The sequence below is a fragment of the Methylobacterium sp. P5_C11 genome, from assembly GCF_054049775.1.
Map to the genome: position 1 here is coordinate 8,511 of NZ_JBFULS010000021.1, position 86,763 is coordinate 95,273.

Here is an 86,763-nt window from a genome sequence, read left to right on the forward strand (position 1 = left end):
GATATGGGCCGTCATGCCGCCCCGCCGAAGAACTGATCCTCCCTCGTCCTCGCGGACACCTCTGATACCTTCATGCTGAGTGGGGAAGGTGTCGGATGGCGAAGACGAGACGGGAGTTCACGCCCGAGTTCAAACGGGAAGCCGTTGCCCTGCCGGGGAGCAGCGGCCGGCCGCAGATGCAAGTCGCGGCCGAGCTCGGGATCCAGCCCTCGATGGTGCAGCAGTGGCGTGCAACGCTGAACGGGGCTGAACCCTAACCGCGGCCGCCAGGATCGACCGGGGCCGCTCCGCCAAGCCCGGTCGCCCGCCGTCCGACCAGGCCGCCGAGATCGCCCGTCTGCGGCGTGACCTCGACCGCACGCGCATGGAGCGCGACGTGTGAAAAAAGCCATCGGCATCTTCGCGGAAATGCCCAAGTGACCTTCGCCCTCATCGAGCAGCATGCGTGGACCTGGCCGGTGCGTCTCATGTGCCGCGTGCTCGGAGTCTCTCCCAGCGGCCTCTACGGTTGGCGGTCGCGGCCCGAGAGCGCCCGCTCGGCCTCCAACCGCCAGCTCCTGGACGACGTCCGGCGCATCCATGCCGCCCACCACCGACGCTACGGTGCCCCACGCGCGCATGCTGCCCTGCTGGCCGAGGGCCGGTCTGTCAGCCGTGGGCGGGTAGAACGTCGCATGCGCCGGCATGGCATCCGTGCCCTGGCGGGGCGTCGGTTTCGGCCCTGCGCGACCGACAGCCGTCACGATCTCCCGATCGCGCCCAATCGCCTGAAGCAGGACGTCTCGGCCGCGCGGCCGAACACGGTCTGGCTGGCCGAACCGAAGGACCGCGGAGCGACATCACCGACCTGCCGACCGGCGAGGGCTGGCTCTACCTGGCCGCCGTCCTCGATCTGGCCGCGCGCAAGAGCGTCGGCCGGTCGATGCGCGATCACATGCGCACCGAGCTGAGCGTGGCGGTGCTGATGACGGCCGCCCAGCGGCAGCGACCGGCCGCCGGGCTCATCTGCCACTCGGATCGCGGCAGCCCGTACGCGGCAGAGGCCTACCGGAGGCAGCTTGCCAGCCTGGGGGCGAGGCCTTCCATGAGCCGGCCGGCCCGCTGCTACGACAATGCCCCAATGGAGAGCTTCTTCCACACTCTCAAGGTCGAGCTCGTCCATCAGCGACGATGGTCAACCCGGGACGAGGCCCGACGCAACCTGTTCGCTTACATCGAGGGCTACTGCAATCGGCAACGCATCCACTCGGCGCTCGGCTATCTCACGCCCGAGCAGGCCGAACGGACCGCAAGCTGATCTCCCCGTGTCCGCGAATTCAGGGGGGATCACAGGGCGAATTCCTCCGGCAAACCACACAGCCCGTGGCGCCGCATCACCTTGCCCAGGGCGGGCAGGCTCGTCGTGACTGCGAACGGAATGCAGAGCATGGGACCCGACAGCAGCGGAAGGCTCCACAGGAACGCGGTCGGACTGAACCAGAGCGTCCAGAGACCGAGCACCAGCCCGAAGGCGCAGCAAGGCCAAAGGCGCCTGCTGGCCGTGCCGAGCGCGACACGGCCTCCGTCTCGATCCTGGCAGCCCCATGCCGCGGGCTGCCCCGCCAAGCTCCGGACCATGGCCATTGTTAAACAGCAGCAGAGCACAGAGAAGAGGTTGAGCGAGACTACAAGCTCGACGATGGCGCCTGCGGCGAACCGCACCCGACCGCCGTATCTGCGCGACGCCGAAGCAGACGCGAGGATCTCGGCATAGCCGGCAAGCTTCGGTGCCATAGAGGCGGCGAGCCACCCCAGATAAAGCGCCGCCGCCAAGCCGGAGGGAAACGGATCCACCGCCTGCAGCGCCGCGAGGGGCATCAGCAGCAGCGCGAGGACCAGCGCGGGCGCGGTGAGGAACATCATCACGGCCGCCACGAGCTGGAAGCGGCTCGTCGCAGCCAGCCGGGGCAGAGCCAGTAGCCGGACGTATTGCAGATTGCCCAGGCACCAGCGCGCCTCGCGCTCGACATGGTCGAGCAGCGTCGGGGGGTTGTCCTCGAAGCTCCCGCCCTCGACCGGCAGCACCCTGACCTCGTAGCCGGCCCGGCGCATCAGCACCGCCTCGATCTGGTCGTGCGACAGGATCGGCCCGCCGAAGGGACCCGCCCCGAGAACCGGCAGGCGGCACGATTCGGCGAAGGGGGCAATGCGCACCAGCGCGTTGTGCCCCCAGAACGGGCCGCAATCGGCGGCCCACCACGCCGCCCCCATCGTGTAGGGGCGCATGCCCTGGCGCATACCGAACTGGAAGATCCGCGCGAACGGGCTGAGCGCGGGTGTTCCGACGACGAGGCTCTGGAGGATGCCGATCCGCGGATGGGCCTGCATGATCCGCACGAGGTCGAGGATCCGCTCCCCATCCATCACGCTGTCGGCGTCCAGGGGCAGCATCAGCTCGTAACGCCCGCCCTCCGCCTGGCAAAACGCCTGCAGGTTCCCGGCCTTGAACCCGGTATTGGTCGGGCGGCGCCGGTACGCGATCCGGTCCCGGGCCTCCGGATCCCGCGCGCGCCACGCCGCCACCGCACGCTCTTCGGCTGCGGCAGCCGGATCGTTGCTGTCGCTGAGAACGTGGTAGGCGAAGTGGGCTCCCCATCCGGTGGCGTCGAGGGCCGCCTTGACCTGCTCAAGCCGCGCCAGCGCACGGCCGGGATCCTCGTTGCGCAGCGGCATGACCACCGCGGTGGCGACGTTGATCGGCTCCGACGACGGGATCCGGAAGGGCGCCACGGCCGCGAGCCCTGCGGAACCCCGAGCGCGCAGACACAGACCGATCAGCGCGTTCCAGACGCCCAGAACCGTCCAAGGAAGCATGACCGCGCAGCAGGCGAACAGGGCGAGGTCGACGGCGCTCCAGCCCCCGGCTCCCAACACGACCCCCGCGAGGCACAGCACCGTGAGGCAACTCGTCACGTTCAGGACAAGAAAGGCCCTGCGACGACGATGGAGAATCGCGGCCGATTGTAGGCCCGCCGGTGTCGTGGAATGAAGGCCCTCCTCAAGCTCCACAGCTTGGGACGGGGGTGGGACGTGAAGCATTCTCGGGAATCCGACGCGGCAATTCAGAGCGGAGGGCAGACGCGGGCACTCTGGTATACCGCCGCGGGCCGCGCCGAACTGCGGCACGAGGCGCTGCCGCCCGCCGCGCCCGGCGACGTAGCCGTTGAGACCCTGTGGACCGCCCTCAGCCGCGGGACGGAGAGGCTGGTCTTCCACGGCCTCGTTCCGGACGCGGTCCAGGCGCGCATGCGCGCCCCGGCGCAGGAAGGCGAGTTCTCCTTCCCGGTCAAGTACGGCTATTGCGCGGTCGGCCGGATTTACGCCCCCGGGGAAGGATCTCCGGTTCATGTCTTCGCGCTGCGGCCCCATCAGGAGCGGTTCGTCGCGTCCCGCGACAGCCTCCATCCGATCCCGCCCGGCGTCCCGCCGCGCCGGGCCGTCCTGGCCGCCAACATGGAGACCGCGCTCAACGCGATCTGGGATTCCGGGGCCGGGCCGGGGGATCGCATCGCGGTTGTCGGAGCCGGGGTGGTCGGGCTGCTCGTGGCCTATCTCGCGGCGGGCATCGTCGGCTGCGAGGTCACGGTGATCGACCGCCTGCCCGAGCGGGCTCCCCTCGCCCGACGGTTCGGCGCCGCCTTCGCCGATCCCGGCGCCGCGCCTCCGGGCGCGGCGGATGTGGTGTTCCACACCAGCGCGAGCGCGACAGGCCTCGCCGAAGCCCTGACCCTGGCGGGCGACGAAGGCCGTTTGGTCGAGCTGAGCTGGTACGGCAACCGCGCCGTGAGCGTGCCGCTCGGGGCGGATTTCCATGTTCGGCGGCTCAGCATCGTCTCAAGCCAAGTGGGCCAGGTGTCCGCCTCGCGCCGCCCACGCTGGAGCCACGCCCGTCGGATGGGCAAGGTCCTCGAGCTGCTCGCCGACCCGCGCCTCGACGCGCTGATCTCCGCCGAGGTCGCCTTCGCGGACCTGCCGCAGGCCCTGCCGCAGCTACTCGCCCCCGAGGCGGGCGGGCTCTGCACCGCCGTCCGCTATCAGTCCTGAACCGCAGAAGCCGTCACGGGAGCCCCATCATGTATGCCATCGAGGTCCGCGATCACGTCATGATCGCCCACAGCTTTCGGGGGGCGCTGTTCGGACCGGCCCAGGCACTGCACGGCGCCACCTTCGTGGTCGACGTCGCCTTCTACCGGCCGACCCTGACCGAGGACGGCGTCGTGGTCGACATCGGCCGGGCCGGCGAGGCGCTCAAGCGCATCCTGGCGCCGCTTACCTACCAGAACCTCGACGCGCTGCCACAGTTCGCGGAGATCAATACCACCACCGAGTACCTGTGCGGGCACATCCACCGGGAGATGGCCGCCGTTGCCCAGGCCGGCGGCCTCGGTCCGGGCGGGGACGGCATCGTCCGGATCCGGGTTACGCTTCACGAATCGCACATCGCGCGGGCATGGTTCGAGGGGCCGGTCGCGGCGTGATCGCGGCGAGCCTCTGCGTCCCGGGCGACATCGCCACGCCGACGGGGGGCTACGCCTATGCCCGCCAGCTCCTTGCGCGTTTGCCGCGGGCAGGTGTGGCGGTCTCGCTGCTAGCCCTGCCGGCCTCCTTCCCGTTCCCGGACGCGGCCGACCTTGCGCAGACCACCACCCTGCTGGCCGCGGTTCCCGCTCGGACGGTGCTGCTCGTCGACGGCCTCGCCTACGGCGCGCTGCCGCCTTCCGTGATCGCCGCGGCTGGCCCGCACCGCATCGTGGCCCTCGTCCACCATCCGCTCGGCCTGGAGGCGGGCCTCGATCCCGCGGCATCGGAACGGCTTCTCGCCAGCGAGCGTGCAGCGCTGGCGCTCGCCGCCCGCACGGTGACGACGAGCCGCTTCACCCGCGACCTCCTCGTCGCCGCGTTCGGCGTTTCGCCGGAGCGGATCGCGGTGGCTGAGCCCGGCACCGAGCCGGCCCGGCGGGCGGCAGGGAGCGGGACGGGGCCGGTGCACCTCCTGGCGGTCGGCGCCGTTACCCCACGCAAGGGTTTCGATCTGCTCGTGGACGCCCTCGCCCGTCTGACCGATCTCGGTTTCGCGCTCACCATCGTGGGCGCCCTGGACCGCGCTCCCGACCATGTTGCAGCCCTGCGCGGACGGATCGCGGCCAGCGGCCTTGAGGCGCGGATCTTCCTGGCGGGTGCCGTCTCCGCGGACCGGCTCGCGGCTCTCTACGACCGGGCCGACATCGTGGTCTCGCCCTCCCACTTCGAGGGCTACGGAATGGCCCTGGCGGAGGCCCTGGCGCGGGGCCTGCCAGTGGTCGCCACCACGGGCGGCGCGGCCGCCGACACGGTGCCGCCCGCGGCCGGACGGAAGGTGGCGCCAGGGGATCCGGCCGCCCTCGCCGAGGCTCTGCGCGTCCTGATCGACGATCCAGACCGTCGGGCGGCGGCGGCACAGGCGGCCTGGGAGGCCGGGCAACGTCTCCCGACCTGGCACGACACGGCACGCATCGTTGCGGAAAGCCTTAAGCAGGTGCATCCATGAGCGGCTTCAGCAGTGAGTGGCTCGCCCTCCGGGAGCCGGCCGACCTTCGCGCCAGGGACCCCGCCTTGGTCGAGGCGCTCGCCGGCATCCTCGCCGCCAGGCTCGCGGAGGGCTCGCACAGGGCAGGGGCGCTCGCCGTCGTCGACCTCGGATGCGGCACCGGATCGAACCTGCGCGCCATGGCCCCGAAGCTCGGACCGAGGCAGGCCTGGACCCTCGTCGACAACGACCGCACCCTGCTCGCCGCGGCCCGGGAGGCGCTGTCGGCGTGGGCCGACCGATCGGAGACCCTGGCCGAGCAGTTGGTCCTGGAGAAAGGCGGCCGGGCGATCACGGTGAGCTTCGCGGCGTGCGATCTCTCCGCGGATCTAGGGCGGATCCTCGACCCCACGCCCGACCTCGTGACCGCCGCAGCCCTCTTCGACCTCGTCGCACAGGACTGGCTCGACCGCTTCGCCGCAACCGTCGCGGCTTCCGGCGCCATCTTCTACACGGCGCTGAGCTACGACGGGTTCGAGGAATGGCAGCCGCCCCACCCCGCCGACGCCGCGCTGCAGGCGGCTTTCCTGGCCCATCAGGCGCGCGACAAAGGCTTTGGCGCGGCGCTCGGTCCCGATGCCACAGCGGCGCTGGCGCGGGCGTTCGGCCGGGCCGGCTACGCGGTGCGAACCGCCGCGAGTCCTTGGCGCCTGGGACGGGAAGACGAAGGACTGATCAGACAGCTCAGGGACGGCAAGGCGCGGGCCGTCGCGGAGACGGGCCTCGTCCCCGCAGAGGCGATCGCCGCTTGGACCGGGGCGCGGAGCGCGCCGGGGACCGGCGCGGTCGTCGGCCACCTCGATCTGCTGGCCGCTCCGGGATCAGCCGCGGACGAGCATCCGCCGTAGGGTGCCGTCGCGGCGGACGACGTGGTGATGTAGCGCCGCCGCGACGTGGAGGCCGACGAGGGCGACCAGCGCGAAGGCCGAGACAGCATGGGCCTTCAGGATCGCCTCGCCCACCGGCATGCCGCCGGAGATCGGCAGGGTCAGCGGCAGCCACCAGAATAGGTTCACGGGGGCGCAGCAGGCGGAGGTGCCAACCCAGCCAAGCAACGGCACCAGCAGGATCAGCAGGTAGAGCCCGGCGTGGGACGCGCCCGCCGCGCGCCGCTGCCAGGCAGGGATGCCGGCCTCGGGGATCGGAGCCCCGCGCGAGAGCCGGATCAGCAGCCGGGCCAGGACCAGGGCCAAGACGACGAGGCCGAAGGACTTGTGCCACTCGTAGAGCTGGTTCTGCAGCGGCCCCTCGCCGACATTCGTCATCGCGAGGGCTACGGCTACCTGCTCGACGATCAGAAGGGCGACGGCCCAGTGGAGCAGTTTCTGGGTCGCGGAGTAGGCGGCCGGATGCGTCATTACGCGTCTCCTCCCTCTGCGCGGCGGCGCAGGTCGCAATCGAAGAGAACTTCGCCCCCGCCCAGATGGTAGCTCGTGGTGAGGGGCCGCATCGCCTCGCTCAAGGCGGAAATCGGCCGCAAATCGAGGCCGCAGCGGCCCGAGCCCATGAGCATCGGCGCCACCATCAGGTGGAGGCGGTCGATCGCCCCGGCGTCGATGAAGGACGACACGGTGCGAGCGCCGCCCTCGATGAGCACGCGCGCGAAGCCGAGGGATCCGAGCCGCGCCACGATCGCGCGCGGACAGAACGCGGCGTGGTCGGCCATCCGCACGGCCTCGGCGGATCGGGGCACCGCCGCGTTCGACCGGCAGACGACGAGGCGGCGCACGCCGTCCTCCGCGAGGCAGCGGGCCGTCGGTGGGATCCGGCCCGACGGATCGATGACCACCCGGGCGGGGCTCGCCCCGTCCACGCGGCGGACCGTCAGCAGCGGGTCGTCGGCGAGGACCGTGCCGATGCCCACGACGACGGCATCGACCTGCGCGCGGATGCGGTGCAGGTGATCCAGCGCCGGACAGAGGTTGATGTACTTCGAGTCGCCCGAGCGGGTGGCGATCCGGCCGTCCAACGACTGGCCGAGTTGCGCCACCACGAAGGGACGCTGCGCCGTGCCGGCCCGAAACGGCGCGAAGATCGCGCACGACGTCGCACCCATTTCATCGCTGCGCACGCGCGATACATCAAGCGTGGCCGGAGACGGCGGGTGGGCTGCGCCAATCCACTCTGAACCCGTCACGATGGTCATTCGCCGAGCCCCAATCACCGCGCGTGAAGCGGGCTTCCGTGTCAGAGGTATTCGATGGCCACGCTTTGGAAGTATTTAGAACGACGCGATGATCGCGAACAGGCGACGATTGCGCGCGCGATCGCGGAGCTGCGGGCCGGGCGGCCGATCCTTCTCGCCGGGGAGTCCCTCGCGCTGGTGGCCTGCGCGGAGTCGGCCGATGCCACCCTCATGGCGCTCCTTGCCGAGCGGGATGGCCCGGCGCGTCTGGTGCTTCCCGCGCCGCGGCTGCGGCGGCTCGGGCTCGAGGGCCGGTCCGAACCAGGAACCATCGACCTGCACACCCTGGCTCCTGACCGGATCACCGGTCTCGTCCTGTCGCCTGAGGCACGCCTCGACGCGCCCGTCGCGACGGCCTCGTGCCTCGACGAGACCGCGCTCGACCTCATGCGCCTCGCGCATGTATTGCCTGCCTGCATCGTCATGCTCCTGCCCGACGGGGAGCAGGGTCCCGTGGACCTTCTGACCGTCGAGACGGCCGCGATTCACGCCCGTCATCGCCTCGGCGTCCGGATCGTCAGCCGCGCGCCCGTGCCCCTGGAGGGTGCACGGGACAGCGAATTCGTCGTGTTTCGCGGAGGCGACGGTCTGCGCGACCACGTCGCGATACGGGTCGGGCAAACGGCTTCGGACGCCCCCGTAGCGGTGCGTCTGCACTCGGCTTGCCTGACCGGGGACCTCTTCGGATCGCTGAAATGCGATTGCGGCGATCAACTTCGCGGGGCCGTCAGGGACCTCGCGGCGAACGGCGGCGGGATCCTCCTTTATCTCGATCAAGAGGGGCGCGGGAACGGGCTCGCCAACAAGATCCGCGCCTACGACCTCCAGGCGTGTGGCTTCGACACGTTCGAGGCGGACGAGATCTTAGGCTACGGTCTCGACCAGCGCCGCTACGAGTTCGCGGCCGCGATGCTTCGGGATCTCGGTGTGCAGCGGGTCCGGCTGCTCAGCAACAACCCCGCCAAGATCGCCGGGCTTCGGTCCGCCGGCCTCGAAATCGTCGGTTCGCAACCGAGCCTCGGACGGGTCACCGCCGAGAACCTGTTCTACCTGACGCGGAAGCGCGACCGCACCGGACACACCCTGGGCGGCGACATCGCCGAGCGGATCGCCGCGGACATCACCTAGAGCATGTTGTTTTCAGACGGCAGCATATCCTGAGTTGACGAGGTCGTTTGCGCATTCGCTCGGAGCGACGAGATCGACGAGTTGGCCGATCGAGACTTGAACCGACTGGGACACCGAGCGGTGACGACATCTACGCGGCGAGGCCTGTTCTCGCTTGCGGCCGGTGCCGCGTCGCTCCTCGGATCCCGGCCCGCAGCGGCGCTCTGAGATGCTACGGTGCGCGACCGCGATCCCGCGTTCGAGATCCTCAATTCAAGCTTCGCTCGATACAACCCGCGCAGTGTCGGTCGGCTCGCCAAGTCGCACGAGAATTTCGGCCCGAAAATCTACACGCGGGCCGGGCCAACGCGACGAGGACGTCGAGGAGAGGCGAAGGATGACCTGTCGTCGTCGTGCGGGCCGTCCGAACGCCAAGGCTCAGAGCTTCACGCCTTCGAGATAGCCGCGGTTCCAGGTGGGGCTCATCAGGATCTCGTTGACGCAGACGGTCGCCGGCAGACGGGCGACGAACAGGATCGTCTCGGCGAGATCCTCTGCTTGCAGCATCCGGCCCTTGTCGTCGGCAGTCACGGGGACCGGCCGCTTGTCGAGGAGGGGCGTGGCGACCTCGCCGGGGCAGATACAGCAGGACCGGATGCCGTGCCCGCATTCCTCTTGGTTCAGGCTCTCCGACAGCGCCACCAGCCCGTGCTTGGCGGCGGAATACGCGGGTCCGGTGAGTTTCGAGACGTAGCGACCGGCCCAGGAGGAAACGTGAATGATCAGGCCGCTCCGCTGAGCCCGCATCGTCGGTAGCACGGCCCGCGAAGCGTAGAATGGACCGTTGAGATTGACGCCGACGACGGCGTCGATGCCGGCCGGCGTGATCTCGCTCCAACCGCGCTGCGGTACATTGAGGCCCGCCGAATTCACCAGCAGGTCGCATCGCCCGCAGGCGGCCTGGACTGCATCCCAGGCGCGCTGGACCTCGTCAGCCACGCCCATGTCGGCCGGCGCGACCAAAGCCTCGCCGCCCGCCCCGCGGATGAGGTCCGCAGTGTGTTCGAGGGCGTCCCGCCCACGGCCTGTGAGCGCGAGACGCACCCCGGCCTTCGCCAGCACGAGTGCGGCCGCCTGTCCGATTCCGGACCCGGCGCCCGTCACCCAGGCCACCTGTCCCGCGATGTCGCGCATCATGGTGAGCCTGTCCCTACGGCTTGCCGACAAGGGGGCAGCCGCCCTCGCTCATCGGTCGGAATGCCTGATCGGCGGGGATCGTCTCCAACACCTTGTAGAGATCCCACTCGCCCTTCGACTCCGACGGCGCTTTCACCTCGAACAAGTACATCGGATGTATCTTGCGCCCATCCGCCCGGACCGTCCCCTTGCCGAACAGCGGATCGTCCGTCGGGTTGGCCTTCATCCAGGCCATCGTCGCCTGCGGGTCCGTCGACTTCGTCGCAGCCACTGCCTTCAGGTAGTGCAGGAGGCCGGCATACACGCCCGCATGGTTCATCGTCGGCATGCTGTTGCCGTTGCGCGGGTAGAAGCGTTCGGCGAATGCCCGGGTCCCCGGGCTGAGGTCCCAGTAGAACGACTCGGTGAGCACCAGACCCTGCGCCGTTTGCAGGCCGATCGCGTGGACGTCGACGGCGTAGATCAGCAGGGCAGCGAGCTTCTGGCCGCCATCGGTCAGTCCGAACTCGTGCGCCTGCTTGACCGCGTTGACCGTATCGCCACCCGCATTGGCCAAGCCCACCACCTTCGCACCGGAGGCCTGCGCCTGCAGCAGGAACGAGGAGAAATCGGTGGCCGGGAACGGAACGCGGGCGGCGCCCAGGATCCGCCCGCCGCCTTTGTCGATGACCGCGGTGGCCTCGTTCTGCAGCGAGAGGCCGAATGCGTAGTCGGCGGTGAGGAAGTACCACGTGTCACCCCCGCGCTTCAGCATGGCGCCGGCGGTGCCATGCGCCAGGGCGTAGGTGTCATAGGTCCACTGGATGGTGTTCGGGGAGCATTGCTTGCCGGTCAGTTCCGTGGTCCCAGCCCCCGAATCGACGAAGACCTTGTTCTTCTCGCGCGTGACCTGGCTCACCGCCAGAGCCACCGAGGACGTCGGCACGTCGAGGATCGCGTCGACGCCGTCGCGATCGTACCACTGGCGGGCGACGGCGGCACCGACATCCGGCTTGTTCTGGTGGTCGGCCGAGACGATCTCGACCTGCAGATCCGTGTTCGTCTTGCCGAAATCCTCGACCGCCATCTGCGCGGCCACGACGGAGCCTTTACCGCCTGTATCCGCATAGACCCCGGACATGTCGTTGAGAATGCCGACCTTGACGTGGATCGGCTGGGCGGAAGCAGGACCCATCAGGGTGGCAAGGCTGATCGCGGCCGAGAGTAAGCTAGACCGGATCAACGCCATGGCAGACCATCCCCCGCTGCGAAATATTGATTGAGGCAAGGAGGGCACGCTGCGCGTCCCAGCGTCAAGCGCCGTTGCACAGTACGATTCGGCCCGCGCGAAACACAGGGGGCCTTCAGTGCCCTGTAGCTGACGCCGCCCGGGATCACCTCGGGCGGCCTACCGAAACCGCCGACCACGCGCGCCAAGGGGAAGACCCGATGCGGCCGACGGTGGTCCGACAGGTCGTGCAGACACCCGATCAACGGACGTCCTGCGACCGGAGGAATGCCATGACCTCCTCCGCGAACATCTCGGGTTTCTGAAGCTGAGGAACGTGAGCGCAGTCCGGTAGGATCACGAACTTGGCGTCGGACAGACCGTCGGCGAGCTCGCGCGCCATGGCCGGGGGCGTCGCCTCGTCGTGTTCGCCCACGAGCACGAGAGCCGGCACGCGGATCTCGGAGAGGCGCGGGCGCAGATCGAGACTCGCCAGGGCCGCGCAGGCCCCCTGGAAGACGGTCAAATCCGTCCGCAGAAAGGCCGCCCGTCGATCCGCCATCAGGGCCGGATGCGCGGCCTGGAATGCGGGGGAGAACAGGCGGCGCATCGCCGTGTCGGCAATCGCCTGCAGACCCTTCTCGCCGGCCACACCCGCCATGCCGCGAAAGGCATCGCGGCCTGGCTCGGAGAAGCAGGCGCCGCAATCGGCGAAGACGAGGCGGTCGAAGAGGTCTGCGTGGCGGAGGGCGCAGAGCAGCAGCACGAAGCCGCCATAGCCATTGCCGAGCCCAGCCGTCGGACGGCCCCCCGTCGCCTCGCGCACGGCCTCGGCGATCCGGTCGGCAATCGCCTCCAGGCCGCCCGGAACGGGCGCCGAACCGCCGAAACCGGGGAGTTCGGGAACGAAGATCCGGAAATCGCGGCCCAGGTCCGGGACAACCAGGTCGAAACTGGTGGCATCGGCGAGCAACGAGTGCAGCAGGACCAGGGGCGGTCCCTCGCCGGACGCGCCTACCGCAACCTGTCCTCCAGCGAACATCGCCTGCATTCCAGACCTCCCCAACTGCATCGACCGACGGTTGCATGCCGCTGTCGCATTCGGCGTGTCCGGCGGCAATCCGGTTGACGTGATATTTCACGAATGGCACCATGAGTCGATCGAACGAGGCCTTTCGTGCTGCTCCGTGACAACATCTACGCGGCGATCCGCGCCGACATCCTGGCTTGCGTCCTGCGGCCCGGTGCGGAGGTTCGCGAGCAGGAGCTGGCCCAGCGCTACGCCGTGAGCCGCCAGCCGGTGCGCGAGGCGCTGCTGCGCCTGGAGCGGGAGCGGCTGGTGACCGTTCACGCGCGGCAGGGATATCAGATCAACGCGATTTCAGTCGCGGATGCCCGCGATCTGCTGCGCATGCGCCTCGTGCTGGAGCCGGCCTGCGCCGCGGAAGCGGCAGCCGAGGCTTCGGAGTCCGTGCTCGGCGCGCTCGACGATTTCCGCGTCGTCGCCGAAGGCGCCGACTTCATCGCGGAGAATCGCGCCTTCCACATTGCCCTGGCCGAGGCGTCGGGCAATCGGCGCATGGCCGCCACCGTGCGCGATCTCGTCGAACAGGCCGACCGGCTGGTGCGGGTCAGCCTCGATGGCATCCGCGGACGCGATCCGGCGCAGCTGGTGGCCGAACACGTGGGCATCATCGACGCGCTCCAGCGCCGCGATGGGCGCGGCGCCCGGCGTCTCGTGCGCGAGCACGTTGCCCAGGCCGAGCGTCGCATCCTGACCGCGCTGGAGCGCAGCGCGATCGTCCTCTGAACGCCGCGACCCGCCTGAACCGGGGCGCGGCGAGCCACATATGGGAAGAGACGCCATGAACATGCGCGAGCCGGCTCCGTCGATCGAGACGCGGGGCAACTTCATCGATGGGCGGGAGGTCGAAGCCGGCGACGGCACGCTGATCGACGTGCGCAATCCCGCCACCGGCGCGGTCATCGCGCGGATCCCGAATTCCGGCCCGGCCGACGTTGACCGCGCGATGCGCTCGGCCCGCGCCGCGTTCGAAGGCAAGGCATGGGGCGGGATGGATGTGCGCGCCCGCGCGCGGCTGGTGAACCGGCTGGCCGACGCCTTCGAGGCCAATCTCGACGCGCTCTATCGCCTGGAGACCACCAACAACGGCCGGCCCGTCAACGAGACCCGGGCTCAGCTTTCGCGGCTGCCGGACTTCTTCCGCTACTTCGCGGGCGTGGCGCTGGCGCGGCGCGACGACGTGATCCCGGTGGAGGGCAACTACCTCAACTACACGCGGCGCACGCCGATCGGCGTCGTGGCCAACTGCACGCCGTTCAACCACCCGCTGATGATCCTGTGCAAGTCGCTCGCCGTCGTGCTGGCGACCGGCTGCACCACGGTGGTCAAGCCCTCCGAGTATACCCCGCTCACCACGCTGAAGCTCGCGCAGATCTTCACCGAGGCCGGCCTGCCGCCCGGCGTGTTCAACATCGTGCTGGGGCTGGGCGCCTCCACCGGCAAGGCGCTCGCCGAGCACCCCGACATCAACAAGCTGGTGCTCACCGGCGGTACCGAGGCCGGCCGGATCGCCGGCTCGGCCGCCGCCAGGGTCTTCGCCCACCAGACCATGGAACTCGGCGGCAAGACGCCCGTGATGGTGTTCGACGATTTCGACGTCGAGCGGGCGGTGAACTACGCGGCCTTCGGCGCCTTCATCGGCGCCGGACAGACCTGCGTGTGCGGCAGCCGCCACCTCGTCCAGGCCTCGATCTACGACGAGTTCGTGGAGCGGCTCGCCGCCAAGACGGCCTCCATCCGCCTCGGCGACCCCTTCGACACCGCGACCCAGCTCGGGCCGGTGATCTCCGAGCGCCAGCGCGAGCGGGTGCTGGCTTACGCCGGCTACGGGCGTGACGAGGGCGCCCGCGCAGTCGCCGGCGGCCGGGCCGCGCAGGTGCCGGGCTTCGAGGGCGGCTATTTCGTCGAACCCACCGTCTTCGCGGACGTGCGCTCCGACATGCGCATCTTCCAGGAGGAGGTGTTCGGCCCGTTCACGAGCGTCACCCGCTTCGAGGACGAGGCGGACGCCCTTCGCCTCGCCAACGACTCGCCGTTCGGCCTCGCCGCGGCCGTCCGCACGCGGGACGTCGCCCGCGCCCACCGGGTGGCCCACGCGGTGAAGGCCGGCATCGTCTGGATCAACGACCACCACCGTCTCGACCCGGCCTCCCCCTGGGGCGGCGTGGGCGACAGCGGGCTCGGACGCGAATGCGGCATCGAGAGCTTCAACGACCACTTCGACGTCAAGAGCATCATGCTGGCGACCGGCGACGGTCCCTTCGACTGGTACCGCGACACGGCCGGCCAGCGTCGCCTGAACTGACCGACGACGGCGCTGGGGGATGAGAGGTCCGCGCAAGACGGACCCCTTCCGCGCCGACCCTGATCCCGCGGAAGGAAACGCCCCATGCCAGAATCCGTGAGTCCGGCCGTCAACGCCGGAGGCCGCCTCGACCGTCTGCCGATCGGCCCGTTCCATCGCCGCATTATGTGGCTGATCGGGATCGGGATGTTCTTCGACGGCTTCGACATCTACATCGCCGCCACCGTGCTGGGGGCGACCCTGAAGAGCGGCTTCTCCACCCTCCCGCAGAACGCGTGGTTCGTCTCGGCCACCTTCCTGGGCATGATGGCCGGCTCGTTCCTCACGGGCTTCTTCGGCGACCGCTACGGACGGCGCTTCACCTACCAGGCCAACCTGCTGGTCTTCGGGCTTGCCGCCATCGGCGCGGCCTTCGCGCCGAACATGACGGTGCTGATCATCCTGCGCTTCATCATGGGCGTGGGACTCGGCGCTGAGAATGTCGTGGGCTACTCGACCATGACCGAGTTCGTCCCGGCACGCTCGCGCGGGCGCTTCCTGGGCCTCATGGCGGTGTTCGTCGTCACGGGCCTGCCGGCCGCCTCCCTGCTCGGCTATATCGTGATCCCGGCCTTCGGCTGGCGGGCGATGTTCGCCCTCGGCGGTGTCGGGGCGCTGGCGGTCTGGTACGCGCGCAAGAGTCTGCCGGAATCGCCGCGCTGGCTCGAAGCCGTCGGGCGCCACGCCGAGGCCGAGACGCTGATGCGGTCGATCGAGGCCGAGGCGAGCCGCGGCGCGCCCCTGCCTCCGCCCGTGGCCATGGCTCCCGTCGTGCAACTCGGTCTCGGGGCGCTGTTCCGGCCGCCGCTCCTGTCGCGCCTGCTGCTGGGCTGCCTGTGCCTCGTGGTGATCAACACCCTGCTCTACGGCTTCGTGACCTGGCTGCCGACCTTCTTCATCCGGCAGGGACTCTCCGTGGCGACCTCCTTCGGCTACGCGCTGCTGATGGGGCTCGGGGCACCGGTGGGCAGCGCCATCGGCGCSCTRACCGCCGACCGCTGGGGCCGCAAGCCGACSATCATCGGGGCTTCGGCGGCAGCGATCGTCTTCGGCATCCTCTACCCGATGACCCTGGATCCGATCCTTCTGCCGCTGGTGGGCTTTGGCCTGACGGTGCCGATCTACGTCCTCGTGGCGCTGCTGTTCGGGATCTACATTCCCGAGTTGTTCCCGACCGAGATCCGGCTGCGGGCCTCAGGCCTGTGCAACACGGTCGGGCGCGGGGCCACGATCGTGACGCCCTTCCTGGTGATCACCTTGTTCGAGACCTACGGCATCGCGGGCGTGACCGGCCTGATGATCGGGCTGCTCGCGTTGCAGATCGTCGCGGTCGCCCTGTTCGGTGTCGAGCCGCGCAGCCAGAGCCTCGAGAGCCTCGAGGCCGGGATCGTGCCGACGGGTGAGACGACGGCGCGGGATGCCGTCCCCCGGCCGGTCGCATGAGCCGATGAGCGCGTCGATCGGTGCCGGCGCCGAGTCTGGGAGCACGCAGGCCAGCCCGCGTTCGCGTCGTGGCGGTGCCTGCGGCGGGCATGTCCTCGCGGGCGCAGGCGGAATGCCGACGACGGCCGGGTCCGCGAACACCGGATCTCGTGGTCGGCGACAATGAGCGAAGGGAGCAGACAGATGAGGTCACGGGTTGCCGGAGCGACGGGCTTGGCCTTCACCGCCATGGTGTCGCTGGCCGGGCTGTCGACGGCAGGCGCGCATGGGCCGGATGCACCGCCCCATCAGCTTTACGCCATCGGCGACCTGCCCCTGGAGAATGGCGAGGCGATCCACGACTTCGCGATCTCGTACGTCACGCACGGGACGCTGAACGCCGACAGATCCAACGCGATCCTGATGGTGACGGCGATCAGCGGAAATCACCACCGGATCGACTTTCTGATCGGCCCGGGCAAGGCCCTCGACACCAACAAATACTTCATCGTCGCGACCGACGCGATCGGCAACGGATTGAGCACCAGCCCGAGCAACAGCGTGCGCCAGCACGGGCCGGCCTTCCCGCATTTCTTTATCCGCGACATGGTGGAGAGCCAGAAGCGGCTGCTCGATCACCTCGGCATCACGCACCTCGTGGCGGTCGCGGGCGCCTCGATGGGCGGCATGCAGGCGCTGCAATGGGGCGTGAGCCATCCCGGCCTGATGGATGCGCTGGTGGCGATCACGCCCATGGCCCGCACGGCGCCCTGGTCGATCGCCGTCAACGAAACGACCCGCAGGGCCTTGATGCTCGATCCGGCGTTCAAGGATGGCGCCTACGGGTCGCAACCGGAGCTGGGCTGGCGCCTGCGTGCCGACATCCTCCAAGTCCTCGCCACCCGCACACCGGACGCGCTGGCCGGCATCGCGCCGCAGGCGCTCGACATCCTGCCCTGGATGCGCGCGCAGGAGGAGGCGGTTCTCAAGACCGGCTTCGATGCCAATGACTGGATCGCGCAGACCTGGGCGTACGACCGTCACAACATCGGCGACACGCCCGGCTATGGCGGCGACCACCGCAAGGCGCTCTCCGCGATCAAGGCCCGGACCCTGATCATCACCGGCGGCGATCTCGACCTGTACAACCCCGTCGCCGAGGCGCGCGAGGCGGGCGCCTACATCCCGAACGCGAGCGTGCTGGCCATTCCCTCCGTCCAGGGCCACACCGCCGGCAGCGCCGCCAAGCCAGCCGACGTCGACTTCATGAACGCGGCGGTGCGCCCCTTCCTGGAGAGCGTCGCGGCCGGGCGCCCGCGATGAGATCCGGGAGCCTCGGAACCGACCCGCACCGTCCTGCCCCCCCGCCGGGACGTCGATGGCCTGAAGTCCCATCCTGCCTGCCTCCCTTCGCTCGGCGGCGAGACGGCGGCCGCTGGGCCGAGACGCGTTTTCCGATACGGCTTCGCCAGCACAGCCATCCCGGCGGCGACTGGGCGGGCTTCGGAGGCGCGGAGCGACCTGTCGCCGCGGCGCTGTGTGCGTGAAGGGGTTTGCTGACGCCGATTGCATCCGCGGGACAGGAGCGTTTCGCAGGCCCGTCGCGATCACGAGGGGGCGGCCTTTACATTCCGGCGCATGGCGGTTCTGATGGAACCCCGCGATCGATGGGCTACCAAAAGCTCGCGACGCACAGGCACCGGGAGGGGGACGATGCAGAACATTGCTTCGTCCGAAGGCCATTGGGGTGAGAATTCTCCCCCCGAGACCGAGCGGGCGGCGGAAGCGCGTCAACTCTACGCACGCAAACGCGCCGCCGAAGCCGCCAGAGAGCGTTGCCTGGTTCTGGGGCAGGTCGTTCAGGCCGAAATCCTCCCGCAACTGATGCTGCTGCATCGCGGTTTCGTGTCCGCCGAGACCAAACCCGTCTTCAAGCCGAACGTGGAACAGGTCGCCGCCTTCACCAATCTGGCACTCGCAGCGGAGGACGCGCCGATCATCGAGGCCTTCACGGCGCTGATGGCGAAAGGCCATCCGTTGGATCGCCTGTTTATCGATCTTCTGGCGCCGGCGGCGGCACTCCTCGGCCGCATGTGGGACGATGATCTGTGCGATTTCGTCGAAGTGACGACGGGGGTCGCGCGACTGCAGAACCTGATCGCCCGATTCCGGGTCGACGGCGATGCTGTTCAGCTTGACGGGAAACGGCGTCTTTTGCTGATGAGCGCCCCCGGCGAGGAGCACACGTTCGGCGTGCGCATCGTCGAGCAGTTCCTGCGCAGGGCGGAATGGTTCGTGTCGATCGGTCTCTCGTCCAGGCCGGACGAGATCGCCGATCTGGTCGCGTCCGAATGGTTCGCCGTGGTGGGCCTGACCCTCAGCAACGAGACACGGCTCGAGCCGCTCGCGCGGGCGATCCGTTCCGTGCGCCAAGCGTCGTGCAACCGAGCCATCGGTGTCATGGTCGGCGGGCCGGTATTCCTGAAGCGTCCCGCACTCGTCGAACAGGTGGGCGCGGACGCCTCGGCAGTCGACGCGGCGACGGCAGTCCTCCTCGCGCAACGCCTGCTCGAATTCGGCACCGACATCGCCAAGCGCGCTTAGCTTCGGCGTCCGGATCCCGAGACCAGGCCCCCGCTCCATCGCCGGCGCGGTTCAGGGCGTGACATTCCCAGCGTCGATTCGCCGTGCTTCCAACCCGGGCTACCGGCGCCGCATCCAAATCGGCCTTCGTGGCTCCTTAAGATCCAGTCGGGCTAGCGACCGACCAGGATCCGGTGGTCGACGTGCGCGTCGAGCGACTGACCGACACGACAAAATTCTGCACCCGCGGTCGAATAAGGACTTCGCGCGGCATTGCCTCGTTCGCGGCCCCCCCGTCGCACAGGGCCGAATCCAAGGCGCCAGGATATGCAGTCGGCGACACGAATGTAAAGCCGTCTTGACGTAAACTCAGATTTACACTCATATCGCGCTTGCAGTGATCCCGGCTGTCGGTCACAGGATTCCCTGTCACCTCGGCGGTACCGGCGACCCTCTGCGATCTGTTGACGTACCCGGCGCACGGATCGGTCGACGATGTCCAAGACCCGTACCTTCGGTGATCTCGCCGTGCCACGCGCCCATTGCGACGCGATAGCGAGCGTCCTCGGCGCCGACGCGTTCGTGAGGCTCAAGGGTCTCCGCGGGTTCGCCAGGAGAGGCCAGGAGGGCGGCGTGATGGCCCTCACATCAGCGACTGACGATCTGGAAGACCGGCTGGAGGGTGTCCAGACACAATTCGCAGCCTAGACTTTCTTACGGCCTGACATCATGGACGCGCCTTCAGGTTCCGAATCCGCAAGAATTCTAGCGCGAGCCTTCGTGGATGGAGTCGTGGAGTCATGCATTCAGAGAGGCGTGCCGATTGCGGCTCGGCTCAGGAAACTGCAGGCCGACCAGGAATTGATCGTCGACGTCTGTCAGATATCCGGCAATCGTCGAGACATTTATCAATTGATACTATCTGAAATAGCAGACCGTTTGAAAGCGCCATGACTTGTAAATCGACATTGAAATTATCCGCCTTTATTTGATCGATTGCGAATATTCTATCGAAATCAGCTTCATGCGAAGTGCGGCCGATGGCGGAGTGCCGCGACAGTGTCGAAAACTCAGTGGTCAGTGTCGCCCGCGATGCTGTGTACCGCGACGTCAGCCTGAATCGTGTTTCGGATCGCGACCCGTATCGTCGTGAAGCGGCGTCGCGTGGGTGATCGACGAGCGTCACTGTCGATGCACCCTCATCAAGATGTCATGGGACCATTTCGAGCGTCCTGCGTTATCGGTCGGTTCGTCATTCCATCAATGGCGTCCCTAAGCCAATCACCCGGCGGCCGGAGGCCGTCTCCCCATCGTGGTACCTATGCCTGCTGAGCGACCGACGCCTGCCTCCCCCTTCGTGCGGGAGATCCTGTCGACCGGCTTGGAAGGATTGGACGACGTCCTGTCGGGGGGGCTCACACGCGGGCGCCTCTACCTCCTGGAAGGCACCCCCGGCACCGGCAAGACGACGCTGGCTCTCCAGTTCTTGCTCGACGGCGTGGCATACGGGGAGAAGGGCCTCTACATCACGCTGTCCGAGAGTGCCGACGAACTCCGCGCCACGGCCGCTTCGCATGGCTGGTCCCTCGACGGGATCGAAATCTACGAACTCGTCAACGAACTCGGCCTCGACCCGGACAGCGAACAATCGGTCCTGCATCCCTCCGAGGTCGAACTCGGCGAGACGGTGCGGGAGGTCATCGACCGGGTCGACGACCTCAAGCCGGATCGTGTCGTGTTCGACAGCCTCTCGGAGCTGCGTCTGCTCGCGCAGAATCCGCTCCGGTATCGCCGTCAGATCCTCGCCCTGAAGCAGATGTTCGCCGCGCGAAACTGTACGGTCATCCTGCTCGACGACGGCACCGCCGACGTGCAGCTCCACAGCATCGCCCACGGCGTGATCCTGCTGGAGCAGTCGCAGCGGGAATTCGGTGCCGAACGCCGACGCCTCAACATCCTGAAGATGCGCGGCGTGAAGTTCCGCGGCGGCTATCATGACTTCGTCCTCGATACCGGGGGTATCGTAGTCTTCCCGAGCCTGGTCGCGGCCGAGCACCATGCCGCGTTCGATGCGCGATCCGCCTCCACCGGGTCACAGGAACTCGATCTTCTGCTCGGCGGCGGGCTGGTGGCCGGCACCAACACGCTGCTTCTCGGCCCGTCCGGCGTCGGCAAGTCCACCACGGCCGTCCGGTGCATGCTAGCCGACCTGGAGCGCGGCGGACACGCGACGTACTTCCTGTTCGACGAGGGGCAAGCGACGATGCTGACCCGCGCGCGACGACTCGGCATGGACCTGCAGCCTCACCTGGACAGCGGCAACCTTGCCATCGTCCAGATCGACCCGGCGGAGCTGTCGCCGGGCGAATTCGCGTGCCGGGTGCGCGAGGCGGTCGAGGAGCGCCGATCGCGCTTCATCGTCCTCGACAGCCTGAACGCCTACATCCATGCGATGCCGGGCGAGGAATACCTCGTGCTGCAGATGCATGAGCTTCTGAACTATCTGAACCAGCAGGGCGTCATGACGCTCCTGATCCTGGGCCAGCACGGCGTCATCGGCGATGTGAGGTCCGATATCGACCTGAGCTACCTCAGCGATGCCATCCTGCTGTTCCGGTATTTCGAGGCGAAGGGCGAGGTCCGGACCGCGCTGTCCATGGTCAAGAGCCGGATCAACGCCCACGAGCGGACCATCCGGGAGCTGAAGCTCTCGCCCGCCGGCATGCAGGTCGGCGAGGCTCTGACGGACTTCCAGGGCGTCCTGTCCGGCCTGCCGACTTACGGCGGTGCGGTGGACATGCTCGAAGGGAGCGCGGCCGGCGCGGGCACCCCGTGATGGCGCCATCGGAGGACGACGAGGATCGCGTCCTCATCCTGGCCCCACGCGGCCGCGACGCGGCCGTAATGGCCAAGCTGCTGGACAAGGCCGGCGCCGCATCCGTGATCTGCGCCGATGTCGCGGCGTGGCTGGACGGCCTGAAGGCGGCCGCGGGCATCTCGATCGTCACTGAGGAAGCCCTACTCGAGGTCGATCCGGCCGCGTTCGATGCCTGGGTCGAGGCCCAGCCCCCCTGGTCGGACTTTCCCTTCATCCTGCTCGCCACCCGCCAAGCCGGGCGGCGGACGGGCAAGGCCGCGGCCATGATCGAACGGCTCGGCAACGTCGTCCTGCTGGAACGGCCGATCAACGCGGAGACCCTGGTGAGCGCGGTGGGATCGGCCCTCCGCGTCCGGCGACGGCAATACCAAGCCCGCGAGCACATCCGGGAACGCGAGGAAGCCCAGGAGCGCTTGCGGGTCGCCAACGAGACGCTGGAACGCCGCGTCGCCGAGCGCACCCGCGAGGTCGAGGCGGCGCGCGAGACCCTGGCGTTCGCCCTCGACTCGGCCGGGATGGGATCCTGGGACCTCGACCTCGTCCACGACACCGCGCGGCGTTCAACCCGTCACGACGCCATCTTCGGCTACGACCAGCCGCTTCCATCCTGGGGCCGGTCCGATTTCCTGTCCCACGTGGTGCCTGAGGACCGATCAGCGGTCGAGGCGACCTTCGCCCAAGCGATGGAATCCGGCGCCTTGACTCTCGAATGCCGGATCATGCGCCCGGATGGCGCGGTGCGCTGGATCGCAGCCAAGGGCCAAGCCGAGTACCGCCCCGACGGCCAGCCCGTCCGCTTGGCCGGCGTCGTCCTCGACAGGACCGATCAGCGGAACACCGAGGAGGCGTTGCGCCAAGCCCAGAAGATGGAGGCGATCGGCCAGCTGACGGGCGGCGTGGCGCACGATTTCAACAACCTGCTGACGGTCATCGTCGGCGGCCTCGACATGGTCATCCGCAGGCCTGAGAAGACCGAGCGGGTTCTCCGCTTGGCGGAGGCGGCAATGACCGCGGCACGCCGCGGAGAGCAACTCACCCAGCAGCTCCTGGCCTTCTCGCGGCGACAGATGCTGCGGCCGCAGACGCTCAACCCGAACCGCCTCCTCTTGGACTTCAGGCCCCTGGCGGAACGGGCCGCCGGCGGTGCCATCGAGCTGGTCTTCGACCTCGATCCTGCGCTTGACCCCATCAGGATCGATCCCGCGCAGTTCGAGGCCGCGGTGCTGAACCTTGTGGTCAACGCCCGCGATGCGATGGACGGGGAAGGCCACGGCAATCGCATCGTCGTGCGCAGCCGAAACGTGCATCTCGACACCGCGGCGGTGGCCGACCGGGGCATCGCACCGGGCGCCTTCGTCGAGGTCTCGATCATGGACCTCGGGAGCGGGATCGCGCCCGAGAACCTGGCACGCGTGTTCGAGCCCTTCTTCACCACGAAGGAGGTCGGCAAGGGCACGGGCCTCGGCCTGTCCCAGGTCTATGGATTCACCCGGAGCGCCGGCGGGTTCGTCGGCATCGACTCCAAGGTCGGCGTCGGCACGACATTCCGCATCCTGATCCCGCGCTCGGCCGATCCGGCGGGGGAGGAGACAGGCTCGGGCCGGGAGGGACCGCTTCCGCTGCGCCGCGCCGCCGAGGGCGACACGGTACTTCTCGTCGAGGATGACGAGCAGGTTCTGACCATGGCCGTGGAAAGCCTCGAGGAACTTCACTACCGGGTCATCATCGCCCGCAACGCCGTCGAAGCCCTCGATCATCTGAAGGGGGTGGAGCGCATCGACATCCTGTTTTCGGACGTGATGATGCCGGGCGGCATGAATGGGTCGCAACTCGCTGTCGAGGCGCAACAGCTCCGCCCCGGCCTGAAGGTGCTCCTGACCTCCGGCTACGTCGCCGACCTCGACGAAGGCCAGGTCATCGGGCGCGGAGAGCTTCCGGTCCTCAGCAAGCCCTATCGGCGCGACGAACTTGCTCGTTCGCTCCGTCTCGTCCTTGGCGGCAGAACGTCGTGACATCCCGCACCGCCCACTCGCAAAATTGATTTTCCGCCAGACCAGGCTCGCTCGTCGATCTGAAGACAAAGATCGGCGTCCGTTATCTTGCCGTCACGTTATGATCGTTGATCTATCATATTTAGCCTGATGTCGAAATTAGACGGTCAATATGTATCAAATTACATCGATCTAGACTATAAGCAGATTGAATTATTCCCGATAACCGGCATCAGCACACATCGGGAGATCAGAGCTGTCATAGCGCCTCCGGACACACGCTCGAAGCGGGGCGCAAGACGGGTGTGAGCGCCGAGCCGCGCAGGTCTGGCCGAAGGCCGCAGAGGTGTTTCGGCATACAGATCGAAGCCGGCATACGCCCTCTGGCAGCCGCTTCAGCTCGCAATCAGTTCCCGGATGCGGACGGCCAGGGTGTCGACCGCGAAGGGCTTGGTCAGGATCCCCATGCCGGGATCCAGCCGGCTGTTGCCCAGCAACGCATTCTCGGCGAAGCCGGTGATGAACAGAACCTTGAGGTCCGGCCGGTTGACCCGCGCGGCATCGGCCAGCTGACGACCGTTCATGCCGCCAGGCAGCCCCACATCCGTCACCAGAAGGTCGACGCGCGCATCCGACTGCAGCACCTTCAGGCCGCCGCCGCCATCCGCGGCCTCGACCGCCGTGTAGCCGAGATCCTTGAGGACGTCGGCCACCAGCATGCGCACGCTCGGCTCATCATCCACGATCAACACGGTCTCGCCCGCCTCGGCCATCGCCAATGGGCGCCGCTCCAGACCTATGCCATCCGCATCCGCCTCGCCGCGATGCTGCGGGAGATGGATGCAAACCGTCGTTCCCCTGCCGACCTCGGAGATGATCCGCACCTGACCGCCCGATTGCTTGGCGAACCCGTAGATCATCGACAGGCCCAGGCCCGTGCCTTCACCCATCGGCTTGGTCGTGAAGAAGGGATCGAACGCCCTGGCGACGATCTCCGGCGACATGCCGGTCCCGGTGTCGGACACGCAGAGAGACAGATACTGCCCCTCCGGCAGGTCCTGTGCTTCAGACTGGAGGGTGTCGATCCAGCGGTTGCCGGTCTCGATCGTGATCCTGCCGCCGCCGGGCATCGCGTCCCGCGCGTTGATGCACAGGTTCAAGAGGGCATTCTCAAGCTGCGACGGATCGACCAGCGCGAGCCAGAGGCCGCTCGCACCCACGTACTGCACGTCCACGCTCGGGCCGACCGTGCGCTGGATCAGGTCGAGCATGCCACCCACCAGCCTGTTCACGTCGACGGCCTTGGGCGCCAGCGTCTGCCGGCGCGAAAAGGCGAGGAGGCGGTGCGTCAACGCCGCGGCACGTTTCGAGGCGCCCTGAGCGACCGCGATGTATTTCGCGACATCCTTGAGACGCCCCTGGCCGATCCGGGTCTCGATCAGTTCCAGCGAGCCGGAGATGCCCGCGAGCAGATTGTTGAAGTCGTGCGCCAGTCCACCGGTGAGCTGGCCCACCGCCTCCATCTTCTGCGATTGGCGCAGGGCCTCTTCCATGCGCGTGCGGTCCTCGCCGGCCTGCTGGAGGCGGTCGGCGGCGGCCCGCAGGTCGCGGGTCCGTTCTTCCACCCGCGCCTCCAGCGAGGCATTGAGCAGCCGGATCTCGTCCTGCGTGCGGCGTTGCCGGTACGCGGCGAAGGCGAGCAAGGTGGTGGCGAACAGTCCCCCGCCGCAGAGGAGCCAGATCTCCGGAAACGCCGCCGTGCGTTGTGGGGAGACGCGCTCCTCGAAGCGGACGGTCCACGTGCGACCGCCGAGGTCGAGCGTCGCCTCGCGGGTGAGGCGGCCGGCCTTCGCAACCGAGGCGCGTGCCGACCGATGCAGCAGCGTCGCCTCGCTCGGCGTGCCGTCATAGACCGCGAAGGCGGCGTCCTCTTCTGCCTCGGCCGCCACGATGCTGCCGAAGAGGTCATCGGCCCGGAAGGCGCCGAAGACGAAGCCCAGGAATTGCCGCCGCCGCTCGTCGACGTCGGGGGGCACGACTCCGTCGGTATAGACCGGTACGGCGACGAGGAAGCCGGCCTGCTTGTTCGCGTCGATCTCCTGAACGAGTTGGATCCGCGCAGAAGCGGCCGGCTGGCCCGTGTCGCGCGCGCGCTCGACCATGTTGCGACGGATCGGGTCGGACATCACGTCGTACCCGATCGCCGCCCGGTTGCGCGGGTTCGGCGGCTCGGCGAACAGGACCGGGCTGATCGTCGGGTTGTCCGTCGAGGGACGCACCCGAAAGTCGGCCACACCCAGGGCCTCGGCGCGCACGGCGAAGCGCTCCCGCTCGGAAGCGGACAGACTTGGCGTGAAACCGATTCCCAGAAAGCCGGGATACAGGCTCTCCAGATCGAGGCGCCGGACATACGCTCGGAAGTCGGCCAGCGTGACGGCGTCGCCCTTGGCCGCGAACAGGCCGGCGCCGCCGCGCAGAAGGGCGGTGTAGGTGCGGAACTGGTCCTCGATCGTGCGCAGCTCGATCTCGGTGGCGTGCAGAAAGGTCAGGCGGTCCCGCAACTCCGCCGAGCGCCAGAACAGGGCCGTGCTCAGCCCCGTCGCGAGCAGGCCAGCGGCCAGGATCGACGGCGGGATCCACCGCGCCGCCCGCGCCGGTCGAGAGGTTGTGCGAACTGGATCGCCGACGCGATTCTGCGATGGAAAAAATCGAGGCAAGGAATGGGTCCGGACGTACGGAGCGGCCGGTCGTGCCCGGGCGAACGCCCTGGCATGCCAGCCCATGATGGCGTCACCGGGGCAATTCCGACCGGGCCGTGCAACAGTCGCCGGCGAACCGGCCGCGTCGGGTCATCCGCGCGCCTGGCAGGCCGAGGGCGGCAGAGTCGATCGATGCGCCCGGCCACGGGTCCATCCCATGCGGCGTCCCGGGTCACGGCCGCTCTGACCATGGCCCCGCATTCGCGGACCGATCCGTGCAGGCCCCGACCGCGGCTTTCGACGCGCGGTGCCGCCCGGGAAACGGATCGTCAGAGTACCTGCGAGAGGAAGCGGCGCGTCCGCTCATCCTGCGCGGACGCGAAGAAGGTCGCGGGCGGCCCGTGCTCCACGATCACGCCGCGATCGGTGAAATAGATGTGGTCGGCCACGTCGCGGGCGAAGTTCATCTCGTGCGTGACGAGCATGCAGGTCATGCCCTCTTCGGCGAGTTCGCGGATCGTGACCAGAACCTCCTTGACCGTCTCGGGGTCCAGGGCGGCGGTGACCTCGTCGAACAGCATCACGTCGGGCCGCATCGCCAGCGAACGGGCGATGGCGACGCGCTGCTGCTGGCCGCCCGACAGCTCGCCGGGATAGGCGTCCTCCTTGCCCGCCAGCCGCACCTTCGCGAGCAGAGCCCGGGCTCGGACCTCGACCTCGCGCCGATCCTGCCCAAGGACGTGGACGGGGGCCATCATGACGTTTTGCAGCGCGGTCTTGTGCGGGAACAGGTTGTACTGCTGAAACACCATGCCGACCTTGCGGCGCAGCGCCAGCTTGTCGAGCCGCGGATCGGTGACTTCGATTCCCTCGACCTGAATCGAGCCCGCAGTGACGGGGACCAGCGCGTTGACGCAGCGGATCAGCGTCGACTTCCCGGAACCCGAAGGCCCGATGATGCAGACCACCTCGCCCTTGCGCACATCGAAGCTGATCCCCTTCAGGACTTCGAATGTCCCGAAGGATTTGTGCACGTCGACGACGCGGACGATCGGCTGATCGGGTGTCCAGCCGTCGGACGGGGTAACGGCCATCGTCGCAGGCGTCATGCTTTCAACGAGTCTCGAAGCGGCGTTCCAGGGCGGCGGTCAGCCGGTCGATCGGATAGCAGTACAGGAAGAAGCACAGCAGGGCGAAACCGTAGAGCGGCGCGAACAGCTCCGGGCGCCCCCCCTCCGCCGCGTGCACCTGCGCGGTCAGCGTCAGCATCTCGGTCACGCCGACGATCGACGCCTGCACGGTCGCCATCGCGATCAGCGCGTAGACGTTCATCCAGGGCGGCAGCATGCGCTTCAGGCACTGGGGTAGAATGATCCGCCACATGGTCTGGCGTCGGGTGAAGGCCAGGGACTCGGCGGCCTCCCACTGCGTATTCGGGACCGAGCGCACGGCGCCGCGGACGATCTCGGCGACGTTGGCCATGACCGGCAGGCTGAAGCCGAACGTCGCCTTCACCCAATCGGGCAGCGGCACGCGAAATCCGAACACCGTGACCTGAAACGGCACCAGGAACATCACGAAGAACAGCAGCACCAGCCAGGGCACGTTGCGGAAGAACTGGGTGGCCGACCACGCGATGCCGCGCACCACCCGGCCCTCTGAGAGCATGGCAAGCCCGAGGCCGATGCCCGCGAGGGTGCCGAGTGCCATCGCCATCAGCGAGATGGCGACGTTGAAGGCGAAGCCGGTGAGCAGGAGGGGCGCCCACTTGATGACGACCTCCAGCGGCGAGAGGACGGCGACCCCGCCCTGTGCCCAGGCCGGGAGCGCGACGACCGCGACGCCGCACAGCAGCCAGCCATGGACGGGCCGAAGGCGCGCGCCCTGCCCTGCCCCGGCGTGGGCGAACGGCAGCAGCACCGGCAGGTCACCCGGCCGTCCGGCTGGGGCCCTGTCGCCGGGACGATTCGGATCGGCTGCGCTCATCGGCCGTAACCGGGGATGCGCAACGTCCGCTCGACGCGGTGCATGATCCAGACAAGGACGCCGACGAAGACCGCGTAGGTCGCGAGCAGGACGAGCATCATCTCGAGGACGTTCTGCGACTCGGACCAGATCTGCTTGACCGCGTACAGGGTCTCGGGGACCGCGATGGCGTAGGCGAGTGTCGTGGTCTTCAGGAGATTGATCAGGTTGTTGTTCAGCGCCGGCAGGCAGACGCGCAGCGCCAGCGGCAGAACGATATGGCGGTACGCCTTCAGGCGGGTGTAACCCAGGGCCTCCGCGGCCTCGATCGTTGTCCGGGGCACGGCCTCGATGCCCGACCGGAAGATCTCGACGTTGAAGGCGCCCGCGAACAGAGACAGCGAGACGATGGCCCATTGCACGTTGCTGAGGAGCGGGGCGCGCAAGCCATCCGCGGTGCGCAGGTCCGGCAGGATCGTGCCGAGGCCGAAATAGAAGAAGAAGATCTGCACGAGCGGCGGCGTGTTGCGAAACACCACCACGAAGCCGTTCACCAGCCCGCGCAGCAGACGCGACGGCCCGCTCTGCAGGAGCGCGCCGACCGCCCCGATCACGAGGCTGACCAGGATCGTGCTGACCGCGAGCAACAGCGTCATCCGGAGACCGGAGACGTAGCGGTCCCAGTCGTACGGATCGTAGAAGACGGTGAAGTTGAAGCCCGTCGTCTCGTAGAGACGCTGGAACCAGGCCTGGACCGCCTCGATCATCGCAGCCGGTGGCTCGGCTTCGTCGTACGAACCGCCATCAGTTGGTCGCGTTCTTGTACTTCTCGTGCATCGCCTTCGAGTAAGCGGTCGGCTCGATGCCCCACTTTTTCTCTTCGTCGACGATGAAGCCGGTCTTCATCCAGTCCTTGGTGGCGTTCTCGACCATCGCCTGAAGGGTGGCGTTGCCCTGCGCGACCGCCATCATCCACGGCGCATCGAGGATGCCCTTCAGGGGCAGCGCGTAGCCGGCCTTCCAGTCGTCGTCGAGAAGTTTACCCTGGAGCATGCTCTGGTCGTAGACGTAGCCGAGGCAATTGCCTTGCTTGAGCGCGAAGAGCGGCTTCTCGGAACCGTCGAAGGCGATGATCTCCGCCCCATAGGTGCGTGCGACGTCCTTGTTGTACCACGCCCCCGAGGTTGCGCAGAGCGGCTTACCCTTCAGCTGCGCCCAGTCGGTGATGCCGGAGGTCTTGGGCAGCAGCACGTTGACGAAATCCGAATAGTATTGCGGGTCGATGGCCTGCACGACGCGGCGGCGCTCCGGCTTGTCGGAAAGCGTGGCGATCAGCAGGTCGACCTTGCCCTGCTGCAGGAACTCGATCCGGTTGGCCGAGACCACCGGCACGAGTTCGAGCTTCACGCCGAGCCGCTTGGCGAGGTCGGCGGCGAGGTCGGGCTCAAGCCCGATGATCGTCCCGCTCGGGTCGCGGAAGCCGAAGGGCTTGTAGTCAGCCTTGACGCCGACGATCAGGGTGCCCCGCTGCTTGATCGCGTCCACGCCGTCGGCGGCCGCACTCCGGCTGGGCACGGAGAGGGTCGCAATCGCCGTGAGGGCGGCCAGCGCGCCGGCGGCCAGGGTGGTGCGGACGGTGTATCGCATCGGATCGTTCCTGCGCGGATGAACTGATCTTGGCATGGATTCAAGCAATCCACGAGCCATTCGAGCACCCGTTGTCGACGGGAGTCCCGGTTTGAGCAGCTGGAGGCGTTTCCCCGGGGCTCATCTTGCGAAGCGCGCGAGGGCGAACGGTCTCAGGTCGATCCGACCGGCATCGCCGGCCAGTTCCGCCGCGACAGTTTCCCCGATCCCGGCCGAGTGCTTGAAGCCGTGTCCCGAGCAGGCCGACACCACGAGCACCCGATCCAGGTCGGGATGGCGGTCGATGATGAAGCCGCGATCGGGGGTCACCGTGTAGACGCAGGCCGCGGCCCGGACGACCTCGGGTGTTGCGCCGGCCAGCCGGTTCGCGACGCGCAGCCGATACATCGCGTCGGATTCCGACGCGTCGACGACGCGGTTCACCTCGTCGGCGGTGGTGGTCGTGCTGTACTGCTCCGTCGCGACCTTGACGGCGTGCTCTCCCGGCATCGGCGGGAAGCCGTAGAGGTATTCCGTATCGCTCGTCCCGTACATCCAGATGAAGACCGGTGCCGACGGCCCGTACGCGGTTTCATCCGCCAGGGCATACCAGTGCAGGAGCTGGCGCCGGACCGTGAGCAGACGGTCGAACGGGCGGCCGAGCAGCGGTGCCGTCCAGGCGCCGGCGGCAACCACGGCGCGGTCGGCCAGGATCACGCCGTCCGTGGTCTCGATCCGGAGACCGGACCCGTCCTCCCGAAGCCCGAGCACTTCGCAGCCCGTCCGGATCTCGGCCCCGGCCGCGGCCGCGGAGGTGAGCTGCGCCGCGATGCAGCGCTCCGGGAACACGTAGCCGCCGCCCGGCTCGTAATACGCCTTCTCGTCACCCGCGAGATTCAGGAATTGCGGGAACCGGCGGGCGACCTCGGCGCCGTCGAGCACCTCGTGGGCGATCCCGGCGTCCTGCGCGGCGCCGATCGAGCGGCCGACGAAATCCGGCTTGCCATGGTGGGAGGAGACGCCGTGGCCGGGCGCCATGACGAGGGCGCCGCAGGCGTTCAGGAGGGTCTCTCCCGTCGCGGCCTCCAACTCGCGCCAAATGCGATGCGAGGCGGTGACGAAGGGGACGTAGTCGCGCCCCTCACCCACGGCCTGCCGGGTGATCCGCGTCTCGCCGTGGCTCGACCCGAGCGCATGCGGCGGCGCGAAGCGGTCGAGCCCGATCACTGCGGCCCCGCGCTTCGCCAGCTGATAAAGGGCGGCGCTGCCCATCGCGCCGAGCCCCAGCACGGCAACGTCGACCCGGCGGCTCACGGGCGCACGTCCATCGCTGCGCCGTGGCGGGGATCATCCGCGTCGCGGGAGGGCGGCAGATCGGCGGGTCGAGGCATCCTGGATCGATCTCGGACGACGCAACGGGAGATTTCGAGCATGACGCGTCCGCGTTGTTGCGCTTGACCAAAACAGACGGTTTCTTGACCCGATGAGACGCCAGACACCCCAGATGCGTGATGCCGACCGCCCGGCGCCGGGCGACACGCTGCAGGAGATCGGCTTCATCCTCGTTCCGGGTTTCGCGCTGATGTCGTTCGCGTCGGCCTGCGAGCCGTTCCGGGCGGCCAACGATCTCGCGGGACTCCCCCTCTACCGGCTGCGCTATTTCGGTGAGGGCGGGGGTCGGGTGGCCTCGTCGTCCGGAACCGAGGTTCCCATCGAGGATCTGCCCCGCACCCGCGGGCATCTTCATACGGTCTTCGTCTGCGCCGGTGGCGAGCCGACCGGCTGGGACCGGCCCGTGATCCACGCCGCCCTGCGGCGGCTCGCCCGCTTCGGTGTCCGCATCGGCGGCATCTCGGGCGGCCCCTACCTGATGGCCGCCGCGGGATTGCTGTCTGACCGCGCATTCACGGTCCACTGGGAATATGCGGGTGCCACCGTGGAGGCGTTCCCGGATGCGCGCCTGAAACGGGCGCGGTTCGTCGCCGACGTCGATCGCCCGACCTGCGGCGGCGGCGTCGCGCCCCTCGACATGGCTCACACGCTGATCGCCGAACGCCTGGGGCCAGCCTTCGCGCGCCGCGTCTCCGACTGGTTCCTGCATACGGCGGTCGGGGCCGCGGACGATCCGCAGCGTGCATCCGCGGTCGAACGCTACGGCGTCCACCATCCGGCTCTGCTGGCGGTCATCGAGACGATGGAGAAGACGGTCGAGGCGCCGCTCGGCCGCCAAGCCATGGCACGTCTCGCCTCGGTCAGCCCGCGTCACCTCGACCGCCTGTTCCTCGAGAAGCGCGGACTGAGCTTCTCAGCCCAGTACAGGGCCATCCGCCTCGCCCATGGCCGGCGGCTGCTGCGCCAGAGTCCACTCAGGATCGGTGAGATCGCGACGGCCTGCGGCTTCGCGAGCACGGCCCATTTCTCACGGTGCTACCGATCGCATTTCCGCTGCAGCCCCTCTTCCGAACGCTCCCGAGGCGGTCAGGTCGCGCACGCGCAAGACGCCGTGTCGGCTCCGGAACACGCCTGAGAGCGACTGTCCCCCGCTGAGCCTCTGACCGGTCAGCTGCCTCCTGTCGAAGCGGGTGAGCGGACGAGACCATCGCGGAGAACCACGCCACCGTCCCCCGGCTCAAGGCCTCTCTCGACAGGCCCGGAAGCGCCCTCTCGGGCGGCGCATGGCAAGTGCCGGCGCTGGCCCGCTGTCTGTGCAGCGCGCCGACCATTCTCCTGCCCGACGAGCCGACGGAGGGAATCCTGATCCTGCAGACGGGGGTCATCAAACGCGAGGTCCCGACCGAAGTCACCCGCGACCGCTCGCTGATCGACGCGTTCGTCGGTATGACCGGAGCCGCCACCGCAATCCTTTTCTCCCTGGCCAAACCCGGAGCTCTCCGATGGATGCCGCCCCGATCGACGCGCCCGACCTCGCCGGGATGCTGACCGAGATGACCGTGGCCGACGTTCAGGCTGCCTTCGCCCGGGGCGTGACGGCCGAGGCCCTGACCCGGGCCTTCCTGGCGCGGATCGAAGACCTCAACCCGCGCTACAACGCGATGATATTCCTGAACCCGCACGCCCTCGAGGAGGCGCGGACGATCGACCGGCGCCGGGCCGCGGGCGAGCCGCTGGGACCGCTGGCGGGCGTGCCGGTGGCGATCAAGGACACGATGGACGTCGCCGGCCTGCCCACCACCGCTGGCTGGCACTTCCTCTGCGCCAAAGCGGGGGGCGTCGACCTGATGCCCGCGACGGACGCGCCCGTGGTTGAGCGCATGCGCGCGGCGGGCTGCGTCATCCTCGGCAAAACCAACGTGCCCGTCCTCAGCGCCACGGGCAGCCACGCCAACGACAGCTGGGCAGGCCCGACGCTCAACGCCATGGCGCCGGACCTCCTGCCCGGCGGGTCGAGCGCCGGCACCGCTACCGCCGTCGCCGCCAGCCTCGCGGTGCTGGGGCTCGCCGAGGAAACCGGCGGCTCGATCCAGAATCCCGCCTCGGCGCAGGGCCTCGTCGGCATCAAGCCGACCTTCGCCCTGGTGCCCAATACCGGCGTGGTCCCCCTCGCCGGAAGCACCCGCGACGTGGTCGGACCGATCGCCCGCTGCGTGCGCGACGCCGCGCTGACACTGGATGCCCTGGCGGGCTACACGGCCGGCGACCCGAAGACCGTGGCCGGGATCGGCCGCCGTCCGAAGGGGGGCTACGCCGCCGGGCTCTCCGGGACGGCCCTGCGGGGCAAGCGCCTCGGCCTCTACGGACCGGGCTGGCGCGATCGCGCCCTGTCCCCCGAGACGACCCGGCTCTACGCCCGGGCGCAGGGCGAGATCGCGGGGCGAGGCGCCACCCTGGTGGCCGATCCGTTCGCCGGCAGCGGCTTCGCCGCGCTCGGTCAGCCCGTCGCGGGCCTCGACCATTACGATGCCCGAGGCATCGAGAGCGTGCCGTTCGACCTTCACCTCTATCTGCAACGGCTCGGCCCGCAGGCCGCGTACCGGTCCTTCGCCGCGTTCGCCGCAGCCACGAAGGCGGAGGACCCGTTCGCGCCGGGCGGCGTGCTCGACTGGATGAACCAGGTTCCAGCCTTCGCGCCCTGCCTCGCCGACCCGCTCGCCCCGCCCGACCTGTCGGATTTCCTGGCGGCACGCGAGCGCTACCTGGAGATCTTCACGGACGTGATGACGGAGCACCGTCTCGACGCCCTGGTCTTCCCGCAGACCCGGGACGCGGTACCGGCCCTGCACGGATCGGAGCCGATCCACGAGACGACCGTGTGCGAAATCAACATCGCCGGCCTTCCGGGCGTGGTCGTCCCGGCCGGCCGCTACGTCTCGGGCTCGCCCTTCTGCCTGATCTTCGTCGGGCCGCTCTGGAGCGAGGCCGGCCTCCTCGCGCTGGCTTACGACTACGAGCAGGCGACCCGCTACCGTCAGGCCCCCGCTCTCCCGGCCTGACGCCCCGCGCCGCCGGCCCGGCGGGACCTATCCTGCCGGAAGGGACGGCGCCGGCGGCGCGACGAGGCTCTCCCGGCGCAGGCCGACGCCGCTCGTGCCCTGCGCCAGCATCGCCCGCAGCAAGGCGTCCATCTGATCGGCGGCCGCCTCGATCGCGAGCCCGTCCTGACGGATGTTCGAGATGCAGTTGCGCCGGGAATCGGGCAGGCCCGGCTGCGGACCGAATGTGATGTAGCAGCCCAGGCTGTCGGAGGCCGACAGACCTGGCCGCTCGCCGATCAGCACGACGACGCAGCGCGCCCCGAGGCGAGCGCCGACGGAATCGCCGATCGCCACCCGTCCCTGCCGCGCGACCACGACGGGGGCGAGGCTCCAGCCGGCCCGGCGCACCCGCGCGGCGAGCGCGGCGGCGGCCGGCACGGCGTTGAGAGCGACCGCCGTGGCCGAAAGGCCGTCCGCGATGACGATGGCGACGTCGGAACCCCGTTCGAGCCCGTCGAGGGCCGCCGCCGAGTCCGGGTGAAGCGTCCGGCCCCGGTCAGGCCGGCGCAGGTACTCGGCCCGATCGACCACGTTGGATCGGACCTCCACGGCGTCGAGACCCTGTTCCCGGAGGCCGTCGCGGATCGCGTCCGTGTCGAGGGGGGTCCAGACCGCCTCGCGGGCACGGGCATGGTCGAGGCCGAAGGCGAGCGCCGCCCCGGTCGGCAGACCGGCGCCGTGCGCGCCCAGGGCGATGCGGGCCTGGGTCAAGGCGCGCAGGTCACGCAGCGACGGCGCCCTGGCGCGGGTGGGCTCGGCGGGTTCGCTCATGCCGCCCGTCCGGGCAGGAGCCGGGACGCGGCGGCGAGGGCCTCGGGCAGTTCACCCGCCGCACCGGCGAGCCGGCCCTGCGCGTCCGTGATGCGGACGTCGCGCAGCCACGCCTCGAATTCCGGAGCCGGCGGCCGTCCGAGGGTCTCGCGGGCGAAGACTGCATCGTGATGGGACAGGGACTGGTAGTTCAGCATCACGTCGTCCGCTCCCGGCACGGTGATGACGAAATTGACGCCGGCCGCGCAGAGCAGGGTCAGGAGCGCGTCCATATCCTCGCCATCGGCATCGGCATGGTTGGTGTAGCAGACGTCCACACCCATCGGCAGGCCCAGCAGCTTGCCGCAGAAATGGTCCTCCAGTCCGGCCCGGATGATCTGCTTGCCGTTGTAGAGGTATTCGGGGCCGATGAAGCCGACGACCGTATTGACGAGCAAGGGATCGAACTCCCGCGCCACGGCGTAGGCACGCGCCTCCATGGTCTGCTGGTCGACGCCCCAATGGGCGTCCGCCGAGAGGGCCGAGCCCTGGCCGGTCTCGAAATACATGACCTGCCCGCCCGCCGGGCAGCGGCCCAGCGCCCGCGCCGCCGCGGAGGCTTCGCGCAGGAGGTCGAGGTCCACGCCGAACCCGGCATTGGCTTTCTGCGAGCCTGCGACCGATTGGAACACCAAGTCCACCGGGGCACCCTGGGCCATCGCCTCGATGGCGACGGTGACGTGGCCGAGGCAGCAATGCTGGGTCGGAACGCCGAGGCGCAGGCGCAGCGTCTCGAGGAGTTCGACGATCCGGATGTAGTCCGGCAGCGAATCGGTGGCCGGGTTCACGCCGATCACCGCGTCGCCCGAGCCCATCAGCAGACCGTCGAGGGCCGAGATCAGGATGCCTTCCGATGAATCGGTCGGATGGTTAGGCTGGTTGCGGGTCGCGAGGCGGCCGGGCAGGCCGATCGTGGAGCGGAAGCGCGTCACCACCGGCCGCTTGGCGGCGATGGCGACGAGGTCCTGCAGCCGGCAGATCTTGGAGACCGCGGCGACCATCTCCGGCGTGAGGCCGGGCGACAGGGCGGCGAGCGCCTGCGCGTCGGCGGCGGGGGAGAGCAGCCACTCGCGGAAGGCGCCGACCGTCAGGGAGGAGACCGGCGCGAAGGCACCCGCGTCGTGCCGGCGGGCGATGAGGTCGGAGACCTCGTCCTCCTCAGAGGGGATCAGCTCCTCGGCCAGGAAGGTCTTCAGCGGCAGGTCCGCCAGCGCGATCTGCGCGGCCAGACGCTCCACCGGCCCCTCCGCGCAGAGGCCGGCGAGCTGGTCGCCCGACCGCTCCGGCGTGGCCTTGGCGAGGAGGCTGCGCAAGTCGGGAAAGGTGAAGCGTGTGCCTTCGATCGTCGACGCATAGGCCATGGCGGGCACTCCCGGCGCGCTGTCGGACGTCAGGTAGCCCGATCGTGCCGGATTTCGAGTCCGCCGGGGAGCGGGGACGGCGCCCGCCCCGCGCGGACCTTGCCCGCCCTCAGGCCGGCAGCACGACCACCTTCGTCTTCACCGGAGTCCGGGCGTAGAGGTGGATCATGTCCTGGCTGAGCAGGCCGACGCAGCCGCTGGTGATGCCCGTGCCGATCGATTCGGCGTCGCTGCTCGCGTAGATCGTGTACAGCGTGTAGGCGCCGTTCTGGTAGAGATGGAGCGTGCGGGCGCCGAGCGGGTTGTCGAGGCCGCCGGGCATGCCGCGGGCGTATTTCGCGGCCTCGGGCTGGCGGCGGATCATCTCCTTGGGTGGGGTCCAGGTCGCCCATTCGGACTTGCGGCCGACATAGGCGTCGCCGTTCCACAGGAAGCCCTGACGGCCGACATTGGCGCCGTAGCGCGTGGCGGCGCCATCGCCCTCGATGCGGTAGACGTAGTAGTTGGCGGGATCGACCACGATCGTGCCGGGCGCCTCCGACGAGGCGTACTGGACGGTCCGTCGATAGTATTTCGGGTTGACCTTGCTGACGTCGACCGCCGGGATCGGGAACTTCTCGTTTGGCATCGGCCCGTAGGTCTTCGCCGCCTCGGCCATGAGCAGGGTGTCGGTCGTCCCGCACCCGCCGAGCGAGAGGGCGCCGATCCCGAGGGCCGAGCCGGCCAGGAACGATCGGCGGCTGAGAATCCCCGCCTCGCGCCGCGCCTGCCCGTCGAGGCCACCGACCATGCGATCGTCCGTCATCATCGCCCTGGACTTCCCTGTCCTGCAGCCCGGCGCGGCCACGCGACGTGTCCCCGTCGCGCGAACGGCCAAGCTTGAGAGTGCCGCGTGCCAGCGCGCGCGGCAAGCTTGTCTTTACAGAGTCGAGAGCGGCCGAAATGCGTCGCAAGTGTGGTGGGTCCTCGCGATCTCCGGACTTGGTTGCTGAACGACCGTGCTGAATGCGCCGAGTGTGCTTCGGACGTCGCAGGCGTCCCGGCGCGGGGCGAGGCCGGTCGGCGGCGTCAGAACTGCACGCCGCGGGTCAGGCTGCCGTCCACCACGAGGTTGGTGCCGGTGATGAAGCTCGCGGCCGGGCTCGCCAGGAAGACGGCCGCGCGGGCCACCTCCTCCGGCCGCGCCATGCGTCCGGTCGGGTTCAGCCGGAGCGCCTCGGCGAACAGCGCCGGGTTGCCGGTCTCGATCTGGTGCCAGACGCCGCCCGCGAAGTAGGTGTTTCCGGGGGAGACCGAGTTGGCGCGAATGTTCCGGGGCGCGAGCTGGAAGGCCAACCCCTGCGCGTAGTGGATCAGCGCCGCCTTGAAGGCGCCGTAGGGACCGGCCGCGAAGTCGATCTCGCGCCCGGAGACGCTGGAGATGACGACGATCGCGCCGGCCTCGGAGCGTTCGAGGAACGGCATCGCCGCCTCGACCGCCGACACGGTGCCCATCATGTCGACGGCGAAGCCGCTGCGCCACGCCGCCTCGTCGCTGCCGACCGCCAGGGCGCTCACGTTCGGCACCACGATGTCGAGGCCGCCGAGTTCCTCCGCGGCCTCGGCGATCCAGCCGCGCAGGGCGGCGGAATCGGCGACGTCGAGGGCGCGCCCGGTCGCCGCCACGCCCTTCGCGCGCAGGGCGTCGACCTTGGCGGCGACCTCCGCGGCGTTGCGGGCGCAGAGGGCGACGGACGCCCCCTCGTCCGCCAGCAGGTCCACGATCGCCGCGCCGATCCCCTTGGTGCCGCCGGTCACCAGCGCCCGGCGGCCTCTGAGCCCGAGATCCATGCCATCCTCCTTCGTCGCCGGTCAGGCGTGGGCGATCGCCTTCGTGATCGAGGCGCCGAGCGTGTATTTCGGATCGACCATGTTGCCGAGCCGCACGCGCCCGCACTGCGTGAGCAGCATGTAGGCGTCGATCTCGTCGAAGCCGAAATCGGCCGCGAGCCAGCGGATCAGCTCCCGGTAGGCGATGCGCGCGGCGTCCTCCATCGGGCGGGACGAGCCGATCGTCATGTAGAAGTCTTCGGTCTCGAGCCGCGGCCAGCGGAAGGTCCAGCCCTTGATCAGGTCGATCTGCACCGTCGTGTGGGTGGGGTGCTCCACCGCGACGCCGCAGAGCTCGCCGTCGCCCTGCGCGGCGTGGCAGTCGCCGAGGTAGAGGAGCGCGCCCTTGGCATTCACCGGCAGGTAGATCACCGCGCCGACGCCGACGTCCGGCAGGTCCATGTTGCCGCCGTAGTAGTCCGGCTGCAGCGAGGAGATCGCCTCGATCTCCGGCGAGGTGCCGATCGTGCCGATGAACGGCTGGTAGGGCAGCGTGATCCGGTCGTTCCAGCGCACGCCGTGCTCGGCCGTGACCTCGAGCTTGCGCACCCGCTCGGGGAGCGGCGGATTGAGGAGCGCGGTGTCGCCGGTGGCGACGAGGCCGCCGAATTCCGGCATGATCAGCGTCGTGCCGCAGGGCTGCGGGCCGCGCGGCCGGATCGAGCGGATCGCCACCGCGAGGCAGTCGCCCTTCTCGGCGCCGTTGACGTAGATCGGCCCATTCTGCGGGTTGAGGTAGGGGAAGTTCAGGATCTGCGTCGGGCTGTCGGTCTCGTGGCGGATCTTGCCCTCGAAGGCGTCGTGGGTCTCGACGGTGACGACGGCGCCGGGATCGACGGTCAGCACCGGCTCGGCGAAGGGGCCGTAAACGTAGTGATAGCGGCCCTGCTCGGCCTCGGTGATCGTGTGCTCCCGGCCGGGCTTGCCGCCGGCGACACCCTTGCGGGCCATGATGGACTGGTCGAGCCACTGCATGGTCGTCTCTCCCTTGGTTGTCGGACTTTGTTCTCAGACGGCGAGGTGGCGCCGCACGAGGTCGCGGTCGTCGAGGTCCCGGGCCGTCAGCTCCGCGACGATCCGGCCCTTGTCCATGACGTAGCTGCGCTGGGCCATGGCGCGGATCAGGTCGAGGTTCTGCTCCACGAACACGATCGTCACCCCGGTGCGGCGGTTGAGATCGACCAGGGTGCGGCCGATCTGCTGCACCACCGAGGGCTGGATGCCCTCGGAGGGCTCGTCGAGCAGGATCAGCGCGGGTCCGCCGACGAGGACGCGGCCGATGGCGAGCTGCTGCTGCTGCCCGCCCGAGAGCGTCCCCGCCCGCTGCCCGCGCCGCTCCCGCAGGATCGGGAACGGCCCGAAGGCGCGCTCGTAATCCGGCCGCTCGCCCTTCGGCAGCAGCGACGCGCCGACCGTCAGGTTGTCGGCGACGCTCATGCGCGGGAACACGTCGCGGCCCTGGGGAACGTAGCCGATGCCGAGGCGGGCGCGCCGGTGGGCGGCGAGCCCCTCCACGGCCGCGCCGCGGAACGCGATGCCACCCGCGGAGGCGGGCAAGAGCCCGACGAGGCTGCGCATCAGCGTCGACTTGCCGACGCCATTGCGGCCGATCACCGCCACGATCTCGCCGGGCCGGACCGCGAGGTCGACGCCCTGCAGCACGGGCTTGCCGCCGTAGCCGGCGCGCAGGCCGGTCGTCGCGAGGAGCGGCTCAGGCATCGGCGACGCTCCGCAGCGGCGGCGCGTCCGCCTCCCCGAGATAGATCGCGGCGACCCGCTCGTCCGCGATGATCGCGTCGGTGGTCCCCTGGGCGAAGATGCGCCCGACATGGAGCACGGTCACCCGCTGGGCGATCTGCCGGACAAAAGCCATGTCGTGCTCGATAGCCAGCACCGCGACGCCGTCGCGGTTGAGCGCCTGCACCATTTCGCCGGTGGCGAAGGTCTCGTCCGGCGACATCCCGGCGGTGGGCTCGTCGAGGAGGAGCAGGCGTGGCCTGAGGCTGATCGCCATGCCGATCTCCAGCCACTGCTTCTGCCCGTGGCTGAGGTTGCCGGCGCGGTCGGAGGCCGCCGCACCGAGGTTGAGGAAGGCGAGCAGCCGGCGGATCTCGGCGCCGAGCGAGGCGCCCTCCAGGTGGTGCTGCAGCGCGATCTCCAGGTTGTGGGCGACCGACAGGCTCGGGAAGATGCCCGGCACCTGGAACTTGACGCTCATGCCCCGCCGGATCCGCGCGAAGGGCTTGAGCGCGGTGATGTCCTCGCCGGCGTAGAGGATCTGCCCCCGCTCCGGCGTGTACTCGCCGAGCAGCAAGCGGAAGAAGGTGCTCTTGCCGGCGCCGTTCGGCCCGATCAGGCAGTGGATCTCCCCCGCCGCGAGGGCGAAGTTCACGTCGTTGGTGACGTGCAGTCCGCCGAAATGCTTGCTGAGGGCACGGGTCTCGAGGAGCGGGGTCATCGGCCGGCCTCCCGGCGGCGCAGGCGACCGAGCCGGCGCATGGCCGCCACCACGAGGCCGTCAGGCGCCGCCAGCACCACCACGACGAGGAGCAGGCCCATCACCACGAGGGCATACTGGCTGCCGTAGATCGTCAGCGCCTGGAAGCCGCCGAGCACCACGAGGGTGCCGATGAGCGTGGCCGTCAGGTCGCCGCGGCCGCCGACCGCGACCCAGATCACCGGCAGCGCGGCGGCGGTCAGCCCCATGCTGGAGGGCGTGATGTACTGGCCCCAGGCGGTGTAGAGCGTGCCGCTCAGCCCCGCGAGGGCCGAGCCGATCACGAAGGCGGCGAGCTGGTAGCGCCGCACGTCGTAGCCGAGCATCTCGGCCCGTTCCGGGTTCTCGCGGATCGCCACCAGCACGTTGCCGAACCGGGCGTTCACCAGGATGCGCAGCGCGAGGTAAACGACGATCAGGAGAGCCAGCAGCCCGTAGTAGAGGGCGACGTCGGGAAACAGCACGACGTCGCCGTCGAGCCACGGCACGGTCAGGGGCGGCATGCCGCTCATGCCGTTGTAGCCGTTGAGCCGCGCCGCGCCGATCTTCCATTCCGGGCCGGCGGTCTGCGCCATGAAGCGCTCCAGTGCGAGCGTCACCGACAGGGTGATGATGCCGAGGAAGACCCCGCCGATCCGGCCGAAGAACAGGAAGTAGCCGAGGAGCGCCGCCATGACGGCCGAGAGGGCCACGGCCAGCACCAGCGCCGCCAGGGTGAAGCCGTAGGCGGCGCCGACATTGAGGGTGAGCACCCCGTAGGCGTAGCCGGACAGGCCGAAGAAGGCGGTCTGGCCGAAGCTCAGCGCGCCGCCGTAGCCCCAGATCAGGCACAGGCCGAGCGCCATGAACACCCAGCAGAAGAAGTAGGCCGTGTTGCCGACCGTGTAGCCGTCCGCGAACCACGGGTAGGCGATGGCGGCGGCGATCGCGAGGGCGAAGGCGGTCCAGAAGGCAGGGCCGCGTCCCAGGGTCTGCGGGCCTTCGAGGCGCCGGAGAAGGGTCATCGCCAAAGTCCCCGCCATGGCCTCAGGCCCGCTCGCGCAGGATCAGGCCCGAGATGCCCCGCGGCAGCACCCGGATCACCAGGATCACCGCGAGGAGGAGCCCGATCTGCCCGAAGAGCTGGCCCTGCCAGGTGGTGAGGAGCGCCCGCACCGTGCCGAGCACCAGAGCCGCCGGCGCCGTACCGAGGAAGATGTCGGCGCCCCCCACGACCACGGTCACGAAGGCCTCCATGATGAAGGTCGTCCCCATGGTCGGCACGATCGTCATGGTCGGCGCGTAGAGCCCGCCCGCGAGGCCCGCCAGCGCCGCCCCGAGGCCGAAGGTCAGGGCGTAGACCGTGCGCGTATCGACGCCGAGGGCCTCGGCCATGTGCGGCACCTGGATGGTGGCCCGCGCGAGCGTGCCGAAGCGGGTGGCGTTGAAGGCGAGGTAGAGCCCGGCCAGCACCGCGACGGCGGCGACCATCAGCACCACGCGGTAGGTCGAATAGGAGTAGCCGCCGACCGTGAAGCTGCCGAGCGGCGTGCCGATCCCCGGCATGCTGGAGCCCAGCAGGATCAGCGTGCCCTGCGTCGCCGCGAGGCTGATGCCCCAGGTCGCCACGATCGTGTCCAGGGGTCGCCCGTAGAGGTGGCGGATGACGAGGCGCTCCATCACCATGCCGACGGCCCCGGCGACGAGCGCGCCGGCCAGGATGCCCAGCGGCAGCGGCAGCCCGGCCCGCGTGGTCGCCGCCGTGACGTAGGCCCCGCACATGATGAGTTCGCCGTGCGCGAGGTTGATGACGCCCATCATGCCGAACACCACCGCGAGACCGCAGGCGGAGAGCACGAGGAAGGAGAACGCATCCCCGATCTGGTAGAGGAACGTGAAGGCGTGGGTCAGCAGGTCCATCCGGAGGCCCGATCGTGATGGCTGGGGGCCGGAACCCGGGCTCCGGCGGTGTCGCGTCGTTTCCGGGCCCGGGGCCGCGGCGGCGCGTCTCACGAGCGCGCGCCGGCCCGGTTCAGGCCGCCGCGTCCGCGACGGCGCGTTGCGCGGCGCGCGGACGACCGGCCCGGCGGCTCAGGGCTTCGGCGGGTTGCTCGGCGTGTACTGCGCTATCGGATCCTTCTGGGTCAGGTCGCAGCCGGCCTTCCCGAGCCAGTAGGGCTGGATGTTCTCCCAGGTCTTCGGGAACGAGATCGCGTGCTTCTCGTCGACCTTGGCGAGGTAAATCGTATGGGAGACGTGCTGGCTCTTGGGATCGATGCAGACCTTGCCCTCCGGCGCGTCCACGCAGACGTCGCCCGCCGCGATGACCTTGCGCAGGTCGGCGCGCTTGGTCGAGCCGTTCGCCCGCTCGACCATCTGCTTGTAGAGGTAGACCGCGAGATAGGAGTTCTCGGCCTCCTGGTTGACGTAGGGCTCGTTCGGGAACTTCGCCTTCCACTTGGCGAGGAACGCCTTGCTCGACGGGCTGTCGACCTCCTCGATGTAGTTCGTGGTCACGTACATGTTGGCGAGGCTCGGGGGCTGGAACCGCTTGTGCTCGTAGCCCTGGCCGACATTGACCGACGAGCCCATCGGCACCTTCAGGTTCGCGGCTGCCGCCTGCTCGTAATAGGAGGCCTGCGCGGTCCCGACGAGCAGCGTCATCAGGATGTCGGGCTTGGCCTTCTGGATGTTCTGGATCGTCTGCGAGAACTGCGACACGCCGAGGGGGATGAACTCCTCGCCGACCATCTCGCCGCCGTTCTCTTTGACGATATTGCGCACCCACTCGGCCGAGATCTGACCGAAATTGTAGTCGGCCGCGATCGTGTAGACCCGCTTGCCGAACTTCTCCATCATCCACGGGATCAGCGTCGAGAACTGCTGCTCGGGCACCGCGCCGGTGACGACCATGTGCCCGTCGCAGACGCCGCCCTCGTACTGGTTGTTGTAGAAGGCGAAGCCGTCGAGCTGGTCGACGATCGGCCGGTAGGCCTCGCGCGACGCGCTGGAGAAGCCTGCGAAGACGGCGTTGACCTTGTCGCGCTGGAGTACCCGGCGCATGAATTCCTGATAGCGCGTGTTGTCGGACTGCGTGTCGTAGATCACGAGTTCCAGCTTGCGCCCGGCGATGCCGCCCGCGGCGTTGATCTCGTCCGCGGCGAGCTGGATACCGTGGACCTTTCCGATCGTGGCGATCGCGAAGTCGCCGGACTGATCCTCGAGGACGCCGAGCTTGATCGGGTCGGCGGCCCGAGCCGCCGGTGCGGCCAGGGGTGCGCTCAGGAGCAGGGCGGCCGCCAGGGCGGACAAACGTGGTCCGCGGGAGGGTGTCGGCATCGGGGCGTCCTCGTCTTCGGGGGTTGCTGGGAACTTCACGAGCGGGCGAGGCGCGCGGGCGCGATGGGCGCCGCGATCGGCGGGCGCGCCTGCACCAGGGCTTCGCAATAGGTTTCGAGGGGCTGGCGGGCGCGCATCGCGTCGCGGCGCAGCGCCTCGTAGGCCGCATCGTCGTCGAGGCCGTGCTCGTGCATCACCCGCAGGATCGCCTTGACGACGTGGCGCCGGCCGCGCCGCCGCTCCTCGTGACGCGCGAGGCGCTCCTCGAGGACGCGCCGGCGGTTGTGCTCGTTCACCGCGAGGAACAGGGCCGCATAAACCGAGGCGCCGTGGATCGGCTTGCGCAGCAGCCCGGTGGCGCCGAGCTGGAGCAGGCCCTTGAGGCGGCTCGGAGCCTCCACGCCCACGAGGCCGACCACGGGGACCGGCGGCAGGTCGGAGACGGCGCTCGCCGCGATGCCCGGCAGCGGCAGGTCGCCGTCCACGATGACGATGTGATGCTCGGGATCGAGGATCGCGAAATTGAGCCAGGGCGCGTCACCGGCCGGGAGGACCGAGGCCACGGTGAGCCCGAGCTTCATCAGCGTGCCGGCCAGAACCTCGGTGGCGGTGGTGGGCGGCGCGATCAGCAGGGCGTGCGCGCCGCTGAAATTCTGGATCAGGCGGGGATTGGTCATGGCACCACCCGCAGGTGCGGGCGCCGGCTCACCGGCACCACGCGCGGGTCGCTGCGCACCAGATAGGGGTCGGGCGCCACGGGTTCTGCTGCCTGCGCCACGATGGTGAAGCGGGCGGCTGCCGTCGAGAGTCCGATACGCGGCGTCAGGCAGGCATGCAGGGTCGTCTCGTCGAGGCGCACCCGCCCTTGCGGCGCCTCGAAGTCGCCCGCGCAGGCGGCCCGGCGCACCGCTGTGGCGTCCTCCGTCCCGGCCCGTGCCAGCGCCCGCGCCAGCAGATGGACCGCGAGATACGAGGATTCGGTGTCGGCCGACGCGGTCGGACCTTCGGGAAAGCGCGCCGCATAGGCCGCCGTGAAGGCACGGTTGCGGGGCGTGTCGATCGACGTGAAGTAGACGCTCGAGGACAGGTGCCCCTCGACCGCCTCCGGCCCGAGGGCCTCCAGCTCCGGCTCGGCGAGGCTGCAGCTGGCGACCGGCATCGTCCGCGGCTGGTCGATGCCGCGCGTGCGGCAGGCGCTGCGAAAATCGCGGAAGAACCGGTACGCCGAGGTTCCGATCAGGGTGTTGAACACGAAGTCCGGCCGCGCGGCCAGGATCGCCTCGATCACTTGGTTGAAGGCGGTCTCGCCCACCGCGAAGTAGCGCTCGCCCGCGACCCGGCCTCCCGCGATCGCCAGGGTCTCGCGCAGGATCCGGTTGTTCTCCCACGCCCAGATGTAGTTGGCCCCGACGCAGAACGCCGTCCTGCCGCCCTGGGCGAGCAGGTGCTGCACCAGAGGCACGATGTGCTGGTTCGGTGCCGCTCCCGTATAGATCACGTTCGCGGAGGTCTCGAAGCCTTCGTAATGCGACGGATACCAGAGCAGAGCTTCCCGCTTCTCGAAGATCGGGATGATCTCCTTGCGGCTCGACGACGTGTAGCAGCCCACCACGTGCCGGATCCCCGCGCCGAGGAGCCGTTCGGCGCCGGCGACGTAGCCGGCGAGAACGCCCTGCGGATCGACGAACACCGGCTCGAGGACGACGTCGCCCTGCGCATTCACCTCCTCGACGGCCAGGGTGGCGCCGTTCAGCATCGCCCGCCCGAGAAGGCCATACGGACCGTCCGCGGAGAACAGGATGCCGATCCGGTGATGGCTGTGACCCATGCAATCCTTCAGAACGCAAAAAGCCCGCCAGTGCGTGAGCACTGCGGGCGGCATCGCCAGGACAGTTCGAGATAGATTGGCGCGAAACTGGGCAGCTTTGCCCCACGCCTGAAAACAAGGCTCTTCGGTTATGGCGCCGGTGTCAARCCCGGGCCGAAGCTTTCGGAAGTCGTGTCCGGCGCGGCCCTCGACCGGGGGCGGCCGAACGGCCGAACGACGGGACGGACCCCGTGTGCGCCGCGGCCGGGGCCGGCTCAGCTGCCGCGGTAGGTGGTGTAGCTCCACGGGGCGATCAGCAGCGGGACGTGATAGCGCCCGTCCGGATCGGAGACCCCGAACCGGACGGGTACGACATCGAGGAACGGCGGCTCCCCGGTCACGCCCGCCCCGGCGAAATAGGCGCCGACATGGAAGGTGAGCTCGTAGATGCCGACCGCCAGTGCCGTGCCTTCGAGCAGCGGGCGGTCGGTGCGCCCGTCGGCATTGGTGACGGCCGACGCAACGAGCTCCGCGGCTCCGCTGGGGGCCAGACGGTTCAGTGCGACGGCGACGCCCGCCGCCGGCCTGCCCGAGGCGGTGTCCAACACGTGGGTCGAGAGATGGCCCATGGCGAAGCTCCTTGCGGGAATGGGGGAACATCGCGTCCGGTGGCCGCGGGGGATGCGGAGGCGGACGCGACACGCGAGACGAGCATGCAAGAACGCGCCCGCGCAACCCGAGAGGGACTGCCAAGTCCCGCACGGGGCGGACGATCCTTCACCGTCAGCCGACCGCCGGCACCGTGTCGCGCACCGCGTCCAGCCAAGCTGGGACGTTCGCGTTGGGCCGATCGGCCTTCGCCGAGGATGGCGGTGCAGGCAGCGCGACCCTGGGCGGATCGGTTCCAAGACCAACCGATGGAGCGATCGTCTTCCATCGAATGCTGTTGCAGGATATCAATATCTCTATCATCATCGATGGTCTAAATTATTGTCTGCATGAGTGATCGATGAATATCTCGTTCGTGCTTGCCGCATCTGCGATTGCCGTCGCGATCGCGACGCCGGCTCAATCCCGCTCCAAGGCGGCGGCTTACCTGATCCAGCAGGAAATCGCGGATGGATGCGAAAGTCGTCACGGCACGATGGACGAGTCCGGAGCTGTAGAACGCGACCTCGACGGTGACGGCTTGCCGGACCTCATCATCGCACACGATGCCATCCGCTGCTCGGGATCGTCCACGCGCAGCCAGAATTGCGGCATGCAGGTCTGCGCGGTGACGTTCTACATGCGGCGGGGTCAGCTCCTGCAAAATGTTCACACCATGCTCGGCGCCGGCATCCGGGTCGGCCCGGAACGGATTCCGAAGGTGCACATGTTTGCCCATGGCGGCAGCCGTGGCTTCGTCCGTTGGAACGGTCACGGCTTTCAGTGACGCGGTCTGGTGAGATCGGCACCACGCACGGATTATTCCGCAAACCGGAATTTTGTACTGTCCAGAACGCGCATTCTGTCAGAAGCGCAGTCGCGGCATCCTGTTCCAACGGCTCGGGGCGAACCCCGACCCCGACGGAGGCCCGCACCCATGAAGCTCTATCACCATCCTCTCTCGGGCCATGCCCACCGCGCGCGCCTGTGCCTGGCGCTGATCGGTGCCCCCCACGAGCTGATCGAGGTCGATCTGAAGGCCGGCGCGCACAAGACGCCGGGCTTCCTCGCGTTGAATCCGTTCGGCCAGGTTCCGGTGCTCGATGACGACGGTACGATCGTGTCCGATTCCAACGCGATCCTCGTCTACGTCGCGAAGCGCCTCGGACGCTCCGATTGGCTGCCCGAAGATCCGCGGGGCGCGGCCGCGGTCCAGCGCTGGCTGTCGGTCGCCGCGGGTGAGATCGCCTATGGTCCGGCCGCGGCACGGCTGATCACGGTCTTCGGGGCCGGATTCCGTCCCGAGGAGGTGATCGCCCGGGCGCATACGCTGCTCGCGCGGATCGAGGCACACCTCGCCGACCGGGACTGGCTGGCGGCCGAGCGGCCGACCATCGCGGACGTGGCGGTCTACAGCTATGTGGCCCGCGCACCGGAGGGCAATGTAGACCTGTCCGGCTACCCGAACGTGCAGGCGTTCCTGCGCCGGACCGAGGGGCTGCCGGGCTTCGTCCCCTTTGCCGAAACCCAGGCCGGCCTCACGGCGGCGGCATGACGGGCGGGTCCGGGCGCGCCCGCGCACCGGACCGGACAGGAGCGGAGGGCGCGGACATGGATCACGGTCGGACCCTGCCGAAGCTGCCGACTTGGCATGCCGGCGAAATATCCATTCAGGAGACGGTCGGCGTCGCCGGGCGGATGGAGGCGATCGGTCGGCAGGTGGTGCGGGACCATATGCCCGATCAGCATCGCGCCTTCTACGCGCAGATCCCCTTCGTCGTGCTTGGAACCGTCGACCGGCAGGGAGACGCGTGGGCCACGCTCCTGGCCGGCGGACCCGGCTTCGTCAGCGCGCCGACACCCACCGCCCTGGACATCGATGCGCGGCCCGACCCCGGAGACCCCGCGGCCGAGGGGATGCGCGACGGGGAGGCCGTCGGTCTCCTCGGCATCGAACTGCATACCCGCAGGCGTAACCGTGTGAACGGGATCGTGCGGTCGTCTGCCGGCGGGGCGTTGCGCGTCGAGGTCGACCAGAGCTTCGGGAACTGTCCCCAATACATCCAGCTCCGCGACATGACCCTCGCCAGGGATCCCCGCGCGCCGGCCGCGGCCCCGGTCGAGGAGATCGCAAATCTCGACGGAGCGGCGCGCGTCATGATCGCGGCCGCCGACACGTTCTTCGTGGCCTCCTACACCGAGCGGGAGGGTCGCCGTCAGGCCGACGTCTCGCATCGCGGCGGCAAGGCGGGGTTCGTCCGCGTCGCCGCGGACGGCACGCTGACCATTCCCGATTTCGCCGGCAACCTGTTCTTCGCCACCCTCGGCAACATCCTCCTGAACGGGAAGGCCGGGCTGGTCTTCACCGATTTCGAGACCGGCGAACTCCTCCATCTGACCGGCGAGGCCGCGGTGATCCTGGATTCGCCCGAGATCGCAGCCTTCCAGGGCGCCGAGCGGCTCTGGACCTTTCGGCCGCACCGGGTCGTGCGAAGGCGCGGCGCGCTCCCGCTGCGCTGGTCGTTCCGGGCAGATAGCTGGTCACCCAACACGCTGACGACCGGCGACTGGACGGAGGCAGACGACCGTGTGCGGGCGGCCGACCGCGCGGCTCGCTGGCGGCCGTTCCGAGTGACGCGGATCGTCGAGGAGAGCCGTGCCGTCCGCTCCTTCCATCTGGCGCCGGCCGACGGCGCCGGCCGGATTGCGCACCAAGCAGGCCAGCATCTTCCGATCCGGGTGATGCTGCCGGGCACGGAGGCGGCGGTCATCCGAACCTACACGCTCTCGGTCGCGCCCTCCGACCCGACCTATCGAATCAGCGTGAAGCGCGACGGGGCCGTCTCGTGCCATCTCCACGACGACGTCCGGGTCGGCGACCTCATCGAGGCGCGCGCACCGGACGGACGCTTCACCCTCGACGCCCATGAGCCGCGCCCGGTGGTCCTCCTGGGCGGCGGAATCGGGATCACACCGCTCCTCGCGATGCTCCGACACGTCGTGTACGAGGGTCTGCGCACCCGCAAGCTCCGACCGACCACGCTGTTTTACGCCGCCCGCTCGAAAGCCGACCGACCGTTCGACGCAGAGCTGTCCGATCTGGCCGCAGCCGCGCAGGGTGCCGTCAGGATCGTGCGCGTCCTGAGCGACGTCTCCGACGCCCGGGCCGGCCTCGATTACGAGGCCGCGGGCCGGATCGACATGGTCCTGCTGACACGCGTTCTGGCCTTCGCCGATTACGATTTCTACCTGTGCGGGCCGTCAGCCTTCACTCAGGCGCTCTACGACGGGCTGCGCGGCACCAACGTGCCGGATGACCGGATCCACGCGGAGGCGTTCGGTCCCTCGACACTGGTCAGGACGGGCGGGCCGGCGGTCTTCGCCCCACCCCGCCCGCCGGCCTCGGCCGAGTCGGTGCCCGTGGCCTTCCTCGAAACCGGGAAGGAGGCGCGCTGGATACCGGGATCGGGCAGCCTCCTCGATCTCGCCGAATCCCGGGGGCTCGCGCCCGAGTTCAGTTGCCGCGAGGGGACCTGCGGGACCTGTCGCACCACGTTGCTCGCCGGCTCGGTGACCTATCTCAAGGAACCGAGCGCCGCCGTGGCGGAGGACGAGGTGCTGATCTGCTCGGCGGTGCCGGCCGACGGGACGGAGCGGATTCAGCTCGCCCTGTGACGCGCGTCGCAGCCCGCACGATCCGCTCTCTCCGGACTTCGCCGACCGGGGCGGCGCACTACGCCTATGAAGACCACCACGGCAGCGGGCGCGGGTTTCGGACCTTCGGGACCGAGAACGGGGAATTCGCCGAAGACGGGCTGATGCACAGTCGGCACAGCAGCATCGACGCGTTGCCCGTCGCGGTATCCGACCGCAGATTCCGCTGGCCCCTCGGGCGCCGGCCGGACGATCATCCGGGGCTCAGTCCTCCTGGCTTCTGATCGCGCCCGGTCCGAGGGGGCGAGCAGGCCTCCTCGGGTCTCAGGGGCGTGGCCGGTGCGCGACGGCGAGGAGCGTGGTCATGGATCGTTGGCAGGCGATGCGGGTCTTCGCCAGGGTCGCCGAAACGGCGAGTTTTGCCGAGACGGCCCGCCTGCTGCACATGAGCCCGCCGGCCGTGACGCGCGCCGTGGCCGCCCTCGAGGAGGCCATCGGAGCCCGGCTCCTGATCCGCACGACGCGTTCCGTGAAGCTCACGGAGGCGGGCGGCCGCTACTACGCGGATTGCCGTCGCATCCTGGCCGACATCGCCGAGGCGGAATCGGCGGCGGCCGGCTCCAACGCGACGCCGTCGGGGACACTCGCGGTCACGGCGTCAGTCCTGTTCGGCAAGATGCACGTGCTCCCGATCGTGACCGATTATCTCGATATCCACCCGACGATGTCGGCGCGGACCCTGTTCGTCGACCGGCCGGTGAACATCGTCGAGGAAGGCATCGACGTGGCGATCCGGATCGGCCACCTGACCGATTCCGGCGTCACGGCCGCCCGCGTCGGCTCCGTGCGCCACGTCATCTGCGGCGCGCCGGCCTATTTTGCGCGGCACGGCGTTCCGACGACGCCGGCCGACCTCAAGCGTCACCGGATCGCGATCTCGACCGGCGCCTGGGCCTCGCCGGAATGGCGGTTTGGGGGCGGCGAGCGCGTCGTCGTCCACCCGGCCCTGGAGGGCAACACCAACGAGGTTTCCATCGGCGCCGCCCGGTCGGGCTGGGGGCTTGCGCGGGTACTGCATTATCAGATCGGCCCCGACCTGGAGGACGGGAGGCTCCAGATCGTGCTCTCCGACTACGAAGAGGCGCCCCTTCCGGTCCACGTGCTCTATCCCGAAGGCCGGCACGCACCCGCGAAGGTGCGCACTTTCGTCGACCTGGCGGTATCTCGCCTGCGCGCCAACCGGACGCTGAACTGAGACCCTGCCCGATGCGCCGCCCGGGCGGACCGGATCCGTCGGGTGCGCCGGGTCACGCGTGGGACGGGGCGCCGCCTTGTCCCTGCGGGCCGTAGGCGATCCGGAACGCGGTCGGGAACGGCGTACCCCCGTCCTCGACAGGCCCCTCGGCCCGCAGCCCGTCGCGGAGCAGGATGCGGCGCAGGATCTCGGGGATCATGGCCCCCGCTACGTATCGGCCGAGGCACGCGTGATGCCCGAGGCCGAAATGGAGATAGGCGTGATCCGGCCGGGTCGGATCGAACCGCTCCGGATCCGGGAGCCAGTCGTCATCGAACATCGCGGACAGGCTGAGCGGCAGAACCACCCGCCCCTTCGCGAGCGTGGCCGCATCGGCGGTGCCGCGCCCGAGAACGTGGTCGGTCTCGACCTGGCGGAACATGAAGGCCACGATCGGCGCGAAGCGCAGCGCCTCCCAGACATACCCGTCGAAGGCTGCCGAACCGGCCGCTGCGGCCGCGCGCGCCGCCTCCAGCACGGCGGGCCGCCGCAGGAGTTCGGCCAGGGCGTTCACCACGGCTTCCGAGGTGGTCTCGATGGCGCCGATCAGCAGCCCGCCGACATTGATCACCACGCGGTCCATGCCGAAGCCCGCCGCCGCCGGCAGGTGCAGCCGGAGCAGCCGGGTCAGGACATCGTCGGGCAGATCGGCGCCCGCCTCGATGGCCGCGACACGGGCCGGGATGAGGGACGCGAACGCCGCGCGCATCTCCTCGCGGGCGCGCGCCGCTTCCGTCTGGATCGCATCGGCGTCGGGCCGCTGGTCGAAGGGCAGGTTGTTGAACTGGTCGAACTGGTTCGCGTAGGACCAGCGCAGCAGGTCGGCGTCGGGGGCCGAGAAGCCGAAGACCTGCTGGACGATCCGCAGGGGCGCCTGGCGCGAAATCGTCGCCACGACGTCGGTCGCGCCGCCTCCGGCATCGAGGGCCGCATCGGTGATGGCACCCGCGAGCGCGCGGATCCGGGCGAGGTCGTCCCAGGCCATCACGGCGCGCATCACCGCCTTGTCGCGGTAATTCACCTCGGTCTCGTCGAGGGCCAGCATGAACGCGCCCATCTTGGGCCTGTAGAGCGCCACCGAGAAGACACGCGGCAGGGACAGGATTTCGGCGACCGCGACGCGGCGGGCGACCAGGACGACCGCGCCGCAATCGAGGACCGGCCGACGCGCCCGGAGTTGCGCGAAGAACGGTCGCGGCGCCTGCCGGATCCAGGCACGCGCGAGCGGCCAGCGTTCCGGCATGGGCAGCGCCTCCAGATCGTCCAGGCAGGGCGCATCGTGGCGGAGGTCATCCGGAACGGCCGAATCCATGCGAATCCTCCATGCGGCCGTGGCTCGGCCCCGGATGGGCCGGCCGGTCGTCGGCCGTCAGTTCAGGGAGATGTCCAGGCCCTCGCGCAGGCGCGCCACGAGTTCGCCCTGCCGGTGCGTCTCCGTCTTCGCGAAGAGAGCCCGCAGTTGCGTCCGGACGGTCGAGATCGCGATGCCGCGATCCCGGGCGTGGGCGTCGAGGGAGCGCCCCGAGGCCACGGCGTTGGCGAGGTGCGCCTCGGCTCCCGTGAGCCCGAACAGGCGCTGGAGACGGATGGTGGCGCCATCCTGGGCCTTGGCCGCACCGGTGCGGATCACGACCGCGAGTTCCGCCTTCACCCGGCTGCCCGTACCGGTTGGACGCCTGGACAGCGGGTGCAGCGAGACCCGATACGGCGTTCCGGTCTCGCCGCAGGTGATCGCGATGGGCTCGGCCTGTGTGATGGTGACGTCGCCGCTCGCGGCGGCCAGGGCCTCGCTGGCGGCACGCGCGAATCGTCGGGAGCACTGGCCGTCCTTGAGGACGAGGCTGCCCTTGTCGAGGGACAGGCCGGTCCGCGTCTGCGCCAGCGTCTCGGCGGCGCGGTTGGCGTGGGCGACGCGCAGTCGGGAATCGGTCAGGATCACCGCAGCATCGAGCAGATCGAGGGCCGAGGCGAGATCGGAGGAGCGCTCGGACGCCTGCCGCAGCAGCGCATAGAATTCGAAAGCCCGGCGCAGGTGCGGGACGAGCATCGCTAGCCGCCGCACCTCTCCGGACCGGAACGGTCCCGCCTCCTCGTCACGCATGGCCGCCAGCGTCGCCATGACGTCGGCCTCCCGGGCGAAGTAGGTCACGAGGCTGTGCTCGATCCCGAAGGGACGAACGACCTCCTTGAACAGCGCGGTCTCGCGGAACTGCGCCGGATCGACCCCCTCCTCCGCGCGGATGACCTTCCCCTGATTGGAGAGGATGTAGGGGAGACGCGGATCCTCCGTGGCGTGGCGGTAGAGGAAGGTGCGATAGGCCGACCGGTCGAAACCGGATACGGCCCACATGGGCTTGCGCGACCCGTCGAGGCTGAAGACGGCGAGCTGTCCGACCCGGCCGCCGACGAAATCCGTCAGATCCTCGAGAAGGGCGGACCATTCTTCCGGCTGGCCGACGCGGTCGTAGATGGATCCGACAAGATGCGAATAGGCTTCGAGATCCTGCATCGCCGTGCTCCACGAAAAGGGATGGTGCGGACGCGAACCAAGCTCGCCGCAGCGGGCTCCTTGCCGATGGTCCGGGGTCACCGGACCTCAAAGAACGTTACAATCGACGACAAACGAATACGCGCGTCGAAAGTAATTAAGGCGATATTGCCGCGCTTCTACAGCATGCGCAAGTATTCCAGCAGCTGGCGGCGCTGCATACCGTCGAGCCGGTCGGTTCCGTAGGCGGGACCCTCATGGCCGCGGTTGGAATTGCCCGGCAGGGTGGTGTCGAACAGGAACGGTCCGAGATCGGAGCGGAAACCGATCCGCTCCTCGTCGAGGATACGGCTGCCGACACGGAATGCCTCGGAGCGCTGGTCGGCCGGCAGGAGGATTTCATACAGGTTCGGCACCGAGCCGTTGTGGAGAAACGGCCCCGTCGCCCAGATCCCGTCGAGGGGACGCGCCTTGTAGACAAGGGGATCGCGATCCGTCCGCTTGGCCAGGAAGGTGGCGACGAGCCCCTTGCCGCCGTCGGTCGAGACGTCGTTGAGCAGCACGTTGCGCGATTCGGCCGCCGCGGCGCCCCGCTTGAGCAGCTGATCGACGATGGCGGCCTGACCCGGGCCGATTCCGGACGGGTCCGACGCCCGGTCGAGGGGAGCCAGGATGGCGCCCGCCACGATCGCCGCGACAAGGTCGAGGCTGCGTGTCTCGGCCGGGAGCGGCGGTGTCGTCGCCAGGAACGGCATCCGGACGCCTTCCAGGATGCCCGTCCGCGCGCGCCGCGACGCCGCGTTGACCGCCATCGTCGGGTCGGTCCCGATCTCGGCCAGGGGCGTCAGGACCACCGACTGGACCCGATCCGCACCCGTACGCGCGATCGCGTGGCAGGACAGGCAGAGCTGGTCGTAGAGGACCTTGCCGGCGGCGGCATCCTGTCTCTGCGCGTCGGTCCGCGGGGCGATCCGTTCCGGCCAAGCCGGAGCCGTCAGGCTGCCGAGCTGGCTTTCGATCCGCAGGAGGTTGACCCGGTCCGCCGAGGTGTCGAACCACAGCGGCGGGAGGGTCGGCTCGCGGATCTCGACGGCGGCGAAGACGCCGAGCACCTCGCCGACGTTGCGGCCCAGTCGCTCGACGGCGAGACTGTTGGGGGCGGACCCGTTCCACTGCACCCGGTCGTGCCAGGAGGTGTCCCACAGAAAGGGATAGCTGACGGGCGCGTTCGGCTCGGCAACGTTCCCGGGCTCGTGCAGGTCGATGCCGGTCGCGCGGTTGAAGATCATCCCGAAGGCATCGAGACGGGCCGGTCCCCAGGAGACTGCCGGACGGCTGGTCGCCACGTAGCTCGAGAACCCCTGGGCGAACCGGGCGAGGCTGGCGCGCAGGCGACGGCGATCGGCCTCCGCCTGGCTCGGGTCCTGCGCGGACAGCTCCGGCGGGATCACGCGGCCGGCGAAGCGGTCGAACCGGGCCGGCTCGTCGACGGTCTGGGAAACGGCACGGCCGAGTTCCTCGATGAAGGCGAACATGTCGGCGTCCGCCGGACCGCCATCCACCTGGATCGCCTGCCCGCGCAGCTCCACCCGGTTCACGTGGCAGGCGGCGCAGGTCATGCCGATCCACTCGCCACGGTCATCGACGTCCTTGGTGAAGCCGATCGGGAGACCCGTCCGCGGAAGGCCGCGCGCGCCGTCATAGGGATTGGGCAGGTAGCCGAAGCGCGTCAGCCCATCCTCGGCGAACAGGCTTTCGCCGTCCGGGCGTTCCAGCGACATGAACCAGGCATAGGGCATGATCTGCGAGCCCTGGCTCGCGCTGTAGAACCAAGCCCTCTCGTCATCGCTCCAGGATTGCGAAAGGAAGAGAGGGCGCGCGTGCGGCCCCGGCTCACCGGCGCCCGTCCGGGACGCCGCGAGCCCGATGAGCGCCGCCAGCGCGAAGCCGTGTGCGATCCGAGGCCGGGTCACGATCGCATCTCGGGCATGGTCGGGAACCCCGCACCGGTCAGGCTGCGCCGGACCCTGCTTACGGGGCAGCAGAGTCGAACGCGTCCCCCAAATGGATGATGCCAGCAATTCTGATTTCGCAAAACCTCTGATCTTAATGTGATCGTAAAAATTGATTTACAAGCTGATGTCGGCTACGATACTGACATTTTTCTAAAAAATGGCAAATATATCTACATAAAATTGTACGTAATATTGAACGTTTTCGCCGCAATGTGAGTGACGACAATCAAAAATCGATGATCTGCGGGACTTGATTTCGAGACCGGCGGCGAAGTCTCTTGCTGCAGATCTTGAATTCTGTCCCGCGGGGTCAAGCCAGCCCCGGAACGGCGCGTGCGGTCGGAGGAGCCATGGACAGCCAGGACAGGTCCGAACCGCTCGGAGACGCGGCACCACGCAATCTGCCGGTCCTGAGCGCGCAGGCGCTCCCATCCGTGCTCGATACGGAGCGGATGCTCACCGAGGAGCTGGATCACTTCTGCGGACCTTGTCCGGATGGCGACGCGCCGCCCTGGCAGCAGCGGGCTGATGAGGCGCGCCTCACGGCCCTCTGCCTCTCTGGGGGCGGCATCCGCAGCGCCACGTTCTGCCTCGGGGCCGTGCAGGCCCTGGCAACCCGGCGGATGCTGGGCGAATTCCACTACCTCTCGACCGTGTCCGGCGGCGGATTCGCGGGCGGCTGGCTGCAGACGTTCATCCGCCAGTGCGGCAGCCTCGACGAGGCGGAGCGGCGCTTGGCGGAGACCGGCAACGAAGCCTTCGCCAAGCTGCGGCGCTACACGAACTACCTGACGCCGGAAATCGGGCTCCTGTCCCGGGATACGTGGGCCGGCATCGTCCTCTACATCCGGAACACCATCCTCAACTGGCTGATCATCTTCCCGCTGCTGCTGTTCATCCCCCTGGGCTTGCTGGCCTACCGGACCGCCCTCGAGGCGGCGAGCCGAACCCTCCTGTGGCTTCCCCTGGCGCTCGGCAGCGCCGCCCTGCTGCTGGCGACCTTCAGCGCCTGCATCCTGCTGCCGAGCCACCGGCCGCGCGAGGCCGGGCGGACGTCCTACGCCTCACCGGACAGGATTGCGGTCCGCATCCTGGCACCCACGATCCTCTGGGCTCTGGCGCTGCCCTTCACGATCCGGGCGCTCTTCGACGAGCCGCTCCCGATCCCGAATCTGACACTGGGCATCCTGAGCGCCGCGTATGTCGCCGTCCAGGTCGCCGGATACGGCTTCGGGCTCGCGTGGCAGACGCAAAAGGGTCATCCCGGATTGTGGCTCTACAGGCGGAATTTCGGCCCGTGGCTCGCCAGCAGCCTCGTCGCGGCCGCCCTCATCTTCCTGGGCGCCCGCTGGAGCATCGATGGGATCGTGAGCCGCAATCCCGCGCCGTTCGATCCAGCGGCGGTGGGCGTTTCCCAGTTCCTGGCCATCCTGGCGCCGCCGGCCCTGATCGTCGCCCACCTGTTCCAGAGTGTGGTCTTCATCGGATTCCGCCGGAGCGCAGAGCGCGCCGACCTCGACCGCGAATGGGTCGCGCGGGTCGACGGGCAGCTGCTGCTTGCCGCCTTCGGCTGGGCGGCTCTGTGCCTGTGCTGCCTCTACCTGTCGGCCGTCGCCCTCGGTCGCGACGAGGCGGACCTCTCCGGGCTCCTCAGCGCTCTCGTCACCCTCGTCACCGGTCCCCTCGCGGCTTTCCTCGGCAAGCAGGTCTTCGTCCGCGCCCAGTCGCTGACCGCCAAGGGGCGGATGGACGATCTCGTGATGATCGGTCTGAGCGTGATGGCGGCGCTGTTCGGAATCAGCTTGTTTGTGCTCATGGGCTGGTCCCTCGGGCGGCTGCTCGGCGCCGCCTACGCCTGGTGGGGGCCCTGCCTGGCGCCCGCCGCAGTGCGGAGCGGCCCTGATTCCGCCTGTGCCATCAACCCCTACGCGATGATCGTCATCCTCGATCTTGGGGTGGCGGCGGTGCTGGCCGGCGCCGTCCAGCTCTTCGGCCGGGTCAACGTGAACCGCTTCTCGATGCACGGGGTCTATCGCAACCGCCTGACCCGGGCCTTCCTCGGCTCCGCCCGGGCGCACCGGGACGCCGACCCCTTCACGGATTTCGACGAGAGCGACAGCCCGCGGGTGGCCGAACTCGGGACGGGCAAGCGGTTGCTGCCGGTCATCAACATGACCCTCAACCTCACCGACATCCAGCGCACGGAGTGGGCGGAGCGGAAGGCCGCCTCCTTCACGGCGACGCCGTTCGCCTGTGGCGCGGCGATCCTCGACCGCGCCGAGATCCCCCGCGCGCCGGGCCAGCCGGACGGTCCGCGCGGGGCCTTCATCCGCACCACAGACTATGCCGGAATGGAGACGCGCGGCGACCGCGTGAGTGCCGGGAAAGGTCCGCTCCTCGGCGGCGTTCTCACGATCTCCGGCGCGGCGGTCAGTCCCAACTGGGGCTACCATTCCTCGCCCTTGATCGCTTTCCTGATGACGCTCTTCAATGTCCGGCTCGGTGCATGGCTGCCCAACCCCGCCGTCGCGCGGGCGGAGGATCTGCGGCTCGCCAAGCCGAAGAACTCCGTGCTGGCTCTCCTGAGCGAACTTGGCGGCCGCAGCACGGACGTCCGCCAAGCCGTCTACCTGTCGGATGGCGGCCATTTCGACAATCTCGGCCTCTACGAGATGCTGCGCCGGCGCTGCGCCCGCATCGTGGTGATCGACGCCGGCCAGGACGCAAACTGCACGTTCTTCGACCTGGGCAACGTCATCCGGAAAGCGGAGGTCGACGGGCTGGCGAAGGTGCAGATGGGCGAGATGCGCATCCGACCGCGCCCAGCAGCCGAACAGGCCGGCCCGCGGGCACCCGCCCTCGGCTTTGCCCGCGGCACGATCACCTATCCGGGCGCCCGGGATGCCGGCTCGCTGATCTACATCAAGCCGAGCTTCCTCGACGACATCCCCGCGGAGGTGCGCGCCTACGGAGCGACCAGCGCGACCTTCCCGCACGAAAGCACGGCCAATCAGTGGTTCACGGAAAGCCAGTTCGAGAGCTACCGCGCTCTCGGGTTCCATCAGGTCAGCCGGATGTTCGGCTCTCAGCTCACGACAATCTCGGAATGGTCGACCTACCTCGACGGCGAGATCAATCGCCGTCCGTGTACCTGATGGCTGGGGACGGCGGGATGATGGCCGCATTTGGTCGCAGCGCCGGACAGGGAAAGAGTGGTTCAGTCTCAGGTTGATTATGTGAGATCGTCGGCATCCTGTGCGGGCGGCAGGAGGTGGACTCGTGATGGCATCCGACCGATCGACCCTGCGCGATCGCGCGGGATCCGCAGGCTTCGCCCGCGATCGTGACGGCGCGGTGCGCTCGGATCGACGTGCTGCGCGCGTTACCCCGCAGCCGGCCGCGGCCTGACGGGAGACCGGCGCATGGACCAGTGGACCCGCCTCGATCCCATCTACGATTCTGAAGCGGCTGCGCGGACGATCTCCGGCTTGGCGGCGGCACGGGCGACTGCGCATGACCGGGACGACGGGTTCCCGGTGGACGACATCGCCGACCTGGGCCGCCTGGGACTGCTCGCCGCCCCCATTCCGGTCGACCAGGGCGGTGCCGGCCTGGGGACGGAGCCCGGCGCCGCCGCCCTCGCGGAAGTGCTGCGGCTCGTCGGCTACGGCAGCCTCGCGCTCGGGCGGCTCTACGAAGGGCACGTCAACGCGCTCCAGCTCATCGCCCGGCACGCTGCCGCCGGCCAGCGGGCGCGCCTGTTCGCCGATGCGCGCGCCGGTCACCTCTTCGGGGTCTGGAACACGGAACCGGCAGACGGCGGCCTCCGGATCGAGGATCGGCCGGTCGGCGCACGGCTCCAAGGTGTGAAGAGCTTCGCGTCCGGCGCGGGTTACGTTACCCGCGCCGTCGTCACGGCGCGGCATCCGGGCCTGTCCGGCACGCCGATGCTGGTGGTGCCGATCGAGGCCGGCGAACGGGCCGATCTCTCGGCGTGGCGGGCGCAGGGGATGCGCGCCTCCGCCACCGGCACCGTCGACTTCACCGGCCTGCCGTTCGACCCGGACGACGTCCTGGGCGAGCCCGACGCGTACTTCCGTCAGCCGGCCTTCTCGGGTGGCGCATGGCGGTTCGCAGCGGTGCAGGTCGGCGGTCTCGAGGCGGTGTTCGACGCCTGGCGCCTGCACCTGGACCGCCTCGGGCGCGGCGGCGACCCGCATCAGTTGGCGCGGCTCGGCGAGGGCGCGATCGCGGTGGAAGGGGCACGCCTCTGGGTCGAGCGCGGCGCGCGGGTCGCGTCGGACTCCGCGCTGTCGCCCGAGCGGGTGGTCGCCTACATCAACCTGGTCCGCCTCGCGGTCGAGCGGGCCGGTCTCGAGGTCCTGCACTTGGCCCAACGCTCCGTCGGCCTCCAGGGCTTCCTGCGCGGCCATCCGCTCGAGCGGCTCTCGCGGGACCTCGCCACCTACCTCCGCCAGCCTGGACCGGACCAGGCGCTGACGACGGCTGCGTCCGAGATCCTCCAGGCCGGCGGGATGGCGGGGGATCTCTGGAGCGAAGGCACGGCTTGCGCATGTCGATGACGGCGCGCGCAGCCGCGCCGCGCGCCGTCTGGCGCGACACGCCGGATCGGTACGGCCGGATCAGCCGCGGGTTTCACTGGCTGATGGCTCTCCTGTTCACGTGGCAATTCGCCGGCGCCCTGCTTTACGTGACGGTCGGCGACATGGCGCTGACCCGCCTCGTGGGCGGCAGCCACTTCACCCTCGGCTTCACGCTGTTCGTTCTGGTGCTCCTGCGCGGGATCTGGGGATTGGCGAATTTCCGGCGGCGACCGGCGCATCCGGGCCGTGCCGGGCGCGCCGCGGCCGCCGGCCACGGCCTGATCTATGGCCTGATGATCCTGGTCCCGAGTCTCGGCCTGCTGCGCCAATACGGATCCGGCAAACCCTTCACGCCCTACGGCATTCCGCTGATGCCGGCACGTTCGACCAAGATCGACTGGATGATGCTGCCCGCCGACCTCTTCCATTACGGGTTGGGCTTCACGCTGCTGGTCGTCGTTCTCGGGCATGCCGCGATGGCGTTCGTGCACCGCCGGCTCTGGAAGGAGGATGTCCTGGCGCGCATGACGTGAGCGCACGCCGTCGTCCCCTCAGGCCGTGACGGCCTCGGCGACGGAGGGGACCCGGTCCGGCAGCGGCGCATCCAGGGTGAAGACCGCCCCGCTCTGACGGTACTGGATCTCGGCCGTGCCCCCCATCTCCGCCGCCAAGGCCCGCTCGATCAGGCGCGTGCCGAAGCCGCCGCGCGACGGCGCCGTCACGGGCGGCCCGCCGATCTCCTCCCAACGGAACCAGAGATGGGCTGGCTTCGCGCCGTCCACCACGTCCCAGTTGAGGATCACCCGTCCCTTGTCGTTCGAGAGGGCGCCGTACTTCACCGCGTTGGTCGCCAGCTCGTGCAGCGCCATCGTGAAGGCAAGCGTCAGCCGCGGCGTGAGCCACACCTCGGGACCGGTGATCAGGAAGCGCTGGGCCGCGCCGCCGCGAAACGCCTGCAACGTCCCGTCGACGATCACGCCCAGCGTCGCGCCGATCCAGCTCTCGCGGGTCAGAACGTCGTGGGCCGCCGAGAGCGACTGCAGCCGGGCGTCGAGGGTCCGGTGCGCCTCCTCCAGGGATGGGGCGTTGCGCAGGGTCTGGTGCGCGATCGACTGCATGGTCGCCATCGAGTTCTTCACCCGATGGTTGAGTTCGTCGGCAAGCAGGGTCCGATGCTCCTCGACGCGCTTGCGCTCGGTCACATCGATGGACACGCCGGCCATGCTCAGGGGCCGGCCTGCCGCGTCGTAGAAGGCCTGCCCCCGGATCTGGAGCCAGCGCAGCTCGCCCTGCGGGGTACGCGCCCGGTATTCGATGTCGTAATCGCTGCGCTCGTCGATCGAAGTCTGGACCGCCGCCTGCATGCGGGGGCGATCCTCGGGTTCAACCGCGTCGAGCAGGTCCGCGTAGCGGAACGGCTCATCCGCGGCCCGCCCGAAATTCAACTTGCAGGTGTCGGACGCCGTGAGCCGCATGTCGGTGAGGTCGAGGGTCCATGAGCCGAGGCGTCCGGCCTTCAGGATGAAGCGCAGCCGCTCCTCGCTGCGGGTGAGGTCGTGGGTGCGGCGCTCCACCTCCTGCTCCAGCGCGGCGCGATCACGCTGCATCTGCGCGAGCTTCTCCCGCTCTGGCGTCACGTCGTATTGCGAGGCGAAGAAATAGGTCAGCGCGCCGGTTCGGTCGAACACCGGCGCGATCAGGACGCGGTTCCAGAATATCTCGCCGCTCTTCTTGTAGTTCAGAATCTCGATCTCGATCGGCACCCGTCGCTCGACGGCCGACCTGATCTTGTCGACATCGTCCTGGTCGGTTTCGGGTCCCTGCAGGAAGCGGCAGTTCCGGCCGATGATCTCGTGATGCGCGTAGCCGGTGAGCTTCGAGAACGCGGCGTTGACGAAGACGATCGGGTTGTCCGGCTGGCTGGGATCGGTGATCAGCATCGGCATCCGCGTCGCCCGGACGGCGGATACGAACGGATCGGAACTCGCGTCGGTGCGCGCAAACTCCGCTTCGAAGCGGGTGCGTTCCAGCTGGTCCGTCAATGCCTGTCGCCCTTGCCACGACTTGCCGATGGCGGCCCTCGGCCGTCCAACGTCACGTTAACACAGAGGCGTTCGCTTGTGCGCAATCATCTCACGGGCCGATACGCCGCAGGGATAGCCGGAGCGGGTATCGGCGACCGCGAACCGAGATGCCCGGCGGCGCGCTCAGGACCGGATCTCGGTCAATTCCAGATCCGCCGGCTCGGCGCGCCGGAACCGCGCGAATCGCAGCGCCAGGACCGGGAGGATCAGCAGGTTCAGCACCGTCGAGCTGACGAGACCGCCGAGGATCACAAGGGCCATCGGGCCTTCGATCTCGCGGCCGGGCTCCCCGGCGCCGAGGGCCAGCGGCAGCAATCCGAGGCCGGTGACCAGGGAGGTCATCAGGATCGGCACCATCCGGTCCGCGGCGCCCTCGGCCGCCGTGGCGGCGTCCCAGGGGCGCCCGTCCCGGGTCACCATCTGCTCGTAATGCGCGATCATCATCACGCTGTTGCGCAGGGAGATGCCCGACAGGGTCACGAAGCCGACGATCGAGCCGAGCGACAAGACCCCGCCGGTGAGCGCCGCGGCGGCCACGCCGCCCACGAACGCGAAGGGCAGGTTGACCAGCACCAGCAGCAGGTTCGCCGCGGAACCGGTGACGATGGCGAGCAGCACCACGATCCCGAAACCGGCGAGCCCGGCATGGACCAGGAGGTCGCGGCGGGCGGCCGCCTGGGCTTCGGCGGCTCCCGAGAAGGTGACGTAGACCCCCTCGGGCAGCCGCACTTCGCGGGCGATCTTGCGCTTGGCCGCCGCCACGAAACCCGCCACGTCGCGGTTCTCGACGTTGGCGGTCACCGCCTGGACCCGTTGCGCGCCGAGGTGTTGGACCTGGTAGCGGCCGGCGCTCTCATAGACGTCGGCGACCTGGGACAGGCGGACGTAGCGCCCGCCGGAGGTCCGCAGCGGCAGGTCGCCGACCGCGCTGAGCCGGCCGCGCACGCGTTCGTCGAGGATGACCAGCACGTTGAAGACCGCGTTGCCGCGATAGGTCTGACCGACGAGGTCGCCCTGATAGGCGGTGCGCACCGCTTCCAGGACCTCCACCGGATCCAGGCCCCAATGGCGCAGATCCACCGGGCGCAGGGCCACGGTGACCTGCGGCAGCCCGGCCGGCGAGGCCTGCTGGACATCGCGGGCGCCTTTCACCTCCGAGAGTTCCCGCGCCACCGATCGGGCCGCCGCCTCGATTCGGTCGAGGTCGCTGCCGACGACATTGATCACGACCGGCGCGGTAAAGCCCGAGACCGTCTCTTCGATCCGCTCGGTGAGGAAGGTCTTGAGGGAGAAAGCCGCCCCCGGGAAGCCGGCGATCAGCTGCCGGATGCCCGCCTCGACCCTGCGCTGGTCGGCCCCGTCGAGGCCGGCATCGAGATCGATGTGGATCTCGCTGTAGTGCGGACCCGCGGTGTCCTCGGCGGCTTCGGCCCGCCCGATCTGCGCCGCTACGGCGCGCACACCCGGAATCCCCTTCAGGTCGGCGGTGATCAACCCGCCGAGCCGTTGCGATTCCTGCAGGGAGGTGCCGGGGACGGCCACCATGTGCAGGATCATGTGCCCTTCCTTGAGGTCGGGGAGGAACACGGCACCGAGGGTCGGCAGGATCGCGGCTCCGGCGAGCGTCACCAGCAGGCTTCCGGCCATGGCGAACCGTGGCGCCCGGCCGATCCCGGCGAGCAGCCCGAGGTAAGCCGCGCGGCTCCAGCGCACCACCGGCGGGTCGCGCGGGACGGCGCCGTCGCCGCGCGCCGTCCGGCCGCCGAGGAGCAGGAGCGCCAGGGCCGGCGTGACCGTGAGCGCCACGAGGAGCGAGGCGACCACCGCCGCGATGTAGGCCAGCGCCAGCGGACCGAACAGGCGGCCGGCCACGCCGGTGAGCGCCAGGACGGGCAGGAACATGAGGATCACGGCGAGCGTCGCGTAGGCGACCGAGGTCCGGACCTCCAACATCGCGGCCAGGACCACGCGGGGCGCACTGCGGCCACCGGTCCGCGCCTCTCGTAGCCGGCGCGCGACGTTCTCGACGCCGATGACCGCGTCGTCGACCACCTCGCCGATGGCCAGGGCCAGCCCACCGAGGGTCATCGTGTTGAGGCTCTCGCCCCAGGCCTGGAGGGCGAGCGCGGCGGCGATCAGCGAGAGCGGGATCGCCGTCGCGCTGATCAGCGCGGCTCGCCAGTCTGCCAGGAAGACGAGGAGCACGACCACCACGAGAACGCCGCCCAGCGCGAGCGCCTGCATGACGTTGCCGGTGGCGACGTCCACGAAGTTCGCCGGCCGGAACAGGTCGGTGCGCAGGGTCGCGCCCTCCCGGTTCAGGACCGGGCGCAACTCGTCCAGCGCGGCCTCGAGCCGGGCCGTCACCGCGCGGGTATCGACCCCGACCTGGGCACCGACCATCAGCAGGACGCCGGGCTTTCCATCCACGAGCGCCGCACTGATCGCGGGCTCGGGGGCGGCCGTGACGGTGGCCACGTCCGAGAGGACCACGCTCGCCCCGCCGTCGTTGTGAAGCACGATCCGGCCCAGCGCCTCCGGGGTAAGGGATTGACCCTCGGTTCGGAGCAGCACCCGCTGGTTCGGCGTGTCGACGAAGCCCGCCCCCCGCACGCCGGTTCCCTTCCGAGCGGCGGCCAGCACGTCGTTGAGGCCGATCTGGAACCGGATCAGGTCGTCGGGGCGGACCTGGACCTGCAGCGCGCGAACGCCGCCGCCGTAGATCGAGACCTGCGCGATGCCCGGCACCGCCTGAAGCCGCCGGCGCACGGTCCATTCCGCCAGCTGACGCAGATCCATGGCGTCGCGGGTGTCGGAAGTCAGCCCGACGAGAAGCACGGTGAGCGTCGAGGAGGTCAGCGGGGTCATGGCGGGCGCCGCAACCCCGTCCGGCATGCGGCCGGCGAGGGCCGCGAGCCGCTCGTTGACCCGCTGGCGCACCCGGTCGACGTCGCTGCCGGGCTGGAACGCCGCAGTGATCACCGACAAGCCCTGGATCGAGGTGGAGCGCAGGGTCTCCAGCCCCGGCAGGCCGCCGACCGCAACCTCGACGGGCTGCGTGACCAGAACCTCGACCTGCTCCGAATCCAGGCCGGTCGCCTCGGTCTGGATCGTCACGGTCGGGGGTGCAAATTCGGGAAAGACGTCGTAGCGAGCCCCCGCGAGGGCGTAGAGGCCGAAGACCACCAGGGCGCAGGCCAGGGCCAGGACGACTCGCGGCAAGCGGACGGCGAAGCCGACGAGGGCGGCCTGCGGACCGCCGCGGCCAAACGCGGACGGCTCAGTCATCGTCGTCGCCCACGACGCGGATACGGCTCTTCATCTCCTCGGAGAGCAGGGCCTGGCCGCCCCGCAGCACGATCTCGCCCCCGTCCGGCAGATCCTCGACCACGAAGGCGTCGGCCGACATCGGGGCGTCCGGCCGGACCGGGTGGCGCACGAAGGCGCCGTCGCCGATCCCCCGATACACCCAGGTTCCGCCCTCCGCGTGGACGACGGCGTCTTCCGGCACGAGGATGCCCTTCACGTCGCGCGGCGCGGGCAGAAATGCCATCGTGCTGGTTCCGGGCAGGAGACCGCTGTCGCCGGAGACGAGGTAGAAGAAGCTCTGCCCCTGGATGCGTGGATCGGTCCGCGTCGCTGCCGAGACCAGGCGCAGGGCGACCCGCTCGCTCTGGGGTGGCACTTCCGCGAAGGCGGCCTGCGGCGCCTCGGGGAGAGATTCCCCGGGCGGCAGCGTGACCTGCACGAGGAAATCGGCCCGTTCGATCAGGCGCGTCACCAGCGGCGTGCGCTCGATGATCGCCTTGCCGAGCACAGTCCCCCATTCCTGGCGCGCGGTGGCGGCGAGGGTGCGCAACTGTGAATCCGCCACCGTCACGGCCGCCTGATCGGTGAGGAGCGTGCCTTCGGCGGTCTCGATCTGCGCCACCGCCACGACGCCGGCGCCGAGATTCCGAGCCCGGCGCGCGGCGCTGGCCGAGACCTCGACCCGGGCGCGGGCGGCCTGGAGCGCCGCGACGGCGCCGGCGTAGCTATTGGTCAGGTCGGTGATGCGGGCGAGGTCGAGGACGCTGCCGTAGGCGGTCAACTCCTGGCGATGGCGCACCGCCGGGCGCGTCTCGACGACAAGCCCGATCCGCGCGCGCTCCGGCGCCGCGAGCCGCACCAGTGTGCGCCCGTCCTCGACAGCGGTACGGGATGCTGCAGGCGGCGCCGGAGCGCTCGAGCCCCGAGACCGCTCCGGTATCAGCGCCGCGACCCGCGTCTGCAGACCGGCGAGGACGGACGCCGATTCAGCACGCAGGCGCGCGCCGGGCGGCGTGGCGGCAAGGCAGGCGGCTGCGAGCAGCACCCCCCCGATGAGCAGCAGCGCCCGGCGCCCACTCACGTCGCGTTCCTTCCCCGACACCGATTGCCGAATCTACCCGGTTTCGGTGCCAGATACACGCGATCGCGGCCAGCTCAAACGGACTGGAGCCGGGGCGGACACGCGTTTCCGGATGCGAGGCGTATGGAACACAAAAGCCCGCCTCGATGCGACGAGGCGGGCTTCCTGAGGGCGAGGATCGTGCGGCGCGCGGATCAGCAGCCGTCGTTCGATGCCGGGGCCGTCTGACGGTCGGCGGCAGCCTTGTTCATGGCTCCCACCGTGCCGGGCGAGGCCGGCTGCTGACCACCGGCGAGGTTCGCGGCGGCCGGATCAGTCGACTTCGATCCCGTGTTGGTCTGCGCCTGCTGATCTGCGGTCTGAACGGCGCCCGCGTTGTTCATGGCGCCGACCGTGCCGGGCGAAGCCGGCTGCTGACCACCAGCCAGATTCTTGCTCGACTTGTCGACATCGGAGCTGCTGGGGTTCGACGCCTGCTGATCTGGGGTCTTCGATTTCGTGGTTCCGGTGCTGCACGGGGCAGCGAGAGCGGGACCGGCAACGAGGGCCAGAAGCGCGACTGCGCCGGTCAAACGTGAGACCTTCATTAAGCGTTCCTCCAGTACTGTACGATGATTCAAATGCCAAATCGTCCCTGGAGTTCCGGCGCGAATACCTAGACTTTCAAAAAGACCGGTGCCGATCCGGCTATTTTCCCGGCGATCGACGCGATCGCGACCCGCGATAACGGACCGTTCTTGAAGGCGATGATGCGGCCACGTCGTCCCCGCCGCGCGCATCGGATGCGGCATCTTAACTCGGGCAGCACCGACGGAGAGAGGTCGCCATCCGCCGGCCTGATCAGCCCTGCCCTGGAGCCCGCCATCCCCGTCATGGCGGCATCGGCCCGGTCGCCCGAAACGCCGGTGCTGGAATCGTCCCGCGGAAGCGCCGTGCGGGGTCCCGATCCCGGGTCGTCCCCGGATCCTGACCGCTGTGCCGACACCTTGCACTCCGACGCGGCCCAGCGCGATATGACCGGGCACGGCGGCGGATCGGGACGATCGCAGGATGGCGGATTTCCGCAGCTTGGAGGTGTTCTACTGGGTCGCGAAACTCTCCAGCTTCCGCCGCGCCAGCGAGAAGGTGAACACCACCCAGCCGGCGGTCTCTCAACGGATCGCAGCCCTGGAGCATGAGTACGGGACGCTGTTCGAGCGCCGCAGCCGAGACGTCGCGCTGACGGAGCGGGGGCGCCTGCTCCTCGGCTTCGCGGAGCGGTTCCTGGCGCTCCAGACCGAGATGAGCGCGGCCCTGCATGAGACCGGCCGGACGCGGGGCACCCTGCGGCTCGGCGTCTCCGAGACGATCGTCCACCTGTGGCTGTCCCGCTTCATCGAGCGCATGCGCGCCGCCCATCCCGGGATCGGCGTCGACATCACGGTCGACATCTCGCCGAACATGCAGGCCGCCCTCGTCGCCGACGAGATCGACCTCGCCCTCCTCGTCGGCCCGATCACCCTGCCGAGCTTCGCCAACCGTCCGTTGTTCAGCACCCCCGTCGCGTGGGTCGCCGCGCCGGGCCTGCTGCCGGGCGACGAGCCCCTCAGCCTCGGCGCGCTCCTGCACCATCCGCTCATCACCTACCCGCGCAACACCAGCCCGTACGTCGAGCTGCGCGACCTCGTCCTGCAGGAGAACCTCCTGCCGAGCCAGATCCACACCAGCGCCTCGCTCGCCACCATCGTGAAGATGGGCATCGAGGGCCTCGGGATCTGCGTGATCCCGCCGGCGGCGGTCGAGGCCGAACTCCGTGCCGGCACCCTGCGCATCCTGCCGGCCGAGCCGAGGCTCTCGGACCTGACCTTCACGGCGATGCACACGAAGCGGGCGGCTCACCACTTCGTGGCGGATGCGGCCCGTCTAGCCCAGGACGTCGCCGAAACCTGGGCCGCCGGCCGATAAGACGGGTTTATCGCGCCCCATTCGCAATCACGATTGGCGTGCCCCGCGGCGCGATGGGATCGTTGCCGCCGGACATGAATCGCTGAAGCGATCGGGATGTTGCGGAATCCGGGGGGCCGACGCGGCCGGCCCGGCGCTCCACGACCAGCCAGGGAGATCGATGCGGTGAGCCAGAACCTGGGCGCCGACGGCGCGCCACCTGACTTCGCCGACGCGGCGGACGCGCGGCGCGCGATCCGCGAGGGTCGGTTCCGGGGCCACACCTCAGGACTCGTCCCCGCCCATGCACAGGGCAACCTGATGATCCTGCCGCGGGCCATGGCGGAGGATTTCCACCGCTTCTGCCAGCAGAACCCGAAGCCCTGCCCGATCCTCGGCGTCTCGCAGCCCGGCGCCCGGTCGCTCCCGACGCTCGGGACCGATCTCGACCTCGCCACTGACGTCTCCGGCTACCGCGTCTACGAGGGCGGCGCGCTCGTGGCGGAGCTGCCCGACCTGACCGGCGTGTGGCGGGACGACCTCGTCACCTTCGTCCTGGGTTGCTCCTTCTCGTTCGAGGCCGCGCTGATCGAGGCGGGAATCCCGCTCCGACACGTCGCCCTCGGCCGCAACGTCGCGATGTACCGGACCTCGATCGAGACCCGACCGTCGGGACCGTTCCACGGCCCGCTCGTCGTCTCCATGCGGCCGATGAAGGCGGCCGACGCCATCAAGGCCGTGCAGGTGACGGCCCGGATGCCGGCGGTCCACGGGGCGCCGGTCCATCTCGGCGACCCGGGGTTGATCGGCATCCGCGACATCGCGCGGCCGGATTTCGGCGACCCCGTCCCGATCGAGCCGGATGAGCTCCCGGTCTTCTGGGCCTGCGGTGTCACGCCTCAGGCGGTGGCGATGGCGGCGCGGCTGCCGCTCTGCATCACCCACGCGCCCGGTCACATGCTGATCACCGACCTCCTCAACCGCGACCTGCCGTTCCTGTGACCCCCCCGGCCGCGTGACGGCCCGTTCGCAAAGGAGTTGCGCCATGTGGGTGAAAGACACGAGTCCGTCGGAACGCCGGGTCCTGGGCGCGGCCTTCGCGGGCTACGGCGTCGATGCGTTCGACTACATGGTCTACACCTTCCTGATCCCGACGCTGGTCGTGGTCTGGGGCCTGACCAAGGTCGAGGCCGGCAACATCGCCACCGCCGCGTTGGTGACTTCGGCGATCGGCGGCTGGGCGGCCGGAATCCTGGCCGACCGCTACGGCCGGGTGGTCGTCCTGCAGGCCACCGTCGCGTGGTTCACCCTGTTCACGGTGCTCAGCGGCTTCACCCAGTCCTACGAGCAGCTCCTCGTGACCCGCGCGCTGCAGGGCTTCGGCTTCGGCGGCGAGTGGTCGGTGGGCTCGGTGCTGATCGCCGAGACGATCCAGGCGCGCTACCGCGGCAAGGCGGTGGGCCTCGTCCAGTCGAGCTGGGCGGTCGGCTGGGCCTGCGCGGCGATCGCCTTCTGGGCGGTGTTCGCCCTGGCGGAGCCCGCCATGGCGTGGCGGATCCTGTTCTGGCTCGGCGCCCTCCCCTCGGTGCTGATCTTCTGGATCCGCCGCAACATCGAGGACCCGGAGGTCTACCGGCAGACCCGCGCCGCCATGCGGGACGTCGGCGACACCGGCAGCTTCCTCGACATCTTCTCCCGGCCGCTGATCGGCCGGACCGTGCTGGCGAGCCTCCTCGCGACCGGCATGCAGGGCGGCTACTACGCGGTGACCACGTGGCTCCCGACCTACCTGAAGACCGAGCGCAACCTCTCGGTCCTGAACACCAGCGGCTACCTGCTGATGCTGATCTTCGGGTCGTTCGTCGGGTACCTGACCAGCGCCTGGCTCTCCGACCGCATCGGCCGCCGCCTCGGCTTCGTCCTGTTCGGCTTCTGCGCCGGAATCCTCGTCCTGGCCTACACGCTGATCCCGATCACCGACCCGGTGATGCTGGTGCTGGGCTTCCCCCTCGGCTTCTTCCTCTCCGGCGTCTTCTCCGGGATGGGCGCCTTCCTGAGCGAGCTGTTCCCGAGCCGGATCCGCGGCTCCGCGCAGGGCTTCTGCTACAATTTCGGCCGCGCGACCGGCGCGATCTGCCCCGCCGTGGTGGGCCATCTCAGCGGCTCGCTGACACTCGGCGTCGCCATCGGCGTCGTGGCGGCGGGCGCCTATTGCCTCGTGATCGTCGCGGCGCTTCTCTTGCCCGAGACGGCGGGCCGCGCGCTCGATTCTTGCAGCGCGGATCCGGCCGAGCCGGGACCCGTTGCGGCCCTATGAGACCCGATCGGCACGCGGAGCGGCGGCGATGACCAGCGTGGACCTGAATTCCGACCTCGGCGAGGGCTACGGCGCCTACGCCTGCGGTGACGACGCGGCGATCCTCGGGATCGTCACCTCGGCCAACGTCGCCTGCGGCCTCCACGCCGGCGACCCCGAGATCATGGCCCGGACCTTCGCGCTGGCGAAGGAGCGCGGCGTCGCCGTCGGTGCCCATCCGGGCTTCCCGGACCTCTGGGGCTTCGGGCGGCGGCGGATGCCCTACAGCCCGGCCGAGATCGAGCGGCTCGTCGCCTACCAGATCGGCGCCGCGCAGGCGCTGGCCGCCTATGCCGGCCACCGTATCACCTACGTGAAGGCGCACGGGGCGCTGGCCAACGTCGCCGCCGAGGAGCGTCCGGTGGCCGACGCCATCGCCCGCGCGGTCCGCGCGGTGGACCGGGAGCTCGCGCTGCTCGCCATCGCGCTGACCGCCCAGGTGCCGGCGGGCGAGGCCTGCGGCCTCGACGTCCACCAGGAGATCTTCGCCGATCGCGGCTACACGCCGACCGGCCTGCTCATCCCCCGCAACCAGCCCGGCGCGATGATCACCGAGTCCGGCGAGGCCGCCGACCGGGTCCTGCGCATGGTCGAGGCGGGCGCGATCCTCACGGCGGACGGGCGGACGCTGCCGACGCCGATCCGCTCGATCTGCGTCCACGGCGATTCCGACCACGCCGTGGCCACGGCCCGGGCGGTGCGGACCCGGCTGGAGGACGCCGGCGTCACGCTGGCGCCGTTCAAGCCGTGAGCGCGGCGCTGGACGAACCCCGCCTCCTCGACGCTGGCGAGGCGGCCCTCGTGGTCGAGTTCGGCAGCACCGTCGATCCCGCGATCAGCGACCGGGTGCTGGCCCTCGACGACGCCCTCGGGGCGGATCCGCCCGAGGGGCTGCGGGAGCGCGTGCCGACCTACCGCTCCCTGATGCTGCACTACGACCCGCTGGTGCTCGACCGCGGGACGCTGGCCGAGCGGGTCCGGACGCTGGTGGCGGGCGCAACTGCGCGGGCGACCCGCCCGATCCTGTGGACCCTGCCCTGCTGCTACGACACGCCCCACGGGGAGGACGTCGCGCAGGTCGCCGAGCAGAGCGGCCTGACGCCGGAGACGGTGGTGTCGACCCATGCGGCCACGACCTTCCGGGTCTACATGTACGGCTTCGCCCCGGGCTTCGCGTATCTCGGCGGCCTGCCGAAGGCCCTGGCGGTGCCCCGGCGGCCGAGCCCGCGGCCGCCGCATCCGCGCAACGCCATCATGATCGGGGGCGGCCTCGCCGCGGTGGCGACCGTGCCGATGCCGACTGGATGGTACGTGATCGGCGCGACCCCCTCTCGCCTCTATGCGCCGGAGCGCGACCCGAGCTTCTTCGTCGGCGCCGGCGACCTGATCCGCTTCGAGCCCGTCGATGCCGCGACCTTCGACGCCCTGACGGCCCGCGAGGCGGCGGGCGAGCCGGTGGCCCGGCGTGGGGAGGCCCGCTGATGCCCGCCCTCGTGATCGAGTCCGCCGGCCCCGGCATCACCCTGCAGGACGGGGGCCGGCACGGCTACCTCCGCTACGGCATCACCGCCGCGGGCGCGATGGATCCGCTGATGCACGCCGCCGCCAACCGGGCGGCGTCCAACCCCCTCGACGCCACCGCCGTCGAGATCTCCACCGGCGGCGTCACCGTCTCGGCGGAGGACGGCGCCGTCGGGATCGCCCTGCTCGCGCCGGGCTTCCGCGTCGCGCTGGACGGGCTGCCCCTGCCCGACACGGTCGCGCTCAACCTGGAGCCCGGACAGACCCTCGTCGTGCGGGCCGGCGATGCGGGCGCCTGGGGCTACCTCGCGGTCGCCGGGCGGCTCGACGTGGCGCCGGTCCTCGGCTCGACGGCGACCCATACCCGCTCGGGACTCGGCGGCCTCGACGGGCGCGGCCTCGCCGCGGGCGACCGCCTCCCCGTCGCCGAGGGCCGGACGTCGGACGGAGCGCCGCAGCGGCTCGTCGCGCCATGGCTCGACCGGGACGGGCGGGAGATCCGGGTCGTGCTGGGGCCGCAGGACGACTACTTCGCCCCCGACCAGATCGAGGCCTTCCTGGCCGGTCCCTGGACGGTCTCGCCCCGGGGCGACCGGATGGCCTGCTTCGTCGACGGCACGCCGCTGAAACACGCCAAGGGCCACGACATTGTCTCCGACGGCGTCGCCATGGGGGCGATCCAGGTGCCCGGCAACGGCCTGCCGATCATCCTGATGGCTGACCGGCAATCCACCGGCGGCTACCCGAAGATCGCCACGGTCATCGGGCCGGATCTCGGGCGGCTGGCGCAGGTCCGGGGCGGGGCGCGCCTGTCGTTCCGGCGCGTCTCGGTGGCGGAGGCGGTCGCGGCGCGCCGCGCCGAGCGCGATCTCCTGCGCGAGGCGATCCCGCGCGAGCCGGTCATCCGCACGGATTTCGCGTCGGATTTCCTGCTCGGCCTCAACCTCGTCGGCGGCGTTACCGACGGCCGCCCCTGAGCGCTTGGCGGCTGCGCGCGGGCGGGCGAGCGTCTAGAGTGCGGCCCCGGCCGGGTTGTCCGGCCTGATCCCGACACACAGGAAAGCCCGCACGCATGGCGCACGCCGTTACCGTCCCGGGGACCCCGCCGGCCCGCAGCAACGAGCCCCTGAACGCCGACAGCGTGCGCCGCGCCCGGATCGACCTCGCCGCCTGCCTGCGCTGGGCCGCCCGCAACGGCCTGGAAGAGGGGATCTGCAACCACTTCTCGGCGGTGCTGCCGGAGCGGCCCGACCTGTTCCTGGTCAATCCCTACGGCCTCGCCTTCGCGGAGGTCACCGCGTCGAGCCTGCTGCTCTGCGACTTCCACGGCAACGTCCTCGAGGGCGACGGCCAGCCCGAGGCCACCGCCTTCCACATCCACGCCGAGCTGCACCGGCTGAAGCCCCGCGCCCGGGCCGCGTTCCACACCCACATGCCCTACTCGACGGCGCTCGCCATGCTGGAGGGCGAGCCGCTGGTGTGGGCGGGCCAGACGGCCCTGCGCTTCTACGGCCGGATCGCCGTGGACGAGGCCTACAACGGCCTCGCGCTCGATTCGTCCGAGGGCCGGCGGATCGCCGAGAGTGCCGGCGAGGCGGACGTCGTGTTCCTGAAGAACCACGGCGTGATGGTGCTGGGCGAGACGATCGCGGAGGCCTGGGACGACCTCTACTACCTGGAACGCGCCGCGCAGGCCCAGGTCCTGGCCATGAGCACGGGGCGCACGCTCAAGGCCGTGCCCGAGGCGATCGTGCAGCGCGTGGCGGCCCAGGAGGCGGCCGGCCGCGCCGAGAGCGCGCGCCTGCACCTGGAGAGCGTCAAGCGGGTTCTGGCCCGGGACGAGCCGGCTTTCCTGGCGTGAGCGCCCGTCAGGGCGCGGCCCGGACCCGGTCCAGCAGCGCGGCGTCGGCGTAGCCGTCGGCCGGCAGGCCGACCGAACCCTGGAAGGCGCGCAAAGCCGCCCGCGTCCTCGGGCCGATCTTGCCGTCGACCCCGCCGGTGGCGAAGCCGCGCTCCGTGAGGCGTGTCTGCAGGTCGCGCCGCTCGTCGGCGGTGAGCGGCCGGTCGCCCCGCGGCCAGTCGTGGACCAGGCCCGGGTCGCCGCGCAGGCGATCCGAAAGGAGCGAGACGGTCAGCGCATAGGCCAGGGCCGTGTTGTAGCGGAGGATCACCGCGAAGTTCGGCTGCAGCAGGAAGGCGGGGCCGCGGATCCCGGCGGGCAGGATCAGGGTCGTCTCGGCCGAGTCCGGCAGGGCGCGGTCGCGGGCGGGCCTCACGCCGAGCGCCCGCCACGCCGCGACGGTGCGGAGCGTCGTCTCGTCGGCCAGCGCCGCGTCGAAGGTCTCGGGCAGCACCGCCTCGCTGCCCCAGCCCGCGCCGGGCTTCCAGCCGTGGCTGCGAAGGTAGTTCGCCGTCGACGCCAGCGCATCCGGCACCGAGGTCCAGATGTCGCGCCGGCCATCGCCGTCGAAATCGACCGCCTCGCGCTGGTAGACGCTGGGCATGAACTGCGTGTGCCCCATGGCGCCGGCCCAGGATCCGGTCAGCCCCGCCGGCATCCGGTCGAGGGGCGCCTGGTTCCAGGCCAGGATCTGGAGCGCCGCCGCCAGCTCGTCGCGCCAGTAGGTGGCGCGGGCGGGATCGCTGCAGCTGAGCGTCGCCAGCGAGCGGACGACCGGCTTCACCACCGCCGCGTTGTCGAGCACGGCGCCGTAGCTCGATTCCACGCCCCAGAACGCCACCAGGATGTGGCGGTCGACCCCGTATCGGGCCTCGATCGCCGCGAGCGTGTCGGCGTGCTCGGCGAGCATGCGCTGCCCGGCCTCGACGCGGGCCGGCGTGACGCTGGCCTCGATATAGTCCCAGATCGGCCGGACGAACTCACCCTGGCTCTGGGTCGCGGCGATCACGTCCGGGTCGGGCGTGAGCCCGGCGAGCTGCGCCTCGGCGAGGCCCTGCGGCACCGCGCGGGCCGTGACCCAGGCGATCAGGTCGGCCCGGCAGGCCTCGAAGGCCTGCGGTGCCGCCGGCACAGCCGGTTCCGGCCCCGCGACGACGCGCGCCGGCACCAGCATGCCGGTGAGAACGGCCACCGCGACCCTCGGAAACCTGCGCGCAGGGCGTCTCCGCTTCGGCGCTTCGCGTACGTCCATGGGCGTCTCCCGGGATCCCCGTATCCCGCGGCGCCACCATAACCGGCCGGGGGCATCGCCTTCCAGACGGACGTCCGCCGCCACCGACGCGTGGGCAGCCGCACCGTGACCCGGGATGCGCGCCCCTCGGCGACGGAGCGCCTCGGCGGAGTCTCGCCCGCGGTTGACGGCGACGCGCGCAGGCGGGACACCCGACGAAAAGCCCGTCCGAGGGGAGCGCCCGGTGTCCGACAGCCGTTCCAACGACCGCCATCCGCCCGCGCGGTTCAATGCCGCCCGCTACGGCCTCGCCGAGAACGCCCGCCTGCGCCCGGACAAGTCCGCCCTCGTGWTGGTCGGCGACGGCGTCGCCGACCGCCTGTCCTTCGGGGATGTCGAGCGACAGGTGCGCGCCATCGCGGCGGGCCTGCTCGGCCTTGGCCTGAAGCCCGGCGACCGGGTGATGATCCGGATGGGCAACGAGGCCGACTACGTCCTCGTCTATTTCGGTGCCCTGGCGGCCGGCCTCGTGGCCCTGCCCTCCTCGCCGCAGCTCACCGAAGGCGAGGCGGCGTTCCTGATGGACAATTCGGGCGCCGCTGCGGTGGTGGTTGGCAGCGGCTGCACGGTTTCGGCCGAGGCGCTGGGTGGCCGGCTCCTGCTCGATGCCGCGGCGATCGCGCGGATGAAGGCGGGCTCGCCGCTGCCCGACTATGCCGACACCGCCGCCGACGATCCGGCGATGCTGATCTACACCTCCGGCACCACCAGCCGGCCGAAGGGCGTGCTTCACGCCCACCGCGCCGCCTACGGCCGCCGGCCGATGCTCGAACACTGGCTCGGGCTCAGCGAATCCGACGTGATGCTGCATGCCGGCACCATGAACTGGACCTACACGCTGGGCGTGGGCCTGAGCGACCCGTGGTCGGTGGGCGCCACCGCGGTGCTCTACAACGGCCCGCGCGACCCCGCTGTCTGGCCGCGGCTCATCGCCGAGTACCGCGCCACCCTGTTCGCCGCCGTCCCGACCCTCTACCGGCAGATCCTGAAATACGGCGCCCTCGGCACGCACGACCTGTCGAGCCTGCGCCACGGCTGCACGGCGGGCGAACCGCTCTCGGTGGAGTTGCTCGAGGCCTGGACCCAAGCGACGGGCAAGCCCCTCTACGAGGCCCTCGGGATGAGCGAGATCTCGACCTACATCTCCAGCGGGCCGACCATCCCGGTGCGCCCCGGCTCGCCCGGTAGGCCACAGCCGGGGCGGCAGGTGGCGATCCTGCCCGTCACGGGCGAGCCCGTGCCGCTGCCGGCCGGTGAGACCGGCCTGCTCGCGGTCCACCGCTCCGAGCCGGCCCTGATGCTCGGCTACTGGAACCGCCCCGAAGAGGAGGGTGAGGTGATGCGCGGCGACTGGTTCGCGGGCGGCGACCTCGCCCGCCTCGACGCTGACGGCTACCTCTGGTTCGAGGGCCGCAACAACGACCTGATGAAGGCGATGGGCTACCGGGTCTCGCCCAACGAAGTCGAGGCGGTGCTGTCCACCCATCCGGCCGTGGCGGAGGTGGGCGTGGCCGAACTGTCGGTCCGCGTCGACGTCTCGGTCATCTGCGGCTTCGTGGTCCTCCAGCCGGACGCGGAACCCGACGCGGAGGCCCTGCTGGCGTGGTGCGCCGAGCGGCTCGCGGCCTACAAGCGTCCGCGGGAGATCCGTTTCCTCGACGCCCTGCCGCGTACGCCGAACGGGAAGGTCCAGCGGAAGCGGCTGGCCGCCACGGTGACCGGCTGAGCGGACCGACCCTGTCCTCTCCGGAGCGGACGCCGCCGGGACGAGCCTACAGCAGCGTCCCGCGCAGGATCAGCAAGGCCACCGAGAAGTAGATCACCAGCCCGGTCACATCGACCAGCGTCGCCACGAACGGCGCCGAGGCGGTGGCCGGGTCGAAGCCGATGCGCTGGAGCAGGAACGGCAGCATCGAGCCCGACAGCGATCCGAACGTCACGATTCCGACGAGCGCCGCGCCCACCGTGGCGGCGACCAGCGGCCAGTGCTCGCCGTAATCGTAGAGGCCGAGCTTCTGCCACGCCACGATCCGGATCACCGCGATGACCCCGAGGATCGTCCCGAGCACGATACCGGTCGGCAATTCCCGCAGCGCCACCCGCCACCAGTCGCGCAGTCGGATCTGGTGCAGGGCCAGCGCCCGGATCAGCAGCGAGGTCGCCTGCGAGCCGGAATTGCCCCCCGAGCTCATGATCAGCGGGATGAACAGCGTCAGGACGATCGCCTTCTCGAGCTCGCCCTCGAAGCCCTGCATCGCCGAGGCGGTCAGCATCTCGGAGAGGAACAGCGCGCAGAGCCAGCCGGCGCGCTTCCGGATCATCGTGAAGAAGCCAATGTCCATGTAGGGCTCGGGCAGCGCCTCCATGCCGCCGAAGCGCTGCACGTCCTGGGTCTGCTTCTCGATCATCGCGTCGATCATGTCGTCGACGGTCACGATCCCGATGACATGCCCGACGGCGTCGACCACGGGCAGCGCCAAGAGGTCGTACTTGGAGATCAGCCGGGCCGCCTCCTCGCGGCTCGCCGTCGGCGAGACGGCGAGCGGCCGCCGCCCCGGGGCGACGCTCAGGACGTTGTCGTTCGGATTGCCCGAGATCAGACGGCGCAGGGGCACGGCCTTGGTGAGCGCCCGCGTCCGCGGGTCGAGCACGAAGATCGCGTAGATCGTCTCGCGGGTCTTCTCGACGTGTCGGATGTGCTCCAGGGTCTGGCCCACCGTCCAGGTCCCCGGCACGGTGACGAATTCGGTGGTCATCAGCGAGCCGACCGTCTCCTCGCCGTAGGCCGACAGCCGGTCCACGGCGCCGCGGGTCTCGGCGTCCAGGCGCGCGCGCAGGTCGGAGCGGCCCGGCTCCTCGATCTCGCGGAACACGTCCGTGACCCGGTCGGCCGACATGCCGGACAGGTACGCCGCCACCCGGTCCCGCGGCAGCATCTCGATGATGTCGGCGGCGCAGTCGAGTTCCGGCTGGTCGAGCACCTCGATCGCGCGGTCCACGGGCAGGCCCAGGAGGATCGCGGCGGCGACCTCGGGGGCCTCGTCATTGAGCTTCTCGACGATGTCGGGGGCACGTTCGTCCGAGAGGCGCGCGGCCAGCACGGAAGGATCGATTCGCGTATCGAAGGGCGCGATCTCGTTCATGGCCTCGCCTCGTGGTTACGAGGCGACGCGCCACCGGTCATCCTGGGTCAGGGCCGTGGCCGGCCGCCGCGTCGTCGCCCCGCGGCCGGGCCTCTCAGCGGCTCAGGCGGGTCGACGGCGCGTGGCCAGGCACGGCAGGCACGATCGGTCGGGCACGTCGCTTCGCGGGTCGCTGCTGAAAGGGAGCGCGCCGTCGGAGACGACGTCGCGCGGGTGCGTCGTGCGCCCGCGCGGTTTCCCCGTCAAGCCGAAAGCGTTCGCATCCGCAGCCGTTGCCGAACGGCGCGCCCGGGGGTGGTAAGGCGGCCACGGAAGTGCTGATGGCCACCCCCGGGCTCCCTATGAGAAATATAAGTGTTGTGCTCGCTTGTATTGCGTCCAAGATATTGCCTATATGAGATCCATCAACAGCGAGGAGAAACGCCATGGCCTGGTCCGCCCCGATCGTGTCCGAGATCTGCGTCGGCATGGAAGTCACCAGCTACGAGTCGGCTGAGATCGACACCTTCAACTGAGTCGCTCCCAGTCCGGAGCGCATCGCTCCGGATTTCGTGGTCTCTCAACCTACCTTTCTAGCTCCTGGAGGAAATCATGGCTTGGTCCGCCCCCGTCGTGTCCGAGATCTGCGTCGGCATGGAAGTCACCAGCTACGAGTCGGCCGAGATCGACACGTTCAACTGAGACGTCGACGACATGGTTATTGGCGCCGCTTCATCCGAAGCGGCGCTTTTCTTTTGTTCCAGCCGCCGTATGACCTGACGCGTCCGAGCGCGCGGCTGTCAGATCCCCGGTAGGGCGACCGGCTTCTCAGGTCACGAACACGCCCGCGATCGCCGCACTCGTCAGGTTCGAGAGCGTGCCGGCGAGGATCGCCCGCAGACCGTAGCGGGCGACCTCGGATCGCCGCTCCGGCACGAGACTGGAGAAGCTCGCGAGCTGGATCGCGATCGACGCGAAGTTGGCGAAACCGCAGAGGGCGAAGCAGGCGATCGCCTGCGTGCGCGGGTCGAGGGAGCCGGCCTTCAGGATCGGCGACAGGTTCGCGTAGGCCAGGAACTCGTTGAAGGCGATCTTCTGGCCGATCGCCCCGCCCACCAGGGTCGCGTCTGCCCACGGCACGCCGAGGAGCCATGCCAGCGGGGCGAGCAGCCAGCCGAGAACGCCCTCGAAGGAGGCGGCGGGATAGCCGATCCAGCCGCCGACGGTGCCGAACAGGCCGTCCGCCAGGGCGATCAGCCCGACGAAGGCGATCAGCATCGCTCCCACCGAGACCGCCACCGCCAGCCCCTTCTGTGTCCCGTCGGCCGCCGCCTCGATGATGTTGGCCGCCCGCCGCTCGCCGAACTCCACGCGGGTGCTGGTGATCCGGGTCGGTTCCGTGGAGGGCATCAGGATCTTCGCGTAGACGAGCCCTCCCGGGATCGCCATCACCGAGGCCGCCAGCAGGTAGGTCATCGGCACGCCGAGCGCCGCGTAACCAGCCAGGATCGATCCGGCGGTGGAGGCGGCGCCGCTCGACATCACGGCGAACAGCTCGGCGCCGGTCAGCCGCGCCAGGAATGGCCGCAGCGCCACCGCGATCTCGCTCTGCCCGATGGCAATCGTGATCACCGCCGAGAACGACTCGATCGGCGAGGTGCCGAGGATTCGGCGCAGTCCCGCGCCGAGCAGCCGGGCCAGGGCCTGCATCACGCCGAGATGGTAGAGCACGCCGATGAGCGCGGAGACGTACAGGATCTGCGGCAGCACCCGCAGGGCCAGGATGAAGCCCGAGCCGCCGAACAACTCGAACATCTTCGGCTCGACGAGGCCGCCGAACAGGAAGGCGGTACCACGGTCGCCGTAGGACAGCACGGCCACGACGCCGTCGGCGGCGGATCTCAGCGCCGCTTGGCCGGCGGGGAGGAACAGGACAAGCGACCCGAGCCCGACCTGCAGGGCCAGCCCGGTGACCACGACGCGGGGGTTGATCGCCCGTCGGTTCGTCGAGAACAGGACGGCGACGGTGAGCAGTACCAAGAGGCTGAGGCCGGCATGGATCAGGCGGTCGAGCATCGCGTCCTTCGGGTCCGAGCTTGGCCGCAGCGTATGGAAGGTTCGGGCCAGAGCCCGTCAGTCTGGGGGATCGGGCGCCAGATAGGGCGCGAACAGATCGCGGACCTGTGCGAAGCCCCAGTCCCGGTCGGCCTCCGTCAAGGTCGTGCCCCCTTGGAGGCGGTGGCTCATCCAATGGCTGGACACGATCCAGGCATTGTCGATGAGCCGACCGAGGGCCTCCGACTCGATCCGCAAGCGTCCCGCCCCGACAGCCGCCTCGAAGACGCCGCGGGCCAGCGCCTGGGTCTCGGCCCGGAGGGCGTGGACCCGCGACCGCAGCGCGGGTGCGATCTCCACCATGGCGATTCCGTCGCGATAGATGCAGCGGTAACGCCAGATCAGGTCGAACCATGCCCGCTGGTAGGCGATCAGCGCCTCGGGCGCGGCGGGGTCGGCGGGCATCCGGCCCGCCACCATCACGGCCTCGGCCTCGAACGCGGCGAACACAGCCTCTACGAGGCCGCTCTTGCGGGGAAAATGGTAGTGGAGGTTGCCCTCGCGCATTCCGGAGGCGGCGGCGATCTCCGCCGTTGTCACGTGGCCGAGCCCGCGGGCGTTGAACAGCGCGAGGCTCGCGGCGAGGATCCGCTTACGCGTCCCTGGATTCGGTCCCGGGGCACCGGAATCCGGACCGAACTCCGCACCGATCTCGGTTTTCCGGCCCTCGCCCCGCGGCATGTTCCAGCCCCCGTCTAGGGTGCTTACCCTAGACAATTCCGTCGGCCGGGCCTATCCCCTCCCACGTCCGATCCTGATCGGAGGCACGGGGAGGCGCGGTTTGGCTCAGCGGTTCCAGCTCGCGGGCAAGGTCGCCCTGATCACCGGCGCGGCCAGCGGCATCGGCGCGGCCCTGGCGGAGGGGCTCGCCGCCAAGGGGTGCCGTCTCCTCCTCGTGGACCGGGATGCGGGCGGACTGCAGGCCACGGCCGGCAGACTGCACGGCGTGACCGTCGAGACGCGTACGCTGGATCTCGCGGATGCGGACGCGATCCGGGCGCTGCCCGGCTGGGTCGCGGAGCGGTCCGGGCACCTCGACCTCCTGATCAACAATGCCGGCGTCGCCCTCGGTGGCCGGTTCGATGAGACGCATCTCGACGATTTCGAGTGGCTGCTCGACATCAACCTGCGCGCCGTCGTCCGGATGTGCCACGCCTTCCTGCCGATGCTCCGCACGCGGCCGGCCGCGCAGATCGTCAACCTGTCGAGCCTGTTCGGCCTGATCGCGCCGCCAGGCCAGGTCGCCTACTGCACGAGCAAGTTCGGGGTGCGCGGCTTCTCCGAGGCCCTCCGGCACGAATATGCCGGCACCGGGCTCGGGGTGACGGTGGTCCATCCGGGCGGCGTCGCCACCGCCATCTCGCGCAATGCCCGCGGCCGCCGTCCGCCGAGCGATCCCGAGGCGGCCAAGCGCGCGGCGGTCGAGGATGCGGCGGCCCGGGAAGCCTTCGGCAAGCTCCTGACCCTGGCTCCTGCGGATGCGGCCGCCGCGATCATCCGTGGCATCGAGGCGCGCACGCCGCGCATCGTGGTCGGCAAGGACGCCAGGAACGCTGCGTTGATCCAGCGGCTGATGCCGGTGGGCTACTGGAAGACGATCGTGCGCCTGTCCGGCGGGTCCCTCTGATGGCGAGCCTGCGCGCTTATCTCGGAACCTACATGGTCCGCAGCCGGGTCCGCGGCCCCCTCGCCCGGGCGCGGGACGCGGCCGCGTTCCGCCGGATCTTCGAGGCGCCGGCCTTCCCGGATCCCAAGGGCGTGACCTACGAACCGGGCGTCGTCGGCGGCGTGAAGGGTGAGTGGATCCGGCCCAAAGCGGGTCCCGGCCGGCGGATGCTCTACATCCACGGTGGCGGCTTCATCGCCTGCTCGCCCCGGACGCACCGTCCCGTCACGGGCGCGCTGGCGAACCGCGGCTTCACGATCTTCGCACCCGATTACCGCCTCGCCCCCGAGCACCCGTTTCCCGCGGCGGTGGACGACGTGACGGCCGCCTGGACGGCGTTCAGCGCGGAGGGCGCGGCCTGCGTGGCGGGCGAATCGGCCGGGGGCAACCTCGCCCTCGTGCTGATGGGCGCGGCCCGCGCCCGGGGTCTGCCGATGCCCTGGGCGGCGGCCCTGTTCTCCCCCGCGACGGATTTCGTCTCCGAGGACGGATCGCGCGTCACCAATGCGTGGCGTGACGCCATGTTCGACCCGCAGGCGCTCGCGGCGATCCGGCCGATGTATCTGGGGGATGCCGATCCGACCGATCCCCGGGTCTCACCCCTCTACGGGGATCCGACCGGCTTCCCCCCGCTGCTGTTCCATGTCGGGGAGCGCGAAGTCCTGCGCGACGATTCCGTCCGCATGGCCGAGCGGACCCGCGCAGCCGGCGTCGAGACCGACCTCAAGCTCTTCCCGGTCGTGTCCCACGCCTGGCAGTTCGCGGCCGGCGTTCTACCGGAGGCGCGGGTCTCCCTCGACGAGGCGGCCGCGTTCCTGAAAGCGCACGCGCCCCACGCACCATCCGGGAGCCCCCAGCGATGACCGAGACCGCGCCCGAGACCCTGGCCGTCCTGATCGTCGGCGCCGGCTTCTCGGGGCTGGCGATGGCGATCCGCTGTCGGCAGGCGGGCATCGGCCCGCTGCGGGTGATCGAGAAGGCCGACGGCATCGGCGGCACGTGGCACGACAACACCTATCCGGGGGCGGCCTGCGACGTCCCCTCGCACCTCTACTCGCTGTCCTTCGCGCCGAAGGCCGACTGGAGCCGGATGTACGCGCCGCAGCCGGAGATCCTGGCCTACCTCCAGGACGTTGCGGCCCGCCACGGGCTGATGCCCCTGATCCAGCTGGGCACGGCCTTCACGGGGGCCACCTGGGACGCGGCGCGCGCCCTGTGGCAGGTCGAGACCGACCGCGGGCCGATCACGGCGCGTGCGATCGTCTCCGGAATGGGCGGCCTTCACCATCCCGCCTATCCCGACATCCCGGGTCGCGCCGCGTTCGCAGGCCCGGCCTTCCACACGGCGGCCTGGGACCATTCCGTGGTGCTGGCCGGCAAGCGGGTCGGGGTGATCGGCACCGGTGCCAGCGCGATTCAGGTGGTGCCCGAGATTGCCGCCGTCGCGTCCCACCTGACCCTGTTCCAGCGCACGCCGCCCTGGATCATGCCCAAGAACGATTACGCCATCGCGGAGCGGGCCAAGAGCCGCTACCGGCGCGTGCCGTTCAGCCGGCAACTCGAACGGGCGCGGCTGTTCTGGCTGCACGAGGTGCGCGCGCTGCTGGGCTTCACCAAGGTTTCGAAGCTCACCGGCCAGGCCGAGGCCCTGGCCCGGCGCCATCTCGCCAAGGCCGTCCCCGACAAGGCCCTGCGGGCGAAGCTGACGCCGAACTACCGGCTCGGCTGCAAGCGGGTGCTGATCTCCGACGACTACTACCCCGCGCTACAGCGTCCCAACGTCACCCTGGAGACGGGGAGCATCGCCCGGATCGACGGGTCCGGGGTGATCACCGAATCCGGACGGCGCCACGATCTCGACGTCATCGTCTACGCCACCGGCTTCGACGTGACCGCGACCTTCGCACGGATGAATCTCGTCGGTCGCGACGGCACTAGCCTGACCGAGGCCTGGGCCGGCGGCATGGGCGCCTACCAGGGCATCACGGTCGCGGGGTTTCCCAACTACTTCATGCTGCTCGGACCCAATACCGGGCTCGGCCACAACTCGGTCGTCTCGATGATCGAGATCCAGGTGCAGCACGTCCTCGATTGCCTGAAGGCCCTGCGCCACGGGACCAGGGCCATCGAGGTCCGGCCGGAGGCGCAGGCGCGCTTCCTCGACCGGATCCGTACCCGCCTGGCCGACAGCATCTGGCAGGCTGGCGGCTGCCGCAGCTGGTATCTCGACGCGCGCGGGCGCAATACGACCCTGTGGCCCGACTCGGTCATGGCGTACCGCCGGAGCGCCCGCCGCGCCCGGATGGCGGATTACCGGCTGGGCTGAGCCCGCCACGGGCTCCGGACGGGTCCCGGCCGTCCGCGGCCCTCGACCGCCGGTCGGCGTGTCAGAACGCGAACCCGGCCTCCGCCGCGAAGGCTTCGAGCCCGGGCAGCGACGCGTCGAACAGAGGACGGGCGCCGAACGCATCGCCCGCACGCACGAACAGGGTCACCTTGGCGTTCCGATATGGCCCGAACACGCAGACCAGACGGCCATCGTCCTTGAGCTGGTCCAGCAACGCCTGCGGCCGCACCTCGACGCGGCCGTTGATCAGGATCACGTCGAAGGGCGCCTGCTTCGGTGCACCGGCGGCGATCGGCCCCTCCACGACCTGAGCGGAGGTGCCCAGCCGGACGCGCAGCGCCTCAGCCAGTTCCGGCACCGACTCGAGCGCCGTCACCTGTGCGCCCAGGCGCGCCATCACCGCCGCCGCGTAGCCCGAGCCGCTTGCGACGTCGAGGGCGGTGACGCCCGGCCGGATCCGCAGGGACTGGATCATCCGGGCCTGCACCATCGGGGCCGGCAGGCAGCGGGTCTCGCCGGCGGCTGCGCCGAGAACCAGGGTCTGATCGATATACGCGAAGGGCTCGCGGCCCTTCGGTACGAAGCTCTCCCGCGGCACGGAGTCGAACGCGTCGAGCACCGTGTTGTCGTTCACGTCGAAGGTCCGCAACTGGCAGTCGACCATCATCCGCCGCGCCTGCGCGTAATCGATCATCGATACGTGTCCTCGAACCGGATCGGAACGCCGCGTCGGCCGGGCTCCGGCGAGACAGCCGGCCGCCCCGGCCAAGCCTAAGCTTCCCGGACGGGGGGCGTTTTCGGAGATCGGTGCACAAAACGCAAGGCGAGTGCGCAACGGCGACCCCGATACCGCATCGCGCCGGACTTCGCTGAAACGGCCGGGGGGTTTCGGGGACCGGGAGTCCCGCGGCCGAAAGCGGCCGGCTCCGGTTCGAACATCGTCCGGCCCGGTGTTTCGCGGATCGGGTGGTTCCCGAGCGCGGGAGTAGCCCAGTCGCATTACGTCGGAACCACACTGTCGCCTCGAGCGCCCCCTGCGAGGTCGCGCGGCTGGCATGATCGATGAATAAAGAGTGCAGAATACGGGGACGGTGCGTACGCCGTCCCGATAGGGAGCCGCCATGACGCCGACGAGCCAAGGATTTCTGACCCGCGGACTGACTGCCGCCCTCGCCTGCCTGAGCCTCGGCCTGTTGGAATCCGGCCACGCCACGGCCCAGGAGACAGCCGCAACCGCGGCGCCGCCGCCCAGCGCGCCGGCCGACCGCGGCTCGGCCCTCTATGGCCGCCCCGAGGG

At 69.8% G+C, this 86,763-nt stretch carries 73 protein-coding genes and 2 pseudogenes; 38 read left to right on the forward strand and 37 right to left on the reverse strand.

Features of this window, described 5'->3' with window-relative positions; translation table 11 throughout:
- Positions 1–95: 95 nt before the first annotated feature.
- A pseudogene (locus ACXJKQ_RS13275) lies at positions 96–1,297 on the forward strand (IS3 family transposase).
- Between the two features lie 29 nt (positions 1,298–1,326).
- On the opposite strand, the gene mdoH reads toward ACXJKQ_RS13275, so the two are convergent.
- Positions 1,327–3,078, reverse strand: a complete 1,752-nt coding sequence (gene mdoH / locus ACXJKQ_RS13280; protein ID WP_457106206.1) for a glucans biosynthesis glucosyltransferase MdoH — start codon at positions 3,076–3,078, stop codon at positions 1,327–1,329.
- Between the two features lie 132 nt (positions 3,079–3,210).
- Between mdoH and ACXJKQ_RS13285 the strand changes: the two genes are divergently transcribed.
- Genes ACXJKQ_RS13285 through ACXJKQ_RS13300 form a run of 4 tightly spaced genes read left to right on the forward strand, consistent with a single transcriptional unit; the run spans position 3,211 to position 6,453 of the window.
- Positions 3,211–4,083, forward strand: coding sequence for a zinc-dependent alcohol dehydrogenase (locus tag ACXJKQ_RS13285; protein ID WP_457106274.1), 873 nt, complete (start codon positions 3,211–3,213; stop codon positions 4,081–4,083).
- Between the two features lie 29 nt (positions 4,084–4,112).
- Positions 4,113–4,517 carry a 6-pyruvoyl trahydropterin synthase family protein gene (locus ACXJKQ_RS13290; RefSeq protein WP_457106207.1) on the forward strand — a complete coding sequence of 135 codons (405 nt, stop codon included), beginning with the start codon at positions 4,113–4,115 and terminating at the stop codon, positions 4,515–4,517.
- Positions 4,490–5,566: a glycosyltransferase family 4 protein gene (locus tag ACXJKQ_RS13295; protein ID WP_457106208.1), complete on the forward strand. Its 1,077-nt coding sequence runs from the start codon at positions 4,490–4,492 to the stop codon at positions 5,564–5,566. The genes ACXJKQ_RS13290 and ACXJKQ_RS13295 overlap by 28 nt, the downstream gene beginning before the upstream one ends.
- Positions 5,563–6,453, forward strand: a complete 891-nt coding sequence (locus ACXJKQ_RS13300) for a class I SAM-dependent methyltransferase (protein WP_457106209.1) — start codon at positions 5,563–5,565, stop codon at positions 6,451–6,453. Before ACXJKQ_RS13295 ends, ACXJKQ_RS13300 begins: the two co-directional genes overlap by 4 nt.
- On the opposite strand, the gene ACXJKQ_RS13305 is transcribed toward ACXJKQ_RS13300, so the two are convergent.
- On the reverse strand, positions 6,427–6,963 hold the full coding sequence (locus ACXJKQ_RS13305; protein ID WP_457106210.1) for a cytochrome b: 537 nt from the start codon (positions 6,961–6,963) through the stop codon (positions 6,427–6,429). The two genes, ACXJKQ_RS13300 and ACXJKQ_RS13305, sit on opposite strands and share 27 nt — an antisense overlap.
- On the reverse strand, positions 6,963–7,661 hold the full coding sequence (locus tag ACXJKQ_RS13310) for a RibD family protein (protein ID WP_457106211.1): 699 nt from the start codon (positions 7,659–7,661) through the stop codon (positions 6,963–6,965). The genes ACXJKQ_RS13305 and ACXJKQ_RS13310 overlap by 1 nt, the downstream gene beginning before the upstream one ends.
- 144 nt (positions 7,662–7,805) lie before the next feature.
- On the opposite strand from ACXJKQ_RS13310, the gene ribA reads away from it, so the two are divergent.
- Entirely contained in the window at positions 7,806–8,918 is a 1,113-nt protein-coding gene (gene ribA / locus ACXJKQ_RS13315) for a GTP cyclohydrolase II RibA (RefSeq protein ID WP_457106212.1), read from the forward strand.
- Between the two features lie 417 nt (positions 8,919–9,335).
- Here the strand turns inward: ribA and ACXJKQ_RS13320 are convergent, their stop codons facing one another.
- The 3 genes from ACXJKQ_RS13320 to ACXJKQ_RS13330 form a co-directional block, all read right to left on the reverse strand.
- Positions 9,336–10,094: an SDR family oxidoreductase gene (locus tag ACXJKQ_RS13320; protein WP_457106213.1), complete on the reverse strand. Its 759-nt coding sequence runs from the start codon at positions 10,092–10,094 to the stop codon at positions 9,336–9,338.
- A gap of 13 nt (positions 10,095–10,107) precedes the next feature.
- On the reverse strand, positions 10,108–11,322 hold the full coding sequence (locus tag ACXJKQ_RS13325) for an ABC transporter substrate-binding protein (protein WP_457106214.1): 1,215 nt from the start codon (positions 11,320–11,322) through the stop codon (positions 10,108–10,110).
- 241 nt (positions 11,323–11,563) lie between these two features.
- Positions 11,564–12,352 carry an alpha/beta fold hydrolase gene (locus ACXJKQ_RS13330; protein WP_457106215.1) on the reverse strand — a complete coding sequence of 263 codons (789 nt, stop codon included), beginning with the start codon at positions 12,350–12,352 and terminating at the stop codon, positions 11,564–11,566.
- A 126-nt stretch (positions 12,353–12,478) separates the two neighbouring features.
- Between ACXJKQ_RS13330 and ACXJKQ_RS13335 the strand changes: the two genes are divergently transcribed.
- From ACXJKQ_RS13335 to ACXJKQ_RS13370, 8 genes are all read left to right on the forward strand, one after another.
- On the forward strand, positions 12,479–13,111 hold the full coding sequence (locus tag ACXJKQ_RS13335; RefSeq protein WP_457106216.1) for a GntR family transcriptional regulator: 633 nt from the start codon (positions 12,479–12,481) through the stop codon (positions 13,109–13,111).
- Between the two features lie 55 nt (positions 13,112–13,166).
- On the forward strand, positions 13,167–14,690 hold the full coding sequence (locus tag ACXJKQ_RS13340) for an aldehyde dehydrogenase (RefSeq protein ID WP_457106217.1): 1,524 nt from the start codon (positions 13,167–13,169) through the stop codon (positions 14,688–14,690).
- An 84-nt stretch (positions 14,691–14,774) separates the two neighbouring features.
- A complete protein-coding gene (locus tag ACXJKQ_RS13345; protein ID WP_457106218.1) occupies positions 14,775–16,172 on the forward strand; it encodes an MFS transporter in 1,398 nt (465 codons plus the stop codon).
- Positions 16,173–16,355: 183 nt separating this feature from the next.
- The gene (locus ACXJKQ_RS13350) at positions 16,356–17,474 is read left to right on the forward strand and encodes an alpha/beta fold hydrolase (protein ID WP_457106219.1); all 1,119 of its coding nucleotides are present in this window, start codon (positions 16,356–16,358) and stop codon (positions 17,472–17,474) included.
- A gap of 390 nt (positions 17,475–17,864) precedes the next feature.
- Positions 17,865–18,755, forward strand: coding sequence for a cobalamin B12-binding domain-containing protein (locus tag ACXJKQ_RS13355; RefSeq protein ID WP_457106220.1), 891 nt, complete (start codon positions 17,865–17,867; stop codon positions 18,753–18,755).
- Between the two features lie 474 nt (positions 18,756–19,229).
- The gene (locus ACXJKQ_RS13360; RefSeq protein ID WP_457106221.1) at positions 19,230–19,442 is read left to right on the forward strand and encodes a hypothetical protein; all 213 of its coding nucleotides are present in this window, start codon (positions 19,230–19,232) and stop codon (positions 19,440–19,442) included.
- Between the two features lie 613 nt (positions 19,443–20,055).
- Entirely contained in the window at positions 20,056–21,570 is a 1,515-nt protein-coding gene (locus ACXJKQ_RS13365) for an ATPase domain-containing protein (protein WP_457106222.1), read from the forward strand.
- Positions 21,570–23,624 carry an ATP-binding protein gene (locus tag ACXJKQ_RS13370; RefSeq protein WP_457106223.1) on the forward strand — a complete coding sequence of 685 codons (2,055 nt, stop codon included), beginning with the start codon at positions 21,570–21,572 and terminating at the stop codon, positions 23,622–23,624. The genes ACXJKQ_RS13365 and ACXJKQ_RS13370 overlap by 1 nt, the downstream gene beginning before the upstream one ends.
- Before the next feature lie 374 nt (positions 23,625–23,998).
- Here the strand turns inward: ACXJKQ_RS13370 and ACXJKQ_RS13375 are convergent, their stop codons facing one another.
- From ACXJKQ_RS13375 to solA, 6 genes are all read right to left on the reverse strand, one after another.
- Positions 23,999–26,320 carry a CHASE domain-containing protein gene (locus tag ACXJKQ_RS13375; protein ID WP_457106224.1) on the reverse strand — a complete coding sequence of 774 codons (2,322 nt, stop codon included), beginning with the start codon at positions 26,318–26,320 and terminating at the stop codon, positions 23,999–24,001.
- A gap of 311 nt (positions 26,321–26,631) precedes the next feature.
- Entirely contained in the window at positions 26,632–27,411 is a 780-nt protein-coding gene (locus tag ACXJKQ_RS13380; protein WP_457106225.1) for an amino acid ABC transporter ATP-binding protein, read from the reverse strand.
- 4 nt (positions 27,412–27,415) lie between these two features.
- Positions 27,416–28,288 (reverse strand): amino acid ABC transporter permease, encoded by an 873-nt coding sequence (locus ACXJKQ_RS13385; protein ID WP_457106226.1) that lies wholly within the window; start codon positions 28,286–28,288, stop codon positions 27,416–27,418.
- On the reverse strand, positions 28,285–29,034 hold the full coding sequence (locus tag ACXJKQ_RS13390) for an amino acid ABC transporter permease (protein ID WP_457106227.1): 750 nt from the start codon (positions 29,032–29,034) through the stop codon (positions 28,285–28,287). The genes ACXJKQ_RS13385 and ACXJKQ_RS13390 overlap by 4 nt, the downstream gene beginning before the upstream one ends.
- A 37-nt stretch (positions 29,035–29,071) precedes the next feature.
- On the reverse strand, positions 29,072–29,914 hold the full coding sequence (locus ACXJKQ_RS13395) for a transporter substrate-binding domain-containing protein (protein ID WP_457106228.1): 843 nt from the start codon (positions 29,912–29,914) through the stop codon (positions 29,072–29,074).
- A 120-nt stretch (positions 29,915–30,034) separates the two neighbouring features.
- Entirely contained in the window at positions 30,035–31,207 is a 1,173-nt protein-coding gene (gene solA / locus ACXJKQ_RS13400) for an N-methyl-L-tryptophan oxidase (protein WP_457106229.1), read from the reverse strand.
- A 190-nt stretch (positions 31,208–31,397) separates the two neighbouring features.
- On the opposite strand from solA, the gene ACXJKQ_RS13405 reads away from it, so the two are divergent.
- The 3 genes from ACXJKQ_RS13405 (at position 31,398) to ACXJKQ_RS13415 (ending at position 34,344) form a co-directional block, all read left to right on the forward strand.
- The gene (locus ACXJKQ_RS13405) at positions 31,398–32,420 is read left to right on the forward strand and encodes a GlxA family transcriptional regulator (RefSeq protein ID WP_457106230.1); all 1,023 of its coding nucleotides are present in this window, start codon (positions 31,398–31,400) and stop codon (positions 32,418–32,420) included.
- A gap of 71 nt (positions 32,421–32,491) precedes the next feature.
- A complete protein-coding gene (locus tag ACXJKQ_RS13410) occupies positions 32,492–32,833 on the forward strand; it encodes an ATP-binding cassette domain-containing protein (protein WP_457106275.1) in 342 nt (113 codons plus the stop codon).
- Complete coding sequence (locus ACXJKQ_RS13415) at positions 32,788–34,344, forward strand: amidase (RefSeq protein ID WP_457106231.1); 1,557 nt, start codon at positions 32,788–32,790, stop codon at positions 34,342–34,344. The genes ACXJKQ_RS13410 and ACXJKQ_RS13415 overlap by 46 nt, the downstream gene beginning before the upstream one ends.
- A gap of 27 nt (positions 34,345–34,371) precedes the next feature.
- On the opposite strand, the gene eutC is transcribed toward ACXJKQ_RS13415, so the two are convergent.
- From eutC to uraH, 13 genes are all read right to left on the reverse strand, one after another.
- The gene (gene eutC, locus ACXJKQ_RS13420) at positions 34,372–35,157 is read right to left on the reverse strand and encodes an ethanolamine ammonia-lyase subunit EutC (RefSeq protein ID WP_457106232.1); all 786 of its coding nucleotides are present in this window, start codon (positions 35,155–35,157) and stop codon (positions 34,372–34,374) included.
- Positions 35,154–36,557: an ethanolamine ammonia-lyase subunit EutB gene (locus ACXJKQ_RS13425; protein WP_457106233.1), complete on the reverse strand. Its 1,404-nt coding sequence runs from the start codon at positions 36,555–36,557 to the stop codon at positions 35,154–35,156. The genes eutC and ACXJKQ_RS13425 overlap by 4 nt, the downstream gene beginning before the upstream one ends.
- Before the next feature lie 109 nt (positions 36,558–36,666).
- Positions 36,667–37,365 (reverse strand): L,D-transpeptidase, encoded by a 699-nt coding sequence (locus ACXJKQ_RS13430; RefSeq protein ID WP_457106234.1) that lies wholly within the window; start codon positions 37,363–37,365, stop codon positions 36,667–36,669.
- A 260-nt stretch (positions 37,366–37,625) separates the two neighbouring features.
- Complete coding sequence (locus tag ACXJKQ_RS13435; protein WP_457106235.1) at positions 37,626–38,387, reverse strand: SDR family NAD(P)-dependent oxidoreductase; 762 nt, start codon at positions 38,385–38,387, stop codon at positions 37,626–37,628.
- A gap of 21 nt (positions 38,388–38,408) precedes the next feature.
- On the reverse strand, positions 38,409–39,401 hold the full coding sequence (locus ACXJKQ_RS13440; RefSeq protein WP_457106236.1) for an acetamidase/formamidase family protein: 993 nt from the start codon (positions 39,399–39,401) through the stop codon (positions 38,409–38,411).
- A gap of 33 nt (positions 39,402–39,434) precedes the next feature.
- Positions 39,435–40,145: an ABC transporter ATP-binding protein gene (locus tag ACXJKQ_RS13445; RefSeq protein ID WP_457106237.1), complete on the reverse strand. Its 711-nt coding sequence runs from the start codon at positions 40,143–40,145 to the stop codon at positions 39,435–39,437.
- The gene (locus ACXJKQ_RS13450; protein ID WP_457106238.1) at positions 40,138–40,884 is read right to left on the reverse strand and encodes an ABC transporter ATP-binding protein; all 747 of its coding nucleotides are present in this window, start codon (positions 40,882–40,884) and stop codon (positions 40,138–40,140) included. The genes ACXJKQ_RS13445 and ACXJKQ_RS13450 overlap by 8 nt, the downstream gene beginning before the upstream one ends.
- Positions 40,881–41,927, reverse strand: a complete 1,047-nt coding sequence (locus ACXJKQ_RS13455) for a branched-chain amino acid ABC transporter permease (RefSeq protein ID WP_457106239.1) — start codon at positions 41,925–41,927, stop codon at positions 40,881–40,883. Before ACXJKQ_RS13455 ends, ACXJKQ_RS13450 begins: the two co-directional genes overlap by 4 nt.
- Before the next feature lie 22 nt (positions 41,928–41,949).
- Positions 41,950–42,822, reverse strand: coding sequence for an ABC transporter permease subunit (locus tag ACXJKQ_RS13460; protein WP_457106240.1), 873 nt, complete (start codon positions 42,820–42,822; stop codon positions 41,950–41,952).
- A 171-nt stretch (positions 42,823–42,993) separates the two neighbouring features.
- Entirely contained in the window at positions 42,994–44,241 is a 1,248-nt protein-coding gene (locus tag ACXJKQ_RS13465) for an urea ABC transporter substrate-binding protein (protein ID WP_457106241.1), read from the reverse strand.
- A gap of 35 nt (positions 44,242–44,276) precedes the next feature.
- Positions 44,277–44,918 (reverse strand): ANTAR domain-containing response regulator, encoded by a 642-nt coding sequence (locus ACXJKQ_RS13470; RefSeq protein WP_457106242.1) that lies wholly within the window; start codon positions 44,916–44,918, stop codon positions 44,277–44,279.
- A complete protein-coding gene (locus ACXJKQ_RS13475; protein ID WP_457106243.1) occupies positions 44,915–46,069 on the reverse strand; it encodes a transporter substrate-binding domain-containing protein in 1,155 nt (384 codons plus the stop codon). Before ACXJKQ_RS13475 ends, ACXJKQ_RS13470 begins: the two co-directional genes overlap by 4 nt.
- Before the next feature lie 254 nt (positions 46,070–46,323).
- Complete coding sequence (gene uraH / locus ACXJKQ_RS13480; RefSeq protein ID WP_457106244.1) at positions 46,324–46,677, reverse strand: hydroxyisourate hydrolase; 354 nt, start codon at positions 46,675–46,677, stop codon at positions 46,324–46,326.
- 380 nt (positions 46,678–47,057) lie between these two features.
- Here uraH and ACXJKQ_RS13485 point away from each other — a divergent pair, with 380 nt between their 5' ends.
- The 5 genes and pseudogenes from ACXJKQ_RS13485 to ACXJKQ_RS13505 all read left to right on the forward strand — a co-directional run bounded on the left by ACXJKQ_RS13485 (position 47,058) and on the right by ACXJKQ_RS13505 (position 51,605).
- Positions 47,058–47,483 carry a hypothetical protein gene (locus tag ACXJKQ_RS13485; RefSeq protein WP_457106245.1) on the forward strand — a complete coding sequence of 142 codons (426 nt, stop codon included), beginning with the start codon at positions 47,058–47,060 and terminating at the stop codon, positions 47,481–47,483.
- Positions 47,484–47,633: 150 nt separating this feature from the next.
- Positions 47,634–48,251, forward strand: a complete 618-nt coding sequence (locus tag ACXJKQ_RS13490; RefSeq protein ID WP_457106246.1) for a glutathione S-transferase family protein — start codon at positions 47,634–47,636, stop codon at positions 48,249–48,251.
- 56 nt (positions 48,252–48,307) lie between these two features.
- On the forward strand, positions 48,308–50,371 hold the full coding sequence (locus ACXJKQ_RS13495; RefSeq protein ID WP_457106247.1) for a 2Fe-2S iron-sulfur cluster-binding protein: 2,064 nt from the start codon (positions 48,308–48,310) through the stop codon (positions 50,369–50,371).
- 50 nt (positions 50,372–50,421) lie between these two features.
- Positions 50,422–50,634, forward strand: a pseudogene (locus ACXJKQ_RS13500) (DUF1348 family protein); the annotation flags it as partial.
- Between the two features lie 80 nt (positions 50,635–50,714).
- Complete coding sequence (locus ACXJKQ_RS13505; RefSeq protein WP_457106248.1) at positions 50,715–51,605, forward strand: LysR family transcriptional regulator; 891 nt, start codon at positions 50,715–50,717, stop codon at positions 51,603–51,605.
- A gap of 52 nt (positions 51,606–51,657) precedes the next feature.
- Here ACXJKQ_RS13505 and ACXJKQ_RS13510 read toward each other — a convergent pair whose 3' ends face one another.
- The 3 genes from ACXJKQ_RS13510 to ACXJKQ_RS13520 form a co-directional block, all read right to left on the reverse strand.
- A complete protein-coding gene (locus ACXJKQ_RS13510; protein WP_457106249.1) occupies positions 51,658–52,956 on the reverse strand; it encodes a cytochrome P450 in 1,299 nt (432 codons plus the stop codon).
- A gap of 57 nt (positions 52,957–53,013) precedes the next feature.
- The gene (locus ACXJKQ_RS13515) at positions 53,014–54,153 is read right to left on the reverse strand and encodes a helix-turn-helix transcriptional regulator (RefSeq protein ID WP_457106250.1); all 1,140 of its coding nucleotides are present in this window, start codon (positions 54,151–54,153) and stop codon (positions 53,014–53,016) included.
- Positions 54,154–54,311: 158 nt separating this feature from the next.
- Positions 54,312–56,105 (reverse strand): di-heme-cytochrome C peroxidase, encoded by a 1,794-nt coding sequence (locus ACXJKQ_RS13520; RefSeq protein WP_457106251.1) that lies wholly within the window; start codon positions 56,103–56,105, stop codon positions 54,312–54,314.
- Between the two features lie 392 nt (positions 56,106–56,497).
- Here ACXJKQ_RS13520 and ACXJKQ_RS13525 point away from each other — a divergent pair, with 392 nt between their 5' ends.
- The 3 genes from ACXJKQ_RS13525 to ACXJKQ_RS13535 all read left to right on the forward strand — a co-directional run bounded on the left by ACXJKQ_RS13525 (position 56,498) and on the right by ACXJKQ_RS13535 (position 61,284).
- Entirely contained in the window at positions 56,498–59,302 is a 2,805-nt protein-coding gene (locus tag ACXJKQ_RS13525) for a hypothetical protein (protein ID WP_457106252.1), read from the forward strand.
- A 267-nt stretch (positions 59,303–59,569) separates the two neighbouring features.
- The gene (locus ACXJKQ_RS13530; RefSeq protein ID WP_457106253.1) at positions 59,570–60,730 is read left to right on the forward strand and encodes an acyl-CoA dehydrogenase family protein; all 1,161 of its coding nucleotides are present in this window, start codon (positions 59,570–59,572) and stop codon (positions 60,728–60,730) included.
- The gene (locus tag ACXJKQ_RS13535; RefSeq protein ID WP_457106254.1) at positions 60,727–61,284 is read left to right on the forward strand and encodes a cytochrome b; all 558 of its coding nucleotides are present in this window, start codon (positions 60,727–60,729) and stop codon (positions 61,282–61,284) included. Before ACXJKQ_RS13530 ends, ACXJKQ_RS13535 begins: the two co-directional genes overlap by 4 nt.
- 18 nt (positions 61,285–61,302) lie before the next feature.
- Here ACXJKQ_RS13535 and ACXJKQ_RS13540 read toward each other — a convergent pair whose 3' ends face one another.
- The 4 genes from ACXJKQ_RS13540 to ACXJKQ_RS13555 form a co-directional block, all read right to left on the reverse strand.
- The gene (locus ACXJKQ_RS13540; RefSeq protein ID WP_457106255.1) at positions 61,303–62,793 is read right to left on the reverse strand and encodes an HWE histidine kinase domain-containing protein; all 1,491 of its coding nucleotides are present in this window, start codon (positions 62,791–62,793) and stop codon (positions 61,303–61,305) included.
- Between the two features lie 165 nt (positions 62,794–62,958).
- Positions 62,959–66,123, reverse strand: coding sequence for an efflux RND transporter permease subunit (locus ACXJKQ_RS13545; RefSeq protein WP_457106256.1), 3,165 nt, complete (start codon positions 66,121–66,123; stop codon positions 62,959–62,961).
- On the reverse strand, positions 66,116–67,225 hold the full coding sequence (locus ACXJKQ_RS13550; protein WP_457106257.1) for an efflux RND transporter periplasmic adaptor subunit: 1,110 nt from the start codon (positions 67,223–67,225) through the stop codon (positions 66,116–66,118). Before ACXJKQ_RS13550 ends, ACXJKQ_RS13545 begins: the two co-directional genes overlap by 8 nt.
- Positions 67,226–67,419: 194 nt before the next feature.
- Positions 67,420–67,812, reverse strand: coding sequence for an exopolysaccharide production protein YjbE (locus ACXJKQ_RS13555; RefSeq protein ID WP_457106276.1), 393 nt, complete (start codon positions 67,810–67,812; stop codon positions 67,420–67,422).
- 463 nt (positions 67,813–68,275) lie between these two features.
- Between ACXJKQ_RS13555 and ACXJKQ_RS13560 the strand changes: the two genes are divergently transcribed.
- The 7 genes from ACXJKQ_RS13560 (at position 68,276) to ACXJKQ_RS13590 (ending at position 74,886) form a co-directional block, all read left to right on the forward strand.
- Positions 68,276–69,169 (forward strand): LysR family transcriptional regulator, encoded by an 894-nt coding sequence (locus ACXJKQ_RS13560; RefSeq protein WP_457106258.1) that lies wholly within the window; start codon positions 68,276–68,278, stop codon positions 69,167–69,169.
- Between the two features lie 165 nt (positions 69,170–69,334).
- Positions 69,335–70,150 (forward strand): putative hydro-lyase, encoded by an 816-nt coding sequence (locus ACXJKQ_RS13565; protein WP_457106259.1) that lies wholly within the window; start codon positions 69,335–69,337, stop codon positions 70,148–70,150.
- A 43-nt stretch (positions 70,151–70,193) separates the two neighbouring features.
- Positions 70,194–71,465: an MFS transporter gene (locus ACXJKQ_RS13570; RefSeq protein WP_457106260.1), complete on the forward strand. Its 1,272-nt coding sequence runs from the start codon at positions 70,194–70,196 to the stop codon at positions 71,463–71,465.
- Positions 71,466–71,493: 28 nt separating this feature from the next.
- Positions 71,494–72,255, forward strand: a complete 762-nt coding sequence (locus ACXJKQ_RS13575) for a 5-oxoprolinase subunit PxpA (RefSeq protein ID WP_457106261.1) — start codon at positions 71,494–71,496, stop codon at positions 72,253–72,255.
- On the forward strand, positions 72,252–72,986 hold the full coding sequence (locus ACXJKQ_RS13580; RefSeq protein ID WP_457106262.1) for a 5-oxoprolinase subunit B family protein: 735 nt from the start codon (positions 72,252–72,254) through the stop codon (positions 72,984–72,986). The genes ACXJKQ_RS13575 and ACXJKQ_RS13580 overlap by 4 nt, the downstream gene beginning before the upstream one ends.
- Positions 72,986–74,002, forward strand: coding sequence for a 5-oxoprolinase subunit C family protein (locus ACXJKQ_RS13585; protein ID WP_457106263.1), 1,017 nt, complete (start codon positions 72,986–72,988; stop codon positions 74,000–74,002). The genes ACXJKQ_RS13580 and ACXJKQ_RS13585 overlap by 1 nt, the downstream gene beginning before the upstream one ends.
- 95 nt (positions 74,003–74,097) lie before the next feature.
- On the forward strand, positions 74,098–74,886 hold the full coding sequence (locus ACXJKQ_RS13590; protein ID WP_457106264.1) for an aldolase: 789 nt from the start codon (positions 74,098–74,100) through the stop codon (positions 74,884–74,886).
- A gap of 7 nt (positions 74,887–74,893) precedes the next feature.
- Here the strand turns inward: ACXJKQ_RS13590 and ACXJKQ_RS13595 are convergent, their stop codons facing one another.
- On the reverse strand, positions 74,894–76,177 hold the full coding sequence (locus ACXJKQ_RS13595) for a lytic murein transglycosylase (protein WP_457106265.1): 1,284 nt from the start codon (positions 76,175–76,177) through the stop codon (positions 74,894–74,896).
- A 223-nt stretch (positions 76,178–76,400) separates the two neighbouring features.
- Here ACXJKQ_RS13595 and ACXJKQ_RS13600 point away from each other — a divergent pair, with 223 nt between their 5' ends.
- Positions 76,401–77,942 carry an acyl-CoA synthetase gene (locus tag ACXJKQ_RS13600; protein WP_457106266.1) on the forward strand — a complete coding sequence of 514 codons (1,542 nt, stop codon included), beginning with the start codon at positions 76,401–76,403 and terminating at the stop codon, positions 77,940–77,942.
- Positions 77,943–77,988: 46 nt separating this feature from the next.
- Here ACXJKQ_RS13600 and mgtE read toward each other — a convergent pair whose 3' ends face one another.
- Positions 77,989–79,359, reverse strand: coding sequence for a magnesium transporter (gene mgtE, locus ACXJKQ_RS13605; protein WP_457106267.1), 1,371 nt, complete (start codon positions 79,357–79,359; stop codon positions 77,989–77,991).
- A gap of 425 nt (positions 79,360–79,784) precedes the next feature.
- Here mgtE and pqqA (ACXJKQ_RS13610) point away from each other — a divergent pair, with 425 nt between their 5' ends.
- Both pqqA (ACXJKQ_RS13610) and pqqA (ACXJKQ_RS13615) read left to right on the forward strand, forming a co-directional pair.
- The gene (gene pqqA, locus ACXJKQ_RS13610) at positions 79,785–79,874 is read left to right on the forward strand and encodes a pyrroloquinoline quinone precursor peptide PqqA (RefSeq protein WP_007559223.1); all 90 of its coding nucleotides are present in this window, start codon (positions 79,785–79,787) and stop codon (positions 79,872–79,874) included.
- A gap of 76 nt (positions 79,875–79,950) precedes the next feature.
- The gene (gene pqqA / locus ACXJKQ_RS13615; protein WP_007559225.1) at positions 79,951–80,040 is read left to right on the forward strand and encodes a pyrroloquinoline quinone precursor peptide PqqA; all 90 of its coding nucleotides are present in this window, start codon (positions 79,951–79,953) and stop codon (positions 80,038–80,040) included.
- A 126-nt stretch (positions 80,041–80,166) separates the two neighbouring features.
- On the opposite strand, the gene ACXJKQ_RS13620 is transcribed toward pqqA (ACXJKQ_RS13615), so the two are convergent.
- Positions 80,167–81,414 carry a NupC/NupG family nucleoside CNT transporter gene (locus tag ACXJKQ_RS13620; protein WP_457106268.1) on the reverse strand — a complete coding sequence of 416 codons (1,248 nt, stop codon included), beginning with the start codon at positions 81,412–81,414 and terminating at the stop codon, positions 80,167–80,169.
- Positions 81,415–81,471: 57 nt separating this feature from the next.
- Complete coding sequence (locus ACXJKQ_RS13625) at positions 81,472–82,134, reverse strand: TetR/AcrR family transcriptional regulator (protein WP_457106269.1); 663 nt, start codon at positions 82,132–82,134, stop codon at positions 81,472–81,474.
- 100 nt (positions 82,135–82,234) lie between these two features.
- On the opposite strand from ACXJKQ_RS13625, the gene ACXJKQ_RS13630 reads away from it, so the two are divergent.
- Genes ACXJKQ_RS13630 through ACXJKQ_RS13640 form a run of 3 tightly spaced genes read left to right on the forward strand, consistent with a single transcriptional unit; the run spans position 82,235 to position 85,445 of the window.
- Positions 82,235–83,080, forward strand: a complete 846-nt coding sequence (locus tag ACXJKQ_RS13630) for an SDR family NAD(P)-dependent oxidoreductase (protein WP_457106270.1) — start codon at positions 82,235–82,237, stop codon at positions 83,078–83,080.
- Positions 83,080–83,982, forward strand: coding sequence for an alpha/beta hydrolase (locus tag ACXJKQ_RS13635; RefSeq protein WP_457106271.1), 903 nt, complete (start codon positions 83,080–83,082; stop codon positions 83,980–83,982). The genes ACXJKQ_RS13630 and ACXJKQ_RS13635 overlap by 1 nt, the downstream gene beginning before the upstream one ends.
- Positions 83,979–85,445, forward strand: a complete 1,467-nt coding sequence (locus ACXJKQ_RS13640; RefSeq protein WP_457106272.1) for a flavin-containing monooxygenase — start codon at positions 83,979–83,981, stop codon at positions 85,443–85,445. Before ACXJKQ_RS13635 ends, ACXJKQ_RS13640 begins: the two co-directional genes overlap by 4 nt.
- A 61-nt stretch (positions 85,446–85,506) precedes the next feature.
- On the opposite strand, the gene ACXJKQ_RS13645 is transcribed toward ACXJKQ_RS13640, so the two are convergent.
- Entirely contained in the window at positions 85,507–86,160 is a 654-nt protein-coding gene (locus tag ACXJKQ_RS13645; RefSeq protein WP_457106273.1) for a protein-L-isoaspartate O-methyltransferase family protein, read from the reverse strand.
- Between the last annotated feature and the right edge of the window lie 603 nt (positions 86,161–86,763).

Bases quoted from the DNA above. Each gene is read 5' to 3' on its own strand.
- ACXJKQ_RS13460 (WP_457106240.1), bottom strand. From the start codon at position 42,822: ATGGACCTGCTGACCCACGCCTTCACGTTCCTCTACCAGATCGGGGAT.
- ACXJKQ_RS13415 (WP_457106231.1), top strand. From the start codon at position 32,788: ATGGATGCCGCCCCGATCGACGCGCCCGACCTCGCCGGGATGCTGACC.
- ACXJKQ_RS13625 (WP_457106269.1), bottom strand. From the start codon at position 82,134: ATGCCGCGGGGCGAGGGCCGGAAAACCGAGATCGGTGCGGAGTTCGGT.
- ACXJKQ_RS13385 (WP_457106226.1), bottom strand. From the start codon at position 28,288: ATGAGCGCAGCCGATCCGAATCGTCCCGGCGACAGGGCCCCAGCCGGA.
- ACXJKQ_RS13405 (WP_457106230.1), top strand. From the start codon at position 31,398: ATGCGTGATGCCGACCGCCCGGCGCCGGGCGACACGCTGCAGGAGATC.
- ACXJKQ_RS13310 (WP_457106211.1), bottom strand. From the start codon at position 7,661: ATGGGTGCGACGTCGTGCGCGATCTTCGCGCCGTTTCGGGCCGGCACG.
- ACXJKQ_RS13585 (WP_457106263.1), top strand. From the start codon at position 72,986: ATGCCCGCCCTCGTGATCGAGTCCGCCGGCCCCGGCATCACCCTGCAG.
- eutC (WP_457106232.1), bottom strand. From the start codon at position 35,157: ATGAGCGAACCCGCCGAGCCCACCCGCGCCAGGGCGCCGTCGCTGCGT.
- ACXJKQ_RS13465 (WP_457106241.1), bottom strand. From the start codon at position 44,241: ATGCCGACACCCTCCCGCGGACCACGTTTGTCCGCCCTGGCGGCCGCC.
- ACXJKQ_RS13360 (WP_457106221.1), top strand. From the start codon at position 19,230: ATGTCCAAGACCCGTACCTTCGGTGATCTCGCCGTGCCACGCGCCCAT.
- ACXJKQ_RS13445 (WP_457106237.1), bottom strand. From the start codon at position 40,145: ATGCCTGAGCCGCTCCTCGCGACGACCGGCCTGCGCGCCGGCTACGGC.
- ACXJKQ_RS13535 (WP_457106254.1), top strand. From the start codon at position 60,727: ATGACGGCGCGCGCAGCCGCGCCGCGCGCCGTCTGGCGCGACACGCCG.
- ACXJKQ_RS13370 (WP_457106223.1), top strand. From the start codon at position 21,570: ATGGCGCCATCGGAGGACGACGAGGATCGCGTCCTCATCCTGGCCCCA.
- ACXJKQ_RS13350 (WP_457106219.1), top strand. From the start codon at position 16,356: ATGAGGTCACGGGTTGCCGGAGCGACGGGCTTGGCCTTCACCGCCATG.
- ACXJKQ_RS13390 (WP_457106227.1), bottom strand. From the start codon at position 29,034: ATGATCGAGGCGGTCCAGGCCTGGTTCCAGCGTCTCTACGAGACGACG.
- ACXJKQ_RS13590 (WP_457106264.1), top strand. From the start codon at position 74,098: ATGGCGCACGCCGTTACCGTCCCGGGGACCCCGCCGGCCCGCAGCAAC.
- uraH (WP_457106244.1), bottom strand. From the start codon at position 46,677: ATGGGCCATCTCTCGACCCACGTGTTGGACACCGCCTCGGGCAGGCCG.
- ACXJKQ_RS13330 (WP_457106215.1), bottom strand. From the start codon at position 12,352: ATGCAGGCGATGTTCGCTGGAGGACAGGTTGCGGTAGGCGCGTCCGGC.
- ACXJKQ_RS13620 (WP_457106268.1), bottom strand. From the start codon at position 81,414: ATGCTCGACCGCCTGATCCATGCCGGCCTCAGCCTCTTGGTACTGCTC.
- ACXJKQ_RS13560 (WP_457106258.1), top strand. From the start codon at position 68,276: ATGGCGGATTTCCGCAGCTTGGAGGTGTTCTACTGGGTCGCGAAACTC.
- ACXJKQ_RS13365 (WP_457106222.1), top strand. From the start codon at position 20,056: ATGCCTGCTGAGCGACCGACGCCTGCCTCCCCCTTCGTGCGGGAGATC.
- ribA (WP_457106212.1), top strand. From the start codon at position 7,806: ATGGCCACGCTTTGGAAGTATTTAGAACGACGCGATGATCGCGAACAG.
- ACXJKQ_RS13515 (WP_457106250.1), bottom strand. From the start codon at position 54,153: ATGCAGGATCTCGAAGCCTATTCGCATCTTGTCGGATCCATCTACGAC.
- ACXJKQ_RS13555 (WP_457106276.1), bottom strand. From the start codon at position 67,812: ATGAAGGTCTCACGTTTGACCGGCGCAGTCGCGCTTCTGGCCCTCGTT.
- ACXJKQ_RS13485 (WP_457106245.1), top strand. From the start codon at position 47,058: ATGAATATCTCGTTCGTGCTTGCCGCATCTGCGATTGCCGTCGCGATC.
- ACXJKQ_RS13340 (WP_457106217.1), top strand. From the start codon at position 13,167: ATGAACATGCGCGAGCCGGCTCCGTCGATCGAGACGCGGGGCAACTTC.
- ACXJKQ_RS13470 (WP_457106242.1), bottom strand. From the start codon at position 44,918: ATGACCAATCCCCGCCTGATCCAGAATTTCAGCGGCGCGCACGCCCTG.
- ACXJKQ_RS13320 (WP_457106213.1), bottom strand. From the start codon at position 10,094: ATGATGCGCGACATCGCGGGACAGGTGGCCTGGGTGACGGGCGCCGGG.
- pqqA (WP_007559225.1), top strand. From the start codon at position 79,951: ATGGCTTGGTCCGCCCCCGTCGTGTCCGAGATCTGCGTCGGCATGGAA.
- ACXJKQ_RS13525 (WP_457106252.1), top strand. From the start codon at position 56,498: ATGGACAGCCAGGACAGGTCCGAACCGCTCGGAGACGCGGCACCACGC.
- ACXJKQ_RS13645 (WP_457106273.1), bottom strand. From the start codon at position 86,160: ATGATCGATTACGCGCAGGCGCGGCGGATGATGGTCGACTGCCAGTTG.
- ACXJKQ_RS13495 (WP_457106247.1), top strand. From the start codon at position 48,308: ATGGATCACGGTCGGACCCTGCCGAAGCTGCCGACTTGGCATGCCGGC.
- ACXJKQ_RS13380 (WP_457106225.1), bottom strand. From the start codon at position 27,411: ATGACGCCTGCGACGATGGCCGTTACCCCGTCCGACGGCTGGACACCC.
- ACXJKQ_RS13570 (WP_457106260.1), top strand. From the start codon at position 70,194: ATGTGGGTGAAAGACACGAGTCCGTCGGAACGCCGGGTCCTGGGCGCG.
- ACXJKQ_RS13545 (WP_457106256.1), bottom strand. From the start codon at position 66,123: ATGACTGAGCCGTCCGCGTTTGGCCGCGGCGGTCCGCAGGCCGCCCTC.
- ACXJKQ_RS13325 (WP_457106214.1), bottom strand. From the start codon at position 11,322: ATGGCGTTGATCCGGTCTAGCTTACTCTCGGCCGCGATCAGCCTTGCC.
- mgtE (WP_457106267.1), bottom strand. From the start codon at position 79,359: ATGAACGAGATCGCGCCCTTCGATACGCGAATCGATCCTTCCGTGCTG.
- ACXJKQ_RS13295 (WP_457106208.1), top strand. From the start codon at position 4,490: ATGGTTCGAGGGGCCGGTCGCGGCGTGATCGCGGCGAGCCTCTGCGTC.
- ACXJKQ_RS13435 (WP_457106235.1), bottom strand. From the start codon at position 38,387: ATGGATCTCGGGCTCAGAGGCCGCCGGGCGCTGGTGACCGGCGGCACC.
- ACXJKQ_RS13440 (WP_457106236.1), bottom strand. From the start codon at position 39,401: ATGCAGTGGCTCGACCAGTCCATCATGGCCCGCAAGGGTGTCGCCGGC.
- ACXJKQ_RS13455 (WP_457106239.1), bottom strand. From the start codon at position 41,927: ATGACCCTTCTCCGGCGCCTCGAAGGCCCGCAGACCCTGGGACGCGGC.
- ACXJKQ_RS13395 (WP_457106228.1), bottom strand. From the start codon at position 29,914: ATGCGATACACCGTCCGCACCACCCTGGCCGCCGGCGCGCTGGCCGCC.
- ACXJKQ_RS13505 (WP_457106248.1), top strand. From the start codon at position 50,715: ATGGATCGTTGGCAGGCGATGCGGGTCTTCGCCAGGGTCGCCGAAACG.
- ACXJKQ_RS13635 (WP_457106271.1), top strand. From the start codon at position 83,080: ATGGCGAGCCTGCGCGCTTATCTCGGAACCTACATGGTCCGCAGCCGG.
- ACXJKQ_RS13430 (WP_457106234.1), bottom strand. From the start codon at position 37,365: ATGATGACGGACGATCGCATGGTCGGTGGCCTCGACGGGCAGGCGCGG.
- ACXJKQ_RS13305 (WP_457106210.1), bottom strand. From the start codon at position 6,963: ATGACGCATCCGGCCGCCTACTCCGCGACCCAGAAACTGCTCCACTGG.
- mdoH (WP_457106206.1), bottom strand. From the start codon at position 3,078: ATGCTTCACGTCCCACCCCCGTCCCAAGCTGTGGAGCTTGAGGAGGGC.
- ACXJKQ_RS13640 (WP_457106272.1), top strand. From the start codon at position 83,979: ATGACCGAGACCGCGCCCGAGACCCTGGCCGTCCTGATCGTCGGCGCC.
- ACXJKQ_RS13425 (WP_457106233.1), bottom strand. From the start codon at position 36,557: ATGGCCTATGCGTCGACGATCGAAGGCACACGCTTCACCTTTCCCGAC.
- ACXJKQ_RS13595 (WP_457106265.1), bottom strand. From the start codon at position 76,177: ATGGACGTACGCGAAGCGCCGAAGCGGAGACGCCCTGCGCGCAGGTTT.
- ACXJKQ_RS13450 (WP_457106238.1), bottom strand. From the start codon at position 40,884: ATGACCCCGCTCCTCGAGACCCGTGCCCTCAGCAAGCATTTCGGCGGA.
- ACXJKQ_RS13300 (WP_457106209.1), top strand. From the start codon at position 5,563: ATGAGCGGCTTCAGCAGTGAGTGGCTCGCCCTCCGGGAGCCGGCCGAC.
- ACXJKQ_RS13290 (WP_457106207.1), top strand. From the start codon at position 4,113: ATGTATGCCATCGAGGTCCGCGATCACGTCATGATCGCCCACAGCTTT.
- ACXJKQ_RS13510 (WP_457106249.1), bottom strand. From the start codon at position 52,956: ATGGATTCGGCCGTTCCGGATGACCTCCGCCACGATGCGCCCTGCCTG.
- pqqA (WP_007559223.1), top strand. From the start codon at position 79,785: ATGGCCTGGTCCGCCCCGATCGTGTCCGAGATCTGCGTCGGCATGGAA.
- ACXJKQ_RS13490 (WP_457106246.1), top strand. From the start codon at position 47,634: ATGAAGCTCTATCACCATCCTCTCTCGGGCCATGCCCACCGCGCGCGC.
- ACXJKQ_RS13530 (WP_457106253.1), top strand. From the start codon at position 59,570: ATGGACCAGTGGACCCGCCTCGATCCCATCTACGATTCTGAAGCGGCT.
- ACXJKQ_RS13355 (WP_457106220.1), top strand. From the start codon at position 17,865: ATGCAGAACATTGCTTCGTCCGAAGGCCATTGGGGTGAGAATTCTCCC.
- ACXJKQ_RS13575 (WP_457106261.1), top strand. From the start codon at position 71,494: ATGACCAGCGTGGACCTGAATTCCGACCTCGGCGAGGGCTACGGCGCC.
- ACXJKQ_RS13475 (WP_457106243.1), bottom strand. From the start codon at position 46,069: ATGGGTCACAGCCATCACCGGATCGGCATCCTGTTCTCCGCGGACGGT.